The sequence below is a fragment of the Bacillus tequilensis KCTC 13622 genome, assembly GCF_000507145.1.
Taxonomy (GTDB): domain Bacteria; phylum Bacillota; class Bacilli; order Bacillales; family Bacillaceae; genus Bacillus; species Bacillus tequilensis.
Genome location: NZ_AYTO01000007.1, coordinates 229,642 through 323,140, shown reverse-complemented (window position 1 = coordinate 323,140; position 93,499 = coordinate 229,642). Strand labels below are relative to the sequence as shown.

General features: G+C 42.3%; 97 protein-coding genes, 4 tRNA genes and 2 pseudogenes (1 of these 103 cut by a window edge). 71 read left to right on the top strand and 32 right to left on the bottom strand.

Annotation, left to right across the window (positions count from 1 at the left end; all coding sequences use genetic code 11):
* Positions 1-258 precede the first annotated feature (258 nt).
* The 7 genes from gyrA to dnaA all read right to left on the bottom strand — a co-directional run bounded on the left by gyrA (position 259) and on the right by dnaA (position 9,310).
* A complete protein-coding gene (gene gyrA, locus V756_RS0103245; protein WP_024713396.1) occupies positions 259-2,724 on the bottom strand; it encodes a DNA topoisomerase (ATP-hydrolyzing) subunit A in 2,466 nt (821 codons plus the stop codon).
* Between the two features lie 210 nt (positions 2,725-2,934).
* Positions 2,935-4,851 carry a DNA topoisomerase (ATP-hydrolyzing) subunit B gene (gene gyrB / locus V756_RS0103240; RefSeq protein WP_024713395.1) on the bottom strand — a complete coding sequence of 639 codons (1,917 nt, stop codon included), beginning with the start codon at positions 4,849-4,851 and terminating at the stop codon, positions 2,935-2,937.
* 54 nt (positions 4,852-4,905) lie between these two features.
* Positions 4,906-5,151, bottom strand: coding sequence for an extracellular matrix regulator RemB (remB, locus tag V756_RS0103235; RefSeq protein WP_024713394.1), 246 nt, complete (start codon positions 5,149-5,151; stop codon positions 4,906-4,908).
* Between the two features lie 17 nt (positions 5,152-5,168).
* A complete protein-coding gene (gene recF / locus V756_RS0103230; protein WP_024713393.1) occupies positions 5,169-6,281 on the bottom strand; it encodes a DNA replication/repair protein RecF in 1,113 nt (370 codons plus the stop codon).
* 15 nt (positions 6,282-6,296) lie between these two features.
* Complete coding sequence (gene rlbA / locus V756_RS0103225) at positions 6,297-6,512, bottom strand: ribosome maturation protein RlbA (protein WP_024713392.1); 216 nt, start codon at positions 6,510-6,512, stop codon at positions 6,297-6,299.
* A 131-nt stretch (positions 6,513-6,643) separates the two neighbouring features.
* The gene (gene dnaN / locus V756_RS0103220) at positions 6,644-7,780 is read right to left on the bottom strand and encodes a DNA polymerase III subunit beta (protein WP_024713391.1); all 1,137 of its coding nucleotides are present in this window, start codon (positions 7,778-7,780) and stop codon (positions 6,644-6,646) included.
* A 189-nt stretch (positions 7,781-7,969) separates the two neighbouring features.
* Positions 7,970-9,310: a chromosomal replication initiator protein DnaA gene (dnaA, locus tag V756_RS0103215; RefSeq protein ID WP_003242674.1), complete on the bottom strand. Its 1,341-nt coding sequence runs from the start codon at positions 9,308-9,310 to the stop codon at positions 7,970-7,972.
* A gap of 631 nt (positions 9,311-9,941) precedes the next feature.
* On the opposite strand from dnaA, the gene rpmH reads away from it, so the two are divergent.
* From rpmH to noc, 8 genes are all read left to right on the top strand, one after another.
* Positions 9,942-10,076, top strand: coding sequence for a 50S ribosomal protein L34 (gene rpmH, locus V756_RS0103210; RefSeq protein ID WP_003178075.1), 135 nt, complete (start codon positions 9,942-9,944; stop codon positions 10,074-10,076).
* 151 nt (positions 10,077-10,227) lie between these two features.
* Complete coding sequence (gene rnpA / locus V756_RS0103205; protein ID WP_014481515.1) at positions 10,228-10,578, top strand: ribonuclease P protein component; 351 nt, start codon at positions 10,228-10,230, stop codon at positions 10,576-10,578.
* Positions 10,579-10,722: 144 nt separating this feature from the next.
* Entirely contained in the window at positions 10,723-11,508 is a 786-nt protein-coding gene (gene spoIIIJ, locus V756_RS0103200) for a YidC family membrane integrase SpoIIIJ (RefSeq protein ID WP_010886648.1), read from the top strand.
* Positions 11,505-12,131 carry an RNA-binding cell elongation regulator Jag/EloR gene (gene jag / locus V756_RS0103195; RefSeq protein ID WP_024713390.1) on the top strand — a complete coding sequence of 209 codons (627 nt, stop codon included), beginning with the start codon at positions 11,505-11,507 and terminating at the stop codon, positions 12,129-12,131. Before spoIIIJ ends, jag begins: the two co-directional genes overlap by 4 nt.
* Positions 12,132-12,442: 311 nt before the next feature.
* A complete protein-coding gene (mnmE, locus tag V756_RS0103190) occupies positions 12,443-13,822 on the top strand; it encodes a tRNA uridine-5-carboxymethylaminomethyl(34) synthesis GTPase MnmE (RefSeq protein WP_024713389.1) in 1,380 nt (459 codons plus the stop codon).
* 19 nt (positions 13,823-13,841) lie between these two features.
* On the top strand, positions 13,842-15,728 hold the full coding sequence (gene mnmG, locus V756_RS0103185; RefSeq protein WP_024713388.1) for a tRNA uridine-5-carboxymethylaminomethyl(34) synthesis enzyme MnmG: 1,887 nt from the start codon (positions 13,842-13,844) through the stop codon (positions 15,726-15,728).
* Between the two features lie 13 nt (positions 15,729-15,741).
* Positions 15,742-16,461 (top strand): 16S rRNA (guanine(527)-N(7))-methyltransferase RsmG, encoded by a 720-nt coding sequence (rsmG, locus tag V756_RS0103180; protein WP_024713387.1) that lies wholly within the window; start codon positions 15,742-15,744, stop codon positions 16,459-16,461.
* 121 nt (positions 16,462-16,582) lie between these two features.
* Positions 16,583-17,434, top strand: coding sequence for a nucleoid occlusion protein (gene noc / locus V756_RS0103175; RefSeq protein WP_024713386.1), 852 nt, complete (start codon positions 16,583-16,585; stop codon positions 17,432-17,434).
* 50 nt (positions 17,435-17,484) lie between these two features.
* Here noc and V756_RS0103170 read toward each other — a convergent pair whose 3' ends face one another.
* On the bottom strand, positions 17,485-17,925 hold the full coding sequence (locus tag V756_RS0103170; RefSeq protein WP_024713385.1) for a PH domain-containing protein: 441 nt from the start codon (positions 17,923-17,925) through the stop codon (positions 17,485-17,487).
* Between the two features lie 246 nt (positions 17,926-18,171).
* Here V756_RS0103170 and soj point away from each other — a divergent pair, with 246 nt between their 5' ends.
* Entirely contained in the window at positions 18,172-18,933 is a 762-nt protein-coding gene (soj, locus tag V756_RS0103165) for a sporulation initiation inhibitor protein Soj (RefSeq protein WP_003219244.1), read from the top strand.
* The gene (gene spo0J, locus V756_RS0103160) at positions 18,926-19,774 is read left to right on the top strand and encodes a stage 0 sporulation protein Spo0J (protein ID WP_024713384.1); all 849 of its coding nucleotides are present in this window, start codon (positions 18,926-18,928) and stop codon (positions 19,772-19,774) included. The genes soj and spo0J overlap by 8 nt, the downstream gene beginning before the upstream one ends.
* 38 nt (positions 19,775-19,812) lie before the next feature.
* On the opposite strand, the gene yyaC is transcribed toward spo0J, so the two are convergent.
* Positions 19,813-20,430, bottom strand: coding sequence for a spore protease YyaC (yyaC, locus tag V756_RS0103155; protein ID WP_024713383.1), 618 nt, complete (start codon positions 20,428-20,430; stop codon positions 19,813-19,815).
* Positions 20,431-20,915: 485 nt separating this feature from the next.
* Between yyaC and V756_RS0103150 the strand changes: the two genes are divergently transcribed.
* The 11 genes from V756_RS0103150 to V756_RS0103100 all read left to right on the top strand — a co-directional run bounded on the left by V756_RS0103150 (position 20,916) and on the right by V756_RS0103100 (position 29,569).
* Entirely contained in the window at positions 20,916-21,932 is a 1,017-nt protein-coding gene (locus tag V756_RS0103150; RefSeq protein ID WP_032681643.1) for a YkvI family membrane protein, read from the top strand.
* 93 nt (positions 21,933-22,025) lie between these two features.
* Entirely contained in the window at positions 22,026-22,232 is a 207-nt protein-coding gene (locus tag V756_RS0103145; RefSeq protein ID WP_024713381.1) for a DUF951 domain-containing protein, read from the top strand.
* Between the two features lie 50 nt (positions 22,233-22,282).
* A complete protein-coding gene (locus V756_RS0103140) occupies positions 22,283-24,286 on the top strand; it encodes a molybdopterin-dependent oxidoreductase (RefSeq protein WP_024713380.1) in 2,004 nt (667 codons plus the stop codon).
* A 126-nt stretch (positions 24,287-24,412) separates the two neighbouring features.
* The gene (gene ychF / locus V756_RS0103135; RefSeq protein WP_024713379.1) at positions 24,413-25,513 is read left to right on the top strand and encodes a redox-regulated ATPase YchF; all 1,101 of its coding nucleotides are present in this window, start codon (positions 24,413-24,415) and stop codon (positions 25,511-25,513) included.
* Positions 25,514-25,623: 110 nt separating this feature from the next.
* Entirely contained in the window at positions 25,624-25,911 is a 288-nt protein-coding gene (gene rpsF / locus V756_RS0103130; protein ID WP_014115888.1) for a 30S ribosomal protein S6, read from the top strand.
* Between the two features lie 39 nt (positions 25,912-25,950).
* On the top strand, positions 25,951-26,469 hold the full coding sequence (gene ssbA, locus V756_RS0103125; protein ID WP_014115887.1) for a single-stranded DNA-binding protein SsbA: 519 nt from the start codon (positions 25,951-25,953) through the stop codon (positions 26,467-26,469).
* Between the two features lie 43 nt (positions 26,470-26,512).
* On the top strand, positions 26,513-26,752 hold the full coding sequence (gene rpsR, locus V756_RS0103120; RefSeq protein WP_024713378.1) for a 30S ribosomal protein S18: 240 nt from the start codon (positions 26,513-26,515) through the stop codon (positions 26,750-26,752).
* Between the two features lie 60 nt (positions 26,753-26,812).
* Positions 26,813-27,571, top strand: a complete 759-nt coding sequence (xth, locus tag V756_RS0103115; RefSeq protein ID WP_024713377.1) for an exodeoxyribonuclease III — start codon at positions 26,813-26,815, stop codon at positions 27,569-27,571.
* Positions 27,572-27,629: 58 nt separating this feature from the next.
* On the top strand, positions 27,630-28,565 hold the full coding sequence (gene ccpB, locus V756_RS0103110; RefSeq protein WP_024713376.1) for a transcriptional regulator CcpB: 936 nt from the start codon (positions 27,630-27,632) through the stop codon (positions 28,563-28,565).
* A gap of 49 nt (positions 28,566-28,614) precedes the next feature.
* The gene (locus V756_RS0103105) at positions 28,615-28,995 is read left to right on the top strand and encodes a VOC family protein (RefSeq protein WP_024713375.1); all 381 of its coding nucleotides are present in this window, start codon (positions 28,615-28,617) and stop codon (positions 28,993-28,995) included.
* 16 nt (positions 28,996-29,011) lie between these two features.
* Entirely contained in the window at positions 29,012-29,569 is a 558-nt protein-coding gene (locus tag V756_RS0103100; protein ID WP_024713374.1) for a sugar O-acetyltransferase, read from the top strand.
* Positions 29,570-29,599: 30 nt separating this feature from the next.
* Here V756_RS0103100 and V756_RS0103095 read toward each other — a convergent pair whose 3' ends face one another.
* A complete protein-coding gene (locus V756_RS0103095) occupies positions 29,600-30,955 on the bottom strand; it encodes an MFS transporter (RefSeq protein ID WP_024713373.1) in 1,356 nt (451 codons plus the stop codon).
* Positions 30,956-31,182: 227 nt separating this feature from the next.
* Between V756_RS0103095 and V756_RS0103090 the strand changes: the two genes are divergently transcribed.
* A complete protein-coding gene (locus tag V756_RS0103090) occupies positions 31,183-32,082 on the top strand; it encodes a CPBP family intramembrane glutamic endopeptidase (protein ID WP_024713372.1) in 900 nt (299 codons plus the stop codon).
* Here the strand turns inward: V756_RS0103090 and V756_RS01000000121790 are convergent.
* Positions 32,079-33,968 carry a thioredoxin domain-containing protein gene (locus V756_RS01000000121790; protein WP_032681638.1) on the bottom strand — a complete coding sequence of 630 codons (1,890 nt, stop codon included), beginning with the start codon at positions 33,966-33,968 and terminating at the stop codon, positions 32,079-32,081. The two genes, V756_RS0103090 and V756_RS01000000121790, sit on opposite strands and share 4 nt — an antisense overlap.
* A gap of 38 nt (positions 33,969-34,006) precedes the next feature.
* Complete coding sequence (locus tag V756_RS1000000123220; RefSeq protein ID WP_081719754.1) at positions 34,007-34,168, bottom strand: DUF255 domain-containing protein; 162 nt, start codon at positions 34,166-34,168, stop codon at positions 34,007-34,009.
* Between the two features lie 425 nt (positions 34,169-34,593).
* Here V756_RS1000000123220 and V756_RS0103080 point away from each other — a divergent pair, with 425 nt between their 5' ends.
* From V756_RS0103080 to V756_RS0103060, 5 genes are all read left to right on the top strand, one after another.
* Positions 34,594-35,184, top strand: coding sequence for a class I SAM-dependent methyltransferase (locus V756_RS0103080; protein WP_024713371.1), 591 nt, complete (start codon positions 34,594-34,596; stop codon positions 35,182-35,184).
* On the top strand, positions 35,174-35,860 hold the full coding sequence (locus V756_RS0103075; RefSeq protein WP_024713370.1) for a response regulator transcription factor: 687 nt from the start codon (positions 35,174-35,176) through the stop codon (positions 35,858-35,860). The genes V756_RS0103080 and V756_RS0103075 overlap by 11 nt, the downstream gene beginning before the upstream one ends.
* Positions 35,857-36,933, top strand: coding sequence for a sensor histidine kinase (locus V756_RS0103070; RefSeq protein ID WP_024713369.1), 1,077 nt, complete (start codon positions 35,857-35,859; stop codon positions 36,931-36,933). Before V756_RS0103075 ends, V756_RS0103070 begins: the two co-directional genes overlap by 4 nt.
* 133 nt (positions 36,934-37,066) lie before the next feature.
* Positions 37,067-37,699 carry a TVP38/TMEM64 family protein gene (locus V756_RS1000000123215; protein ID WP_024713368.1) on the top strand — a complete coding sequence of 211 codons (633 nt, stop codon included), beginning with the start codon at positions 37,067-37,069 and terminating at the stop codon, positions 37,697-37,699.
* Positions 37,700-37,950: 251 nt separating this feature from the next.
* Positions 37,951-38,151 (top strand): hypothetical protein, encoded by a 201-nt coding sequence (locus V756_RS0103060; protein ID WP_024713367.1) that lies wholly within the window; start codon positions 37,951-37,953, stop codon positions 38,149-38,151.
* A gap of 1,145 nt (positions 38,152-39,296) precedes the next feature.
* Here V756_RS0103060 and V756_RS0103045 read toward each other — a convergent pair.
* From V756_RS0103045 to fabF, 3 genes and pseudogenes are all read right to left on the bottom strand, one after another.
* Complete coding sequence (locus V756_RS0103045) at positions 39,297-40,724, bottom strand: serine hydrolase domain-containing protein (RefSeq protein ID WP_024713365.1); 1,428 nt, start codon at positions 40,722-40,724, stop codon at positions 39,297-39,299.
* A 367-nt stretch (positions 40,725-41,091) separates the two neighbouring features.
* A pseudogene (locus V756_RS01000000121775) lies at positions 41,092-41,273 on the bottom strand (DUF255 domain-containing protein).
* A gap of 167 nt (positions 41,274-41,440) precedes the next feature.
* The gene (gene fabF / locus V756_RS0103035; protein WP_024713364.1) at positions 41,441-42,673 is read right to left on the bottom strand and encodes a beta-ketoacyl-ACP synthase II; all 1,233 of its coding nucleotides are present in this window, start codon (positions 42,671-42,673) and stop codon (positions 41,441-41,443) included.
* A gap of 104 nt (positions 42,674-42,777) precedes the next feature.
* Between fabF and V756_RS0103030 the strand changes: the two genes are divergently transcribed.
* The 3 genes from V756_RS0103030 (at position 42,778) to tet (ending at position 45,348) form a co-directional block, all read left to right on the top strand.
* Positions 42,778-43,614 (top strand): helix-turn-helix transcriptional regulator, encoded by an 837-nt coding sequence (locus V756_RS0103030; protein WP_024713363.1) that lies wholly within the window; start codon positions 42,778-42,780, stop codon positions 43,612-43,614.
* 261 nt (positions 43,615-43,875) lie between these two features.
* Positions 43,876-43,938, top strand: coding sequence for a tetracycline resistance efflux system leader peptide (locus tag V756_RS1000000124695; protein WP_370444975.1), 63 nt, complete (start codon positions 43,876-43,878; stop codon positions 43,936-43,938).
* Positions 43,939-43,971: 33 nt separating this feature from the next.
* Positions 43,972-45,348 carry a Tet(L)/Tet(K)/Tet(45) family tetracycline efflux MFS transporter gene (gene tet / locus V756_RS0103025; RefSeq protein WP_024713362.1) on the top strand — a complete coding sequence of 459 codons (1,377 nt, stop codon included), beginning with the start codon at positions 43,972-43,974 and terminating at the stop codon, positions 45,346-45,348.
* Positions 45,349-45,408: 60 nt separating this feature from the next.
* Here the strand turns inward: tet and V756_RS0103020 are convergent, their stop codons facing one another.
* Together V756_RS0103020 and V756_RS01000000121770 are read right to left on the bottom strand one after the other, a co-directional pair.
* Positions 45,409-45,999 carry a YczE/YyaS/YitT family protein gene (locus V756_RS0103020; protein WP_024713361.1) on the bottom strand — a complete coding sequence of 197 codons (591 nt, stop codon included), beginning with the start codon at positions 45,997-45,999 and terminating at the stop codon, positions 45,409-45,411.
* An 11-nt stretch (positions 46,000-46,010) separates the two neighbouring features.
* Positions 46,011-46,439 (bottom strand): GNAT family N-acetyltransferase, encoded by a 429-nt coding sequence (locus V756_RS01000000121770; protein ID WP_032681664.1) that lies wholly within the window; start codon positions 46,437-46,439, stop codon positions 46,011-46,013.
* A 120-nt stretch (positions 46,440-46,559) separates the two neighbouring features.
* Here V756_RS01000000121770 and V756_RS0103010 point away from each other — a divergent pair, with 120 nt between their 5' ends.
* Together V756_RS0103010 and V756_RS0103005 are read left to right on the top strand one after the other, a co-directional pair.
* Positions 46,560-47,012, top strand: coding sequence for a MarR family transcriptional regulator (locus V756_RS0103010; protein WP_024713360.1), 453 nt, complete (start codon positions 46,560-46,562; stop codon positions 47,010-47,012).
* A gap of 190 nt (positions 47,013-47,202) precedes the next feature.
* Complete coding sequence (locus V756_RS0103005) at positions 47,203-47,868, top strand: MBL fold metallo-hydrolase (protein ID WP_024713359.1); 666 nt, start codon at positions 47,203-47,205, stop codon at positions 47,866-47,868.
* A gap of 109 nt (positions 47,869-47,977) precedes the next feature.
* Here V756_RS0103005 and V756_RS0103000 read toward each other — a convergent pair whose 3' ends face one another.
* Complete coding sequence (locus tag V756_RS0103000) at positions 47,978-48,415, bottom strand: GNAT family N-acetyltransferase (RefSeq protein WP_024713358.1); 438 nt, start codon at positions 48,413-48,415, stop codon at positions 47,978-47,980.
* A 14-nt stretch (positions 48,416-48,429) separates the two neighbouring features.
* Positions 48,430-49,308, bottom strand: a complete 879-nt coding sequence (locus V756_RS0102995) for a LysR family transcriptional regulator (protein WP_024713357.1) — start codon at positions 49,306-49,308, stop codon at positions 48,430-48,432.
* A gap of 187 nt (positions 49,309-49,495) precedes the next feature.
* Here V756_RS0102995 and V756_RS0102990 point away from each other — a divergent pair.
* Positions 49,496-50,712, top strand: a pseudogene (locus tag V756_RS0102990) (MFS transporter).
* 34 nt (positions 50,713-50,746) lie between these two features.
* Here the strand turns inward: V756_RS0102990 and V756_RS0102985 are convergent.
* Positions 50,747-51,586: a pentapeptide repeat-containing protein gene (locus tag V756_RS0102985; protein WP_024713355.1), complete on the bottom strand. Its 840-nt coding sequence runs from the start codon at positions 51,584-51,586 to the stop codon at positions 50,747-50,749.
* Positions 51,587-51,731: 145 nt separating this feature from the next.
* Here V756_RS0102985 and V756_RS0102980 point away from each other — a divergent pair, with 145 nt between their 5' ends.
* From V756_RS0102980 to V756_RS0102950, 7 genes are all read left to right on the top strand, one after another.
* Positions 51,732-52,121 (top strand): YybH family protein, encoded by a 390-nt coding sequence (locus V756_RS0102980; RefSeq protein ID WP_024713354.1) that lies wholly within the window; start codon positions 51,732-51,734, stop codon positions 52,119-52,121.
* 114 nt (positions 52,122-52,235) lie between these two features.
* Positions 52,236-52,706: a hypothetical protein gene (locus V756_RS1000000123815; RefSeq protein WP_142675256.1), complete on the top strand. Its 471-nt coding sequence runs from the start codon at positions 52,236-52,238 to the stop codon at positions 52,704-52,706.
* Positions 52,707-52,741: 35 nt separating this feature from the next.
* Positions 52,742-52,987 (top strand): hypothetical protein, encoded by a 246-nt coding sequence (locus V756_RS0102970; RefSeq protein WP_024713352.1) that lies wholly within the window; start codon positions 52,742-52,744, stop codon positions 52,985-52,987.
* 98 nt (positions 52,988-53,085) lie between these two features.
* Positions 53,086-53,481, top strand: coding sequence for an Hsp20/alpha crystallin family protein (locus V756_RS0102965; protein ID WP_024713351.1), 396 nt, complete (start codon positions 53,086-53,088; stop codon positions 53,479-53,481).
* Positions 53,478-53,663, top strand: a complete 186-nt coding sequence (locus tag V756_RS0102960) for a hypothetical protein (RefSeq protein ID WP_024713350.1) — start codon at positions 53,478-53,480, stop codon at positions 53,661-53,663. The genes V756_RS0102965 and V756_RS0102960 overlap by 4 nt, the downstream gene beginning before the upstream one ends.
* A gap of 15 nt (positions 53,664-53,678) precedes the next feature.
* Positions 53,679-54,023, top strand: coding sequence for a hypothetical protein (locus V756_RS0102955; protein WP_024713349.1), 345 nt, complete (start codon positions 53,679-53,681; stop codon positions 54,021-54,023).
* Position 54,024: 1 nt separating this feature from the next.
* The gene (locus tag V756_RS0102950) at positions 54,025-54,372 is read left to right on the top strand and encodes a hypothetical protein (RefSeq protein WP_240939705.1); all 348 of its coding nucleotides are present in this window, start codon (positions 54,025-54,027) and stop codon (positions 54,370-54,372) included.
* Between the two features lie 36 nt (positions 54,373-54,408).
* Here V756_RS0102950 and V756_RS0102945 read toward each other — a convergent pair whose 3' ends face one another.
* Together V756_RS0102945 and V756_RS0102940 are read right to left on the bottom strand one after the other, a co-directional pair.
* Positions 54,409-55,716 (bottom strand): MFS transporter, encoded by a 1,308-nt coding sequence (locus V756_RS0102945; protein ID WP_024713347.1) that lies wholly within the window; start codon positions 55,714-55,716, stop codon positions 54,409-54,411.
* 411 nt (positions 55,717-56,127) lie between these two features.
* Positions 56,128-57,057 (bottom strand): manganese-dependent inorganic pyrophosphatase, encoded by a 930-nt coding sequence (locus V756_RS0102940; RefSeq protein ID WP_024713346.1) that lies wholly within the window; start codon positions 57,055-57,057, stop codon positions 56,128-56,130.
* A 204-nt stretch (positions 57,058-57,261) separates the two neighbouring features.
* Here V756_RS0102940 and hypR point away from each other — a divergent pair, with 204 nt between their 5' ends.
* Complete coding sequence (hypR, locus tag V756_RS0102935; RefSeq protein WP_024713345.1) at positions 57,262-57,639, top strand: transcriptional regulator HypR; 378 nt, start codon at positions 57,262-57,264, stop codon at positions 57,637-57,639.
* Positions 57,640-57,668: 29 nt separating this feature from the next.
* Here the strand turns inward: hypR and V756_RS0102930 are convergent, their stop codons facing one another.
* Complete coding sequence (locus V756_RS0102930) at positions 57,669-58,151, bottom strand: spore coat protein (RefSeq protein WP_024713344.1); 483 nt, start codon at positions 58,149-58,151, stop codon at positions 57,669-57,671.
* Between the two features lie 145 nt (positions 58,152-58,296).
* On the opposite strand from V756_RS0102930, the gene V756_RS0102925 reads away from it, so the two are divergent.
* From V756_RS0102925 to rplI, 4 genes are all read left to right on the top strand, one after another.
* A complete protein-coding gene (locus V756_RS0102925) occupies positions 58,297-58,446 on the top strand; it encodes a hypothetical protein (protein ID WP_024713343.1) in 150 nt (49 codons plus the stop codon).
* A 224-nt stretch (positions 58,447-58,670) separates the two neighbouring features.
* Complete coding sequence (locus V756_RS0102920) at positions 58,671-59,600, top strand: YybS family protein (RefSeq protein ID WP_024713342.1); 930 nt, start codon at positions 58,671-58,673, stop codon at positions 59,598-59,600.
* A 37-nt stretch (positions 59,601-59,637) separates the two neighbouring features.
* A complete protein-coding gene (gdpP, locus tag V756_RS0102915; RefSeq protein WP_024713341.1) occupies positions 59,638-61,617 on the top strand; it encodes a cyclic-di-AMP phosphodiesterase GdpP in 1,980 nt (659 codons plus the stop codon).
* Complete coding sequence (rplI, locus tag V756_RS0102910; protein ID WP_024713340.1) at positions 61,614-62,063, top strand: 50S ribosomal protein L9; 450 nt, start codon at positions 61,614-61,616, stop codon at positions 62,061-62,063. Before gdpP ends, rplI begins: the two co-directional genes overlap by 4 nt.
* A gap of 57 nt (positions 62,064-62,120) precedes the next feature.
* On the opposite strand, the gene V756_RS0102905 is transcribed toward rplI, so the two are convergent.
* Together V756_RS0102905 and V756_RS01000000121755 are read right to left on the bottom strand one after the other, a co-directional pair.
* Positions 62,121-63,323 carry a CynX/NimT family MFS transporter gene (locus tag V756_RS0102905; RefSeq protein WP_024713339.1) on the bottom strand — a complete coding sequence of 401 codons (1,203 nt, stop codon included), beginning with the start codon at positions 63,321-63,323 and terminating at the stop codon, positions 62,121-62,123.
* Positions 63,324-63,395: 72 nt separating this feature from the next.
* Positions 63,396-63,539 carry a YycC family protein gene (locus V756_RS01000000121755; protein ID WP_032681630.1) on the bottom strand — a complete coding sequence of 48 codons (144 nt, stop codon included), beginning with the start codon at positions 63,537-63,539 and terminating at the stop codon, positions 63,396-63,398.
* Positions 63,540-63,659: 120 nt separating this feature from the next.
* Here V756_RS01000000121755 and V756_RS0102895 point away from each other — a divergent pair, with 120 nt between their 5' ends.
* A complete protein-coding gene (locus V756_RS0102895) occupies positions 63,660-63,863 on the top strand; it encodes a hypothetical protein (RefSeq protein ID WP_024713338.1) in 204 nt (67 codons plus the stop codon).
* Positions 63,864-63,908: 45 nt separating this feature from the next.
* On the opposite strand, the gene V756_RS0102890 is transcribed toward V756_RS0102895, so the two are convergent.
* Positions 63,909-64,109, bottom strand: coding sequence for a DUF2188 domain-containing protein (locus tag V756_RS0102890; protein WP_024713337.1), 201 nt, complete (start codon positions 64,107-64,109; stop codon positions 63,909-63,911).
* 169 nt (positions 64,110-64,278) lie between these two features.
* Between V756_RS0102890 and dnaB the strand changes: the two genes are divergently transcribed.
* The 13 genes from dnaB to htrC all read left to right on the top strand — a co-directional run bounded on the left by dnaB (position 64,279) and on the right by htrC (position 75,539).
* Complete coding sequence (dnaB, locus tag V756_RS0102885; RefSeq protein ID WP_003226923.1) at positions 64,279-65,643, top strand: replicative DNA helicase; 1,365 nt, start codon at positions 64,279-64,281, stop codon at positions 65,641-65,643.
* Between the two features lie 117 nt (positions 65,644-65,760).
* On the top strand, positions 65,761-66,180 hold the full coding sequence (locus V756_RS0102880) for a VOC family protein (protein WP_024713336.1): 420 nt from the start codon (positions 65,761-65,763) through the stop codon (positions 66,178-66,180).
* A 205-nt stretch (positions 66,181-66,385) separates the two neighbouring features.
* Positions 66,386-67,678, top strand: coding sequence for an adenylosuccinate synthase (gene purA, locus V756_RS0102875; protein WP_024713335.1), 1,293 nt, complete (start codon positions 66,386-66,388; stop codon positions 67,676-67,678).
* A gap of 222 nt (positions 67,679-67,900) precedes the next feature.
* Positions 67,901-67,976, top strand: a tRNA-Lys gene (locus tag V756_RS0102870).
* Between the two features lie 9 nt (positions 67,977-67,985).
* Positions 67,986-68,057, top strand: a tRNA-Glu gene (locus V756_RS0102865).
* A gap of 82 nt (positions 68,058-68,139) precedes the next feature.
* A tRNA-Asp gene (locus V756_RS0102860) sits at positions 68,140-68,216 on the top strand.
* A gap of 35 nt (positions 68,217-68,251) precedes the next feature.
* Positions 68,252-68,324: transfer RNA gene (locus tag V756_RS0102855), tRNA-Phe, on the top strand.
* Positions 68,325-68,710: 386 nt separating this feature from the next.
* Entirely contained in the window at positions 68,711-69,418 is a 708-nt protein-coding gene (walR, locus tag V756_RS0102840; RefSeq protein ID WP_024713334.1) for a cell wall metabolism DNA-binding response regulator WalR, read from the top strand.
* Between the two features lie 7 nt (positions 69,419-69,425).
* The gene (walK, locus tag V756_RS0102835) at positions 69,426-71,261 is read left to right on the top strand and encodes a cell wall metabolism sensor histidine kinase WalK (protein ID WP_024713333.1); all 1,836 of its coding nucleotides are present in this window, start codon (positions 69,426-69,428) and stop codon (positions 71,259-71,261) included.
* Positions 71,251-72,615, top strand: a complete 1,365-nt coding sequence (gene walH, locus V756_RS0102830; RefSeq protein ID WP_024713332.1) for a WalRK two-component regulatory system regulator WalH — start codon at positions 71,251-71,253, stop codon at positions 72,613-72,615. Before walK ends, walH begins: the two co-directional genes overlap by 11 nt.
* Complete coding sequence (gene walI / locus V756_RS0102825; RefSeq protein WP_024713331.1) at positions 72,602-73,444, top strand: WalRK two-component regulatory system regulator WalI; 843 nt, start codon at positions 72,602-72,604, stop codon at positions 73,442-73,444. Before walH ends, walI begins: the two co-directional genes overlap by 14 nt.
* A gap of 19 nt (positions 73,445-73,463) precedes the next feature.
* Entirely contained in the window at positions 73,464-74,258 is a 795-nt protein-coding gene (locus V756_RS0102820; protein WP_024713330.1) for an exodeoxyribonuclease YycJ, read from the top strand.
* Between the two features lie 81 nt (positions 74,259-74,339).
* On the top strand, positions 74,340-75,539 hold the full coding sequence (gene htrC / locus V756_RS0102815; protein WP_032681626.1) for a serine protease HtrC: 1,200 nt from the start codon (positions 74,340-74,342) through the stop codon (positions 75,537-75,539).
* Positions 75,540-75,760: 221 nt separating this feature from the next.
* Here htrC and rocR read toward each other — a convergent pair whose 3' ends face one another.
* On the bottom strand, positions 75,761-77,146 hold the full coding sequence (gene rocR / locus V756_RS0102810; protein WP_024713328.1) for an arginine utilization regulatory protein RocR: 1,386 nt from the start codon (positions 77,144-77,146) through the stop codon (positions 75,761-75,763).
* A gap of 240 nt (positions 77,147-77,386) precedes the next feature.
* Between rocR and rocD the strand changes: the two genes are divergently transcribed.
* The 3 genes from rocD (at position 77,387) to rocF (ending at position 81,183) form a co-directional block, all read left to right on the top strand.
* Positions 77,387-78,592, top strand: coding sequence for an ornithine aminotransferase (rocD, locus tag V756_RS0102805; protein WP_024713327.1), 1,206 nt, complete (start codon positions 77,387-77,389; stop codon positions 78,590-78,592).
* Positions 78,593-78,815: 223 nt separating this feature from the next.
* Positions 78,816-80,219 carry an amino acid permease gene (locus tag V756_RS0102800; RefSeq protein WP_024713326.1) on the top strand — a complete coding sequence of 468 codons (1,404 nt, stop codon included), beginning with the start codon at positions 78,816-78,818 and terminating at the stop codon, positions 80,217-80,219.
* Positions 80,220-80,292: 73 nt separating this feature from the next.
* Complete coding sequence (gene rocF, locus V756_RS0102795) at positions 80,293-81,183, top strand: arginase (protein WP_024713325.1); 891 nt, start codon at positions 80,293-80,295, stop codon at positions 81,181-81,183.
* Positions 81,184-81,219: 36 nt separating this feature from the next.
* Here rocF and V756_RS0102790 read toward each other — a convergent pair whose 3' ends face one another.
* Both V756_RS0102790 and rapG read right to left on the bottom strand, forming a co-directional pair.
* Positions 81,220-81,336: a Phr family secreted Rap phosphatase inhibitor gene (locus V756_RS0102790; protein WP_024713324.1), complete on the bottom strand. Its 117-nt coding sequence runs from the start codon at positions 81,334-81,336 to the stop codon at positions 81,220-81,222.
* A complete protein-coding gene (rapG, locus tag V756_RS0102785; protein ID WP_024713323.1) occupies positions 81,337-82,434 on the bottom strand; it encodes a response regulator aspartate phosphatase RapG in 1,098 nt (365 codons plus the stop codon).
* Between the two features lie 110 nt (positions 82,435-82,544).
* Between rapG and V756_RS0102780 the strand changes: the two genes are divergently transcribed.
* The 3 genes from V756_RS0102780 to V756_RS0102770 all read left to right on the top strand — a co-directional run bounded on the left by V756_RS0102780 (position 82,545) and on the right by V756_RS0102770 (position 85,065).
* Positions 82,545-83,015 carry a GNAT family N-acetyltransferase gene (locus V756_RS0102780; protein WP_024713322.1) on the top strand — a complete coding sequence of 157 codons (471 nt, stop codon included), beginning with the start codon at positions 82,545-82,547 and terminating at the stop codon, positions 83,013-83,015.
* A gap of 138 nt (positions 83,016-83,153) precedes the next feature.
* Complete coding sequence (locus V756_RS0102775) at positions 83,154-83,891, top strand: YiiX/YebB-like N1pC/P60 family cysteine hydrolase (RefSeq protein ID WP_024713321.1); 738 nt, start codon at positions 83,154-83,156, stop codon at positions 83,889-83,891.
* A gap of 10 nt (positions 83,892-83,901) precedes the next feature.
* Entirely contained in the window at positions 83,902-85,065 is a 1,164-nt protein-coding gene (locus V756_RS0102770; RefSeq protein ID WP_024713320.1) for a YycP family beta-propeller protein, read from the top strand.
* A gap of 73 nt (positions 85,066-85,138) precedes the next feature.
* On the opposite strand, the gene V756_RS0102765 is transcribed toward V756_RS0102770, so the two are convergent.
* The gene (locus V756_RS0102765; RefSeq protein ID WP_024713319.1) at positions 85,139-85,435 is read right to left on the bottom strand and encodes a hypothetical protein; all 297 of its coding nucleotides are present in this window, start codon (positions 85,433-85,435) and stop codon (positions 85,139-85,141) included.
* 147 nt (positions 85,436-85,582) lie between these two features.
* Here V756_RS0102765 and V756_RS1000000124090 point away from each other — a divergent pair, with 147 nt between their 5' ends.
* Positions 85,583-85,753 carry a hypothetical protein gene (locus tag V756_RS1000000124090; RefSeq protein WP_024713318.1) on the top strand — a complete coding sequence of 57 codons (171 nt, stop codon included), beginning with the start codon at positions 85,583-85,585 and terminating at the stop codon, positions 85,751-85,753.
* A gap of 62 nt (positions 85,754-85,815) precedes the next feature.
* On the top strand, positions 85,816-87,042 hold the full coding sequence (gene fdhA, locus V756_RS0102755) for a formaldehyde dehydrogenase, glutathione-independent (RefSeq protein ID WP_081719751.1): 1,227 nt from the start codon (positions 85,816-85,818) through the stop codon (positions 87,040-87,042).
* A gap of 34 nt (positions 87,043-87,076) precedes the next feature.
* Here fdhA and V756_RS0102750 read toward each other — a convergent pair whose 3' ends face one another.
* Positions 87,077-87,487, bottom strand: coding sequence for a hypothetical protein (locus V756_RS0102750; protein ID WP_024713316.1), 411 nt, complete (start codon positions 87,485-87,487; stop codon positions 87,077-87,079).
* Positions 87,488-87,671: 184 nt separating this feature from the next.
* On the opposite strand from V756_RS0102750, the gene V756_RS1000000123210 reads away from it, so the two are divergent.
* The 4 genes from V756_RS1000000123210 to V756_RS0102730 all read left to right on the top strand — a co-directional run bounded on the left by V756_RS1000000123210 (position 87,672) and on the right by V756_RS0102730 (position 93,049).
* The gene (locus V756_RS1000000123210; RefSeq protein WP_081719750.1) at positions 87,672-87,842 is read left to right on the top strand and encodes a CxxH/CxxC protein; all 171 of its coding nucleotides are present in this window, start codon (positions 87,672-87,674) and stop codon (positions 87,840-87,842) included.
* An 80-nt stretch (positions 87,843-87,922) separates the two neighbouring features.
* Positions 87,923-88,402 carry a 23S rRNA (pseudouridine(1915)-N(3))-methyltransferase RlmH gene (gene rlmH / locus V756_RS0102740; RefSeq protein WP_003226975.1) on the top strand — a complete coding sequence of 160 codons (480 nt, stop codon included), beginning with the start codon at positions 87,923-87,925 and terminating at the stop codon, positions 88,400-88,402.
* Between the two features lie 75 nt (positions 88,403-88,477).
* Complete coding sequence (locus V756_RS0102735; RefSeq protein ID WP_024713315.1) at positions 88,478-90,292, top strand: AIPR family protein; 1,815 nt, start codon at positions 88,478-88,480, stop codon at positions 90,290-90,292.
* Positions 90,293-90,493: 201 nt separating this feature from the next.
* The gene (locus V756_RS0102730) at positions 90,494-93,049 is read left to right on the top strand and encodes a Spaf_1101 family AAA-like ATPase (RefSeq protein WP_024713314.1); all 2,556 of its coding nucleotides are present in this window, start codon (positions 90,494-90,496) and stop codon (positions 93,047-93,049) included.
* A 413-nt stretch (positions 93,050-93,462) separates the two neighbouring features.
* On the opposite strand, the gene fbp is transcribed toward V756_RS0102730, so the two are convergent.
* Positions 93,463-93,499, bottom strand: partial view of a fructose-1,6-bisphosphatase gene (gene fbp, locus V756_RS0102725; RefSeq protein WP_024713313.1) — the 3' end only. The gene runs 1,889 nt beyond the window's last position; the window shows 37 of its 1,926 coding nt (coding positions 1,890-1,926); its start codon lies off the right edge, out of view — the gene reads right to left on this strand; its stop codon occupies positions 93,463-93,465.

Sequence of the window (93,499 nt, the reverse complement as noted above, 5' to 3'; positions counted from 1 at the left end):
CGCTGTGCGATTTGTTTAAAAATGAATTAACAGGTACGTTTTGTCTTGTTTAGTTTTCAAAGAACTTTGTGTGCTTCTCTCGAAGCGACTACTTAATAGTAACATTTTTAGTTAACTAGGTCAATACTTTTTTAAAAAAGTTTTTACTAGCAATGTTTGTGTCTTTTAAAAGACAACAGAAATGATTATACCATAATTCTTATGACTGTAAAGGGGTAGGATACAAAAAAAGCGCAGCTATTTCAGCTGCGCTTGATCTTACACTTCTTCTTGTGTTTCTTCTTGCTCATCTTCTTCATTTTTCTCTACTAATGCTACTGTCGCAACATGCTCTTCATCAGCCATTCTGATAAGGCGTACACCTTGAGTGACACGTCCGGTGATTGAGATGTCATTGATGTCCATTCTAATGAGTACGCCGCTGGCTGTAATAATCATTAGATCCTCTTCACCTTTAGTAGCTTTCACTGTAACTAATTGGCCGTTATTCTCAGTAATTTTCGCTGTTTTGAGTCCTTTTCCGCCCCGGCTTTGGGTTCTGTACTCTTCAGCCGGAGTTCGTTTTCCGTAACCTTTTTCAGTTACGATCAGGACATGTGATTCTTCTTCTAATATCTCCATGCCGACAACAACGTCGTCATCGGTCAGGGTGATGCCTTTTACGCCTGCAGCAGTTCTTCCCATTTCCCGGACATCCGTTTCAGGGAAGCGGATCAGCAAGCCGTTTTTCGTTCCGATGATCATTTGTTTTGTACCGTCAGTCAGACGTACACCCATCAGTTCATCATCCTCGCGAAGACCGAGCGCGATCAGACCATTGTTGCGAATATTAGCGAACTGGGACAATGAAGTTCGTTTTGAAACCCCGTGCTTTGTTGTGAAGAAAAGATAAAGATCCGCATTGAATTCTGTGACTGGAATAATCGCGTTAATCCATTCACCCTTTTCTACCTCAAGCAGGTTGATAATCGGGATTCCTTTTGCTGTTCTGCCGTATTCAGGGATTTCATACCCTTTTGCACGATATACTTTCCCTTTATTCGAGAAGAAAAGAATCGTATCGTGAGTTGACGTAGAAATCAAATGCTCAACGAAGTCATCTTCGTTTGTTCCCATTCCCTGTACACCTTTTCCGCCTCGTTTTTGACTGCGGTAGGTTGATGCAGGAAGACGTTTAACGTATCCGTTGTGCGTCAGAGTGACTACGATATTTTCTCTCTCGATGAGATCTTCATCCTCAATTGTCTCTAGTCCAGAAGTGACGATCTCAGTACGTCTTTCATCATTAAACCGCTCTTTGATTTCTATGAGTTCTTCACGGATGATCTCAAGCACTTTAGATTCATTTGCCAAAATGTCTTTCAGCTCTGCGATTAATGTCACAAGAGATTGGTATTCTTCTTCGATCTTTTCACGTTCGAGTCCTGTTAAACGCTGGAGCCTCATATCCAGGATCGCTTGTGCTTGCTTCTCTGTCAGTGAGAATTGTTCAATTAAACCCGTTCTCGCAATTTCTGCCGTTTGGGAATTACGGATAAGGGAAATAACTGCATCCAAATGATCCAAAGCAATTCTCAAACCTTCCAAGATGTGAGCTCTTGCTTCCGCTTTACGCAATTCATAAGCAGTACGGCGTCTGATGACAACTTTTTGATGGTCAAGGTAATGCTCCAAGCATTGCTTTAGATTCAAAACTTTCGGCTGACCGTCAACAAGTGCAAGCAGGTTGATACCAAAAGATGTTTGTAGCGCAGTTTGTTTGTAAAGATTGTTCAGAATAACATTTGCATTGGCATCGCGTCTGATTTCAATGACAATTCTCATGCCTGTACGGTCTGATTCATCACGCAAATCTGTGATGCCCTCTATCTTCTTATCCCTAACAAGATCAGCAATTTTCTCAATTAATTTCGCCTTATTTACTTGGTAAGGTAACTCTGTAACGATAATTCTTTCTTTGCCTGAAGATGTTTGTTCGATCTCAGCTTTTGCCCGAATCGTGATAGAGCCTCGGCCAGATTCGTATGCTTTCCGAATACCGCTGCGTCCCAGAATTTGGCCCGCAGTCGGGAAGTCAGGCCCTGGAATGACCTCCATCAGCTCCTGAATTGTAATGTCCGGGCTCTCACTGACCGCAAGTACGCCATCAATGATTTCTCCAAGCTGGTGCGGAGGGATGTTTGTCGCCATACCTACCGCAATACCAGCAGCGCCGTTTACAAGCAGATTCGGGAACCTTGAAGGCATAACGACAGGTTCTCTTTCTGACCCGTCATAGTTGTCCTGATAATCGATCGTGTCTTTTGTGATATCTCGAAGAATTTCCATCGAGATTTTAGACATTCTTGCTTCTGTATAACGCATGGCAGCCGCTGAGTCGCCGTCAACAGAACCGAAGTTTCCGTGACCGTCAACAAGCATATAACGGTAGTTGAAGTCCTGAGCCATTCTGACCATGGATTCGTATACCGCTGAGTCACCGTGCGGGTGGTATTTCCCGATAACTTCTCCGACGATACGCGCGGATTTTTTATAAGGCTTGTCGCTCGTCATGCCCAAATCGTTCATGGCATACAAAATCCGTCTGTGAACCGGTTTTAACCCGTCACGAACATCCGGAAGAGCACGAGACACAATAACGCTCATTGCATAATCCAAGAAGGACGTACGCATTTCCTGACTGATATTTATTTCACGAACTTGTGGTGTGTTTTGTTCACTCATTAAAAAACCTCCCTGAAGTATCACATGAAATATGTGGGAGTAGATTGTCCATTATGATCTTCAATACGATTTCACTATTCTCCATTATATCAATAAACTTATGATTATACACATTAAATTGCTAGAATATATAGGTTTTACAGGCATTTCTATGTTCGATCCTGTTCAGAAAAAAGCCTTATTTCTTATTGGAAATAAGGCTTTTTATGATTAGATGTCAAGATTTTTAACGTATCTCGCATTTGCTTCTATGAAGTTTCTGCGAGGTTCTACTTTGTCGCCCATGAGCATTTCAAATGTCTCATCCGCATCCATCGCATCTTCAAGAGTTACCTGGAGAAGCGTTCTGGAGTCTGGATCCATGGTTGTCTCCCAAAGCTGGACGGCATTCATTTCACCAAGACCTTTATAACGCTGCAATCCAGGCTTAGGCGTTTGAGGAAGTGTTTTCAACAGATCTTCAAGCTCCTTGTCATTGTACGCATATTCAACACGTTTTCCCTGTTGGACCTTGTAGAGCGGCGGCTGTGCAATGTACACGTAGCCATTTTCGATAATTTGGCGCATATATCTGTAAAAGAACGTTAGCAGCAGTGTTCTGATGTGCGCACCGTCAACGTCGGCATCTGTCATAATGACAACTTTATGATAACGGGCTTTTTCCAGATTGAAATCTTCTCCGATACCTGTGCCGAGCGCTGTGATCATAGAGCGAACTTCGTTGTTAGAAAGGATTTTATCCAGTCTGGCTTTTTCAACGTTCAGGATTTTACCTCTAAGCGGCAAAATGGCTTGGAAATGTCTGTCGCGGCCTTGTTTAGCAGATCCTCCGGCAGAGTCACCCTCTACGATATATAACTCGGAGATGCTCGGATCCTTTGAAGAGCAGTCCGCTAACTTACCAGGAAGGTTTGAAATTTCCAGTGCACTCTTGCGGCGTGTTAATTCACGCGCTTTTTTCGCAGCCATTCTTGCTCTTGCCGCCATTAAACCTTTATCGACAATTTTTTTGGCGGCATCCGGATTTTCCAGCATAAATGTTTCCATTGCCGCAGAAAATAACGTATCTGTGATCGTCCGGGCTTCTGAGTTGCCTAGCTTTGTTTTCGTTTGGCCCTCAAACTGCGGATCAGGGTGTTTGATTGAAATAATCGCGGTCAGCCCTTCTCTTACGTCATCACCGCTTAAGTTGGGATCATTTTCTTTAATGAGTCCCTTTTTTCGGGCGTAATCATTGATAACACGAGTCAGCCCAGTTTTAAAGCCCGCTTCGTGGGTACCGCCTTCGTACGTGTTAATGTTGTTTGTAAACGAGTAAATGTTGCTTGTGTAGCTGTCATTGTATTGCAAAGCCACTTCAACCGTAATGCCGTCCTTTTCGCCTTCGATGTAAATCGGCTCTTCGTGGACAACTTCTTTAGAACGGTTTAAATACTCTACATAACTTTTAATTCCGCCTTCGTAATGGTACTCATGTTTGCGCTCTTGTCCTTCACGTTTATCTTCAATCGTGATGTTGACGCCTTTTGTTAGAAAGGCTAATTCGCGCACGCGGTTAGCAAGCAGATCATAATCATACACAGTTGTTTCTGTGAAAATCTCAGGATCCGGGACGAAATGTGTCGTCGTTCCTGTATGCTCCGTTTCGCCAATGATTTCAAGGTCTGAAACCGGAACCCCGCGTTTATAGGTTTGGCGGTGTATTTTACCGTCACGGTGAACTGTCACAACAAGCTCTGTTGAAAGTGCGTTTACGACCGACGCACCTACACCGTGCAATCCTCCGGATACTTTATAGCCGCTTCCGTCAAATTTTCCTCCGGCGTGAAGCACCGTCATGATGACTTCTACCGCAGGACGGCCCATTTTTTCATGAATACCGACTGGAATACCGCGGCCATTATCTGTCACCGTGATACTGTTGTCTTTTTCAATTTGGATATTGATATCTGTACAATAACCGGCGAGGGCTTCGTCAATACTATTGTCGACAATTTCCCACACCAGGTGGTGAAGGCCTTTGCTGTTTGTTGAACCGATATACATTCCCGGTCTTTTACGAACAGCTTCCAATCCCTCTAGTACCTGTATCTGATTTTCATCATAACTGTTTTGCTGCTGTTCCATAGCCACGTCATTCACCTACACTTTTCTAAACGATATATTCGTGATAAAAAATTTCTAAGCATCTATTTCATACATAAATTGCGCACGTTTTTTTAATGTGCTGGAAGATAAGGGAGAGTAATATATATTCTGAACCGTGACTACGATAGATTTGGGCGTGCCATTTACGGAAGGCACCACCTTGTGTTTCTGTTTTTTCAGAAATTCTTCAACGATAGGCGACATGTCGGCTTTAAAGTCAAAAATACCAACAATATCTCGTGTTGAAACCACAAAGTCATCACCTAAATGAATATACAATTGCCCACCTCATTTCTTCACTTCACTAACGCACCGTTTTGCACACGGAACATTCCTGCTTGACGTAAGGTTTCGTGATCAATGCCATCAACGCTTGTCGTTGTGACAAACGTTTGCACTCGGCCTTGGATCGTATGAAGCAAATGTGACTGGCGATAATCATCCAGTTCACTCAATACATCATCCAATAGTAAAATGGGGTATTCTCCAATTTCTTCATGGATCAGGTCAATCTCCGCCAGCTTAAGGGACAATGCTGTCGTTCGCTGCTGTCCTTGAGAACCATACGTCTGCACATCGCGTCCGTTCACATAGAAAAGAACATCGTCACGATGAGGACCTGACAGCGTCACACCGCGATCAATTTCTTTTTCTCTTAATTTAGAAAACGCTTCTTGATAGCTATCTCCTATTTTCGACAAGTCTTCAGGATCTGATACCTCAAGAGCCGTATGGTACTTCAGGGTCAGCTCTTCCAGCCCTCTTGAGATGCCCGCATGGATAGGCTGCGCCCATTTCTCGAGCTGCGCTGTAAACTGCAGGCGCTTGACGACAACTTTTGCCGCAACTTCTACAAGCTGATCGGTCAAAACATCGAGCATCGTTCTGTCAGTTTGTTTTCTTGTTTGCAGCTGCTTCAAAAAATGATTTCGCTGGGAAAGGATTTTCTGGTAAAGAGAAAGGTCGTGCAGGTAAACAGGAGAAACCTGTCCGATTTCCATGTCAAGAAACCGCCTTCTCACTTGAGGGCTTCCCTTTACAAGGTTTAAATCTTCCGGCGCGAACATGATGGTGTTGAGGGCCCCGACATACTGGCTGAGCTTTTGCTGTTCAATATGATTAACCTTGCCCTTTTTTCCCTTTTTGGAGATGACGAGCTGCATCGGGATCGCCCCGTATTGCTTCATCACTCTTCCCTCTATTTTAGCATAGTCTTTGTCCCACCGTATAAGTTCTTTGTCATTTGATGTCCGATGAGATTTCGCCATGGACAAGACATAGATCGCCTCCATGAGGTTTGTTTTCCCCTGGGCGTTCTCTCCGATGATTACATTTACTTTATTTTCAAATTGAAGTCCGGCATGGTCGTAGTTGCGGTAAGATGTCAGTTCTAAGTTCTGGATATACAATCAGTATCACCCGCTTTAATTGACAACTTGAAATGAACCAAATCCTTCAATCTCTACCACATCTCCAACATACAGCTTTCTGCCGCGGCGATTGTCCGGCTCATTGTTCACAAACACTTCATGCTCGCTTAAAAACCATTTCGCCATACCGCCTGACTGAATCACATCGGCTAATTTCAAGAATTGTCCGAGTGTAATCATCTCTGTATCAATTGAAATCGGATTTGCCATTATATCGACCTCTTTCAAATATCACTAATATCTAATTGTACTAAAAAAAAACGAATTAGGGAAAGGGAAAACTTGTCGGAGCAGAAACTGAATAGAAAAGCTGCCGAACGGGTCGGCAGCAGTGTATCGGATTAATAGGTTCTGACAGGAAGGATAAGCTGTACAATCGTTTCATCATTCGGCGTGCGAATTAAGAAAGGTCTCATTGCACCTGTAAAGCTTACGCGTATTTCTGCTCCTTCAAGCACCTTTAATGCATCCAGCATATATTTTGGACTAAAAGAGATATTTAATTCCTCACCTTCAATTTGATCTGCAAGAATCGCTTCCACAACTTTTCCGATTTCAGGTGAGTTAGAAGAAATCTCAATGGATTCAGCTGGTTTTGCAGAAAGCTTCACCACGTTATTGCGTCCCTCTCTGGCTAAAAGAGATGCACGGTCAATCGCTTGGAGGAAATCCTTTGTGTTCACAATGATTTCCGTTTTGCTGTCTTGCGGAATCAGGCTGGTTGTATCCGGATAATTTCCGTCCAGAAGCCGTGAGAAGAATAAAACGTTTTTCGCTTTAAACAGAACTTGGGTTTCTGTGATCACAATATCAACGAGTTCCTGGTTGTCATCCAAAATCTTGCTGAGTTCAGTTAAGCTTTTACCCGGAATCACGACGTTATACGAGCTGTCTTCCGGAATATCAAGTTTCGCTTTTCTTAAAGCGAGACGGTGGCTATCCGTTGCAGTGCATAATAATTCACCTTGCTCTACTTTCCAGTTTACACCTGTCAAGATAGGACGTGTTTCTGAGGTGGACACTGCGAATACTGTTTGTCTGATTAGATTTTTTAACAAATCAGTTGGGATCTGAATCGCATGATGCTCCTCGATTTGCGGCAAATGCGGATACTCATCAGCATCAAGTCCGTTTAGATTAAATTCAGCTTTCCCAGAACGGATAATTGTCAAATACTGATTTTGCACTTCAATCTCTACAGTTGCCATCGGCAGTTTTTTTACAATCTCACTAAAGAAGCGGGCTTGTAAAACAATGCTTCCAGGCTGTTCAATTGTGACGATTTCCTTGTCTCCTTCTTCTTTCGGGATGAAGGATTCAATAGAAATATCGGAATCGCTTCCTGTAAAGGATACGCCATCATCAGATGCAACGATTTTAATACCAGTCAAAATGGGAATCGTAGTTCTGGATGAAACTGCTTTTAACACATCTTGGACACTTTCAACAAGACGATCTTTTTGAATCGTGAATTTCATTTTTATCCTCCTAACGGATAATGTATTAGTATATATATCTTTTAAAAAATAGTAGAAGTAATAGTAGGGCCTGTGGATTTGTGGATAAGTTGTGAAAAAGACAGGAAACACAGCCTATCCACATGTGGACAGACTGTGTATGACTGCCGGAAAGTTATTCACACTTTCCCCGGTTAATCCCCGGTCCTGCTATTTGAGCTGTTCTTTAATTTCTTTGACATGCTGCTGAAGCTGTTCATCGTCTGCCAGCAGTTTTGAAATCTTTTCATGCGCATGAATAACGGTCGTATGATCACGGCCGCCAAACTCTTCACCGATTTTAGGAAGAGAGGAATCAGTCATTTCCCTTGATAAGTACATGGCGATTTGACGCGGGAAAGCTACTGATTTTGTTCGTTTTTTTGCTTTGAAATCCTCGAGTTTAATATTAAATTGCTGGCCTACTACCCTCTGAATTTCTTTTATCGTAATGACTTTCGGTTTTGAAGAAGGAATAATATCTTTCAGCGCCTCAGCGGCCAGATCAGCGTTAATATCTTTATTAATTAAAGATGAGTAGGCAACAACTCTGATTAATGCTCCTTCAAGTTCCCGAATATTGCTGTCAATTTGATTTGCGATGTAAAGCATAACCTCGTTTGGAATATCGAGGCCCTCCGCTTTGGCTTTTTTTCTTAAAATCGCTATTCTCGTCTCCAAATCAGGCGGCGTGATATCCGTAATCAGGCCCCATTCAAAACGTGAACGCAATCTGTCTTCAAGTGTCGGAATTTCTTTGGGCGGTCTGTCACTTGAGATGACGATTTGTTTGCTTTCTTCGTGCAATGTGTTAAATGTATGGAAAAATTCTTCCTGGGTTTGTTCTTTCCCCGCTAAAAATTGAATATCATCTATCAAAAGCACATCAACATTTCGATAGCGATTGCGGAAATCGACGGCTTTATTATCTCGGATAGAGTTGATGAATTCGTTTGTAAATTTCTCAGATGACAGATAAACCACTTTGGCAGAAGGATTATGATCTATAACATAATGGCCGATCGCATGCATTAAGTGCGTTTTCCCTAAACCGACGCCCCCATAGATAAATAAAGGGTTGTAGGCTTTTGCGGGTGCTTCCGCAACTGCGAGGGAAGCAGCGTGTGCAAATCGGTTTCCAGATCCGATGACAAAAGTATCAAAAGTATATTTTGGATTGAGCATATTTTGAGGAAAATCAGATGTATCTTCTTTAACCGCTTTTTTGACTTGCGGCTTTGGCATAAAGTCCTCAACATCTTGATTTTGAGGAATGACAAACTTAATGCTCAATTCTTCCCCGGTTAATTCATATATAGTATCTGCAATCAGATGCAAGTATCTGGACTCCAGCCAGTCTCTGGCAAATTCATTGGGAGCCGTGATCGTCAGTGTATCTCCCTGCAGTGAGTGGGCTTTGGTGGATTTCATCCAAGTCTCAAAACTCGGTTTGCTCAACTTTTTTTCGATTTGAGCAAGGGCTTGATTCCACAGGTCTAATATATTTTCCATCTTCCGGCACGTCCCTCCTTTTCATAGAAAATGGTGTCTTTTTCTGTTATAGCACACAAAAAAAGAGCAAATGGCGCTTGCCATTCGTACACATTAAATGTTGAAAACATATAATATAGTAGATAAATAGCTTTTCGACAAATTTCACAACTTGTGGACAACCTTCTACACAAGCTGTGTGAAATCAATCCACAACTTATCCACACTTTGTGGATAAAGTGAGAAGGTGAGATTAGTAATCAAGAGTTAAAACACAAATATAATACCAAAATAAACGAGAGCTTGCAATGGTTGTCATAATCTTATCCACAAAGCATACAACCTGTTGAAAAAAATTGTCCACAAGGGTTGGTAATGTGAAAATGTTGTCGATAACCTCTGTGGATATTAAAAAATGGCGAAATAGATATCCACATTCATGATTTTAGGGGCCAATTCTAATTGTTTGGAGTTGTCTTTTTTTCGTTAAATTAAGGAATCTAAAAAATAAGGTTTCGAAAGTTGAAAAGGTATGGTATCCTATTATGGTTGCAAGAAATAAAAGCACTAGTGAAGTTGACAATGAACAGGTAACGCAAATATAATAAGTAAGACTGTCTTTAACAGCTATTCCTCGAGGGAGGTGTCATAAATGAAAAGAACATTTCAACCGAATAACCGTAAACGCAGTAAAGTTCATGGCTTCAGAAGCCGTATGAGTTCAAAAAACGGTCGTCTAGTTTTAGCGCGCCGTCGCCGCAAAGGCAGAAAAGTATTATCAGCTTAGGCCACTGAATAATGTCAGTGGTCTTTTTTCACATTATGGGAAAAGATAGATGTGATGCGAGATGAACCGGGGCACGCTCCCTGGTTCTGATGCATCTCATTTTCGTTATATATTCTAAAAGTTTCTGCCAGCCAGTATCGGAGTGAGTCATTTGAAGAAGCGAAATCGTTTAAAGAAAAATGAAGATTTTCAAAAAGTGTTTAAGCATGGGACATCGGTAGCGAACCGCCAGTTTGTCTTATATACGCTTGATCAGCCTGAAAACGATGAGCTGCGTGTCGGGCTTTCCGTCAGCAAAAAAATTGGCAACGCTGTAATGCGAAATCGGATTAAACGTTTGATTCGGCAGGCTTTTCTTGAAGAGAAAGAGAGACTGAAGGAAAAGGATTACATCATTATTGCCAGAAAACCGGCGAGTCAGCTGACATTTGAGGAAACAAAAAAAAGTCTGCAGCATCTGTTCAGGAAGTCTTCTTTGTATAAGAAATCTTCATCAAAGTAGGCATTGCCACTGTTTTCTTACAACTTTTAAAAGCGCTTCCTTTCTGGTTGACCAGAAAAAGACACCATTTAAAACTGAAAGATGCTAAAATACATACAAGTATGCTTTGCAATAAGAGAGTGTAAAGATTAATTATAGGAGGAAATGTTGTTGAAAAGGAGAATAGGGTTACTATTAAGTATGGTCGGCGTATTCATGCTTTTGGCTGGATGTTCGAGTGTGAAAGAGCCGATCACTGCAGATAGTCCGCATTTTTGGGACAAGTACGTAGTATATCCATTGTCTGAGCTCATTACGTATGTAGCGAAATTGACGGGAGATAACTATGGACTTTCAATTATTCTTGTTACCATTTTAATTCGTTTATTAATTTTGCCGCTGATGATTAAGCAGCTGAGAAGTTCGAAAGCGATGCAGGCGTTACAGCCGGAAATGCAAAAGCTTAAAGAAAAATACAGCTCAAAGGATCAAAAAACGCAGCAAAAGCTTCAGCAGGAAACAATGGCTTTATTCCAAAAGCATGGTGTCAATCCGTTGGCGGGATGTTTCCCGATTTTAATCCAGATGCCGATTTTAATTGGGTTCTATCATGCGATTATGAGAACACAGGCGATTTCAGAGCATAGTTTCTTATGGTTTGACTTAGGGGAAAAAGATCCTTACTATATTCTTCCTATCGTTGCCGGTGTTGCTACATTTGTTCAGCAAAAACTGATGATGGCGGGCAATGCGCAGCAAAATCCGCAAATGGCGATGATGCTTTGGATTATGCCGATTATGATTATCGTATTTGCAATCAACTTCCCGGCGGCACTTTCTCTTTATTGGGTAGTCGGTAACTTATTTATGATTGCGCAAACTTTCCTCATTAAAGGACCAGACATTAAAAAGAATCCGGAACCGCAAAAAGCCGGAGGAAAGAAAAAGTGAGGAATGTGACTGCTGCAGGGCGAAATGTCGATGAAGCAGTACAGTCCGGATTGCAAGAGCTGGAATTAACGAAGGATAAGGTGGAAATTACCGTTATTGAAGAGGGAAGCAAAGGGTTTCTCGGTATTTTCGGTAAAAAACCGGCGGTCGTAAAGCTGGTTGAAAAGATTGATCCGATTCAGCAAACGAGGTCTTATCTTCAAACGATTGCCGAAGCGATTGCCGGGGAGTCTGATGTGACTGTTCGAGAAGGCAAAAAGACAGTGAGTTTCCATATAACAGGTGAAAAAGCGGCATTGTTGATTGGGAAAAGAGGACAAACCTTAAATGCCCTTGAAACTTTGACTCAGCTTGTCCTTAACCGTTATCCGGGCCAATATAAAAATGTGACGGTGGATGCAGAAAACTATCGTTTGAAAAGAAAAGATACACTGAGCCAGCTGGCCATCAGGCTAGCAGATCAGGTTTTGAAAACGAAAAAAGCAGTTCAGCTTGAACCTATGCCGTCCAGTGAAAGAAAAATCATACATGATACTCTTTCTGGATATGCAAACCACCAGATCAAAACGTATTCAATGGGTGAAGGCGAAAATCGCCATATCGTTATTTCCCATAAAAGATAGCATAAAACCGAAGTCCGGTAAAAAGCGGATTTCGGTTTTTTTGTTTGATAAAAAGCTATTTTTCCTAGTAATATCAAGCTTTTGCCGTTTAAGTTTTTTCTTTTTAGGTGTATCCTGTTGATAAAAAGGAAGTTCAGGAAATAAAATTAATTGTTATTCACATGTGGATAAGTTAAAGTAATAGGGGACGAATTTCTAATTCTGTGGATAACAAATCTTCCACTTCGAACCAAACTATGTTATCTTTTAGTTTTGGCATAATAAACATTTTTTTATATAGATGATAGGTTAAGTAAAGAGAGGTGAACAGCATGGATACAATTGCAGCAATTTCCACTCCGATGGGAGAAGGCGCGATTGCGATTGTACGGTTGAGCGGACCAGAAGCCATTCAAATCGCAGATAAAATTTATAAAGGACCGAAGGGGAAAACACTCAGTTCGGTTGATTCACATACGATTCATTATGGTCATATCGTAGACAGACCTTCGGATCGTGTCGTTGAGGAAGTAATGGTATCAGTGTTAAAAGCACCGAGAACTTTTACGCGGGAAGACGTCATTGAAATTAACTGTCACGGGGGAATTGTGACTGTGAACCAAGTGCTTCAGCTTGCATTGAGAGAGGGAGCGAGACTTGCAGAGCCGGGTGAATTTACGAAACGCGCGTTTTTAAACGGCCGAATCGATCTTTCACAGGCGGAAGCGGTTATGGACTTAATCAGAGCGAAAACAGACCGGGCAATGAATGTCGCCATGAATCAAATGGAAGGGCGGCTTTCTGCTTTGGTGCGCCGTTTGCGCGGCGAGCTTTTAGAAACACTGGCTCATGTTGAGGTGAATATCGATTATCCGGAGTACGATGATGTAGAGGAAATGACACATCAGCTTTTGGTTGAAAAGGCAACCGCCGTGAAAAAAGAAATTGAGGCGCTGCTGAGGACGTCAGAGCAAGGGAAAATTTTGCGTGAGGGTCTTTCAACTGTCATTATCGGCCGGCCGAATGTAGGGAAATCATCTCTTCTGAACAGCCTTGTTCATGAGGCAAAAGCCATTGTAACCGATATCCCCGGAACGACTCGGGATGTTATTGAGGAATACGTGAATGTAAGAGGCGTTCCGCTTCGTCTGGTTGATACAGCAGGTATTCGTGAAACAGAGGATATTGTTGAACGAATCGGTGTTGAACGTTCTCGTCAGGTTCTAAAGGAAGCGGACCTGATTTTACTTGTGCTTAATTATAGTGAAGAGCTTTCTGAAGAAGACGTGAAGCTTTTTGAAGCCGTTGAGGGCATGGACGTTATCGTGATTATGAATAAGACTGACCTTGAGGCGAAGATTGACAGCGAGCGTGTCCGTGAGCTTGCCAATGGACGTCCTGTTGTTACGACATCTCTTTTAAAAGAGGAAGGCGTCAATGATCTGGAAGAAGCGATTCAATCGCTGTTCTACACGGGTGCCATTGAAAGCGGAGATCTGACTTATGTCAGCAATACACGTCATATTTCTATATTACAGCAAGCAAAAGGCGCCATTGAAGATGCGCTTAGCGGCATCGAACAGGATGTCCCGATCGACATGGTGCAAATCGACCTTACAAGATGCTGGGAGCTTTTGGGCGAAATCATCGGAGATTCTGTCCACGAAAGCTTAATTGATCAGCTCTTTTCACAATTCTGTTTAGGAAAATAATAAAAGGAGGACTAGAATCATGGGGTATGAAGCAGGCCAATACGATGTGATTGTGATTGGCGCCGGGCATGCCGGTGTTGAGGCTGCCCTCGCATCAGCACGCCAAGGCGCCAAAACGCTTGTCTTGACCATCAACTTAGATATGGTTGCATTTATGCCATGTAATCCGTCTGTCGGCGGCCCTGCAAAAGGGATTGTCGTCCGCGAAATTGACGCGCTCGGCGGAGAAATGGGCAGAAACATCGATAAAACGCACATTCAAATGAGAATGCTGAATACTGGAAAAGGTCCTGCGGTCCGTGCATTGCGTGCGCAAGCAGACAAATTCCAATATCAGCACGAAATGAAAAATACACTTGAAAAAGAACCAAACTTAACATTGCTGCAAGGAATTGTGGAGCGGCTGATCGTTGAAGACGGCGAATGCCGCGGTGTGATTACACAAACCGGCGCGCATTATCGTGCGAAAGCAGTTGTCATGACGACAGGGACCTATTTAAGAGGACAGATCATTCTTGGCGATCTGTCTTACTCAAGCGGCCCGAATAACCAACAGCCTTCTATTAAGCTTTCTGAGCATTTGGAGGAGCTTGGCTTTGACCTTGTTCGTTTTAAAACAGGTACGCCGCCTCGCGTTAAAAGCGACACGATTGATTACAGCAAAACGGAAATTCAGCCTGGAGATGAGGTGCCTCGCGCTTTCTCATATGAAACAGTGGAATATATCACTGATCAGCTCCCTTGCTGGCTAACATATACAAGCCCTGAAACACATGAGATTATTGACAGCAACCTGCACCGTTCACCGATGTATTCCGGTATGATCAAAGGTACAGGCCCGCGATACTGCCCATCTATTGAGGATAAAGTTGTCCGTTTTAATGATAAACCGCGTCACCAAATCTTCCTTGAGCCGGAAGGCAGAAATACGCAGGAAGTCTATGTCCAAGGGTTATCTACAAGTCTTCCAGAAGATGTACAGCAAAGAATGCTTGCAACGATCCCTGGACTTGAAAATGTGCAAATGATGAGAGCCGGCTATGCAATCGAGTATGATGCGATCGTACCGACACAGCTCTGGCCGACACTTGAAACCAAAAAAATTACCAACCTTTACACTGCAGGCCAAATTAACGGAACATCCGGTTATGAGGAAGCTGCGGGACAAGGCATTATGGCGGGAATCAATGCAGGACGAAAAGCGCTTGGAAAAGAAGAAGTAATTTTAAGCCGTTCTGACGCCTACATTGGTGTTCTGATTGATGACCTTGTGACAAAAGGAACCAATGAGCCATATCGTCTTTTGACATCACGCGCTGAATACAGATTGCTTCTCCGCCATGACAATGCTGATTTGCGCCTGACAGAAATCGGACACCGCATTGGATTAATTTCTGACGAGCGCTATGCAGCTTTCGAGAAGAAAAAAGCAGCGATTGAAGCGGAGAGAAAACGTCTGTATTCTGTGATTATCAAGCCGTCTCCGGAAAACCAAGAATATATCCGTTCTCTTGGCGGAAGCGAATTGAAAGACGGAGTTCGCGGCACAGACTTGATGAAACGTCCTGAAATGAATTACGAAACTGTTACTAAACTGGCGCCGCCAGAAGTGCCGGTTCCGCAAGACGTGGCAGAACAAGTTGAAATCCAAGTGAAATATGAAGGATATATTGAAAAATCTCTTCAGCAAGTGGAAAAACTGAAAAAGATGGAAAATAAAAAAATTCCGGATCGAATTGATTATGACGCCATTAAAGGGATCGCGACTGAGGCGCGTCAAAAGCTGAAAAACGTGCGGCCTTTGTCTGTTGCCCAAGCTTCCCGCATTTCCGGCGTAAACCCGGCGGACATTTCAATTCTATTGGTGTATTTAGAGCAGGGACGCATTGCGAAGATAGCCGAATAGAAAGGATGACGGCATGAATATTGAAGAATTCACTTCTGGTTTGGCGGAAAAAGGGATTTCCCTTTCTCCCCGTCAGCTGGAACAATTTGAGCTGTATTACGACATGCTGGTTGAATGGAACGAAAAAATCAATCTGACTTCTATTACAGAGAAAAAAGAAGTGTACCTTAAACATTTTTATGATTCCATTACAGCCGCTTTTTACGTCGACTTCAATCAAGTGAACACGATTTGTGATGTCGGAGCGGGAGCGGGTTTTCCGAGTCTGCCGATTAAAATATGCTTTCCGCATCTTCATGTCACAATCGTGGATTCACTAAACAAACGGATTACGTTTTTAGAGAAGTTATCTGAGGCTTTGCAGCTGGAGAATACGACATTCTGCCATGACAGAGCTGAAACATTCGGACAACGGAAAGACGTGCGGGAAAGCTATGATATTGTGACAGCACGAGCGGTTGCAAGATTATCTGTTTTAAGTGAACTTTGCTTGCCTTTAGTGAAGAAAAACGGTTTATTTGTGGCTTTAAAAGCGGCATCAGCCCAAGAAGAGCTGGATGCCGGCAAAAAAGCGATCACAACGCTTGGAGGAGAACTTGAGAATATCCATTCCTTTAAGCTGCCTATTGAAGAAAGCGATCGTAATATTATGGTGATACGGAAGATAAAAAATACACCTAAGAAGTATCCAAGAAAACCGGGAACTCCTAATAAATCGCCAATTGAAGGGTAATTTAGACAGCCTGTTATGACAATACCATCATATTTTCATCAAAATTGATGGATGTACAGCAGGAAAAACCATGAGAAAATAGAATTATAAAAATGGCAGTTTTTAAAGGTGGTGTAGGTACATGAAGCATTCATTCTCTCGTTTCTTCGGGCTTGGTGAGAAGGAACAGGAACCGGAGATTGCTGAACATGAGACAAACAAAGAAGAGATTCTGGAAATACCGGTAAATGCTATCGTTCCCAACCGTTTTCAGCCACGCACCATTTTCTCAGATGAAAAAATCAAAGAGTTAGCAATGACCATTCATACACACGGCATTATTCAGCCGATTGTTGTTAGGCATACAGATGAAGAAGGCCAATACGAACTCATTGCAGGTGAAAGACGCTGGAGAGCGGTGCAATCGCTCGAGTGGGAGAAGATTCCGGCAATTATTAAGGATTTTTCCGATACGGAAACCGCTTCTGTGGCGTTGATTGAAAACTTGCAGCGGGAAGAGCTGTCTTCTATTGAGGAAGCGCATGCCTATGCTCGGCTTCTTGAACTGCATGACTTAACACAAGAAGCACTCGCACAGCGTTTAGGAAAAGGACAGTCCACCATTGCGAATAAGCTGCGGTTATTAAAGCTGCCTCAGCCGATCCAAGACGCGATAATGGAAAAGAAAATCACTGAGCGTCATGCCAGAGCGCTGATTCCGCTGAAACAGCCTGAGCTCCAAGTCACACTGCTCACAGAGATCATTGAGAAAAGCTTAAATGTAAAGCAGACGGAAGACCGCGTGGTGAAAATGCTGGAGCAGGGTCAGAGAAAACCAAAGCCAAGGCGCAAAGCGTTCAGCAGAGATACAAGAATTGCAATGAACACGATTCGCCAGTCACTATCAATGGTTGAAGACAGCGGTGTAAAATTGAATACGGAAGAAGAAGAATTTGAAGAATATATTCAATTAACGATTCGCATACCAAAATAAAAGCTCTCCTCAAAAGCAGGAGAGCTTTTTACATTCGATGTAAAAGGAAATTAATTACTTTTAGTGAACATTATTATATTAGAATTCCTTTCTTTGAGCTTGTGGATAAATTCTTCAGTATTTTGCGGTGAAATGACTGCATGTCCCAAACCCCCTTGATAATATATCGTGATGGCATGACGAGAGCCGATCAAACGAAAACCTGACCACAGCTTCTTTTTTTGAACCACTTTATCAATTTTTTCGTAAGGAATTTGATGTTTGATCAGTCCGGCTTTAATGATCAGGTGGTGCTCCTTCAATACATATTTCAGATCAATAAAGCTCCAAATGATGAGCGCATTTAATAGGGTCAGCAGAGTGAAAATCATCCATCCTGTAACCCGCACATTCCCCAGAACAAAAGGAACAAGGGCATCTGCTTGTATCAGTAATATGAGAAACACAATCATCAGCGTAACAGGTACATCTCTTTTTGTTTGATAAACCATATTCTCACCGTCCTGTTTGACGTTCTGCACTGTAACTTCTTCTTTTTTTCTTTGAGAAATTCCTTTTTTAAGTCAAAAAAACATAAAAATTGTAGAATTTATAAGAGAAAGCATATGAGGCGCTTTAATTTTCAATTATTTCCTTTCTGATTCGAAACAAAATAATGAAAAAAATGAAACGCTTTAATCTTTTTTTGATAGAATAGAAGCAAGATAGTACATGTTCATGTGAAAGTAGGTGACATCGTGGGAAAAATCATAGCAATTACGAACCAAAAAGGCGGGGTCGGCAAAACAACGACGTCTGTCAACCTTGGGGCATGCTTGGCTTACATAGGGAAAAGGGTTCTGCTGGTAGATATTGATCCGCAGGGAAATGCGACAAGCGGATTGGGGATTGAAAAAGCCGATGTAGAGCAGTGTGTGTACGATATTTTAGTAGATGATGCAGATGTAATAGATATTATTAAAGCAACGACTGTTGAGAACTTGGACGTGATTCCTGCGACGATTCAGCTTGCTGGAGCTGAGATCGAGCTTGTTCCGACGATTTCAAGAGAAGTGAGACTGAAGAGGGCGCTTGAAGCAGTAAAGCAGAATTATGATTATATTATCATTGATTGTCCGCCGTCCCTGGGGCTGCTGACAATCAATGCGCTGACTGCCTCAGATTCCGTTGTAATTCCTGTCCAGTGCGAATACTACGCTTTGGAGGGGCTCAGCCAATTATTAAATACAGTACGTCTTGTGCAAAAGCATTTGAATACTGATTTAATGATTGAAGGTGTATTGCTGACCATGCTTGATGCTCGGACGAATCTTGGCATTCAAGTCATTGAAGAGGTTAAAAAATATTTTAGAGATAAAGTATATAAGACCGTTATTCCGCGTAATGTCCGTCTGAGCGAGGCACCGAGTCACGGGAAACCCATCATTTTATACGATCCGCGGTCAAGAGGTGCGGAAGTATATCTAGATTTAGCAAAGGAAGTGGCTGCGAATGGCTAAAGGCCTTGGAAAAGGGATTAATGCGTTGTTTAATCAGGTCGATTTGTCTGAAGAGACAGTAGAAGAGATAAAAATTGTCGATTTACGCCCTAATCCTTATCAGCCAAGAAAACACTTTGATGACGAGGCGTTAGCTGAACTCAAAGAATCTGTGCTGCAGCATGGCATTCTTCAGCCGCTTATCGTCAGAAAATCTTTAAAAGGCTATGATATTGTTGCGGGTGAACGCCGTTTTCGAGCGGCAAAGCTGGCTGGTTTAGATACGGTTCCGGCGATTGTCCGTGAATTATCAGAGGCGTTAATGAGAGAAATTGCTTTATTGGAAAACCTTCAGCGTGAAGATTTATCGCCGCTTGAAGAGGCTCAGGCCTATGATTCCTTGCTGAAACACTTAGATCTCACGCAAGAACAGCTTGCGAAACGCCTTGGCAAAAGCAGACCGCATATTGCGAATCATTTAAGATTGCTGACACTGCCAGAAAGCATTCAGCAGCTTATTGCAGAAGGCACGCTTTCTATGGGACATGGACGTACGCTTCTTGGCCTAAAAAACAAAAATAAGCTTGAACCGCTTGTACAAAAAGTCATTGCGGAACAGCTTAATGTCCGTCAGCTTGAGCAGCTCATTCAGCAGTTGAATCAGAATGTTTCACGTGAAACAAAGAAAAAAGAACCTGTGAAAGACGCGGTTCTAAAAGAACGGGAATCCTATCTCCAAAATTATTTTGGAACAACAGTTAATATTAAAAGACAGAAGAAAAAAGGCAAAATCGAAATAGAATTTTTCTCTAATGAAGATCTCGATCGGATTTTAGAACTTTTGTCTGAACGAGAATCGTAAATGAAGAAACCATCTTTCAAGAGAAGATGGTTTTTGTTTTAGATTCGTCCAGTGAGTCTTTGCAGCGGGTTAAGGCGTTCCTGCCTCCACTCTGTCCGATCTGTTAAGCTCAATCCTTCAGCAAGAACATGTGCCATATTCATGACCAAATGCAGTCTTGTATTTTGTAAAACAAAGTATTCCATGAAACCGCTCACATTCACAATTCCGTTAATATGAAGATCCCCCACTTCAGGAAGGTCTTTTTGCACTCCGGCTCCAGGCTTTAATGGCCCTTCTCCGATTTGAAATGATCCTACACTTTTGACGCGTCCTAAGCAGGCATCGACTGCTATAATAAATGGGTTTTTATGTAATTTTCGAATCTCATTTATTTTTTCATTCATGTTCACAGCATGGACGGGATCAGATAAGGTTCCATAGACGTGGAATCTGGTGAGCTGCATCTGTTTGAGTTTCATTCCTACGAGCGGGCCTAATGAATCACCGGTTGAACGGTCTGTTCCGATACAAACCACGACAATTGGTTTGCCGGCAGCTTTACGTAAGGATGAAGAAAGAATGGTTTGGATTTGTTTTGCTGCAGCTGCATCTGTATGTGAAACATATTGCTTTACTCGTTCCTGAGAGGAAAAAAGCCCGCGTTTTCGATTCATAGGTTTCACTTCCTTGTTATAGTAGGTAACAGAATGGCTAAGTTGTGTGTTTAGTTATGTAAGGTTGTTTACAGTATATCCAGCAGTGCGTTTTTTTATGCTTTATGTATGGCGAGGAGGATTTTTTAAAGCAGAGGGCATGATATGAATGGTTAGAGAGATTTACCGGCATTGTGCCCCAACAACTTGATCCTGTTCAAGCTATGGCCTGCTTATTAAACACTTTGAGAAAGAGTAATTAACGACGTTCTGAAGATATAGATGGGGATTATTAGAAAAAAGTGAAGAATGAGATTCACTTCTTTCACTTGCGGACAAACTATTATCTCGTTTTAGGCTGCCTGTATCGGCAGTCTTTTTATGTGTATTTCGTATGGTAATTTCACCTTGTGGCCAATATCTATGAAAATATGGCATGTTTGCTTTCTGTTATTTATATAGTAACAATAGCGGGAACAAGCTGAACTCTGTGCTATGAGGTGATGATGTTGTGGAGAGCCGGAATGAAGTGGATGCTGCTCATTTTAGGGAGCCTGATTGGGGCCGGATATGCGAGCGGTCAGGAGATTTGGCAGTTTTTTGGGGCGGAAAGCGGACTTGCTATTGTGCTGTTTACAATCATGTTCATTTTCTCGTCTTATATTGTGATGAAAATCAGTTTTAAGGTTCAATCCACTCATTTTCTGCCGGTTCTGGAACATTTGATGGGGCCGTGGCTGGCGAAAATTTATGATGTCCTCATCATTTTTTATTTGTTTTCGACCACGATGGTGATGATTGCCGGAGGCGGTGTGACCCTGCAAATGTACAAGCTTCCTTTCTGGTGGGGAATCGCGCTGATTTGCATTGTGACAGTGTGTTTGTTTTTTTGGGATGTGAAAGGAATATTATCAGTGAATGGTATTTTAATTCCTGTGTTAGTGGCGGGGCTGCTGTATGCGCTGATCTCCTTTCAGAGCACTCACCATCATACGTGGATGATTGATTTGACGCGGCAGTATAACTGGCCTGCGAGCATCACGTTTACCTCTTTAAACATTCTTTCAGTAGTCGCGATTTTATCTTCCGTCGGGAAAGAAATGAAAGGACTCGGAGAAGCGAAAATCGCCAGTGTGGCAAGCGGCCTTATTTTTGGCGTGATCTCCTTTGTTTATAATGAAACGTTAGTGGAGCTGGCTGGTTCTCTCTCACAGTTTGAAATACCACTGTTTGCCATTTTGGAGGGTGCACCTTATTTCTTTTTTTTATGTATGACGGCAGTGCTGTGCCTTGCGATTTACACGACAACGGTAGCTGGTTTGCTGGGGCTGTCCAGCCGGCTGATGGCGTTTGTTCATATGCCGAGATGGACGATTGTGTTGATTCTGTTAGTGTTGATGGTGCCTTTTACTTCTTTCGGATTTTCTGATTTGATCGCGTTCTTGTATCCAATATACGGGATGCTGAATTTGTATTTGTTGGTTTGTCTGCTGTTATATCCACTTTTGAGTAAATGGAAATAAAAGGATGTATTTCTTTTCGGATATCTTGATTGCTCTTATGATCAGTTTTTTTGTACAATAGATACAGCAGTTTATGAAAAGAGGTGAAGGGTCTTGGCAGATAAAGACTTTGGCCTGAATGATGTTGTGGAAATGAAAAAACAGCATCCATGCGGAGCGAACAGCTGGAAAATTATTCGCATGGGAATGGATATTCGAATTAAGTGTGAGGGATGCTCTCACAGTGTTATGATTCCGAGAAAAGAATTTGAAAGAAAACTAAAAAAAGTACTAATCAAGCATGAGGAGCCTACTTCGTAAAAAGGCTGGCACTCATGCTTTTTCATATAGAAGGTAAGGAGAAGACGGCGATGAGCAATGTGCATCAGTCAGCATGTCCGCTGAATTGCTGGGACAGCTGCGGTTTTTTGGTGACTGTTGAAGACGGAAAGGTAACAAAAGTGGACGGCGATCCAAACCATCCGATTACGGAAGGCAAAATCTGCGGCCGCGGCAGAATGCTCGAGACAAAGACAAATTCGCCTGAGCGGCTTCGCTATCCGATGAAAAAACAAAATGGCGAGTTTGTTCGGATATCCTGGGAGCAGGCGCTTGATGAAATTGCCGATAAACTTCGGGAGATTAAGAAAACGTCGGAGACGACTGCTGTTTTGCACAGCCATGATTATGCGAATAATGGTTTGTTAAAAGCGCTTGATCAGCGCTTTTTTAATGGATATGGCGGCGTGACGGAAATTGTCGGAAGCATATGCTGGGGCTCCGGAATTGAAGCGCAAAGCTGGGATTTCGGCCGTTCGTACGGGCACGGCCCGCTTGATATTTACAACAGCAAACATGTTGTTGTGTGGGGAAGAAATGTATCCAGAACGAATATGCACTTGTACCATCACCTGCAGCAGGTGAAGAAAAAGGGCGCCACCATAACGGTGATTGATCCGATCTTCAACCCGACTGCCAAGCTTGCAGACCGCTACATTTCTGTAAAGCCTGGAATGGATGGCTGGCTTGCGGCAGCCATTTTAAAGGTTCTGATTGAGACGGGAAAAACGAATGAGACGTTTATTTCTAAGCACTCTGTCGGCTTTGATGATGTGAAAGCGCTTTTGAAAACCGTTTCCCTAGAAGAGTTTATTGTGAAAACAGAAACTTCTATGGAGGAGCTGGAGTATCTGGCCGGTTTGTATGCTGATGGCCCGGTGTCTACCTTTATGGGTCTTGGCATGCAGCGTTATAAAAACGGCGGCGAAACGATTCGCTGGATCGATGCACTCGTTGCGGCAAGCGGAAATGTCGGAATAAAAGGCGGCGGCGCCAATTTCGGCAACGTCCAAATTGGAGAGAGCTTTGCAAAAACGAAGCTGACGCTGCCGGAATTAAAAACAGCATCACGTTCGTTTTCAATGATGACGCAGGCTGAAGAGGTGTTAACGGCTGCCGATCCCGCGATTGAGATGATCATTGTGACGTGCGGAAACCCGCTGACCCAGGTGCCGAATACAAATAAAGTAAGACAAGCTTTTGAAAAGGTTCCGATGTCTGTGGCAATTGATTCAATCATGACGGATACGGCAAAACTGTGTGACTATGTTTTGCCGACAGCCACTGTCTTCGAAGAAGAGGATATCTACTATTCCAGTATGTATCATCATTACGTTCAGTACGGGAAAAAGCTTGTGGAGCCGCAGGGTGAAGCAAAGTCGGACAGCTGGATCTGGTCAGAGCTTGCAAAACGCCTTGGCTTTGGCGAGTTGTTTGAATATAGTACTGAAGAATTTTTGGAGATGGGGCTTTCTTCATTGGAAGCAGAGGATGTGACGCTTGAGCGTTTGAAAGAAAAAGGCCACCTTCCTCTTCCGGTCAAGCAGGTTCCGTGGGATGATTATCAGTTTTTGACGCCGAGCGGAAAATTTGAGTTTACTTCATCGTTAGCTGAGGAAAAAGGATTTAGCGGTTTGCTTCAATTAAACGTGCCCGAAGAATCTGTTTTCCATAATGAGGCGTTAGCTGGAAAGTATCCTTACACGCTGTTGTCCATTCATCCGCAGCGTTCTAATCATTCTCAGCATGTGCCGTTTATTGAAAAGTTACAGCACGTTCAGGTAGATATCTCTCCAGATATAGCGGCGGAGCAGAATCTTCAGGACGGAGATGAGGTTGTCGTTTTTAATGACCGCGGGAGCTTGACGGGCAAGGTGAAAGTGATGAAGCACGCTCATCCGAAGACGATTAATATAGATGAAGGCATGTGGGCGGCTTTTGGAGGTTCAGTCAATGCACTGACAAATGATACAAATTCCGATAATGGAATGGGAAGCACGCTTTTTGACTGTTTAGTAAGCTTGAAAAAAGCATAATCAAAGGGATGGGCAGGCAGAAAATGCTTTTTTGTCAGCTTGTCTTTTCCAGGGAACCTCCTTATAATTGCTCTAGGTTCAAAATACGTTTATACAATGACGGTTTTATATAGAGGAGATGAAAGAATGGCTTTAACAGCTGGAATTGTTGGTTTGCCAAACGTCGGGAAATCAACACTATTTAACGCAATAACACAGGCCGGTGCCGAATCAGCGAACTACCCGTTCTGTACGATTGATCCGAACGTGGGGATTGTAGAAGTACCTGATGATCGTCTGCAAAAGCTGACTGAGCTGGTCAAACCGAAGAAGACTGTACCGACTGCCTTTGAATTCACTGATATTGCAGGGATCGTAAAAGGCGCATCTAAAGGAGAAGGACTCGGTAACAAATTCCTTTCCCACATTCGCCAGGTTGATGCGATTTGCCACGTTGTCCGTGCTTTTTCTGATGACAACATTACACACGTTTCCGGAAAAGTTGATCCGATTGATGACATTGAAACGATCAACCTTGAGCTGATCCTTGCTGATATGGAAACAGTTGAAAAGCGTATTACACGCGTCAGCAAACTTGCGAAGCAAAAAGATAAAGACGCTGTAATTGAGTTTGAGATTCTGTCCAAACTGAAAGAAGCGTTTGAAAGCGAAAAGCCTGCTCGTTCTGTTGAATTCACTGAAGAGCAGCAAAAGCTTGTGAAGCAGCTTCATTTACTGACTTCAAAGCCTATTTTGTATGTGGCAAACGTAAGTGAAGATGAAGTGGCAGATCCGTCTGGCAATGAATATGTAGCGAAGATTCGCGAATACGCTGCCGGCGAAAATGCGGAGGTTATCGTTGTTTGTGCGAAAATCGAATCCGAGATTGCTGAGCTTGAAGGCGATGAGAAACAAATGTTCCTTGAAGAGCTGGGCATTCAAGAATCAGGTCTTGATCAGCTGATCAAAGCATCTTACTCTCTTCTTGGCCTTGCAACATACTTCACAGCCGGAGAACAGGAAGTCAGAGCTTGGACATTTAAAAAAGGCATGAAAGCCCCTGAGTGTGCAGGAGTTATTCATAGTGACTTTGAGCGCGGCTTCATTCGTGCTGAAACGGTTGCTTACGAGGATCTTCTTGCGGGTGGCGGTATGGCTGGAGCGAAAGAGGCAGGAAAAGTCCGTCTCGAAGGAAAAGAGTACGTCGTTCAAGACGGAGATGTTATTCATTTCCGATTTAATGTATAGGATGCAGTTGTAAAGGGACAAGAGCTTTGGTATAATATAAAATTGTGAGTAATAGAATTATTGCTCCTTGCCCATTATGGGCCGCTTAGTCCAAAAGGAGGTGCAAACAGATGAGAAAGTACGAAGTTATGTACATTATCCGCCCAAACATTGACGATGAGTCTAAAAAAGCAGTTATCGAGCGTTTCAACAACGTTCTGACTTCTAACGGTGCGGAGATCACTGGAACAAAGGATTGGGGTAAACGTCGTCTTGCTTACGAAATCAACGATTTCCGTGACGGTTTCTACCAAATCTTAAACGTTCAAGCTGACGCTGCGGCAGTTCAAGAATTTGACCGTCTAGCTAAGATCAGTGACGATATCATTCGCCACATTGTTGTTAAAGAAGAAGAATAAGCAATTTTGAAATATATAATGTAAAAGGTGGTCTTTCTTATGCTTAACCGAGTTGTATTAGTCGGAAGACTGACAAAAGACCCAGAGCTTCGTTATACGCCAAACGGTGCGGCTGTTGCTACGTTTACTCTTGCTGTGAATCGTACATTTACGAACCAGTCTGGAGAACGCGAGGCCGATTTCATTAATTGTGTCACTTGGAGAAGACAAGCCGAAAACGTTGCAAACTTCCTGAAAAAAGGAAGCCTTGCAGGCGTAGATGGCCGTTTACAAACAAGAAACTATGAAAACCAGCAAGGACAGCGTGTCTTCGTGACCGAGGTCCAAGCTGAAAGTGTTCAATTTCTTGAGCCGAAAAACGGCGGCGGTTCTGGTTCAGGTGGATACAACGAAGGAAACAGCGGCGGAGGCCAGTACTTTGGCGGAGGCCAAAACGATAATCCATTCGGAGGAAATCAAAACAACCAGAAACGCAATCAAGGGAACAGCTTTAATGATGACCCATTTGCCAACGACGGCAAACCGATTGACATCTCGGATGACGATCTTCCATTCTAATGAGATTATCGCCTAAATTGACAAAGAAAGGAGGGAAATGACAATGGCAGGAGGACGCAGAGGCGGTCGTGCGAAACGCCGTAAAGTGTGTTATTTCACTTCTAACGGCATCACGCACATCGACTACAAAGATATAGATCTTCTTAAAAAGTTTGTTTCTGAGCGCGGTAAAATTTTACCACGTCGTGTAACTGGAACAAACGCTAAATACCAACGTAAATTGACTGCAGCGATCAAACGCGCACGTCAAATGGCTTTACTTCCGTACGTAAGCGGTGAGTAAGCTGATACGTAAAGAGCAAGGGCCTTCGGGTTCTTGCTCTTTTTTATAGGGGGATGAAACATGAAGCTGATTTCTTGGAATGTAAATGGCCTGCGGGCTGTCATGAGAAAGATGGATTTCCTTTCTTATTTGAAAGAAGAGGATGCAGATATCATATGTCTTCAGGAAACAAAGATACAGGACGGCCAGGTTAATCTCCGGCCTGAAGGCTATCATGTGTATTGGAATTATGCAGTGAAAAAAGGGTATTCCGGGACGGCTGTTTTTTCAAAACAAGAGCCGCTGCGTGTCATGTACGGAATTGGAATCGAAGAGCATGACCAAGAAGGCAGAGTGATTACGCTGGAATTTGAAAACGTGTTTGTGATGACCGTTTACACGCCTAATGCCAAAAGAGGGTTGGAGCGGATCGAATACCGCATGCAATGGGAAGAGGCTTTATTAGCTTATATTCTTGAATTGGATAAGAAAAAACCGGTCATTTTATGCGGCGATTTGAATGTAGCTCATCAGGAGATCGATTTAAAAAATCCAAAAGCGAATCGGAATAACGCTGGATTTTCTGATCAAGAAAGGGGGGCCTTCACTCGCTTCTTAGAAGCTGGCTTTGTTGACTCCTTCCGCCACGTTTATCCTGATCTTGCAGGCGCTTATTCCTGGTGGTCGTATCGCGCAGGTGCCTGGGACAGAAATATCGGATGGCGCATTGATTATGTTGTTGTTTCTGAAAGGCTTAAGGAACGAATTGAGGATGCCAGCATATCAGCGGATGTCATGGGGTCCGACCATTGTCCTGTTGAACTTATGATCAATATATGATGAGATAGCAGTAAGGAATTTACACTTACTGCTTTTTTATATGAAAAAGGAGAAAGAGATGGCAAACATAAAAGAGATTGCAAGACTGGCACATGTATCTGTTTCGACTGTTTCTCGTGTATTGAATCATCATCCGTATGTGTCTGAAGAAAAAAGGAAGCTTGTTCATCAAGTCATGAAGAAATTAGATTACACACCAAATCGAACCGCAATCGACCTCATTCGCGGGAAAACATATACGGTCGGTGTGATTCTGCCTTATAGCGATCATCCTTGCTTTGATAAAATTGTAAACGGGATTACTAAGGCGGCTTTTCAGCATGAGTATGCAACGGCCCTCCTCCCCACCAATTATAACTCCGCTATTGAAATCAAATATTTAGAGCTGTTAAGAACGAAGAAAATAGATGGTCTTATCATTACATCCCGCGCTAATGACTGGGACAGCATTATCGCTTATCAGGAGTATGGGCCGATCATCGCTTGTGAGAATACCGGAGACATTGATGTCCCGTGTGCGTATAACGACAGAAAAGCTGCTTATGCAGAAAGCTTTCGCTATTTAAAGAGCCGCAGACATGAGAATATCGCTTTTACATGCGTCAGAGAAGCCGACAGAAGTCCGAGCACGGCTGATAAAGCTGCGGCCTATAAAGCAGTTTACGGGAGGCTGGAAGACCGTCATATCCTGTCTGGATGCAATGATATGAATGACGGTGAGCGGGCTGCTGAGCATTTTTATATGAGCGAACGGGTTCCAACGGCTATTTATGCAAATAGTGATGAAGTGGCAGCCGGAATTCATGTATTTGCCCAGAAGAATAATTGGGATGTTGACATCATTGGCGAGGGGAATTCTTCTATCAGCCGTGTTCTCGGTTTTCCGTCTCTTGATTTGAATCTTGAGCAGCTCGGTATTGCAGCATTTTCTTTATTTTTGCAGGATGAACCCGTTGATATTAAAATTAAGCATCAATTCGCGAAAAAAGCTTGAACTGAAATGCATTTCATACCTTATAACTTCATTGAAGGAGGAGGAAGAAATGCGGATAGAACATATAGCGATCTGGGTCAAAGATTTAGAGCGAGCGAAGGCTTTTTATGAAATGTATTTTAATGGGGAATCGAATGATCTGTATCACAATGAGAAAAAAGATTTTAAGTCTTATTTTATGACGTTTGAATCCGGGGCAAGGCTGGAAATTATGAAAAAAGGTCATGTAACCGATCCGCCTTCACAAACAATGACAGGCTGGGCGCATATTGCCTTTTCCGTTGGAAGCCGGGAGAAGGTTGATGAACTGACTGATCGATTGAAGAAGGATGGTTTCGCCGTAGTAAACGGCCCAAGGACGACAGGAGACGGCTACTATGAAAGTGTAATTGAAGATGATGAAGGAAATTTGATCGAGATAACAATCTGACATCGGAGTGACTTGAATGCTGAGGACAGAAAAAGAAAAAATGGCAGCCGGAGAATTATATAACTCTGAGGACCAACAACTATTTATAGATCGCAAACATGCGAGACAGCTGATTCGACAATATAACGAAACACCGGAAGATGAGGCGATGCGGACAGAGCTTTTGAAGGAGCTGTTCGGTTCGGTTGGCGATCAAGTCACGATTTTGCCGGCATTTCGCTGTGATTATGGCTATCACATTCATATCGGAGACCATACATTTGTTAATTTTGACTGTATCATTTTAGATGTTTGCGAGGTTCGGATTGGTCGTCATGGTTTAATTGGGCCAGGGGTACATATCTATACGGCCGGCCATCCTCTTGATCCGATTGAAAGGAAGTCCGGCCTAGAGTTCGGTAAGCCTGTGACAATTGGAGATCATGTTTGGATCGGCGGCCGTGCCGTGATTAACCCTGGAGTGACGATCGGTGATAACGCGGTGATTGCTTCAGGAGCGGTTGTCACTAAGGATGTACCCGCTAATACCGTTGTAGGCGGAAACCCTGCGAGGATGTTGAAGGAATTGAAATGAGATCAGTGCGGCAGATCCGCACTGACTTTTTTAAATCTGTTTCGCATTTGTATTAGGGCCGAAACAGATTAACAGCAGGGAGCATGCGAGCCAGCAGCCCCCAATAAATAAGAAGACGCTGACATAGCCGAGCTGCACGGCGATAAATCCGACAAGCAATGATCCGAAAATATTTGAAAAGCGTCCGAGGCCATAGGCTAAGCCGCTGCCAGACGAGCGGTATTCAGTCGGATAAGGTTCAGACGTATAAGCGTATAAGTTCGAGGTGAATACCCGTTCCGTGATATTGACGATAAAACCAAACACGATGATCATGATTGGAATAAAAGTCATGCCGTATAAGAGACCGGCGATGGCTGTCAGAAACGCGCTGGCGGCTAAAATCCATTTTCTTTGAAAACTTTCAGAAATCATGGAACCGAGCAGTGCGCCAAGCGGAGCGCCGACGGAATGCAGTACGTTATACCATAATGTATTTTCCATAGAGATGCCATTGCTTTTTAAGAGGCTTGGAACCCATGAGGCAAAACCATAAAATCCAAACGTTTCAAAAATCCATACAGCAGATAACACGATGGTGATTTTGAGGTTTTTTCCTTTCAATAACCCTGCGTAACCTGCATGCTGCTGAACGGTACGGTTTGCTTTAGGCTGAGCGGGTGCGGGAAGCGGGCCTTTCTCCTGTTCAACCTGTTTCTCAATTCTGTTGAGGATCGCATCGGCTTTCGCGTATTCCCCGCGATTTTCATGCCAGCGCGGTGACTCTTCCAGACGGCGGATGAAGAAAAAATAAATAAGACCGACGGCACCCCATACAAATACAAGCCGCCATCCCCATGAACCGAGCGGAATGACAAAGGCAGACACAATATTAGTGATCGGAACGCCGATCAATCCAATCATGGCACAGAAAGAAATATATTTTCCACGGACACTGGAAGGGAAAAATTCTGCCAGATAGCTATTGGTAATGACCATGGCTGCAGCGACGCCAAATCCAGTGAGAAAACGGAATGCCATTAAAGACGGGATGTCCCAAGCGGCGGCATTGCACAGCGATGCGATTGAAAATACGAATACAAATAGGTTTAAGGACTTTTTGCGGCCAATTCGATCGGCTAGTCTCCCACCCAGTGATGCGCCTAAAAACATGCCTAGAAACGAGGCCGCCGTTACGTTGGCAATGGTTGAAAGCGGGATGCCCCAATGCTCGATCAGTGCCGGCGCTACATTGCTGAGAGTAAATAAATCTGCGAGATCAAAAAAATACACAATGCCGAGAGCGGTTAATACTTGAAAGTGGACACGTGAAATCGGAAGGCGGTCTAAACGATTCGCTGCGTTTGAGAAAGGGTGTGTATTCTTCTGTCTGAAGACTGTATTCATATAAAACCCCCCTAATGAGTAGTAAGAAAAGACTGAAAACTCCTCTCTTGGGAATATTATAAGTATCTTGATTCATTGGCGACAGAGTTCAAATCACTAGATAAAAGAACTAAATTCACACTTTATATGTTCATTTTGCTTAAAAGATTTCCAAATCAGTAGATTCATAGACCAATTTATGCAAATATATAGGGATATTCTCATTGAAAGGAAGAGACATAAAAGGAATGAATTCATTTATCCGTCCTGTAGAAGGAAACAATACGTTGTGGAGATATTTTTTCGCCTTTTTGGTGATGGTAGGATTGTATGTATTCGGGAATATTGCTTACCTTTTCGCGATACTGCTCACTGTTATTCTGAATCCCGATATCACCTTTGATTTGGATGAAGCTGTGCTGAGCGATCCTCTGGTAGATCTTTATTTGTCTCATGTCATTTATTTATTTGCGATTCCGGGAGTATGGCTGGCCGTGCGCTTTATTTTGAAACGGCCTTTCCGAACTGTGGTTACACCGAATGCAACAATCAATTGGCGGAGGATTTTCTTTGGCTTTATTGCTTATTTCCTCCTGATGATCGCCGTACAATTGATTGATTTTGCGATTCATCCTGACAGCTATTCAATGCAAGATTTTGATGCTTCACGGTTTATATGGCTGTTGGCGGCAGCCCTGATGTTGGTTCCGTTTCAAACATCAGCTGAGGAACTGTTTTTCAGAGGATTTTTGCTTCAAGCTTTCGGGAGAATAACGAAAAACCCACTTGTTTTGACGTTGATTGTCGGAGGTTTGTTTGGCGTATTGCATTTTGCCAATCCAGAAATGAACAACGGTGCTGTTTGGGCAGGAATTGAGTACGTAACATTTGGTTTTGTGTGGACCTATTACACGATTAAAACTGGCAGTATTGAAATCTCACTTGGCGCCCATGCCGCGAATAATATGTTTTTGTGTATATTTATCACAGAAAAAAACAGTGTGTATGGCGGGATTCCGTCCTTATTTACAGTTACGCAGGGGAACCCGATGTGGGAGGCTTTGTTTACGATAGCGGTCAATCTTGTTTTTGCGGGAATCGCTTTATGGTACCATAAGAAATCACAAAGTAAGCAGCAAGGGTCTTAATCCCTGCTGCTTATTAACGTTTGGATGGCTTCTTCAATATTTGTTGTCGGCTGCTGGCAGGCGAAGTTTTCACAAATGTACACGGTTGTTTTGCCGTCTATGACATGATAGTCTGCCGCGAATGGCGCAATGTCTTTGCATTGCTCGGGATGCTCTGCCACCAGAATGGAGTCGTTGGGCTTAAAGGCTTTTTGCAGTGCTGCTATGATTTGTTTTCTGGCTGGGTCGTCTGCGCTCCCAAAAATGACGATTTCCTTTTTAGGCGTCACATGCTGTAACACACTTTGCATAAAGAAAGCATGGCCGCTCGGATATGCGTCGATCTCCGGCTTGAATACGGAAAACATCGTTTCCGCCTTTTCGATCAGTGATAAGTCGCCTGTAACCTGTCCAAGACGGAGAAGCTGAACGGCTGCCACGCTGTTTCCGGATGGCACAGCACCGTCGTACACTTCTTTTTCCCGGACGATTAAGGCTTCTGCATCGTGTCCGGTAAAATAGAATCCGCCATGCTCTTCATCCCAAAATAAGCCGATCATATCGTTTGTCAGTTTCTTCGCTTTTTGTAGATAAGAAAGATCAAACGAAGCTTCATAGAGATCGAGATAAGCCCATAGGAGAAAAGCGTAATCGTCGATAAAGCCTTTGTTTTTCACTTCACCGTCTCGATACCGGACCATCACACGGCCGTCGATGATTAATTGGTTTTCAATAAATGAGATGGCGTCTTCCGCTAAGCTGAGATATTTTGGTTCCTCGTATACCTTTGCCGCTTTGGCGAGACCCGCGATCATCAGCGCGTTCCATGACGTCAGCACTTTATCATCGACATGAGGATAGGTTCTTTTTTGGCGAGTCTTCAAGAGCCGCTGTCTTGCGTCCTCAAGCTTGAGGCTGAGCTCTTCTTCAGTCAAGCCGGCATCAGCTTTGATTTGTTCCCGCTTTGTGTGAATGAGGTTCGGAATATTTTTGCCTTCAAAGTTTCCTTCTTCAGTGATGTCATACACTTGGCCATACAGCGTTCCGAGATCGTCTCCGAGAGTTTTCAAAATCTCTTCCTTTGACCACACGTAGTACTTTCCTTCTTCTCCTTCTGTGTCCGCATCTAAAGCTGAGAAAAAGCTTCCGTCTTCATGGGTCATTTCCCGCTGAATAAACGTAATGATCTGCTCACAAATCTTTTTATAGCGGCTGTTTTGCGTGACCTGATAGGATTCTGTATAAGCGGTCAGCAGCAGCGCATTGTCGTACAGCATTTTTTCAAAATGGGGTACGAGCCACTCGTCATCGGTTGAATAGCGGGCAAACCCATAGCCGATATGATCGTAAATGCCGCCATTCGCCATGCTGTCCAGCGTTTTTGTCACGTTGTATAAAGCATTCTCCTGCCCTGTGTTGTGATAATAACGAAGCAAATACATCAGCATATGAGGCATCGGAAATTTCGGGGCCTGCCCGAAACCGCCGTAGATCGTGTCAAACCCATTGGCGAGCTGCTGGAATGTCCGGTGGATCGCTGATTCGCTAAGGCTCTCACCTGATTTTGCCGCTGTTTTGGTCTTCAAGTGTTTAGCGGCGTTCTCCGCAATATCCTCAACATGCTCGCGATCGTTCGCAAACGTTTCAGACAGATGCTCAAGCACATCAACAAAACCGGGACGATTGAATTTACTCGTCTTTGGAAAATATGTACCCGCGTAAAACGGCTTCTGATCAGGCGTAATAAACACATTCAACGGCCAGCCGCCCTGTCCGGTCATCAGCTGGCAGATTCTCATATAAACAGAATCCACGTCCGGCCGCTCTTCCCGGTCAACTTTAATGGCCACAAACCGTTCATTGAGAAGGCGCGCGATCTCTTCGTCCTCGAAGCTTTCGTGGGCCATGACATGGCACCAATGGCATGTGCGTGTAGATACCCGGGCTAGCTATACCCAATAGATACGAGAACAGGCTTGTTTTCGCGTTTCGCTTTATCAAATGCTTCATCTCCCCAAGGGAACCAGTCCACAGGGTTATGAGCATGTTGAAGTAAATATGGAGATTTCTCAGCGATTAATCTATTGGGTTTATTGTTAGTGGGCATGGGATCACCTTCTTTCATCTTGGTTTATTCCTACTTACTGTACCACAATTATTTAATTGCATACCTTCATATATGGCAATCCAAACTATTAAATCCAATAGTGATGAAAACGTAGAGTGTAAAAATGATGAGTGGTGAACAAAATAACATAAATTAAAAATTCTTCCCTGTTGAGTCAGTAATGGTTCAGATATATAGAAAGAGAATGCTCGATCATTTCATGCAAAGGTTAATGCTTCTCTTTTTTATTTGTCACTTTTAATATAGATAGCGGCAGGAAAATTGATCCCCAATGCTAAGGACCGACTGTTATGGAAAAGAGTTTCGTCAAAATTTAAGAATTCTTAAGAACTTTTGCCCCTTTTTCTTTAGGTTTTGAATTTAAAGTGAAATTATAAATTTAAAACAAATGGAGAGATTAAGATATGAAACGTCTGCTATTCTTATTTCAATATATAGGTAATCCAAGAACTGTCGGTGCCATCCTTCCCAGTTCAAGGTTCCTTGGGGATAAAATGATGGAGGGAATTGATTTTAAGAAAGCCAAATACATTGTCGAATATGGACCAGGTACAGGTGTATTCACCAAAAAACTGCTTGAAAAACGAAATCCAGAGACGATTATTTTATTAGTCGAACAAAATAAAGAATTTTATTCATTGCTGAAAGAAAAATTTAAAGATGAGAGGAATTTATTCATTGTATACGGATCTGCAGAAAATATCATCGAGCATTTAAGAGAGTATGGTATACCTTATATAGACTATGTCATTTCCGGTCTTCCATTTGCAAGCTTGCCAAAAGGTGTTTCAAATGAAATTTTATTAGAAACCTCCAAGATTTTAAAAAAAGATGGGGAATTCATTACTTTTCAATATACTTTGTTTAAAAAAACGTTTTTTGAACAGTTTTTTACCAAAATAGATGTAAAAAGAGAACTTAGAAATGTGCCGCCGGCTTATGTCTTCAGTTGTTCGATGCCGCGAAATGATATGGGGGAGTTATATGGAGTCTAACATTCTTATTGTTGACGATGACAAAGATATTAGAAATCTTATTTCTGTTTACTTAGAAAATGAAGGTCTCGGCACACAAAAGGCTAAAGATGCAATCGAAGCTTTAAAACTGTTGGAACAAAAAGAGTTTGACCTCATGATCTTGGATATTATGATGCCCAGCATGGATGGAATTGAAGCATGCATGAAGATCAGGCAAGAACGAAATTTGCCCATTATTATGCTTTCTGCAAAATCGGAGGATATTGATAAAATTCAAGGGCTTGCCGCAGGGGCTGATGATTATTTATCGAAACCGTTTAATCCATTAGAATTAATCGCAAGGGTCAAATCCCAATTAAGGAGATATAAAAAATACAATACGGATACGAACAGCACGAAGAATGTCATTGAAATTGGTGACCTGACCGTCAATACAGATACACGGCAAGTATGGGTGCGGGGGCGGGAAGTGCGTCTGACGCCAAAAGAATTCGATATCCTTGAACTGCTTTGCATGAACAAAGGGATAGTTCTAAGTGTTGAGAAGATATATGAAGCAGTATGGAAGGAAGACTTTTTTAAATCAGATAACACTGTCATGGTACACATTACAAAAATCAGAGATAAGATTGAAGAGGATTCCAAACACCCCATTTACATCAAAACGGTTTGGGGAACAGGATATAAAATATGAGCAAATTTGGAAATAAGCTAATGGTAAAGCTTTTTGGTGCGATCGCAATTAGTTTTCTTATTTCATTAGGTGTGATGATACTTATTATATTCTCTAACATTTACTTGCAAAAGGTGAATTATCTAGAAGAGCTTAGCGTCCGAAACAGTTATTTTTTCATACTGCTTCAGTATTCGGCAGCTATTCTTACTTTTATCACAGCTTTTTTTATCATGGCACGGAAAAAAATATTATATGTGAAGCTTATTACTGAAAGTGTTCATCAGATTGCCAACGGAAAACTTGGCTTGACCATAAGGATTGAAAGCAGGGATGAATTGACCGAGCTTGCACAAAACATTAATCATATGTCCGAAGAGTTAGAAAAGAAGTTTGAACACGAAAGACAATTAGAAAGATCGAAAAACGAACTGATTTCAAATGTATCCCATGATTTAAGAACACCATTAACATCAATAATAGGATATTTGGATTTATTAAAAAAAGGCCAATATGACAGTAAAGCTCAATTTCAGGAATATCTCGAAACGATTGATTCAAAATCACAAAGGCTGAAATTCCTGATTGATGAACTGTTTGAGTATACTCATTTATCAAGCCCGGACGTTAAGTTAACCTGTAGAGAAGCAGATTTGTCGGGTTTAATGGAACAGATAATCGGAGAATACATTCCGATTTTTGAAAAGGAACAGCTAAGTGTTCAAAAATCAATTGCAGAAGACCATATTCCTGTTTTAATGGATATTGATAAGATGGTTCGTGTTTATGATAATCTCTTTATGAATGCAATAAAATACAGCAAAAAACCATCTGAATTGGTCATCAGCCTTAAGGTCATTGGTGACAAAGCAATCTTAAAAATTTCTAATCAAGTTGAGGGTTTTTCGGTTGACAATATAAACAGATTGTTTGAACGGTTTTTCAGGGGTGATAAGGCAAGAACAGATCAACAAGGAAGCGGTCTCGGGCTTGCCATTTCAAAAAGAATTGTTGAGCTTCATAATGGCAACATCCATGCGGAATATAGAGAAGGCTGGATGAGCTTTATTGTCGAACATCCAATGCATAGATAAAGGCTTATGGAAGTGAATGTCCATAAGCTGTTTTCTTGTAAATAAAACTTAAGGATCCTTAAGACTTTTACGGAGTGTTTCTTCATTTTCATTGCTTATCATGTATGTATGGAAAGCGAGGAGAGTGTGGAAATTGAAAAATAAATTTCTTATTTTAGCTTTATGGCTTTTAGCTATTTATATCCTAAAGGAATATCATGTCCTGTCGCTCGATATGAGTGATTTGCAGGAATTTATATCAACAAATACAAAATACGCAATGCTGCTGTTTATTGGTCTATGGATCATTAGGCTTCTCTTTTTTATTCCTGGTGTAACTCTCATGTTTTTAGGGGGGATATGCTTCGATCCGATTATTAGTTTTATATTGTCGATGGCCGGCATTTTTTTGAGCGAGACCTTGGTTTATCTTTTCTCGAGAATGTTTTCAAGCGGAGAAATGATGAAGGATTTAGAGCGTAAACATCCAGAATTAAAAAAATTATTGGAGGCTTATAATTATAAGTTTTTGGCATTAGGGATGATTTGTCCGATAGCCCCAACAGATGTCGTGTGTTTCTTATCAGCTGCAGTGGGATTAAAATATCGTGTTTACATTTTAACTGTCGTTATTACGAATATCCCTCTATTGGTTTTTTCCAGCTTTATTGTCATTAACTTTAGCGAGTCTTTAGCAGGCACTGCCTTGGTTCTCGTATCATTTGTTTTGATTTCTGTTGTATCCATTAAAATGTGGAACAGTCTTAAGCAGAAGCAAAGTGCATAGATACTAGATATAGTTGCTTTGCTTAATATGAAATTGAATCTATCTATAGAGAACTCAATCATAGATACCAGATGATTTTGGTATCTTTTTTGTTTTTCCTATATTTTTTAGAAGACATATGACTTGTAATCAAACGCAGGTATAATTCACTTCTTTTTTTGAGGATTCCTTATTTTGAAACCTTTTTCGGTCGATAACGTAGACTTTTTATAACATAAGGTTTTGTTATTGATTCTGGAAGGAGAATTAAAATGGATTACATCTATAAGGAAAAGAAAAATGGCAATCGTATAATATCAATCAGAGATAAATGGGAGAATGCTCTTATTGAATTTGAGCAAAAAGGTAATCAAATTGATATAGTAATCAATTATCGTAACGAGAAAACAACTAAGTTTTCGCTACCAATTGAGACTTTTGAGAAAGTGTATCAGGATATTAAAAATAAATAGGAGAGACAGATAATGATAATAATTCGGTTTGAAAATTTTACTCGCACATCATAAGAGATACCAAAACAGAAGCAATCGTTAAATATAATTGCGTTGCAAATGAATTTTTTTATTTTTAACGACTTTCCTCATCTTTGTTCTGTAGTTAATTTTAAGGTGAGCGTTGTCAATAGAACAATAATGAAAAGGAAGGTAATATAAATTATGAAGTTAAGAATAAACTATGTAGTATTATTCATTATGTTATCTGAAGGGTTCTTTATAGCAGGTTTTGCATTAGAGAATGTCCTTGATTATTCATTGGTGATTGGAATCACCTTACAGATCATATTTGTTATTTTAGCCTCAATTTTAGCAATAAAAAAACAAAAGAATACAAACAGGACAAAGTAAGTAATTGCCGTGTTATTTAGTTAAGAGATGAATTAAGTTACGCGGCATCTATTGCAATCGAGTTAGGTTATTATGGGTGGCAATGTCGAAGGTAAATGGTAAGGAGGTAAGAATGTCTTTTATTACAATAATTGAAATTATCTTAGTGATAACAGTATTGGGGTTATTTGCATGTACTTTTAAAAGGCAAAAAAGTGTTAATGATGATGTTGTTTTTAGTTATGCTAGATATATGATTTATTTGCTTGTAGCTGAGGTTGCAATATATGTCATATTTCAATTGTTTTAGTAAAGTTAGACCTTTTAAGGACTAACTTTTAAACCTTTTCAACTAACCTGTATCTTTTGCAATTTACACGCTTATAATAGATGATAACCTATATCATCGGGGGGAGACCCATTGAACGTACAAGCGTTTTCTGTGTTTAGTCGAAGAGTCCTAATTGTTCAGCAAACGGGCCAGATTGTTGAACAACAGTCTTTTAAGAAATGTTATCTAACGACGCTTGTGCAAAAATAATATTGTTGTTTAATTTACAATAAAGTCATTTGAAAAATAATATTAGTTGTTTAAAAATCCTTATTCCACGAACGGAGCAGGTTAGTGGAAGCAATAGTAATTAGGTTTGACTGGGAAAATTGTCGATGATATTAAAAAAGACACCGAAGTGTCTTATGTTTTTCAAATTAAGCATACCGATAAATTGAAATTTAATTACTTAACATTATGCTTATCTTGGGAGCGAGGTATTTTATCGGTGAGTGTATACAAACCATGTAATGCTTGCTGTTAATAATGCTGACGAAATCAAAGCTGTAAGAACACTATATGTTTGCCAAATAAGTATCGTTGACCAATCGAAAGCACAGCACAGTATACCCAGGGCAATCGTAGCGATCAGGAAAATAACTGTTACGATTATTCTCTTTTTTGTCATTGGCTGCCGCTCATTCGTTTTCCTTCTGCGTAATCCTAAGAGAAATAGGAGAACGGCCAATAGGCAAAGAATAATAGTGATAGACGACAAAATGATATCCAAAAGCTGTGTGCCGCTTATTTCATATGACTGAGTTAGATTACCGTCTAATATATCTTTAACTTTTAGTACCAGGTTTATATTGGTATTTGCGCCGTTGCTCAGCAAGCAGACGGCTGTTCGTTCATTTAGCAGTATGACTACTTCGGTTCTGAAATTTGGATTGCCCCCAGTGTGTTCTATAATCGTTTGGTCGGCGTTTACCGACCAGCCTGCCGCATAATACATATCGTTGACAGCCGAAACAGACATATCACCCCTATGTGATTTTTCGATAACCGTGTGAAATATTTCGGGTATGTCCTGCACAATACCCATCTGTATGCCCATCCAACGCGCCATATCTTTTGTATTAGAAATGATGTAGCCTGCGGGCTTATTCCCAGAATAATCCGGAGCTTTAAATGGAGTTGTCATAAAAAAGGAAGAACGGTAGCCCTGTGCCAACTGTCCAGTGGCTTGAGCATCTTCTTTATAAACATACGTCTGGTGAAGACCTAACCGCTGAAATACCTGTTCCCTCATAAAGTCTTCATAGCTTTGTCGCGACACAATCTCAATAACCAAGCCCAATACGTCATAATTAACGGTTCCATAGTTATACTGTTCACCGGGAGGGAACGCCAATTCAGCATCTACGAGCATTTCCACAGTCTTTTGCAACATATCCGGTGTATTGCCTTGTGGAATACTTTGAGTATGCCTAATATTTGTTAGACCACTGGTATGGTGAAGAAAGTTATTTAGTGTAAGGCTTTGCATATCAACAGGTTTCCCTTGATACTTTAACGTAAACCAAGGTAAATATTTTTGGACAGGGTCAGTCATTGAGAGCAGCCCTTGCTCTTCCAACAGCATAATACCCATACCGGTAAAAGCTTTACTGACCGAGGCTAACTCATAGAGTGTATTTTCACTTGCAGACAACCCCTTTTCACGGTCAGCATACCCTGAAGAAAAGTAGAACACTTCATCATCAGCAAGTATTGAGATTGACATTCCCGGCACACCTGATATACGAGAGGCATCATCTAGCAACGCTTGTATTGCCGCAGATTTCGAATCAGACAACGCATAACTTTGTGTTGCGAATCCTGAGAATAATATAAATATCGTTAATACAAAAACAATAATCTTTTTCATGAACTCTCCTTTTCGAAAAATTATAATAGAATAATATAAATAACCTACTTTTACAACTACTAAACTAAATTTTAATTTATATTTCTATTCACCTATATAATATCAAGTAATTAGGAAGAGTTACACTTAACGAACAGATGCGTTAGTTCAATAAGAAAAACGATCTTCAACAATCGGGCGCGATTGTTGAAAAAGAATTAAAAGGGTGATACATATTACACATGACTAATATGTATCACCCTTTATTTTTTATGACTTTTTGCGTTTTAGGTATTGATAATGTAAATCAGGGGATATAATTTTTTAGTTTGCTATGATATGTAAGATTAAAATGAAATGATTTAACATGAATTGTTTATTGGTTATTTTAAGAGTCATGGCACCAATGGCAAGTCGTATAGCAGATGCTGATCAGAATCGGCTTGTTTCGTGTTTCGCTTTTTCGAAGGCTTCTTCTCCCCACGGGAACCAGTCAACGGGGATGTCGTGTTGAAGTAAATATGGAGACTTCTCAGCGATTAATCTATTGGGCTTATTGTTAGTGGGCATGGGATCACCTTCTTTCTGAATGTTTTTATTAAGTATTCTCTTTTCTCTATTTAATATACCAGAAGTTAAGACTCGTAATTTGTCTGTTAGGTACTCCATAATGAAAACCATGATCTATAAGCTTTGATAGATCCATTATTTCGTTTTTGAACTATAAAGATGGGCCCTCAATCGTACTTCTTTAACACGATTGCTGAATTATGTCCGCCGAAACCGAAAGAATTTGATAGCCCAAATTTCAATAGAAGATCTCTAGGTTCTGATACAACATCTAAGTCGCAATCTGGATCTTGATTCTCTACATTAATAGTTGGCGGAATCATTCCTCGTCTCAAACTTTCCACTAAAGCAATTGCTTCTGCTCCGCCAGCAGCACCAAGCATGTGTCCAGTCATTGACTTGTTTGCAGTTGTTGGAATTTTACGTGAATGTTCACCAAATAATTTCTTAATAGCTAGAACTTCAGAACGATCACCTACTTGTGTACTTGTTGCATGAGCACTAATCACATCAATTTCATCTGGTGATATGTTTGCACTTCTCAATGCTTTCTTCATTGCTAAGTAAGCACCTTTCCCTTCTGGGTGTGATGCCACCATATGATAAGCGTCTGAACTAGCTCCGTATCCTACTATTTCACATAAAATGGGAGCATCTCTAAGAATAGCATTTTCTAATGATTCTAATACTAAGATGCCTGCGCCTTCACTCATAACAAAACCATCTCTATCTGTATCGAACGGACGGCTGGCTCGACTTGGATCTTGGTTTCTTGTAGATAGTGCATGTGCATTTCCAAAACTGGCTAAAGACAACTGCGTGATTGCAGCTTCTGCTCCGCCGGCAAATATGATATCTGCTTCATCATTACGGATAGCGTTGAAGGCTTCACCGATGGAGGTGTTCCCGATTGAACAGGCCGTGACTGGTGATAATGACGGGCCTTGTGCTCCTAATCTAATACTGATTTGAGCCGCAGCTGCATTTGAAATCATCATTGGGACAAGGCTTGGGCTTACTCTCCCGGGACCTCGTTCATTTAATACATTCACATTATCAACAAGTGATTGTATGCCGCCGATTCCTGAACCAACGTATACCCCTAAGCGTTCAAGATCAACCTTATCTAACTGTAATTGTGAATGTTCTAATGCTTGTTCGGCTGCTGCTAAGGCAAACTGACTAAAACGATCTAATCGTTTTGCTTCTTTCCTCCCCAATATTCCATCTGCATCGAAATCACGAACGATTCCAGCTATCTTTGTTTTATACTCAGCGGTATCAAAAGAATCAATTAGAGATATTCCCGATTTTCCATTAACCAGCTGATGCCAAAAATGATGTATATCATTCCCCAGTGGAGAAATAATTCCCATTCCAGTAATGACAACTCTTTTCATGATCATTCCTCCTTGTTTTTTTATTCACTTTACCTTCTGTGTTATCCTATTACAAGTTGTTGTTTATCCTAGTATAATTTACACTATTTTAAAAGGAGACCTTAATGAAACCCGAAACAAGACTTCAAGCTTTATCAGAATTTCTAAAGAACCAACGTTCGAAAATTACTCCTCAAATGGTTGGTTTGCCTGTAGGAACCCGCAGAAGAACACCAGGGCTAAGAAGAGAGGAAGTGGCTCAGCTAGCCGGTGTAAGTCTTACATGGTATACATGGCTAGAACAAGGAAGAGATATAAAAGTGTCTACCTCGGTATTAGATGCTATTTCTCGAGCACTGCAATTAAATAACGATGAGAGAAGATATTTATATGCCCTAGCGGTAGAGGAAGGAGTGAAACAACCCTTTATAAGTGAGAAAGAGAAGGAAATCAGTCCGGCTTTAGTGAAAATTTTACAGGAACTTCGTTATTGCCCAACGATTATATCAGATAGAAGAAGTCAGATTGTTGGTTGGAATCAAGCGGCGGCTAATGTGTTTTTGGATTTTGATCAAATCATCCCGGCAGAAAGGAATATCATACGCTTACTATTCGCAAGAAAGGAGTTCAAAAGTTTAGCAGTGAATTGGGAGCACTTTGTTAGAGGATATATTGCCATATTTAGAACGTATTATGGGCAGTATGTGGCTGATGATTGGTATGAGCAATTTATACAAGAAATGGAACAGGCATATCCTGAGTTTCGTAAAATTTGGAATGAAAATGAGATAAGCTCTGCACCTGAAGTATTAATTGAATTTCGCCATGCTAAGGCAGGGAAAATGCTGTTTAATCTAACTTCATTACAAGTGCATGGGGATACTGATTTAAGATGCAGCATCTATACTCCAGTTGAGGATACTGAAACGGAGCTTAAGTTAAAACGTTTAATGGAAGGCTAGCTATCGTTTGGAGAGTAGAAGTTATTTTACAAAGTAATACTATCTATACTTTGTTTACGGTACAGTTCCTATTCGTTTTTTGTATTTGGATAGTTGTTATGTACATTTAATATAAAAAAAACCTATACCTCAGAGGCATATGGAATAACCGTTACTGACCACGGCTAATGTTTCCCTTGTTTCGTAATCTGAAAAGAGTAAAAGTTTGCACCTTATTCTGTATATAATAAGATCATATCAATCAACGCAGGGGGAATTATGATGAAGTGCAATAAAATGAACAGGGTACATGTAAAAGAGGGAAGCGTATCAATGGCCCTATAAACTGCGTCTGCCCTCATTAATGGAGGGGACATTGTGAATACGTCTTATTCACAGTCAGCTTTACGACACAACCAAATATTAATTTGGCTTTGTGTCCTGTCATTTTTCAGCGTATTAAATGAAATGGTTTTGAACGTCTCATTGCCTGATATCGCCAACGATTTTCATAAACTGCCAGCGAGTGTAAACTGGGTAAACACAGCCTTTATGATAACCTTTTCCATCGGAACAGCTCTATACGGAAAGTTATCGGATCAGCTGGGCATCAAAAATCTGCTCCTATTTGGGATTATCGTAAATAGCTTCGGGTCGATCATTGGATTTGTGGGACACTCATGCTTTCCTATCCTCATTTTAGGTCGGTTTATTCAAGGGTCTGGTGCAGCCGCATTCCCGGCTCTTGTGATGGTTGTAGTTGCGCGCTATATTTCAAAAGAAAACAGAGGGAAAGCATTTGGTCTGATCGGGTCACTCGTAGCCATGGGGGAAGGTGTTGGACCAGCTATTGGAGGAGTGATTGCCCATTATATTCATTGGTCGTATTTGCTGCTTATTCCAGTTACAACGATTATCACTGTTCCATTCCTTATAAAACTGTTGAAAAAGGAAGAAAGAAGAAGAGGCCGCTTTGATATGGCGGGGATTCTATTGATGTCTGTGGGTATCGTATTTTTTATGCTGTTTACAACATCATTTCACATTTCTTTTCTGCTGATTAGCATTCTCACCTTCTTGAGTTTTGTAAAACATATTAGGAGAGCTCAAGAACCTTTTATTGACCCCGCTCTGGGGAAAAATGTTTTATTTATGGTTGGCGTCCTTTGCGGAGGACTGATCTTTGGCACTGCAGCAGGATTTGTCTCTATGGTTCCTTATATGATGAAAGATGTTCATCATTTAAGTACAGCAGCAATTGGAAGCGGGATTATGTTTCCCGGAACAATGAGCGTCATTATATTCGGTTACATTGGAGGAGTGCTTGTCGATCGGAAAGGTTCTTTTTATGTCCTGACGATTGGGATTGCATTGATGGCTTCCAGCTTTTTAATCGCTACCTTTTTTATAAATGACACACCATGGCTTATGACCATTATATTCGTTTTTGTTTTTGGGGGGCTTTCTTTCACAAAAACAGTTATCTCTACAATTGTGTCGAGCAGTTTGAAAGAAAAGGAAACTGGTGCCGGAATGAGCTTGCTTAATTTCACGAGCTTTTTATCAGAGGGAACGGGTATGGCGATTACAGGCGGTTTATTATCCATCCGCTTGCTGGATCGCAGGCTGCTGCCTATTGATGTAGATCATTCCGCTTATTTGTATAGTAATTTGCTATTACTTTTTGCAGGAATGATTGTTATTAGCTGGCTAGTAACTTTGAATGTGTATCATCGTTCGCGGAGACATGACTAACAGGGTGAAAGGATCAATTTTGATTATTCAAGATTGATCCTGTTTTTCCAAACAACCAATTCACATTCTAGAAAAATGCCGTTCAACAAAAGGCATCAACAGGTGAAGAATCATCCCTCCTAAACAAACAGTTAAAAGAGTTCCGATGCCGATAGGGCCTTTAAAGATAATAGCCAATACGAAGAAAAGAGCATATACCAATGTTCTTGAAAACAAGATCGTTCTTTTGGAGAGATCTCGGATAATGAGTGTTAAATGATCGATAGGTGTTGATGCAAATGTGGTCTGAAGATAGATGGCTGTTCCAAGACCGATGAGCACCAAACCAATTCCGAAACAAATCAGTTTGCTTAATAACGTGTTTAGAAATATGATGTTTTTTACAACAAATAACCATAGGTCAATGCCTATCCCGGTAAGGAATGCTGTAACCAAGCCGAGCAGCATAGGTTTTTTTCTCGTTAAGATAGAGTTGCAGATTAAGAGGATCACAGAAATCAGGACCTCCCAGCTTCCTACGGTAAGGCCGACTTCTTCTGACAGGCCAACCAAAAGGGCATCGAAGGGGGATGTGCCCAGTCCTGATTGTATTGTTAAAGAAATGCCTAAACTTAATACGAGGATACCTAATCCGTAATACATATATTTCATTTTATTAGCGATCATTCTTTTGTCATCAAGACATGGGGGATGCCGTCTTCCATAAATTCTTGTGAGGAAATCTGGTAGCCCAGTTTTTGATAAAAGCCTGCTGCTTGTGTTTGTCCATGCAGCTTATATGCAGTAATGCCTTTTTCTTTCATGATGTTTTCTAACTCGCTTATGATAACTTTGCCCAATCCGTACTTACGGTACGGTTTTAGGATGCAGATTCTCTCCAGCTTACCTGTATGATCAAGAATGCGCACACGGCCTGTGCCGACAGGCTGTTTTTTATGATATACCAAGATATGCTGACACTGTTCTTGGAGCGTATCAAATTCATCGAACTCATCGGATTCACATATATTTTGTTCCTCAATGAATACAGTTCTTCTAATATCTAAAGCAGCACGTAAGTCATTTTCAGTAGTTATTCTTTTTATATTCATCATAAATCAATCCTTTTCTGATATTAGTCTGGACTGTGCCGCATGCATGTGGTCTTATAATAGTAAGGTTAAAACAATTTTGTTGTAATTGCAATAAAAATAACGCGAGGAGTTTTAGGAATGAATGACATTTTGCGTGAGATCGGCATGATAGCAAGAGCGTTGGATTCCATAAGCAATATTGAATTTAAAGATTTGGACTTAACAAGAGGGCAGTATCTTTATCTTGTACGTATATACGAAAATCCGGGAATTATTCAAGAAAAATTGGCGGAAATGATAAAAGTGGACCGAACAACGGCCGCGCGGGCCATTAAGAAATTGGAAATGCAGGGATTTATTCAAAAACAGCCGGATGAACAAAACAAAAAAATAAAAAAACTGTTCCCGACTGAGAAAGGAAAAAAGGTGTATCCATTGTTAAAAAGAGAAGGAGAACATTCCATGGAAGTGGCCTTGTCCGGTTTTACACCTGAGGAAAAGGAAACTATGTTTAAACTCGTTCACAGAGTGAGGAAAAATGTAGAACGTGATTGGGAGTATGTGAAGAAGGGGAACAAGAGGGATTATTAATGGATCAAATGTAACCGTTAAAAAACACATTAATGGTATTGCCCTTCAGTATCTGCAGAACCAAATATGAGTCCGCAAAAGACCAATTTCCCGTCTCTCAATGCAAGTTGCAAAAATGTGCGCCGTTACATATTTAATTGATTTGTAATACAGTGAGGATATCAAAAAATTTCCAAAGGGAGTGGCTTGGATGAACTTGAGACAGCTATCAGAACATGTCTTTCAATGTGAATTTGAACTTGATGTGCCTCTTCGTATCCCGGTTCATACTTGGTTTATTAAAGATAGTGATGATGTTTATATCATTGATACTGGAATAGAGCGGTTTGCTGATGTTCAAATGAGGGCAGCGTTAGCGATCGGCAATCCAAAAGCCATTTTGCTTACCCATGGCCACAGCGATCATATCGGCGGTGCGTCAAAGTGGTTAGAGCGATTTGATATTCCGATTTTTGCGCATCAAAAAGAACTAAAGTATATCAATGGGGAAGTGCCTTATCCGAACAAAAGTGAAGTGGAGAACACAGGGGTTGCCTATGTCGTCCAGCCGCTGACGGAGCAAACGCTGGCTCATTTGCCTTTGCAATACGATTTAACACCCGGACATTCCCCGGGGCACGTCGTGTATCATCATGAAATGGATCATACCCTTTTAACAGGAGATCTTTTTATCACAAGTAAGAAGGATTTACACCCGCCTATCAGAAGATTCAGCGTGGATATGAATGAGAACATCGACAGCGGCGCAATCATAGATCAAATCAAACCAGCGCTCATTTGCTCTTCACATGGTGAAGAGATTCTTTATAACGAAGAGTTGTATAAAAACTATGTGATAAGGTATAGGGACCAATAGAAGTATGACAGAATAAGGAATGAAAACTTCGCTGGCATACAAGCAATCCTTCACTCATCGTTGATTCGTATACCAATCAACTGCTTACGGTCATACATTTGTGAACGATTTACCGGCTATCTTCCTTTGTCATCAGCACGTGGGGAATGCCATCCAGCATAAATTCATCTGATGCTGTCTGATAGCCGAGCTTTTCATAAAAGCCTGCCGCCTGTGTCTGGCCGTACAGTTTGAAGGCAGAAATGCTTTGTTCTTTCACAATGCGTTCTAACGAATCGACTATTACTTTGCCCAGCCCGAACTTGCGATAAGGCTTCAGAATGCAGATTCTTTCCAATTTACCCACGTGATCAACGATACGGACACGGGCTGTGCCAACGGGTTCATTCTCATGATAAACCAAGATGTGCCGGCAATCTCCACAGAGTGTATCGAACTCATCGAATTCATCGGAAACGGGACAGCCTTGTTCCTCAACAAATACAGCTTTTCTGATTTCAAATGCGATATGTAAATCATGTTCTGACGTTATTCTTTTCACATTCACGATATGATCCTCCCTTACTCAGAAAAATGGCTGATGACATACTGTTTAAAGGTCTCGGCAACCGGCGATAAAAAACGGCCTTTTATCCAGGCGATGCCGATGACACGCTGACATTCCGGCCAGGTGACACGAATTTTTGTGATTTTGCTTTGGTCTAAGCCTTTTAGATCAGGCAAAATGGATATGCCCAGTCCGGCCGCCACAAAACCTGCCGCAGTGGCGGCTTCTTCCCCTTCAAACATAATGTTCGGCTGTATATCGGCTTTCTCAAACAGCTCATCGACCGTCATTCGAAGCGCGTAGCCTTTTTTCAATAAAATAAAACGCTCATCGGCAATCTCACTCAGGGTAATGCTTTCACGATTAGCTAACGGGTGATCGTTTGGTACAAATACAAATAGTTCTTCACTCCACAGCCTGATCCATTGGATCGTTTTTTCAGGCTTGATGGAAGCGAGGAGACAGAGGTCCAGATCCCCGGACTTTAATCGTTCGAGCAGCCAATAAGAATGGTTTTGCTTCAGCTGGAAGGAAATGTTGGGATAATCCTGCTGAAAGGAGCCGATGAGGTCGGGCACGAGCGTTGTCCCTAATGTATGTAAAAAACCGAAAGACACCTCCCCTTGGTCTGGCTTTAATAAGGCTTGGATTTCCTCTTTTCCTTCGGTGTACTCCTTCATCATCGCCTGAACACGCCGCAAAAAGATGTACCCGTATTTATTTAAGGTAATAGATCGTCCCTGTCTGTCGAATAGCGGGACGCCTAAGTGGTTCTCCAGTCTGGCGATTGAGCGTGAAAGCGCGGGCTGAGTGATGGAGAGGCTTTTTGCCGCTTTTGTCACGTGCTGCATCCGGGCCAGTGTTTGAAAATATTCAAGCTGCTCCCATTCCAAGCATCATCCCTCCTTTATTACATATAAGCATGAAAAGCATATTTTATATGCATTATACAACATATATTAACGATGCTAAGATAAATGTATAAACAGACTCGAGAATGTTTGAATTCATTGGAAATAAAGGATGGTTGTTTATGAATCGCAGTGCTCAACAACATGCGGAGGGGCCGATGAAGTCCCGATGACATACATTCAAAAAGGCACACCGGTTTTTCGTAAAATTACGTTTGCTTTCTTTGCCGCGGGTTTTAATACATTTGCAATTCTTTATTGCGTGCAGCCGCTCATGGAGGAATTCACGCGGGAATTTCATGTGACACCTACTGCGGCGAGTCTTTCTTTATCTGTTACCACAATGCTGTTAGCTGTCAGCATGCTCGTTTTTGGTTCGTTGTCAGAGGTATGGGGGCGCAAGCCGATTATGGCTATATCGATGCTGGCCGCATCCGTTCTCTGTTTGGCGTCGGCCTTCAGCCCGAACTTTCATACGCTGCTCGTATTAAGAACCATTCAAGGGATTGCGCTCGCCGGCCTTCCTTCGATTGCGATGGCTTATCTCGGAGAAGAAATTGAACCTGGAAGCCTTGGATCAGCGATGGGTCTGTATATCAGTGGAAACGCGATTGGCGCCGTTTTTGGAAGGATCGTGTCAGGACTTCTGAGTGAATACTTTACTTGGCATATGGCGATGGGGTCAATTGGTGTGATTAGTTTGATCGCAAGCATGATCTTTTTTATGAATTTGCCTCCATCCAGGCATTTCACGCCGAGAAAATTGGAGTTCGGACAATTGGGATTGTCTCTCATCAGCCACTTGAAGGATCGGAAACTATTAAGCTTGTTCCTCATTGGTTTTTTGCTGCTCGGAAGCAATGTGGCATTGTTTAACTACATTGCGTATGTGCTGTTGGGACCGCCGTATTCGTTTAATAAAGCGTTTGCCAGCTGGATTTTTATTGTGATGATTGTAGGGATTTTCAGTTCGTCCTTCATTGGAAGAATGGTTGATCAATATGGCTACCCGAAAATACTGGTGATGAATATATGCATTGTTGTCACGGGTGCTTTATTAACGATAAACAGTATATTAGCAGTGAAAATTTTGGGGATTGCGCTCTTTACATTCGGCTTCTTCGGCGGCCACTCAGTCGCCAGCAGCTGGGTGGGAAGGAGAGCTCTGCACAACAAAGCGCAGGCGTCGTCGCTGTATTTGTTCTTTTATTACGCCGGTTCAAGTGTTTGCGGAACGGTCGGCGGGCTTTTCTGGTCTGCTTTTCACTGGCTGGGTGTCGTCGGCATGATCACCTTCATGCTGCTGGTTGCGTTATGGCTGTCGGGATACTTGGCAAGTAGAAGTGCGAAAGTGCCGGAAAAAGGAACAAAAAAGGATTCAATTGATGACTGCAAAAAAGGACCGTAAGCGGGTCCTTTTTTATTTCCAATGGGCAGGGATTCGTAAAGACGGCGGCAGCTTTGTGTTCGAATCGCCGTTGGCGGCGTTCACCTGTGCCTGTGTCAGAAAGATGCTCCCGGTTAGGTCGGCGCCGCTGAGATCAGCGTCTCTCATATCTGCACCGATAAAGTCTGTCATTCTCAAATCGGCATTTCTCAGATCGGCGGCTATGAGCAGCGCCCCTCTTAGATTTGCTCCTCGCAGATCAAGCCCTTTCAGTTTCGCGCCGATCAGGACACTTCCCCGGCTGACCTTTTTCGGGAGTTTTGGATGGCGGGCTTGGGCACGCACCAGTTCACTCGTTTTTAACAGCCATTCATTGACCTCAGCTCGATGCTCGTCCACCTGCAGTGTCAGCAGGCGTTCTTTGCTGAGTCTGGTGAGCCTTTCTATTTTTTCGAAACTGGTTCTCAGTTCAGGATGAATCGGCTTGGCTATATCTATAGAAAGAGCTTCATGTAAATACCAGAGCATTTCGTGCAACTGCTGCATGATAGGAAAAACGCCAAACATCTCGTTGGCCGTTTCCGGGCTGTTTCGCCAATCCTTTCCCCCATAAGTGATTTGGGATACTTTCTGTCCGGCGCCAAAGCATTCATATGCAGAGCAGCCTCGAAATCCTTTTTCTCTGAGATTTTTATGGATCGAACATTGATAGTTTGATTGTAAGTTGCGGCAAGGCGTGCCCCCGTCTTTGTCAAAAGCAAAATCCGCCGACTTCGCATAAGGCAAGGCGACACAGCACAGGCCAAAACAATGCTGGCAATCCGCGCTTAAATCATGATGTATATGGTCATGTAACGTTACTTTCGCAGACAAAATTGTCCACCCCTTCACTTTTTACTTTGTTAAATATATCTATTTTATTATATAGGAAACAGGAATCCTTTTCCTTTTATTTTTACGATTTCAGCGTGTCAAACATTGTATAATATATCCAATCATGATGATTGGGGGAATTCATTTGGAACAGCAACTGAAAGACATCATCTCTGCGTATGACTTGGCAATCCAAAATGAAGATTTTGACACACTGATGAATTACTACACGGAAGATGCCATTTTAGTAGTGAAGCCAGGCAAGATTGCGCGAGGCAAAGAAGAAATCAAAAGAGCGTTTATCGCGATCGCGAACTATTTCGATCATCATATTGCCCCAACACAAGGGGAAATGATTCTTTTGGAATCAGGTGACACTGTACTCGTCCTTTATCAGACACTGCTTGATTCGGATAAAAAGGACTCTGAGTATGCGATGGAAAGAAGGGCGACCTATGTGTTTAGAAAGAACGTGCAGGGGCAGTGGCTTTGTGCAGTCGATAATTCATATGGTACGGATTTGATTGATGTTTAGCGTCCAGGCAATTTCTAAGGCTGATACAGCTTGTAAAAGAACCCGAACCATTAACCGAGTCAGAACATATTGTAAAGCAATGGACTGAAAAGACATATCAAGGACTGAATAAGATTGAATCATCGACAAGCAGTAAACCAGGTTCAAGTGAACAATATTAGTGTGATTTCAATTGATACCTCCTCAGGAATATTTATCGGAACCAATTATGCGCATAGTTGGTCTTCGCACCGGAAAAACAATTACGGACTCGGATCAATGACTAACTCCCAGGTGTCTCATAATTTTAGCTATGTGACAGATAACGATGAGGTAGACACGCCGATTCATCATGAAAACAGGATTTCATTTGAAGGGAACTCGGGAGAAAATCAGAATGATATTGATGTTGGGGAAATTAATATTAACGTTCTGGATACATGTGCTGCCATTTCAGTCGGCGAAAACGAACTTACCGGCTGGAGTGCACATAGTAAGCGAACGTCCGGCCAGGGAAGGTTATTAGGCACCATTCAAAACACGCAAAACTCGTCTTTCGTGATTGATAACGACGAAAATGACTGTCAAATAAATGATTATTTTTAAAGGGCTGCCTTGGTTTGAAAAGGAGGAGGATTTGTTTGGCTATCGGTTTTACACTCGGTGCAATCAATGTGAATTCCCAGCAGACAAATACAGCCATCGCGATTGGAGAAAATCAGCTCCCAGGCTGGGCTGCGCATCGTAAAGTAAATAACGGAATCGGCTTCTTCGCAGGAAATGTGCTGAATCAAGGGAACGTTTCCACAGTTATTGACCCTGACGGCATAGACGGCAACATGAATAACCAAAATATATCGCCAAGTGTACAAAATCAAACACTTTAAAAGGGAATATTTTTCTTTTAGCATACCTCCATAAAAAGCACATAAGCATAATTATAGATTCTAAACATGTATGGCTATGTGCAGGGGGTTTTTTATTTATGCCAAAATCTCAATTTTATCCCCATGTAAAAGAAATGATGGGAAAGGATTTCGCTGAGCTGCTGCGCGAAATTGCTCCCTTTGTCGAACCGAGAGCCGATATCATAAAAACAAACCGCAGATTGGACATAACCATTGATGCGGCTGGTGCAAGTGCAGAGGATATGTCAATTAATCAAAAGAATCGCACACTCATAATCGAAGGAAAGATTCGACCCCAGCCGCCGGAAGAAGAACAAGAGCTGATCGCCAGCGAACGGTTTTATGGCCCCTTCAAACGGGAGATATTCATTCCCGAAGAGTATGATCTGCATCGGATTCATGCAGAATTGAAAAGCGGAATCTTAACGGTCACCATTCCATTCCGCACGTATGAAAAAGGAGAAGAGCAATGACCTCAATTAAATACGGATCTTTGCGAGTGAACCATCTGCAAAATTCTTCGGGTCTTTTTGTCGGAACAAATGTTCAAAAAGGCAGAAAAAGTGAAACCTTTATCAATGAAGGCTTTGGCGCCATAAAGGGAAAGCAGAATAAAATCAAAGGAAATGTGGGAGCTGTAGAGAAGAGTTTTTAAAAAGGGATGGCGTATATGAACATAGAAGAGATCCTAAAAAAGCTTGAAAAATTAGCGCAAAAAGTGGATATGCTTGAACAATCTTCCCAGGAAGAACGCCGCCCTCCTATTTTTGTGAAAATGGATGTACAGGATTTGAATGTAGAGAAGTTACATTTAGACGATCTAGCCTTTCATCTCGATCACCTGGATATACAGGAGCTAAGCGGGATGCTGAATCTTGGCAACGTATTCTCTCCTCATGTTCGGCCGAAAGTTGAATCACAGTCACGAGGTGAGAAAACAAAAAAGGATGATATAGAGGTTAAAATAGATGGAAAGCCAGTGCCGTATACCATCAATCAGGGAAAGGGTGTTTGACGTGAAACGGTTTTCTCCCTCTTTTTTTATTGGCTCCATCTCTATTGGGACGGTTGAAGGCGCATCGTGTGTGAATCTCGGAAACAACCTCCCCAGCGGTTTTGTGAATTATAAAAAACAAAACCAAGGATTCGGCTCCATTTCAGGAGACCATAATGACATCCACGATATTTTAGCGACCATAGAGGAAAACGGCATCCAGGATGCTTTTCATTATGAAGGCGTTCTTCAAGGAAAAAACGATCAGGTGCTGGAAAACATAGAGCAAGAAATGCTTGCTTCGGGGATTGATATTGAGGAACAGGGTGAAGAGGAGATACACGGGGACGGGCCCGATTCTTTGATGTAATGGAAGAGCTGCCATTTGGCAGCTCTTTTTCAAGTTCTATAGCTTAATCCGTTTGACTTCCCCCAATACAAACACGTAAAAAACCAATCCGAGCAGCAGCACAAAACCGGCTACCAGAAAGCTGAGTGTAAAGGAGCCTGTCATATCAAATAAATACCCCGTCAGTGAAGCGGCAATAATGCCTCCGAACAGGTTGTTTGCCAGGTTTACCATGGAACTCAGCATGGACACGGAACCGATCGGCGCCAGCTCTGCGGAGATGGACCAGCCGACTGGAGCGGTTGCGGAAATACCGGCGAGGCCGATTGAAATACAGATAATCGCAACGGTGATATTATTCGTCAGAATGGAGCCTAAAAAGAAAAAGCCAAAGCTCATTCCGACAATGATCACGGTTCGGTACACCTTGGTGTTGGAATAGCCTTTCTTAATAAAGTAATCAACGAGCCAGCCGCCGACCGCGATTCCGGAAATGGTTGAGATCAGCCATGGCACGGCTGTAAATAAACCGGACGACATGAGATCCATTCCATATGTATGTTTAAAGAAAGTCGGAAGCCAGGTCAGCAGCAGGTTGAATGTATAGCCGTATCCTGTAAATCCGATCATTAAGCCCCATACTTTCCGGTTGGTGAAAAGCTTCTTTAAAAGCGGCCCTGTTTTGTAAGGGATTTGCTCTGTTGTGATCGCATTGTGCTTTTGAATATAGTTTAGTTCGCTTTTGGAAATGCGTTTATGCCGTTCAGGCTGCTCATAATACTGCCAGAAAAAGATCGTAAACAGCACATTGATGCATCCAATCGTCAAAAAAGCGACACGCCAATCAAAAGTGGTGACAAGAAAGGCGACCAATGGCGCACCGAGCACGTTTGAAAACTTGGCGGCTGAGTCAAACAGTGAGTTTGCCAATCCCCGCTCACTTGGAGGAAACCATTGAGCGGTTGCCTTAGAGGCGGCAGGGAACGCTGAGGCGCTCGACAGTCCAATGAGAAAACGGAACAGATACAACAGTAATTTCCCTTGCAAAAAAGCAAGAAGAATGGTTAAAAAGCTCCATATTGTCATTCCGACCCTCGTGACCCAGGCCACGCCAAACCGATCCAGCAAACTTCCGACTGGCAGCTGCATCACTGTATAGGAATACGTGTAAATGGAAAACACGATGCCCAGTTCGGTTGCTGTAAGGTGAAACGAATCTTGTATCGCAGGGGCGGCCACTGAGATGGCGACACGGTCAAAATAATTAAGAACAATAATGCCGCTGAGTAATGAAGAGATGTACCATCTCGTATGTCCAGGCCGTTTCACCCGCTCTTGACTCATAATGAAAACCTCCTCTTTTATAGCATGATCTCCTGATGGAAATACCATTCAAATTTTACATACCACAGTGTACTTTAGCGTAAACGGAAGGCAGGAATCTGACCGGGAAAGCACGATGTTTTAGAACAAAAGGGATACTCCAAAGGGGAGCAGCTTTCACAGTAAAGTTGTCATTACGGCACAAGATGCCCTCGGCTTTGCTGGCAATGTAAATTTAGCGAGACCTTTGCCAAATCGGTGGCGTTTTTTCGTTTTTATCAAACGATGCCTAAGCTGAAAAAGTGGGTGAAGCGTGAATTTGTGAGGAAAAGGCATTACTTGAAGAGTGGGGGCAGTCAGGCCTTGTTCAAAACACAAAGCTTACTGATGTGATGGGACAGATTGAAAAGCGGAGTGAATAAGAAAAAGCATCCCTGTGCGGGATGCTTTTTCTTATTCAGCCATTGCGTCTGTCAGGACAGGAACGACTTGTTTTTTACGAGAAACAACACCTTTTAAGAGGGCTGTGTTGTTTTCTAATGTAACGTTGAATGCTTTTTCCACTTTCGCTGCTTCGTTGCCGATTGCAAGGGCAAGTGAATCATTTTCTAAAATGTCTGTGATGACAAGAAGGAACAGGTCTAGGTTCTTCTTAGCCACAACGTTAGAAATCGCAGCTTCTAATTCAGCTTGGCGTTTTTTTACATCTTCAATGTCTACTGTATTCACTTGTGCGATTTCCACTTTTTTGCTGCCGAGTGTGAATTCCTTCGCATCAAGAGAAATCAGCTCTTCCACTGTTTTTTTGCTTAAATCAGCGCCAGCCTTCAGCATGTTCAAGCCGTACTCTTCAGCATTTACGCCTGCGATTTCAGCAAGCTCTTTTGCTGCCGCTACGTCTTGGTCTGTGCAAGTTGGAGATTTGAATAACAGTGAGTCTGAAATGATTGCAGACAGCATTAGGCCAGCAATTTCTTTCTCGATTTTCACATTATTTTCTTTGTACATTTTGTTTAAGATTGTAGCCGTACAGCCTACAGGCTCAGCACGGTAATAGAGCGGCTCAGCTGTTTCAAAGTTAGCGATGCGGTGGTGGTCGATTACTTCAAGAACCTGAACATCTTCAATGTCCTTGATGCTCTGCTGGCGTTCGTTATGGTCAACGAGGATAACGCCGTTTACTTCGTTTGCAGCTGTTTCAACAAGACGCGGGCTTTCTTGTTTGAAATAGTCAAGCGCGTATTGTGTTTCGCCGTTGACTTGTCCAAGACGGACCGGCTCAGCATTGAAGCCGAGTTTGTTTTTCAAATCAGCATAAGCAATCGCAGAACAAATCGTATCTGTGTCTGGGTTTTGGTGTCCGAAAATAAGTATCTTTTCCATGATAGCTCCTTATCTTTTTTAAGTAGTTTAATCTTTATATAGTTTAACACGTCTTGCTGCGGGTGTAATCATACAAACCCTTAAAAATTGATGTGAATAAGAAGCATTTTCTTTGAGCTGAGGAGAAAAGGTGTGTAAAATATTGGCTAGCTTAGTTGCGAAATGTGATGTAGTATCAAAAAAGGTACTATTGGAGGGGTAAGCATGAGTGGAAAAAACAATATATACCCGAATAAAGAAGGCTGTCCAGTTGAATTTACACTAGACGTCATTGGCGGAAAGTGGAAAGGAATTCTTTTTTATCACATGATAGATGGCAAGAAACGATTTAATGAGTTTCGCCGAATCTGCCCGAGTATCACCCAAAGAATGCTCACTCTTCAGCTGCGGGAGCTGGAAGCGGACGGCATCGTGCATCGTGAGGTTTACCACCAGGTGCCGCCAAAGGTTGAGTACTCTCTGACGGAATTTGGGCGAACGCTTGAACCGATTGTGTTGCAAATGAAAGAATGGGGAGAATCCAACAGAGATGTCCTGGAATCTTATCGTTCGAGCGGCTTGCTGAAGGATCAGCAAAAATAGCAGCAAAGGGAATTCCTTTGCTGCTTGTTTTATTGCATTGAAAGGGCTCTGTTGGCATTTCTGACATCATTTCTTAGCAGTTCAGAAAGGTTGTATGCTGGATAGTATCCATGCTCATACATGTATTGGAAAATTTGTGCGTGCCACCTGATCGCTGCATTCAGCTGTTTGACCAGCACGTTTCGTAATTGAGGTGTCGCTGTTTCTGTAATTGCAATGGCATAGCTGCGGACTGATGTTTTGGCAAATCCGAGCAAATCGCCGCTGTAAAATGGGTTATCCGCGCGTTCTTCTTCCTCATCATCTCTGTGCGGCGCCTGAGGAAAGAATGGAAGAAGCTCCCTTAGATTTTGTTCAATGGCTTGAATGGACACACCGTAAAGGTTTCTGAGCTGAGGGTCTCTTACTTCCCGAATCATTTTCTTCAGCTTTATCAGTCCATTTGATTGAAAAGCAACCAGCTCGTGCATTTCTAATGTTTCATGCCAAGCCAATGTTCTGCGTTCATCCATGTAGCAATTCTCCTTTAACAATCAGATTCCTTATCAGCATATGCCCAACGCTCAATGTTGTTCATGATGTTTTGAAGTTTTTAAAAAGGGAAATTCATCTTATATAGGATACGGGTTGAGAACATGTAAAAAGAGGTGAAGCATGATGTGGGATATGATAAAGAACTTTTTCTTGTTTAGCAGCGGTGTACTGCAAGCAACAACCCTTTTATTGGTCATCTTAGTCTTTATGTATGTCAGAAAAACAAAAAAGAAAAACAAGGAATCTTCTGGCTTTATGGATGATAAACATTAATGGTGATAGGCATTCTTTTCAAAGAATGTCTTTTCATTTGTAATGTTTCACATGAAACATCAGCGTTATTTTACTTGCGATTTGGACTTATGTTAAAATATTAAAGTGAAATGTAGAGATGATATAAAAACATTCGGTGCAAAGTAGTTGCAGCGATGAAAAAAGAGCAGTCGTTTATGCTGCTCTTTTCTATTCGTATGTTCGGGATGATACGAGGTGAATAAGTGAAACAAACGAGAGCATTAATGGAAGGCGCGATTTTAATTAGTTTGTTTGCAATCATTGTGCTTTTGGTCGTTTATGTTCCTTTGGTTGGAACAATTCTGTTATTTGCACTGCCGCTTCCCATGATCCTATATACGATCAGGCATGGATTGAAGTTAGGGATATGGATGGGCACTGTCAGTCTTCCAGTTGTTTTTATTGTCGGGTCCTTTAACGGACTCATTGTCGCTTTTATGTCAGCCTGCGCTGGTATTGCCATGGGGCACTACTTCAAAAAGAAAGAACCCGGGCACGCTGTAATATCGGGCGCTCTTATTTATATGCTTTGTATGGTCTTCTATATTGTGATAAGCATTCAGTTTTTGGGTACCAATATCATTGATGAAGCGATGACACAATCTCGACAATCTCTTGATATTGTAGAAACTGTTGGGAAGCAGACGGGCAATGCTGGACAGTTTGAGAAGCAATTGAAACTGATGAAAGAACAATTGGGTACCGCTCAATATCTTTTTCCAACAGCTATTGTGGTGTTAGGAGCTGTTTTTTCTTTCCTCAGTTATCTTGTCGCTAAGCCGCTCATAAGGCGATTTTCCCCCGATATTCCTAATCTAAAGCCTTTTAGAGAGTTGAAGTTTCCGCAAAGCGTTGCAGTGCTGTATGTAATGATTGTCATGCTATCATTTTTGCCTTTAGAAAAAGGTCAAATGCTGTACTCTATCGCTTTAAACGGGGAGTTTATACTTGGGTTTCTGATTTTTATCCAAGGTGTATCATTTATCTTTTTCTATTGCCATAAGAAACAATATCCAAAGGCTGCGGCTGTCATTGCAGTTATTCTTGGATTTGTGGATCCGATGTTTATGGCGGCCATTCGCATTTTAGGCGTTTTAGATATGGGCTTTCAAATAAGGAATAAGGTGAAGTGAACATGAGGTTTTACTCACATGGTGGGGAGTGATAGAAATGCCAAGCTTTTATGAAAAACCGCTGTTTAGGTATCCCATCTATGCATTGATTGCTCTGTCAATCATTACTATCCTCATCAGCTTTTATTTTAACTGGATATTAGGAACCGTCGAAGTGCTGCTGCTCGCAGTTATTTTGTTTTTTATTAAACGCGCTGATTCTCTTATTCGACAAGAGATTGATGCTTATATTTCTACGTTATCCTACAGGTTGAAAAAAGTCGGTGAAGAGGCATTGATGGAAATGCCGATCGGCATCATGCTTTTTAATGACCAATATTATATAGAATGGGCAAATCCGTTTCTTTCTTCTTGCTTTAATGAAAGCACATTAGTGGGGAGATCACTTTACGATACTTGTGAGTCGGTTGTGCCGCTCATCAAACAAGAGGTGGAGTCGGAAACGGTTTCTTTGAATGACCGCAAGTTTAAGGTTGTCATCAAACGAGATGAGCGTCTGCTGTATTTCTTTGATGTAACGGAACAAACTCAGATTGAAAAGCTATATGAAAACGAAAGAACCGTGCTGGCGTACATATTCCTTGATAACTATGATGATGTGACACAAGGACTGGATGATCAGACAAGAAGCACGATGAACAGCCAGGTGACATCTTTGCTGAACGCTTGGGCGCAGGAGTACGGGATCTTCCTGAAAAGAACGTCTTCAGAACGATTTATCGCGGTGCTTAATGAACACATCTTAACTGAACTCGAAAATTCGAAGTTTTCGATTCTTGATGAGGTGCGGGAAAAAACCTCATTTGACGGTGTAGCGCTGACGTTAAGTATCGGTGTCGGGGCTTCAGTCTCCTCGCTGAAAGAACTTGGCGATTTGGCGCAATCCAGCTTGGACTTGGCACTGGGGCGCGGCGGCGACCAAGTAGCCATTAAGCTGCCGAACGGCAAGGTGAAGTTTTACGGCGGTAAAACAAATCCGATGGAGAAACGAACAAGGGTGCGGGCCCGCGTCATTTCTCATGCCTTAAAGGAAATCGTCTCCGAAAGCAGCAATGTGATTATCATGGGGCATAAATTCCCCGACATGGATTCTATCGGCGCGGCGATCGGAATTTTAAAGGTGGCGCAGGCAAATAACAAAGATGGTTTTATCGTGATTGATCCCAATCAAATCGGATCAAGTGTGCAGCGTTTAATCGAGGAAATCAAAAAATACGAAGAGCTGTGGTCAAGGTTTATTACGCCTGAAGAAGCGATGGAAATTTCCAATGATGACACGCTGCTTGTGATCGTTGATACACATAAGCCATCACTGGTCATGGAGGAACGGCTGGTCAATAAAATTGAGCATATCGTGGTCATCGACCATCACCGCAGGGGTGAGGAGTTTATCAGAGACCCGCTGCTCGTTTATATGGAGCCGTACGCTTCTTCTACAGCAGAATTGGTGACAGAACTGCTTGAATACCAGCCAAAACGCTTAAAAATCAATATGATTGAAGCAACAGCCCTATTAGCTGGTATAATAGTCGATACAAAGAGCTTTTCTCTCCGCACGGGCTCGCGGACTTTCGATGCGGCTTCTTATTTAAGGGCAAAAGGCGCCGACACGGTGCTTGTGCAGAAGTTCCTGAAAGAAACCGTTGATTCCTATATTAAACGGGCGAAGCTGATCCAGCATACGGCCCTCTATAAAGAGAACATTGCGATTGCCTCTCTTCCTGAAAATGAGGAGGAATACTTCGATCAGGTACTGATTGCGCAGGCGGCTGATTCGCTGCTTTCGATGAGTGAGGTTGAGGCTTCATTTGCGGTGGCGAGGCGGGATGAACAAACCGTTTGTATCAGTGCGCGGTCACTTGGCGAGGTAAATGTTCAGATCATCATGGAGGCGCTGGAAGGCGGAGGACATTTAACAAATGCGGCGACTCAGTTGTCCGGCATTTCAGTAACGGAAGCGCTGGAACGGCTGAAGAACGCCATAGATGAGTATTTTGAGGGAGGCGTACAGAGATGAAGGTTATTTTCTTGAAAGATGTAAAAGGCAAAGGAAAAAAAGGCGAAGTCAAAAACGTAGCAGACGGTTACGCGCATAATTTTCTGATTAAAAAAGGCCTCGCGGTTGAAGCGAACCCGACAAACATCAGCGCATTGAACGGACAAAAGCAGAAAGAGAAAAAAGAAGCGATTGCCGAGCTTGAGCAGGCAAAGAGCTTAAAAGAGACATTAGAAAAACTGACGGTTGAGCTCAGTGCGAAATCAGGTGAAGGCGGCCGTTTATTCGGTTCTGTGACAAGCAAGCAAATTACTGAACAGCTCCAAAAAGACCATAACATAAAAGTAGATAAGCGGAAGCTTGACCTGCCAGACGGCATTCGCGCGTTAGGGTATACAAACGTGCCTGTGAAGCTGCATCCTGAGGTTCAGGCTGTGTTGAAGGTACACGTGAAAGAAGAAGATTAATAGAAAAGAGGCTTGGATCAATCCAAGCCTCTTTTTTATTTCACGAGATCAAGAGTTTTATGCTGACTGTTTTTGTTTCTCTTTCTGAAAAATGTATTGATCCCTTCCGGCTCCCACTCCGGCTGCTCCCATGCCGATTAAGGCCGCAATAAGGAGAATAATCGGCATTGTCCATGAATGTGTTTGGTCAAAGAGATAGCCGACAAAGATGGGTCCGACGGCTGCAAGCAGGTAGCCGAATGACTGAGACATGCCTGACAGCGCTGCGGCCTGTTGGGCATTTTCACTGCGGAGACCAATCAACGTAAGCGCCAGACTAATACTGGAGCCTTGTCCGACACCGATGATGATCATCCAGATGGCGAGCTGGATATGGCTGCCGCCCGCCAGCAATCCGCACAGCCCGATGAGATAAACGGCGGTCAGTCCCGCAGCAATCCCGCGCTGGTGTTTCATGCGATCGGCTAAAACAGGTGTCAGAAAAGTGAAAGGCAGACTTGCAAATTGCATCAGTGATACCTTCCATCCGGCTGTAGACGTATCCATGCCGTGCGAACGGAGAATTTCAGGAAACCAGGCAATGCTGCTGTAAAATAAAAATGATTGCAGTCCCATAAAGATGGTGACATGCCATGCCGTTTTGGAAGCCCAAATGGAACTGGTTTGAAGCTTCACCGCATTGTTTGCCGTATCCCGGTGTCGCAGCTGAGGTATCCAGATCAGCAATGCAAGTAATGCCAGCCCGCCCCATAAGAGAAAGGCCTGCTTCCATCCGCCTCCCATTTGTGCCGCCAGAGGTACGCTGATACCTGATGCTAAAGCCGCGAATATACACATTGAGGTCGTATATAAGCTGATCATGATTCCTGATTTTTCAGGGTATTTATGCTTGATTAAGCTTGGAAGCAGAACGTTTCCGATGGCAATGCCGATACCGATTAAAGCCGTTCCGGCAAATAAGGCCCAAGTTAAACCGGCAGAACGAAGCAAAATCCCGATCAATAACATCAGAAGGCCGAGCCATAATGTCCGTTCATTTCCAAGCCGCTGTCCAAACTTTGGCGCGAGCAGAGAAAGAACCGCAAACGAAAGCAGCGGCAGCGCAGTTAAAAATCCGGCTGTCCCATTAGACATATGCAGGTCTGCCCTGATAGAGCTGATGACCGGACCAACTGAAGTGATCGCCGGTCTCAAGTTAAAGGCGATAAAGATAATGCCGGTGATCAGCCAAAAAGATTGGATATTTTTATGTTTTGGCAAAGCAGTTACTCCTTTTTTCTAACATATACTAAATATAATTCGTTAAGATGTAGGCAAGTATGCGAACGAATGCTACGATTGTTTTTCTTCTTTCTGCAATTCAGCCAATTTGGCAATCAGAATATGCTGAGGCATATGCATGATCTGTTCAAGCGGCAGGTTCAAGGACTCTGCAAGCTTTTGGGCAGTTTCAGCAGAAATTTGCAAAGGTCTCACAAATGATCCCTCCTCTCTTCAGTCCATTGTACAAGAATCACATACGAAACGTAAGAAGATGTCACAAAGGAATGGAGCAATCCATAAATACCAGTTATAAAAGAGGAAAGGAGGGTTTTTATGCAGGCACCGTTGTCATTATTAAAACAAATGCTGAATGAACACCAAAAAGTCATTGAGAAAGCTGACACCTTTGAAGAATATATGGCGGTGAGGCTAAGACTTCAGGAGCTGATGGGGAAATTTGCTTCGTTTGAGGAGTGGGATCTGTATCAAAAAGCGGCGGACCTGATGATGCACACAGGCTTCCAGTGGATGAAATAAGCCGATCCATGAAAAAAACCCCCGCTGCAGCGAAGGGGTTTTTCATTAGAATGAGTGCTCTTCTTCCACATTGTTAAACTGATCATAAATCACAAGCTTTGACGGACTGTTGTCTTTTGCCACCTGTTTGGCTTTTTCAATTGCGGCGTCTTTAGATGTATACAAAGCTGTCGGCGCCACATTCTCCACCGTAATAAACCAGCCGTCTGCATCAACATTGGGTGTAACCGCATATTCTTTCCTCATTTTTTATACCTCCCTCACGTTTTATTCCATTTTTCCCGCCTTGTTACTGTCCGAAACGAATCAATCGGCTAGCTGAAAAAAATAGGAAACCGACATTTTTTCTATTTTTTTTCTGTAGAAATGGTAGAATGGAATTTGGAGATTTTTTAATGAGAGGACGGTGCTTAGCATGACAGACCTTTTGAATGATCGGCTTCCCCCGCAAAATATAGAAGCCGAACAAGCCGTGTTAGGCGCTATTTTTTTACAGCCGTCTGCTTTAACACTGGCTTCAGAAGTATTGATTCCAGATGATTTCTATAGAATGTCCCACCAAAAAATCTATAATGCGATGCTGGTGCTCGGTGACCGCGGTGAACCGGTTGATCTGGTTACGGTAACGTCAGAGCTTGCGAACACAGACCTGCTGGAAGAAGTGGGCGGCATATCGTATCTGACAGATATCGCAAACTCGGTGCCGACAGCGGCTAACATAGAATATTACGCGAAAATTGTTGAGGAAAAATCGATTCTTCGCAGGTTAATCAGAACAGCGACAACCATTGCTCAAGACGGGTATACCCGTGAGGATGAGGTCGAGGATTTACTCAGTGAAGCGGAAAAAACGATTATGGAAGTAGCGCAGCGCAAAAATACGAGCGCCTTCCAAAATATTAAGGACGTCCTAGTTCAGACCTATGACAATATCGAACAGCTTCACAATCGAAAAGGCGATATTACGGGAATTCCGACAGGGTTTACTGAGCTTGACCGGATGACTGCGGGGTTCCAGCGCAATGACTTAATCATTGTGGCTGCCCGTCCGTCAGTGGGGAAAACAGCCTTTGCCCTGAACATCGCACAAAATGTGGCGACCAAGACCGACGAGAGCGTAGCGATTTTCAGTCTTGAGATGGGGGCAGAGCAGCTCGTCATGCGTATGCTCTGTGCTGAAGGAAACATTAATGCCCAAAATCTTCGTACCGGTAACTTGACGGAAGAGGATTGGGGCAAGCTGACGATGGCGATGGGAAGCCTGTCGAACAGCGGGATTTACATCGATGATACACCGGGTATCCGCGTGAGTGAAATCCGTGCCAAATGCCGCCGTTTGAAGCAGGAAAGCGGACTTGGCATGATTTTGATCGACTATCTGCAATTGATTCAGGGAAGCGGGCGTTCAAAGGACAACCGACAGCAGGAAGTATCAGAAATTTCCCGTGAACTCAAGTCGATCGCCAGGGAGCTGCAAGTTCCTGTTATCGCGCTTTCTCAGCTCTCTCGGGGCGTTGAGCAGCGTCAGGATAAACGTCCGATGATGTCTGATATCCGGGAATCAGGAAGTATCGAGCAGGATGCTGATATTGTCGCGTTCCTTTACCGTGATGACTACTATGACAAAGAAACCGAGAATAAAAACATTATCGAAATCATTATTGCCAAACAGCGTAACGGCCCGGTAGGAACCGTGTCTCTTGCGTTCGTAAAAGAATATAACAAATTCGTCAACCTGGAACGGCGTTTTGATGACGCAGGTGTTCCGCCCGGCGCATAAACCCCAAGAGCTGATCTTGGGGTTTTTTTCGTTCATCAGATGGAAGAAATACCGTCCCCTCAGCCGATGTGGATTTGGAAACGTTTTAATAAAATAAAGAAAAAAGGAGATGGTAACATGGGAAATCGGTTTTCATCTTTTCACGCAGCGCAAATACGGATTGCGCGTCCTACAGGCCAGCTTCAAGAGATCGTTCGGTTCTATGAAGAGGGGCTGGGCTTGAAACGAATAGGAGAATTTTCGCAGCATAACGGATATGACGGTGTGATGTTCGGCCTTCCACATGCCGATTATCATTTGGAATTCACCCAGTATGAGGGGGAAAGCACTGCTCCCGTCCCCCATCCTGACAGCCTCCTTGTCTTTTATGTTCCGGATGCAGATGAACTGACAGCGATCACTTCAAAGCTGAAGCACATGGGCTATCAAGAGGTTGAACCAGAGAATCCTTACTGGAGCCATGGCGGCGTGACGATAGAGGATCCGGACGGCTGGCGAGTCGTTTTTATGAATACAAAAGGGCTGTCCGGCAAATGATTCTTTTTTGTGCTAAAGGACAAAAGTTTCACAAGCTTTTTATGAAAAATCAGTGAGAAAACGCTTATAAAACGAATGAAAGCGAACGAATATAGATTTACAATAATTTAATGTTCGGATTTACAATTGACTTTCTGTTTCTTCACTGATAAACTTGATTTGTTTGAATAGAATCGTTTTGAAAGGTTAACGGAGGTGCACGGACATGTCTTCAGTAGTTGTAGTAGGTACGCAATGGGGCGATGAAGGAAAAGGCAAAATTACAGATTTCCTTTCAGAAAATGCAGAAGTGATCGCCCGTTATCAAGGCGGAAATAACGCAGGACATACAATCAAGTTTGACGGAGTCACATACAAGCTTCACTTAATTCCATCTGGAATTTTCTACAAGGATAAAACGTGTGTGATCGGAAACGGAATGGTAGTAGATCCGAAAGCATTGGTCACAGAGCTTGCGTATCTTCATGAGCGCAACGTCAGTACAGACAACCTGAGAATCAGCAACAGAGCTCACGTGATTCTGCCGTATCATTTGAAATTGGATGAAGTGGAAGAAGAGCGAAAAGGGGCTAACAAGATCGGCACAACGAAAAAAGGAATCGGCCCTGCTTACATGGATAAAGCAGCCCGCATCGGAATTCGCATCGCGGATCTGTTAGACCGTGACGCGTTTGCGGAGAAGCTTGAACGCAACCTTGAAGAAAAAAACCGTCTGCTTGAGAAAATGTACGAGACAGAAGGGTTTAAAATTGAGGATATTTTAGACGAATATTATGAGTACGGCCAGCAGATTAAAAAGTACGTCTGCGATACATCTGTTGTCTTAAATGATGCTCTTGATGAAGGGCGCCGTGTGTTGTTTGAAGGCGCGCAAGGGGTTATGCTTGATATCGACCAGGGAACATACCCATTTGTCACATCGTCCAACCCGGTTGCCGGCGGTGTCACGATCGGTTCTGGTGTCGGTCCGACCAAAATTCAGCACGTTGTCGGTGTATCAAAAGCATATACGACTCGTGTCGGTGACGGTCCTTTCCCGACTGAGCTGAAAGATGAAATCGGTGATCAAATCCGTGAAGTCGGACGCGAGTATGGAACAACAACAGGCCGTCCGCGCCGTGTCGGCTGGTTTGACAGCGTCGTAGTCCGCCACGCCCGCCGTGTGAGCGGAATTACGGACCTTTCTCTGAACTCAATCGACGTGTTAACAGGAATTGAAACGCTGAAAATCTGTGTGGCGTACCGCTACAAAGGTGAAATCATTGAAGAATTCCCGGCAAGCCTTAAAGCACTTGCTGAATGTGAGCCGGTATATGAAGAAATGCCGGGCTGGACGGAAGATATTACAGGCGCGAAAAGCTTGAGCGAGCTTCCGGAAAACGCGCGCCACTATCTTGAACGCGTGTCTCAGCTGACAGGCATTCCGCTTTCTATTTTCTCTGTCGGCCCAGACCGTTCACAGACAAATGTTCTTCGCAGCGTGTACCGTGCGAACTAAATAGATTTTGCTTGAAAGCCCCTCACTCAGGGGCCTTTTTTGTTTGAAAGCCGCATATAAGTTGGCTTGAGAAAAAAATATGAAAAAAAACCAAAAAAGTTATTGCCACTTCTATTTGTTCGTGATATTATAAATCTCGTTGTTACGGAAACTGCTTCAATAGAGTACAAGATGAGAATATTTTCTAAGTCGTTTGCTCTATAGAAACTCCGACATCTTTAAGAGCCATTAGCTCAGTTGGTAGAGCATCTGACTTTTAATCAGAGGGTCGAAGGTTCGAGTCCTTCATGGCTCACCATTTCGTGAAGGCCCGTTGGTCAAGCGGTTAAGACACCGCCCTTTCACGGCGGTAACACGGGTTCGAATCCCGTACGGGTCATTGATTTACTTTAGCGTTATTGCTAAATTCCTTATTTGTCTGTGAGAGCTGACACGACAGCTCTCCAGGCAAATTACTGTAAGGTCCGGTAGTTCAGTTGGTTAGAATGCCTGCCTGTCACGCAGGAGGTCGCGGGTTCGAGTCCCGTCCGGACCGCCATTTTACTTTACTCAGTAGAGAAAAATAAAATATTTGGCTCGGTAGCTCAGTTGGTAGAGCAACGGACTGAAAATCCGTGTGTCGGCGGTTCGATTCCGTCCCGAGCCACTTACCAAACGCATCTGCAATCGTAGGTGCGTTTTTTCTTTTGGGAAAAAGGCAAACATGAGGAGTGTTATAATAGAAGAAAAAGGGAGAACCGGCCCTGCGGCCGGCTCTAAAGAAGAAGACGTCTTTGATAAAGACGCACTCCGGTGAGGGGAGGTTTCAGTAAAGTTATCAATTTTTAAAAAAAGGTGACCAGCATGACAAAAGATAAACAATTGGCGGATAAAGGTGAAACATGTGTATTTTTTCTAAACCTTTATTTTTTTTATCTTTTGACCTTAAACCGTTATAATAGACAAGTGCCCATTCTTTACATGGGCCATAAGTGATGAAACGATTGTTATATAGATGAAATGAAGTTATTTGGCAGGAGGAAAATCAAAATGATGGATAAAAAGATCCTTGTAGTAGATGATGAAAAACCGATTGCAGATATATTGGAATTTAACTTAAGAAAAGAAGGCTATGAAGTGCACTGTGCCTACGATGGAAATGAAGCCGTTGAAATGGTAGAAGAGCTTCAGCCTGATTTAATTCTTTTAGATATTATGCTTCCTAATAGAGACGGCGTTGAAGTATGCCGTGAAGTCAGAAAGAAATACGATATGCCGATCATTATGCTGACGGCGAAGGATTCAGAAATTGACAAGGTCATCGGGCTTGAAATCGGTGCTGATGACTATGTCACAAAACCATTCAGCACACGCGAGCTCCTGGCACGTGTAAAAGCGAACCTGCGCCGCCAGCTGACAACAGCGCCTGCGGAGGAAGAGCCGTCCTCTAACGATATTCATATCGGCTCTCTCGTCATCTTCCCTGACGCGTACGTCGTATCAAAACGAGATGAAACAATCGAATTGACTCATCGTGAGTTCGAATTGCTTCATTATTTAGCAAAACATATCGGACAAGTGATGACCCGTGAACATTTGCTTCAAACCGTTTGGGGCTATGATTACTTCGGCGATGTCAGAACGGTTGACGTAACAGTCCGCCGGCTTCGTGAAAAAATCGAGGACAATCCGAGCCATCCGAATTGGATTGTCACACGCCGCGGCGTCGGTTATTACTTGAGAAACCCAGAACAGGACTAATGCCCCTATGAATAAGGTTGGTTTTTTTCGCTCGATCCAATTTAAGATTACCTTGATTTATGTGCTTTTGATTATCATTGCCATGCAAATCATTGGTGTGTATTTTGTCAATCAGGTAGAGAAATCGCTGATTAACTCTTATGAACAATCGCTTAATCAGCGAATCGACAACCTTTCTTACTATATCGAACAAGAATATAAAAGCGATAATGACAACTCTGTCATCAAGGATGACGTCAGCCGTATTTTGAATGACTTCACGAAAAGTGATGAAGTGCGGGAAATTAGTTTTGTAGATAAAAGCTATGAAGTGGTCGGTTCTTCGAAGCCGTACGGCGAAGAAGTGGCAGGGAAACAAACGACCGATCTGATCTTTAAAAGAATTTTTTCTACTAAACAATCGTATTTAAGAAAGTACTATGACCCGAAAAGCAAAATCAGAGTTCTCATTTCCGCGAAGCCCGTCATGACTGAAAACCAAGAGGTTGTCGGCGCGATCTATGTTGTCGCCAGTATGGAAGATGTCTTTAATCAAATGAAGACGATCAACACGATTCTGGCGTCCGGCACTGGTTTGGCACTCGTTTTGACGGCTCTTCTCGGTATTTTTCTGGCAAGGACCATTACCCATCCGCTTTCGGATATGAGAAAGCAGGCGATGGAGCTTGCGAAAGGGAATTTCTCGAGGAAGGTTAAAAAGTACGGGCATGATGAAATTGGTCAGCTCGCCACTACGTTTAATCACTTAACGAGAGAGCTTGAAGATGCCCAGGCGATGACGGAAGGAGAACGCAGAAAGCTTGCCTCTGTTATTGCCTATATGACAGACGGCGTTATCGCCACAAACCGAAACGGAGCGATTATTCTCTTAAACAGTCCGGCACTGGAGCTGTTGAACGTTTCACGTGAAACAGCCTTAGAAATGCCGATTACGAGCTTGCTGGGGCTTCAAGAGAATTATACGTTTGAAGATTTAGTGGAGCAGCAGGATTCGATGCTGCTTGAAATTGAGCGCGATGATCAATTAACGGTGCTTCGCGTGAATTTCTCTGTGATTCAAAGGGAGCATGGCAAAATTGATGGTTTAATCGCTGTCATTTACGATGTAACCGAACAGGAGAAAATAGATCAGGAACGCAGAGAATTCGTCGCGAACGTATCACACGAGCTGCGCACGCCGCTCACGACAATGCGCAGTTATTTAGAGGCGTTAGCTGAAGGGGCGTGGGAAAATAAAGACATTGCTCCGCGCTTCTTAATGGTGACGCAAAATGAAACCGAGCGTATGATCCGGCTTGTCAATGACCTGCTTCAGCTTTCGAAATTTGACAGCAAGGATTATCAATTTAACCGGGAATGGATTCAGATTGTCCGGTTTATGTCGCTTATTATTGACCGTTTCGAAATGACAAAAGAACAGCATGTGGAATTTATCCGTAATCTGCCGGACAGAGAGCTGTATGTCGAGATTGACCAGGATAAAATTACCCAAGTGCTCGATAATATTATTTCCAACGCTCTAAAATACTCACCGGAAGGCGGACATGTCACGTTCTCCATTGATGTTAACGAAGAGGAAGAACTCCTTTACATCAGCGTCAAGGATGAAGGGATCGGCATTCCGAAAAAAGATGTCGAAAAGGTTTTTGACCGTTTCTATAGGGTGGATAAAGCAAGAACGAGAAAGCTCGGCGGCACCGGTCTGGGACTGGCGATTGCAAAAGAAATGGTTCAGGCGCACGGCGGAGATATTTGGGCGGACAGCATAGAAGGAAAAGGCACGACGATTACATTTACTCTTCCATATAAAGAGGAACAAGAGGATGATTGGGATGAAGCGTGAAAATATAAAAACGGTATTACTAACGGTACTTGTCATCATCAGTCTTGTGTTTACATGGGGGATATGGACGTTCCAGCCAAACTTCTCTGAAAGCTCTTCATCAACAGAGTCTACGGTGCGTGAGAAACATAAAATCGAAAAAACCACCCAAAAGCTGTCTGAAACGGTAAGGCCGAGGGACATGTTTATCCATGATGACGGCGCTCATTATAAAGTGGATAACGATCTCTATGAAGAAGTGTGGTCTGACTTGCCGAACTGGGATGTAAAAGGCATTAAGGATATTTCAGATCAGTATGACAAGACTGGATTCAAGAGCTGGTTTTATGGAATAGGCAGTTCTGAAGCGAAGCTTGATTTGCAATTCAATGACACGATTCCAATTGATGTTTTCCAAACGCTTTTTAAATGGTCCAATCAGTCGTTTGAGTACAGTTCGTTTGATCATATACTGATTCCATTTAATGAAACGAAAGCGAACAAGAAGATCTATTTGGTGTCTTTCAGCAAACAGCTCATTCTGGAAGTGACCGTTGAATCGGCGAACTACAGGAACATCATGAATGACTTGCGAAACAGCCAGTCAAACATGCCGGCGTTCAGTTTGTTCTCTATCGGCTCAAAGAAAGAGTTTTTGCTGTCGAACAAACCGCTTACGATGAACAAGAAAGAATTTGTCACAGAATCGATTAAAACAAACACCTTTAAGCAGGCGTTGTTCAGCGATCCGAGCATTGTAAGGGAAGATTCCAATTACAACAACAGAAATGTGCTGACAGATGGGATCAGCCGTTTAGATGTGAATCTAAGCCAGCGTCAGGTGCAATTCCAGCAGCGCAATTTAGTGCAGAGCTCATCTTATCAAACAGGTGAATTAATCAAAAAGAGCCAAAAATACCTTGAGGATACGGGAAGCTGGACGGATCACTATCAATTTTTCAATATCGATGACAGTCAGCAGCTGAGTTTCTATATCTTTATGGATCAGATGCCGGTCATTAACAGCACTGCCAAACCGTTCGGAGCCACATCGGCGATTATGGTTCAATGGGCGAACGATGATATTCTCAGCTATAAGCGGCCGAATTACAGTCTCGGAACGAATCCGATCAAAACAAGCGAGACAGAGCTGATGAGCGGCAGCGAAGTGAAGATGCTGCTTTCTAAACAAACCAAATACGATACGGACAAGATTGATCAGATCTTCCTTGCTTATCAATTGGTGTCAACATCAACTAATGATGATCCTCTCGTTGAACTAGAACCGGTTTGGGCGATGAAAATAAATGGGAAAATTGTGCCGATCACAAAGGATTTATTAATGAAGGAGGGGGCAAACAGTGGAGTGGAATAAGACAAAATCAATCTTCATCGTTGCCTTCCTCATTTTAGATATTTTCTTAGGATATCAGTTTTTTCAAAAATGGCAGGCTACCAGCAAAGAATATGAGGTCATTAAAAATGATGTCGAGCATGATATGAAGGCCGACCATATCACGTATGAAGCCTTGAATAAGGAAGCAACAGAAGGCTATCGGATCACAGCAAATCAAAAGGCCTTCACCAAGGAAGACATTGAGGCGCTGAAGGATCAAAAACCTTTGATGGACATGCCTAGTGATGACCATAAAGTAACGAACCTCAAAATGAAGTTCACAAATCCGATCGCCCTATCAAAGAAAAATATAGAGGACGATGCTCAGGCACTTGTGTCTTCGAACATCCAAGACGGCGAAAAATATAAGCTTTGGAAGGTTGATAAATCGAAGAAAGAGATTATTTTCTTCCAAACGTATGAAGGCAATTATATTTACCAGAAGACCGACAACTCCTCTAATATGATCGGGCAAGTGGTGCTGCACGTAAACGATAAAAACGAGGCTGTGTCGTATGACCAAACGACGCTTGAGACCTTCAAGCAAATTCAGAAAGAAAGCTTAATTACGGAAATGGATGCGGTTGAGCTATTGTACTATCAAAACCAGCTAAAAGAATACTGCACGATAAAGAGCGTCAAATTTGGCTACGTCGCGCAATATCCGCTGACAAGTACGCAGGTGCTGGCGCCGGTATGGAGAGTTACGGTCGAGTACGATAAAAAAGTGAACGGCGAGAAAAAGACAGTGCAAGAGTATTTTACTGTGAATGCTTTGGAAAGTACGATTTTAGATACAGATCAATGAAAATAATGGAGTGAGACACATGGGCTTGCAATTTAGCGTACTTGCGAGCGGGAGTACGGGAAATGCGTTTTACCTCGAAACAGAGGATCACGCATTTTTAGTGGACGCCGGTTTGAGCGGGAAAGCCATGGATGGGCTGATGGCGCAGATCGGGCGTAAACTGGATCAGGTAGACGGCATTTTTGTCACGCATGAGCATAGTGACCATATCAAGGGGCTCGGCGTGGTCGCCAGAAAGTACAAGCTTCCGATCTATGCGAATGAGAAAACATGGAAAGCGATGGAGAATCAGATCGGCAAAATAGACACCGATCAAAAGTTTGTGTTTCCGATGGAGACGGTCAAGTCGTTCGGCGGACTTGATGTCGAATCGTTCGGCGTTTCCCACGACGCGGCGCAGCCGATGTTTTATGTGTTCCATTATAATGGCCGAAAGCTCGCATTAATGACAGATACGGGATACGTCAGCGATCGGATGAAAGGGATTATCCGCTCAGCGAATGTGTTTGTGTTTGAAAGCAATCACGATGTCGGCATGCTGCAAATGGGAAGATATCCATGGAGCATTAAGCGGCGGATTTTAAGTGACGTCGGGCACGTTTCAAATGAAGATGCCGCCTTGGCGATGACAGATGTCATTGGCGACGAGACGTCACGTATTTACCTTGCGCATTTGAGCCAGGACAACAACATGAAGGAGCTGGCGAGAATGTCTGTACAGCAGACATTGGCGTCTAAAGGATTTGTGACGGGTGAGACATTTGAGTTGTATGACACCGATCCGAAGAAGGCTACTCCGCTTTGCGCTGTATAATTTTTCTATATAAATGATGACTATTATAGGAGCTTCTAACCCACAATATAACCATATTAACGTTCTTGGAAAGGATGGAATATGGTGGATTACGATCGTGAGGAAGAACATACTGCTCCTGAACAGCCAAAAAGAAGCAAAAAAGGATATTTTCTTTCTAGTCTGATTGGTGTGATTGTCGGTGCCATATTAATGGCGTTTATCATGCCGTATCTTTCAAATGAAGGGTTAGATACGGGCGCCCTGGATCAGCGGCAGAACAATGGCCGGGAATCAATCCGGACGGTGAATGTCAGTGTCAATAATGCAGTCACCAAGATTGTCAGCAATGTCTCGCCGGCCGTTGTCGGGGTTGTGAACATCCAAAAAACAGATATTTGGGGAGAGAGCGGCGAGGCTGGGAGCGGCTCCGGCGTCATTTATAAGAAAAATGACAACTCCGCTTATGTCGTGACCAACCATCATGTCATTGAGGGTGCTTCGCAAATTGAAATCAGCCTGAAAGACGGCTCACGTGTATCGGCTAAACTTGTCGGCAGCGACCAGCTGATGGATCTTGCCGTTTTACGTGTGAAAAGCGACAAGATAAAAGCCGTCGCAGACTTTGGAAATTCAGATAAAGTCAAATCCGGTGAGCCGGTTATCGCAATCGGGAACCCGTTAGGCCTTGAGTTTGCGGGCTCTGTCACACAAGGCGTCATCTCGGGTACGGAGAGGGCAATTCCGGTCGATTCGAACGACGATGGACAGCCTGACTGGAATGCAGAGGTTCTCCAAACAGATGCGGCCATTAACCCTGGAAACAGCGGCGGCGCTTTGTTAAATTTGGACGGGAAAGTCATTGGCATCAATTCAATGAAAATTGCCGAGTCGGCGGTTGAAGGAATTGGCCTGTCGATTCCTTCAAAGCTTGTAATCCCTGTGATAGAGGATTTAGAGAAATACGGCAAAGTCAAACGCCCGTTCCTTGGCATTGAGATGAAATCGCTAAGCGACATTGCAAGCTATCATTGGGATGAAACATTGAAGCTTCCTAAGAATGTCACCAATGGAGCGGTTGTGATGGGTGTAGACGCCTTTTCACCTGCCGGAAAAGCAGGGCTGAAAGAACTGGATGTCATCACGGAGTTTGACGGGCACAAAGTAAGTGATATTGTTGACCTGCGGAAACGGCTTTATCAGAAAAAAGTCGGTGACCGGGTGAAGGTGAAGTTTTACCGCGGCGGAAAAGAAAAATCCGCTACCATCAAGCTGTCCTCCGCAGACCAGTTAGGAAGTTAACAAAAACAGTCTGGCACCGTTGCCAGACTGTTTTTTTATGCAAAAAACTGAACGAGGGTCATGCGCATTCATGTTGAAAAGGATATATCGAATATGAAGAAAAATAAAAGATGAGTGTTACACGTGAAACAGCAGGAAATGGCTGCTGTTAGGCATGGCTGCTGGCTGTGGTGGTAATAATGTACAGGCAGATTCCATCTTCCTTCGCCGGAATAGGGCTGCTACTCGGCCGGCGGGTGAAAAAATTTCTTCAGCCGATATTGAAGGCTTTGTCTGCTGATGCCAAGCTCCTGAGCGGTTTTCGAGATGTTATGGCTGTGTTTTCTTAACACATTCTCAATCACATATTTTTCGAAACTCTCCATTTTTTCTTTTAAGTCCGGGGCTGGCTGGTGTCCTGGTGCTTCCGGCTCTGGGATGTCAGCCGGCTTGATTTTCATGCGATATTGATAGGGCAGGTGGGAAGCTGTAATCGTTTGCTCGTCCGTCATGAAATTCATGGCGCCTTCGATCGTATGCTCAAGCTCACGTATATTTCCCGGCCAGTCGTAGGATAGGAAAAATTGCTTCACGTCTTCGCTGATGTGTTCGACATTCATTTGAAACAGATGGTTATTTTTCTGGATAAACTCGGACGCGAGAAGCAAAATGTCTTCCTTTCGCTCCCGTAGCGGCGGGATGATCAGTGTCACGACGCTCAGCCTGTAATACAAGTCTTTCCGCATCCGTTCGCCCGCAATCGCATCAATCGGGTCTTCGTTCATCGTCGCAATAATCCGCACGTCAATCGGTGTATCTTTTGTCGAACCGATGCGCCTGATTTTCCGTTCTTGAAGGGCGCGCAGCAGCTTCGCCTGAAGGCTGAGGTTCAGCGAGTTGATTTCATCTAACAGCAGTGTGCCGCCATGGGCTTGTTCGAACAGGCCTGGCTGGTCAACAGCGCCGGTAAACGCGCCTTTTTTCGTTCCGAACAATATGCTTTCCACAAGGCTGTCTGGCAGCGCCGCGCAGTTTTGCGAGATAAACGGGCCGCCTGAGCGGTCGCTGCCATTATGAATACTTTGTGCGAACAGCTCTTTTCCTGTGCCGGTTTCGCCTGCGAGAAGCACAGACGATGACGTACGGGTTGCCCGCTTGGCGTTTTCGATGACATCTTGAATGATCGGGCTGGTGCCGAGAATGCTGTCAAACGTATAGGTTGTGCTGCCTTTTTTGTTCATATTTTCTCTGATCAGCCGTTCGAGCTTGGTCACATCCTTGGCAATTTCAACAGCGCCTCTGATTTTGCCGTTTTGGACGATGGGATATGTATGATTGACCGTCGTAATTTCCTGGCCTTTATTATTGAAGTAGCTCTGCTTCACATTTTTAATCGTTTTGCCTTCCTGAAGGGCCTGTACCAGGGTGCTGTCCTGCTGTTTAGAAAACATAAACACATCCATCAGGTTTTTATTCAGGACGTCATGCTTCTCCATATCTTCAATATGCATCATTTTATTGTTATAAACGATCGTGTTTCCATGCTCGTCTACCACGTGCAGGCCAACATCGATTTCGTCTAAAATGCTCTGAAAAACCAATGTGAGGAATTCGCTGTCCTTGATCACTGTATAAACCTCCCTCAATTATTTTCTTAATATTGCCTCTATTTTATAAAAGAAGGGAGAGGATATGCAAAAGAATTTTGCGCTCTCACTAAAATTCTTGCATGAAATATCAGAATATTTTTGCACATTGTCCTCGAAATTGTAGAAAACACACGAAATCTTGATTTGGCACAGAACTTGCATTTATAAAAGGGAAAGCAGGATAACATGTTGAAACAGAATACAAGGGGGAATTCAAATATGCCAGCTTTATCGAAATCCGAAAAAATTATTGATCAGACGTCTCATTACGGAGCCAATAATTATCATCCGCTCCCGATTGTCATTTCTGAAGCGCTGGGTGCTTGGGTAAAGGACCCGGAAGGCAATGAATATATGGATATGCTGAGTGCTTATTCTGCGGTAAACCAAGGTCACAGACACCCGAAAATCATTCAGGCGTTGAAGGATCAGGCTGATAAAATCACCCTCACGTCACGTGCGTTTCACAACGATCAGCTGGGACCGTTTTACGAAAAAACAGCTAAGCTCACAGGCAAAGAGATGATTCTGCCAATGAATACAGGTGCAGAAGCGGTGGAATCCGCGGTGAAAGCGGCAAGACGCTGGGCTTATGAAGTGAAGGGCGTAGCAGAAAACCAAGCGGAAATCATTGCATGTGTCGGGAATTTCCACGGACGGACAATGCTGGCGGTATCTCTTTCTTCTGAAGAGGAATATAAACGGGGGTTCGGCCCGATGCTGCCGGGAATCAAATTAATCCCATACGGAGATGCGGAAGCGCTTCGGCGGGCCATTACGCTGAACACAGCGGCATTCTTGTTTGAACCGATTCAAGGGGAAGCTGGTATTGTGATTCCGCCTGAAGGGTTTTTGCAGGAAGCGGCAGCCATTTGTAAGGAAGAGAATGTCCTGTTTATTGCGGATGAAATTCAGACGGGTCTTGGACGTACAGGCAAGACGTTCGCCTGTGACTGGGACGGCATCGTTCCGGATATGTATATCTTGGGCAAAGCGCTTGGCGGCGGTGTGTTCCCGATTTCATGCATTGCGGCGGACCGCGAGATCTTAGGCGTGTTTAACCCGGGATCACACGGCTCCACATTTGGCGGAAATCCGCTTGCGTGTGCAGTGTCTATCGCCTCATTGGAAGTGCTGGAGGATGAAAAGCTGGCGGATCGTTCTCTTGAGCTTGGTGAATACTTTAAAAGCGAGCTTGAGAGCATTGATAACCCTGTCATTAAAGAAGTCCGCGGCAGAGGGCTGTTTATCGGTGTGGAATTGACGGAAGCCGCGCGTCCGTATTGTGAGCGCTTGAAGGAAGAAGGGCTTTTATGCAAGGAAACGCATGATACAGTCATTCGTTTTGCACCGCCATTAATCATTTCCAAAAAGGATTTGGATTGGGCGATAGAGAAAATTAAGCAGGTGCTGCAAAACGCCTAAACCCCCACCATGGCGGGATATTCACTTTGTTTGTATAAATTTACAACAAAAAAATCAGCACTCCCTATTTGCTCAGCTACAGTATTTTAGTATAATGTATCTTTATGAGAAGAAATGAATTTTATATTAAATAGATAGAGACTCTTTGGACAGCAAACTGGGATACGCACCATGCAGATGTTCCAGCTTAGATCCAATACAAGTTGCTGAAGGGGTGCAGAATGTGAATACAAACCAAGATAACGGAAATCAGCTCCAGCGGACAATGAAATCACGTCATTTGTTTATGATTTCATTGGGCGGAGTGATCGGAACCGGTTTCTTCCTTGGAACCGGATTTACTATAAACCAAGCGGGGCCGCTCGGAGCGGTTCTGTCTTATTTAGTGGGCGGCTTTATCATGTTTTTGACGATGCTCTGTTTAGGAGAGCTGGCAGTCGCCTTTCCTGTGTCGGGGTCCTTCCAGACCTATGCGACAAAATTTGTCAGTCCAGCCTTCGGGTTTGCGTTTGGCTGGCTGTACTGGCTTGGCTGGGCGGTTACATGCGCCATTGAATTTTTATCAGCAGGACAGCTGATGCAGCGCTGGTTTCCGCACGTAGACGTGTGGATTTGGTGTCTGGTATTTGCGGCACTGATGTTTATGCTAAATGCGCTCACCACAAAAGCCTTTGCAGAATCCGAATTCTGGTTTTCCGGCATTAAAATTTTGATTATCCTTTTATTTATTATTCTCGGCGGAGCCGCTATGTTTGGCCTGATTAACCTGAAAGGCGGAGAGCATGCGCCGTTTCTGACACATTTTTATGAAGATGGGTTATTTCCGAACGGTATAAAGGCAATGCTGATTACGATGATTACCGTGAACTTTGCGTTCCAGGGAACTGAGCTGATCGGGGTTGCAGCGGGAGAAAGTGAAGATCCTGAAAAAACGATTCCGCGGTCCATCAAACAAACGGTGTGGAGAACGCTTGTCTTCTTTGTTCTTTCCATCATTGTCATTGCCGGCATGATCCCGTGGAAACAAGCGGGTGTCGTGAAAAGTCCGTTTGTTGCCGTATTTGAGCAAATTGGAATCCCGTATGCCGGAGATATCATGAACTTTGTCATTTTAATTGCGCTGTTATCCGTTGCGAATTCAGGCTTATACGCATCGACGCGTATCCTGTACGCGATGGCGAAGGAAGGCCAGGCCTTCAAAGCACTCGGTAAAACCAATCAACGGGGTGTACCGCTGAACGCGTTAATCATAACGATGGCCGTCGCCTGCCTGTCGCTTTTATCAAAAGTGGCAGCGGAAGAAACCGTATATATGGTGCTGTTATCATTGGCGGGCATGAGCGCGCAGGTCGGCTGGATTACGATTTCGCTTTCCCAAATCATGTTCAGACGCAAATATATCCGTGAAGGCGGCAAGACAGAAGATTTGAAATTCAAAACACCTCTGTATCCGGTGCTTCCGGTTCTCGGCCTGACATTAAATACAGTGGTTCTCGTCAGCCTTGCGTTCGATCCGAAGCAGCGTATCGCGCTTTATTGCGGCATACCGTTTATGGTCATTTGCTACATTATTTATCATGTTGTCATTAAAAAACGCCAGCAGACAAATCGTCAGCTAGAGCTTTAAAAACGCTGTCCGCAAGTCATCTTTGTTATAACCCGCATAGGACATTATCTTATATGTTGAGGTGGAATCACAGATGGATAAAACGATTTCGGTTATTGGAATGCCAATGGATTTAGGACAAGCACGACGCGGTGTGGACATGGGCCCGAGTGCCATCCGGTACGCCCATCTGATCGAGAGGCTGTCAGATATGGGGTATACGGTTGAAGATCTCGGTGACATTCCGATCAACCGCGAAAAGATCAACAATGACGAGGAACTGAAAAACCTGAATTCCGTTTTGTCAGGAAATGAAAAACTCGCTCAAAAGGTCAACAAAGTCATCGAAGAGAAAAAATTCCCGCTTGTTCTGGGCGGTGACCACAGTATTGCGATCGGCACGCTGGCAGGCACAGCGAAGCATTACGATAATCTCGGCGTCATCTGGTATGACGCGCACGGCGACTTGAATACACTTGAAACCTCGCCATCAGGCAATATCCACGGCATGCCGCTTGCCGTCAGCCTCGGCATTGGCCACGAGTCGCTGGTGAACCTTGAAGGCTATGCACCTAAAATCAAGCCGCAAAACGTCGTCATCATCGGCGCCCGGTCTCTTGATGAAGGGGAGCGCAAGTACATTAAGGAAAGCGGCATGAAGGTGTACACGATGCACGAAATCGACCGTCTCGGCATGACAAAAGTGATGGAAGAAACCCTTGATTATTTATCAGCATGTGACGGGGTCCATCTGAGCCTTGATTTGGACGGGCTTGATCCGAACGACGCACCGGGTGTCGGAACCCCTGTCGTCGGCGGCATCAGCTACCGGGAGAGCCATCTGGCTATGGAAATGCTGTATGACGCAGGCATCATCACCTCAGCTGAATTCGTTGAGGTCAACCCGATCCTTGATCACAAAAACAAAACCGGAAAAACAGCCGTAGAGCTCGTGGAATCCCTGCTAGGGAAAAAATTGCTTTAATCAGAAAACCCCCGCATCCCGCGGGGGTTTTTCCGTTTATCCAATCATTTTCTCAGCGACTTTCATATCCTGTGAATGGGCTTGATGGTCTGCAATAAACCACCCAGATAAAATCACCGCTGCGACGCCTGCGCCAATCAGAAATTTTTTCATTTAGATAACCTCCGTTCGTTTGATGAGTTCTTCAATTTGTAAGGCTTCATAAAAAAAGTGGGCCGCTTCTTTGTAAAGCTCATACTCCCTATACCTTTCGCCAGCCAAAATGGAAAGTTCTCTTACACTGTCATACTCTTTCTCGGACAACAAGTCATCCATATGTTGTTTGCATAAGTGAAACGTTTCCGCATGACCTCCTTTTGCATAAAGGGCATATAAAATGTCTATTTTAGCCTCGCATACTCTATTCGGCTTTGCAGTCAATTTTTCCTTCACTTCGTGGTAGTAAGTGAGCGCCCGTTCTTTCTTGTTGACCTTAAACAGCTCTCGTATCAGCAAGTAGACAGAATGATAGTAATAGGCGGAGCGGGCGTAGTCTTCGTTCTGCAGGGCCGCTTCTAAAGTGGAGATCGCTTCTTCTGACTTGCCGCTTTGTGCATGGAGAAGTCCGAAGTTATGCAAAAGCTGGGCTTCAAAGAAATGATCCTCTAATTCTCTCGTGATCCGAATCGCTTCCTCCAAGTGTGTTTCGGCTTCTTCAAACTGGCCCATCTCGGTAAAATTGCCTGACATGGTGATCAGCGCCGAGGCCAGTTTCTTTTTATAATCGCTCTCTTCCCTGAACGTTTTGACCGCCAGCCGTGTATGATTGAGGGACACAATATTTTGTCCCAGCTTATAATAGAGCTTTCCGACCTTCAGGTGAAATTCGGCTTTCTCAATCGGATCGGGAATGTTGCTGAGATACTGCTCAGCCTCTTTATACAGCCCAATGGCAATGTCGTAATTATTGTTATAGGCTTCATACATGCCCTCAAACAGAAAAAAGTAATATTTCAGCAAGTCTGACGTAGCATTCATATGAGAAGGCTCCTCATGCTGAAAACCTTGTCCTCTCGCTTCGTGAAGCAAAACCTTGTGTCGCAGTTCCAATAAGGAGAAGTAAGCAAGAATCTCCTGGTCCTCTTCCATGTCACCCAATAAAGGCTTCACTTCTTCAAATAAACGGGCAGACTCTTCAGCTTCATGTTTCCTGATCGCAAGGTACCAATCGTTGAGCATGTTAGCGATTTCTGCGGGTGCAATTTTATTCATGTGAAACTCCCTTCTCTAGTGACTTATTAGTCTAAGTTGTTTATTCTGATAGTAACACCTCTTTCTATTTTATGTAAGATCCTCTAGTCAATATATAAAGGAGAGATGATATGACAATAATGCTGACTCCCATGCAAACAGAAGAATTCCGATCTTATCTTACGTACACAGCCAAGCACTACGCGGAAGAAAAGGTAAAGGCGGGGACATGGCTGCCTGAAGATGCACCGCTTTTGTCTAAGCAGACTTTTTCAAATCTGCTTCCGAAAGGGCTGGAAACACCCGACCATCATTTATGGAGCCTCACGCTGAATGAAAAGGACATCGTGGGCTGGCTCTGGATTCACGCTGAGCCGGAGCATCCGCAGCAGGAAGCGTTCATTTATGATTTCGGGTTATACGAACCATACCGCGGCAAAGGCTACGCAAAGCAGGCATTGGCGGCATTAGAACAAACGGCACGCAGCATGGGAATCCAGAAGATCTCCCTTCACGTCTTTGCCCATAATCAGACGGCGCGGAAGTTATATGAGCGAACCGGATTTCAAGAAACGGACGTGGTGATGAGCAAGAAGCTTTAGAAAAGGACCTGTAAAGGTTTTTTTCTGTAAATGATTTCTAAAAATTCTGTAAATAACCTAGTTACTTTCCTCATTTTCCTAATATAATGTGGGTGAGGAAATCACCTTTCCTACATTTACAAGAAAAGAGGAGATGTCATGAAGTTGAAGAAAAAGGTATCGATGTTTATGGTAGCGCTTACAATTTGCGGCGGCCTGTTTGTTTCTCCCGTCAAAGCCGTAAAGACCACAAACGAAGCTGAAGAAATTGCCGCACTGCAGCCAGGCACGACACCGGAAGAAATCATGAAATCCGCCAGCCAGATCGCCAAACAGCAGCACGTAAAGCAAAACGTCATTTTGAAGCAGTTCTATAAGGAAATCACAGCTGATAAAGCGGAGGGAGACCGGCTCGCTAAGGAAAGCGGCATGTCCGTCATGGGCGGCTCGTCCGGCACGAAAAAACTCCCGACAAGCGCGAAAGGGAATATCTATTACACCAACTCCTACACAGCCTACTACAACCACGGCCATGTCGGCATGTACTCCGCCTCTGACAAAATTGTTGAATCTGTCCCGAGCGACGGTGTCAGACAGATCGCTTATAATGCCAGAGAGGTGGAAGACAACTCCCTTGTGCAGACAGTTAACGTTACTTCATCTCAAAAAACATCTGCTGCCGACTGGGCGGTATCAAAGGTCGGCGACCCATACTCGTTTAACTTTGTTAATAACAGAAATACCGGCCATGACGGTGCCAAAAACTGTTCAAAACTCCTGTGGTCCGCCTTTTTGCTGAAAGCCGGCATTGATATCGACAGCAACGGGGGATTAGGCGTGTATCCGCGCGACATCACCAGCTCATCCTATACAGCAACCATTATGACCATCAACTAAGGAGAAGGACATGAAGAAGCGGATGATCATCATCGTCATGCTGATTCTCGCAGGTATCGCGCTATTTATCTTCGTTTCTCCCACCCCAAGCCATAAAGCCGTAAGTCAGCAGGATCTCAGAGACCCTGATTTTCTCGATGACAAAGAAGTCCTGCTGTATTTCTCATCCTCTGCGGATCAAGATGCATTTGGCGGCGGGAAAAGCTGCGCCCTGTTTATCAGCCAGGACGGGGCGCTGTCTTCCTTTAAGATGAAGGGCCTTGAGCTGGGCTCAGCCAAGGTTCACGGCGACAGTGTGCTGCTCGAGGACAAAAATACGATTTACACAATCAAAAACGGCCTACACTCTCATAAAAGAGCCTATCAGCACACAGGAGACAGCGCGGGCTTTCTGCAAAACACGGACGGCTTTTACACCTTATACAACTCAGGCTACGACAAAAAGGGAGACGGATATCGCTCAGAGCTGTACCGCCAGATGGACGGAGAGTGGAAAAAAGACGCCATCCCATACTATATCCGCGCCTCAGGTTTTCATGACGGCGCCATTTACGCACTTGTCCCGACAGCTGACGAAAAAGGCTATCAGCTCCTCCAGGTTCAAGCCGATCAGAAGAAGCTCACCTATCACAACATAACGGAATGGAAGTACCGAGAAGGAGCCTCAGTCGAATCCCAGCTTGCTGTCGACGACAAAGCTGTGTATGTTATGGTTCGCGGCCAAAAATCGCGCAATCTTTATCAAATGGTCAAAATCAACAAGAAGAGCGGCAAAGTAGAACTGCACGACATCGCCCAATACAAAAACGACGAACAAACGATATACAGCTCCATGCCTTTCAGCTTCAAAAAAAGCTTTTTCTCTTATGATGGTTTTCTATACTTCATTGACGGCTTCGGAAAGGTGTACAAAATCGATGCCAAGACAGGAAAAACAAGCATCGACGTCACCCTTTCATCCGAAAAACTGAAAGCCGATTTCAAAGAAATCACCCAAAAAGGCAGCAGCCTCTATTTCTTCACATACACGTACAACAAGCCTGCAACCATTGAACAGTACAGCCTGAAAACCGGAAAGAAAGTGAAGGAAAAAGAGATCGGGAAGGTAAAGGACGTCGTGACGCCGAAGAGTCATTTGAAGCTGTATGATTTTGAGGTAATGAAGGGGTTTTAAGCGACTATTATTGTCACATTATTTCTCAGGAAATACGAAAAAGAGACTTGCAAGAAGTCTCTTTTTCTGTAGCTTAATTTGATACATATCCTTGATAGAAAGCCGTCCAGCCGCCGTCATAACGTGGTTCAAAATTATATAGCTCCAATGTTCCTTTATAGCCGCCAATTGAATAGTTGTAATAGTCAGGAATATCGTTGTAATCAGAAAGCCCCCAGTAAGTCACTTTATAACCCGTGACATATTTGATATCCTGTGCTTTGACTTCCTGTGTAGAAAGTTCAGCCGCAGAAGCCGGGCTAGCAAGAGTGCCCCCAACACCTAGTGTAATTCCCAAAGCTAATGTACCAATCACAATTTTTTTAAACATTTTCTTACCTCCCATTTTTTTGAATCAAATATAAAATCCTACAAATTTCCTGAGATTTCCTACTATTTTAAATAAATTTTGTGTAAAATTTGTGAATTTTTGTAAAATAGACGTGCTAGTTGAATGGTGGGTAAAGGAGGAATTCGCATGCTTACGAAACGAGTCATTCTTCTGGCAGTTATCATCAGCCTGACTTCGGCGGCTACGATGTTTCTGTTAAACGGAGGGAAAGCAAATTGGCTGGACATCCTCGGAACCATTATCGGCTGCTTACTTGGCGTATTTGTTGTCGTCAGGATGCAGAAAAAACAGTCGTGAAAAAGGGAAAGAGTCACGCCGAACCGAAGTCATGTTCAAGGACACAAAGTCCAAACACATGAATGGGAGGAATGACGTTGACTGGAAACAAAGCGGTTGTGTACAAAGGCAAAGGAACTGTGGCGGTGGAGGATATCGGGTATCCGGAGTTAATCTTGAGGGACGGGCCCGGCGTTCCGAAGGCGAATGTGAATCGAAAATGTGAGCATGGGGTTATTCTCAAAGTGATTACAACTAACATTTGCGGGAGCGACCAGCATATGGTCAGAGGCCGCACGACGGCGCCTGAAGGCTTGGTGCTCGGTCATGAAATCACCGGAGAGGTCATTGAAACGGGGCGGGATGTCGAATTTATTAAAAAAGGCGACATCGTATCCGTTCCATTCAATATTGCCTGCGGACGCTGTGTGATGTGCAGAACGCAGAAAACGCACGTGTGCCTGAATGTCAATCCGGACCGGCCGGGATCGGCTTACGGCTACGTCGATATGGGCGGCTGGGTCGGCGGCCAGTCGGAATATGTCATGGTGCCGTACGCTGATTTTCAGCTTTTGGTATTCCCTGATAAAGAACAGGCGCTGGAAAAGATTCTCGATTTGACCATGCTGTCCGATATTTTTCCGACCGGCTTTCACGGGGCATACACAGCGGGCGTACAAACAGGCTCAACCGTCTATATCGCGGGAGCGGGGCCTGTCGGATTAGCAGCCGCCCATTCCGCCCAGCTCCTTGGCGCCTCGACGGTGATCGTTGGCGATCTGAACGAAGACAGACTGGCACAGGCGAGAAGCTTCGGCTGTGAAACGGTCAACGTACGAAAACACGACCGCCTCGGCGAGCAAATTGAACAAATACTAGGTGAACCGACCGTTGATGCCGCAGTGGACTGTGTCGGCTTTGAAGCCTCTGGGCACGGCAATCAAGGAGAAGCGCCTGCCGCCGTGCTGAACTCGATTATGGACGTCACCCAGGTCGGAGGAAGCCTCGGCATTCCGGGCTTATATGTAACCGAAGATCCCGGTGCAAAGGATGCGGATGCCAAAACAGGCTCACTAAAAATCCGATTCGGACTTGGCTGGGCCAAAGCCCACACCTTCGTCACCGGACAAACACCAGCCATGACATACAACCGCAATTTGATGAAAGCGATCTTAAGCGGCAGGGCGCAAATCGCAAAAGCCGTCAACGCCACCGTCATTTCTCTGAACGACGCGCCAAACGGCTACAGCGACTTCGACAAAGGCGCAGCCAAAAAATTCGTCATCGACCCGCATGGAACATTGAAGTAAAAGAAAAAGCCGGACGTTCCTTGGAACGCCGGCTTTATTGCTGATAATCTATTTCTTCAAATCGATTTCCCAATTCATCCTGTACGATGAAATCCCCTTTGATTTTGTCCAGTCCAATTAAAATATAAGGGTTTTTCTCATTTGCTTTGAGAGTAGCTTTTCGCTTCACAGTTACAACCGTTTCTTTAGATGAGAATTTGACGTCTGACACCTCAAGCTGTTTGTCGTTCTCGCTGCTTCCGAGAGAAACGCCGACCATTTTTTTGCCTTCTGAAATGGTGAAGATTTGATATCCTTTTACGTCATCATGCATTTGAAGATCATTTACGTACATTTTAATATCTGTCACTTCATCAAGTCGATCCTTCTCTAACACCCAATAAGACGGCTGGCAACCAGCAAGCAGCAACATGATCACAAAAAGCAAAACCCATTTAAGACGCAAAAGACAGACCTCCCCACACATCGGTTACATCCAAACTAACATACGAGCGAAATAGAGTCATCAACAGCTTGTTTGTCGAATTGTGGATAAAACTCAGCCCGAAGCACTACTAACATGTGAATAAATAGGTTATATTGGGAGGAGAATATTTGCAAAATGCAAGAAACCATCGGAGGATTTGAACATGAAACAAACGTATTATTCCTGTGAAGAACACATCGAAACCGTACTGGATATGTACATAGACGACCACGAGCTACCGCCCGAAATCAGAAAACTCGAACATACTAACAGTTTATCCACAGCCTGTGAATTATGTGGGGAACCCGCAGTATATATAGTGGGGAACGAATGATCTTACACAAAATACAGAAAAGATATCCACAAATGTGGACAACATATATGAATAACTTGTTTCTAAAGTGGGGATGACCTGTGAATATCAATATTGTGACAATTGGAAAACTAAAAGAAAAATACCTCAAGCAAGGCATTGAAGAATACACAAAACGACTTTCAGCCTACGCAAAAATCGACATTATCGAACTCCCGGACGAAAAAGCGCCGGAAAACCTAAGCGACCAGGACATGAAAATCATAAAAGACAAAGAAGGCGACCGCATCCTATCCAAAATCAGCCCCGACGCCCACGTCATCGCCCTCGCCATCGAAGGAAAAATGAAAACATCCGAAGAACTAGCCGATACAATAGATAAGCTGGCTACATATGGAAAAAGCAAAGTCACCTTCGTCATCGGCGGATCACTCGGATTGAGTGACGCAGTGATGAAGCGAGCGGATGAAAAGCTGTCGTTCTCGAAAATGACGTTTCCTCATCAGTTGATGCGGCTGATTCTGGTAGAGCAGATTTATCGGGCTTTTCGGATTAATCGGGGGGAGCCGTATCATAAGTAGAAAGATTTTTATCTTACTATTTATTTTTATAAAAAAGAAGTATTTTGTAACATTAAAACTACTGGAGGTAATTAAATGGCGGTAGTCACTACTATTAAACATCCTATGATTTCGGGATATGTAAAAGGTTTTGTGGATAAATACGAAATTTCAAGAAGAAAAGCAAAGAATGAACATAATATTTTTGAGATGTTTATAAATGATTTAATTTTAAGTTCATACAATAATGATCCTCATGCAAGTTATGAGGATATGGAAACAGGAACAGCATTTGGGATTGATGGAGTAGCTATTTTTATTAATGATAAATTGGTCGAAGGCGTAGAGGATGTAGATTATATTTGTAATTCTACCCGAAAAATTGAAGTGAAATTTTTATTTACTCAAACGAAGACTTCTGAAAAATTTGATAGGAGCGAAGTTAGGGATTTTTTACAGGGAGTAAACAGGTTTTTTAACTTCGAATTTTGTGAGATTACTGAGCTCAAAAACTCTTGGGAAACGGCAAAATATATATATGATTTAAGCACAAAATTTAAAAATGACCCGGCTCTTAAAATGTATTATACTGCTTTAGCACCGAAGAAAATTTCAGTAAAAGATGAGGATATTGATCTTCATTTAAAGTCTGAAATATTAACAGGTTTAGAAGTATTAAAGCAAAGATATATATTTGATGAAGACAATATATCACTAAATTTTATTGGCTTGAAGGAAATAAGGGAATTACATCAAAAAGAAAATAATCTAACAGAAATAAAATTTAATTTAGATAAACAACCAGTGCCATATCCTAAAGATAGTACTGGAATTATAAAGTCTGCTTATTTTGGGCTAATTAAATTAGAGGATTTATTAGATATTTTATCAGAAGCCGTAGATGGAGAAAGAATCCTTAGAAAAGGAATTTTTGAAGATAATATCCGTGATTATTTAGGTGCAAACGAGAAATTTGATGTAAATCTAGATATGAAAAATGGTTTAACGGGAACCAATGCGCATTTATTTGGACTTTTAAATAACGGGATAACAATAATTGCAGATCAAGTACATATTATTTCAACTGAAGCAAGCCTAGTAAACTATCAAATTGTAAATGGTTGTCAAACAAGTAATGTAATATTTGAATCATTGAAAGACATTATCGAGAAGAATATCTATATACCAATTCGTTTAATTGGGACTGAGGATGAGGATACTAAAAATGCAATAATTAAGGCAACAAATAGTCAAACTGCTTTGAAACCAGAGCAATTATTAGCTTTAAGAGATGAACAGAAGTCATTAGAGGAATATTATAGAGCAAAGAGAAATCAAAATAAATTTTTATTATATTATGAGCGAAGAACCGAACAATACAGAAATGAAGACATTCAAAAAACAAAAATTATTAATATTCCATTTCAAATAAAAGCTACTTCTGCTATGTTTTTGGATTTACCACATGAAGTATCAGGTCAGTATGGAAAAGTTGAACAAAAAACTAGAGGTAAATTATTTACGGATAGCAGCTTGTTAAATCCATATTATGTGAGTGGGCTTACATGGTATAGAGTAGAAGCTTTTATTAGAAATAATGAAGAAGGAAAAAAACATCGAAGAGCACGTTGGCACATAATGATGGTAATAAAGTATCTAATATCAGACCTTAAAAATCCTTCAAAAATTATTGATAAAAATGCGGAAAAAATATCTGAAAAAGTTGAAAAGGTTATGTTAAATGATGCAAAGTCCTTGGAAATAATAGAGAATGCTTTAAGTTTAATAAAAGAATTTATTATAAATGAGGGAATTTTGGACATTAGCGAGGATAGGAAATTTTTCGAAAGAAAAGAAACTACAACTGGATTGATCGAAATGTTAAAAAACCGCCTTAAAACTCTATCATAAAAGTTAGGAAAGATATTTATTTAGTCAATTTAAAAAGCATAAAAAAAGATCAAGCAGAGACTCTTCTCTGCTTGATTAGAAATAGCGATATATTAATATAGTATGTTTTTTAGGTTAGTTCATTAAAGATGAAAACAAATTTAGGATAATTAAAAAGTAACCTGAATATAAAATTACCATAGATTGGAGTTTACTTTTAAATTGGAACATAGTAATAAACTTAACATTGTTTATAAAAGTATCCAACAAATGAAAGAATCTTATGGAAAGTTATTAAAAGTAGAGTTTCATATTCATACACCAGCATCTCATGACTATAGATTATTACCAGGAAAATTATTCAAAAACATGAAATTAAAGGAGGTTTTTGATGTTGCACTGAATGAGGGATTGTATTCTAAAGAGTTTCTGGAAAGAATACAAAAAGAGGATTTTGCTATATTTGAAAAACAAGTTATTGAAGATATAAATAGAGATTTCCATGTGAGTTTTTCAAACTTTAAAGAGATATTAGGATATCAATTAATTGCACATTCATTATATAAAAATAATATACATGCAGCAGTTATTTCTGATCATAATACTATTAATGGGTTTAAGAAGTTACAAGCAGTTTTAGTTGATTACTATAAATCTAGGATTAAAGGAAACACTCAAAGAAAAAGTATTAAGTTATTCCTAGGTATTGAAATTAGTTGTTCAGACTATTACCATTTAGTGGGGATTTTTGATGAGCATAAATACACTGATTTGAAAAATTTTGTTAGTAAATATATACATTCTGAGGAAGAAGGAACCTATATATCTTGTCTTGATATGGTAAATAGGATAACTGAAAACGGGGGTATTCCATACATTGCTCATATAAATACAAGTGATTTTTTAGGGACAAATTTATATAAGAGATCATTATTTGGTTTTAGTGGTTTAAAAATATTAGGCTTAACAAATATAGATTCTAAGGAGAGAATTTCCAACAGGATAAAAAAATATCAAGAAAGTTCAAAAGGCGATTTTTGTTTTATACATGAAGGGGACTCGCATGAACTTAATCAATTAGGTAAAAAAAATACTTGGATTAAATTTAATAATTTAAGCTTTAAGTCGTTAAAAAAAGCATTTAAAAATTATCAATTCTGTATATATATAGACAAACCAATTTATAATGACCGATTTCTAAAAGGCATATATATAGAGCCAGGAGAGAAAGGTTTTCTAGGAGATAAAGAACAACCAGAAAAACCTTTCATAGTCGACTTTTCTAGAGATTTAAACTGCATAATAGGAGGAAGAGGAGTCGGAAAAAGTACAATTTTAAGTATTTTAGAGACAGCGTTCACTTTAGAGGTCACGAATATTAATCAACTTGAATACATATCACGTCATAATCTTATATATATTGTTTTTAATTATAAAAACATGGATTACATTTTAAACTTTATACCACAAATCACCGAATCGGGTTATTCAGGCAATAACTATTTTTTAAGAAAAGCATTTTCAGAAACAACTGAGACAGAAAGTGGCACTAGGAGATTGTCCCAAAACTGGATTAATCTGTATCGTGTTAGTCAAGTAGAATCTTCAAATGGTTATAAATTTCAAGAGTTAAATTATAATGAAACAACTACGATAATAGAAAGTGTTTATAAAAAAAGCTATTCAATTAATAATATTGTTGAATTAAGTAATACAGGAAGGATTAGCGAATTTATTAGAGACATAGTTTTAAATGGAGAAAGACTTAATGGATCTAAAATAGTATTAAGTAAATTAAATAAGCTCCATAAAAATAACTATAGAAAATATCTTCGAGAGAATATTCAAAGCGTTCTGGTTAATATAAAAAAACGAGAAGAAAATGTTAAAATGGCTATTGAGGAATTTAATCGTTTGAATAATAAATTAATCCAAATAGTTTATTCACCGAAATTAAAAGATCCTACCTTTTATCTAAAAGAACTTGAACTAAGATATGATCCAATTTTTGATAGAGAAAAAGGAAAAAGAGTTTTAAACACGTATTTGACTTGGGACGATATAGATGAATTTGTTTATGAGGCAACTAAAAAGTTCGGTTATTTAGAATTTTTAGAACTTATTCTAAATAAAGAGCACAAACAAATTGAAAATGAGTTGTCTTTAAATAATTTCATTTCAGGAACTATTACAGGCGAGTATGAAAATGTTTCTATAAAGAATATGGTTCGTGTTTATAATAAAATTGAGGAGCGTATTTTTAGGAACATTGAAAAAGTGACAAATAGTTTTAAGTTACTATTTGAAATAATAGATGAATTCTCATTAAAATTTAATATTAATTCTAAAGAAACGATACGTACAGAAAAAGTAGTTATGAAAGATATTGATGAGCTATCTCTTGGTCAAAAGGTTGTGGCCATACTTACTTTGATATTTAATTATGGAGAACATAGTGTCGATAGTACACCATTGGTAATCGATCAACCAGAAGATAACTTAGACAACCTATATATTTATCAAAATCTAGTAAAAAGCTTGAGAAAAATCAAAAATAAAAGACAAGTAATAATAGCTACACATTCTGCTACGATAGTAACTAATGCAGACGCCGAGCAAGTTATAATATTAGAATCAGACAATAAAAGAGGTTGGTTATCAAAAAAAGGATACCCGGATGACGAAGTTGTTTTAAAACATATCGTTTCTATTCTAGAAGGAGGGAGAGAATCATTTATTCACAAAAAGGAAACATATATGACTGTGCTTGATATTTGAACTATAAACAATATAATTTTTTAGAAGACCAAGAAAAAATTCTTGGTCTTTTCACACATAAGGTTAATACCATCATAACCATTATTTTTTCAGCTAATATTGATAAGTGCTAGACTTAGATGCATCATTGTCAGACGATTGTTACGTTGATAGAGCCGGAGTTAGTATGGTGTTTTTAACGTTTCGCTCTCAGCGCCGACTATGTCGTGCAACGCTCTCCATTCACAAATTGATTCGGTACGAATGTCATATTTTTTCGCAACCTCTTTCATTGAAATATTCCCAAGATCACATTCTTACTTTGAGTACCATTTTCCAGCCTTGAAAAAACTCCCCTAAGGCAAACAGATTTTTTATTCCATCTGTCTACTTTTAAGGGAAGCATATCATCATCTCTGAACCCTAAATATTCCTCACTTCATATACCGATACTCCCGCAAACTCTCCAAA

Bases quoted from the DNA above. Each gene is read 5' to 3' on its own strand.
- V756_RS0103170 (WP_024713385.1), bottom strand. From the start codon at position 17,925: ATGGTTTATCAAACAAAAAGAGATGTACCTGTTACGCTGATGATTGTG.
- ychF (WP_024713379.1), top strand. From the start codon at position 24,413: ATGGCTTTAACAGCTGGAATTGTTGGTTTGCCAAACGTCGGGAAATCA.
- V756_RS0103010 (WP_024713360.1), top strand. From the start codon at position 46,560: ATGAATGACATTTTGCGTGAGATCGGCATGATAGCAAGAGCGTTGGAT.
- purA (WP_024713335.1), top strand. From the start codon at position 66,386: ATGTCTTCAGTAGTTGTAGTAGGTACGCAATGGGGCGATGAAGGAAAA.
- walK (WP_024713333.1), top strand. From the start codon at position 69,426: ATGAATAAGGTTGGTTTTTTTCGCTCGATCCAATTTAAGATTACCTTG.
- V756_RS0103045 (WP_024713365.1), bottom strand. From the start codon at position 40,724: ATGAAAAAGATTATTGTTTTTGTATTAACGATATTTATATTATTCTCA.
- V756_RS0103020 (WP_024713361.1), bottom strand. From the start codon at position 45,999: ATGAAATATATGTATTACGGATTAGGTATCCTCGTATTAAGTTTAGGC.
- htrC (WP_032681626.1), top strand. From the start codon at position 74,340: ATGGTGGATTACGATCGTGAGGAAGAACATACTGCTCCTGAACAGCCA.
- V756_RS0102895 (WP_024713338.1), top strand. From the start codon at position 63,660: ATGCAGGCACCGTTGTCATTATTAAAACAAATGCTGAATGAACACCAA.
- walR (WP_024713334.1), top strand. From the start codon at position 68,711: ATGGATAAAAAGATCCTTGTAGTAGATGATGAAAAACCGATTGCAGAT.
- V756_RS0102930 (WP_024713344.1), bottom strand. From the start codon at position 58,151: ATGGATGAACGCAGAACATTGGCTTGGCATGAAACATTAGAAATGCAC.
- rlbA (WP_024713392.1), bottom strand. From the start codon at position 6,512: ATGGCAAATCCGATTTCAATTGATACAGAGATGATTACACTCGGACAA.
- V756_RS1000000124090 (WP_024713318.1), top strand. From the start codon at position 85,583: ATGCTTACGAAACGAGTCATTCTTCTGGCAGTTATCATCAGCCTGACT.
- rpsR (WP_024713378.1), top strand. From the start codon at position 26,513: ATGGCAGGAGGACGCAGAGGCGGTCGTGCGAAACGCCGTAAAGTGTGT.
- V756_RS0103095 (WP_024713373.1), bottom strand. From the start codon at position 30,955: ATGAATACAGTCTTCAGACAGAAGAATACACACCCTTTCTCAAACGCA.
- mnmG (WP_024713388.1), top strand. From the start codon at position 13,842: ATGGGGTATGAAGCAGGCCAATACGATGTGATTGTGATTGGCGCCGGG.
- spo0J (WP_024713384.1), top strand. From the start codon at position 18,926: ATGGCTAAAGGCCTTGGAAAAGGGATTAATGCGTTGTTTAATCAGGTC.
- V756_RS0102735 (WP_024713315.1), top strand. From the start codon at position 88,478: ATGGCGGTAGTCACTACTATTAAACATCCTATGATTTCGGGATATGTA.
- V756_RS0103140 (WP_024713380.1), top strand. From the start codon at position 22,283: ATGAGCAATGTGCATCAGTCAGCATGTCCGCTGAATTGCTGGGACAGC.
- walH (WP_024713332.1), top strand. From the start codon at position 71,251: ATGAAGCGTGAAAATATAAAAACGGTATTACTAACGGTACTTGTCATC.
- fabF (WP_024713364.1), bottom strand. From the start codon at position 42,673: ATGAAAAGAGTTGTCATTACTGGAATGGGAATTATTTCTCCACTGGGG.
- V756_RS0102960 (WP_024713350.1), top strand. From the start codon at position 53,478: ATGACCTCAATTAAATACGGATCTTTGCGAGTGAACCATCTGCAAAAT.
- V756_RS0103060 (WP_024713367.1), top strand. From the start codon at position 37,951: ATGGATTACATCTATAAGGAAAAGAAAAATGGCAATCGTATAATATCA.
- dnaA (WP_003242674.1), bottom strand. From the start codon at position 9,310: ATGGAAAATATATTAGACCTGTGGAATCAAGCCCTTGCTCAAATCGAA.
- V756_RS0103030 (WP_024713363.1), top strand. From the start codon at position 42,778: ATGAAACCCGAAACAAGACTTCAAGCTTTATCAGAATTTCTAAAGAAC.
- spoIIIJ (WP_010886648.1), top strand. From the start codon at position 10,723: ATGTTGTTGAAAAGGAGAATAGGGTTACTATTAAGTATGGTCGGCGTA.
- V756_RS0103150 (WP_032681643.1), top strand. From the start codon at position 20,916: ATGTTGTGGAGAGCCGGAATGAAGTGGATGCTGCTCATTTTAGGGAGC.
- V756_RS01000000121770 (WP_032681664.1), bottom strand. From the start codon at position 46,439: ATGAATATAAAAAGAATAACTACTGAAAATGACTTACGTGCTGCTTTA.
- V756_RS0103005 (WP_024713359.1), top strand. From the start codon at position 47,203: ATGAACTTGAGACAGCTATCAGAACATGTCTTTCAATGTGAATTTGAA.
- ccpB (WP_024713376.1), top strand. From the start codon at position 27,630: ATGGCAAACATAAAAGAGATTGCAAGACTGGCACATGTATCTGTTTCG.
- V756_RS0102790 (WP_024713324.1), bottom strand. From the start codon at position 81,336: ATGAAAAAATTTCTGATTGGCGCAGGCGTCGCAGCGGTGATTTTATCT.
- gdpP (WP_024713341.1), top strand. From the start codon at position 59,638: ATGCCAAGCTTTTATGAAAAACCGCTGTTTAGGTATCCCATCTATGCA.
- dnaB (WP_003226923.1), top strand. From the start codon at position 64,279: ATGACAGACCTTTTGAATGATCGGCTTCCCCCGCAAAATATAGAAGCC.
- gyrA (WP_024713396.1), bottom strand. From the start codon at position 2,724: ATGAGTGAACAAAACACACCACAAGTTCGTGAAATAAATATCAGTCAG.
- gyrB (WP_024713395.1), bottom strand. From the start codon at position 4,851: ATGGAACAGCAGCAAAACAGTTATGATGAAAATCAGATACAGGTACTA.
- rpmH (WP_003178075.1), top strand. From the start codon at position 9,942: ATGAAAAGAACATTTCAACCGAATAACCGTAAACGCAGTAAAGTTCAT.
- V756_RS0102775 (WP_024713321.1), top strand. From the start codon at position 83,154: ATGAAGTTGAAGAAAAAGGTATCGATGTTTATGGTAGCGCTTACAATT.
- V756_RS0102765 (WP_024713319.1), bottom strand. From the start codon at position 85,435: ATGTTTAAAAAAATTGTGATTGGTACATTAGCTTTGGGAATTACACTA.
- dnaN (WP_024713391.1), bottom strand. From the start codon at position 7,780: ATGAAATTCACGATTCAAAAAGATCGTCTTGTTGAAAGTGTCCAAGAT.
- V756_RS0102880 (WP_024713336.1), top strand. From the start codon at position 65,761: ATGGGAAATCGGTTTTCATCTTTTCACGCAGCGCAAATACGGATTGCG.
- V756_RS0103100 (WP_024713374.1), top strand. From the start codon at position 29,012: ATGCTGAGGACAGAAAAAGAAAAAATGGCAGCCGGAGAATTATATAAC.
- noc (WP_024713386.1), top strand. From the start codon at position 16,583: ATGAAGCATTCATTCTCTCGTTTCTTCGGGCTTGGTGAGAAGGAACAG.
- hypR (WP_024713345.1), top strand. From the start codon at position 57,262: ATGAGTGGAAAAAACAATATATACCCGAATAAAGAAGGCTGTCCAGTT.
- fdhA (WP_081719751.1), top strand. From the start codon at position 85,816: ATGGGAGGAATGACGTTGACTGGAAACAAAGCGGTTGTGTACAAAGGC.
- V756_RS0102820 (WP_024713330.1), top strand. From the start codon at position 73,464: ATGGGCTTGCAATTTAGCGTACTTGCGAGCGGGAGTACGGGAAATGCG.
- V756_RS0102770 (WP_024713320.1), top strand. From the start codon at position 83,902: ATGAAGAAGCGGATGATCATCATCGTCATGCTGATTCTCGCAGGTATC.
- V756_RS0103080 (WP_024713371.1), top strand. From the start codon at position 34,594: ATGAAACGTCTGCTATTCTTATTTCAATATATAGGTAATCCAAGAACT.
- V756_RS0102965 (WP_024713351.1), top strand. From the start codon at position 53,086: ATGCCAAAATCTCAATTTTATCCCCATGTAAAAGAAATGATGGGAAAG.
- V756_RS0102940 (WP_024713346.1), bottom strand. From the start codon at position 57,057: ATGGAAAAGATACTTATTTTCGGACACCAAAACCCAGACACAGATACG.
- rplI (WP_024713340.1), top strand. From the start codon at position 61,614: ATGAAGGTTATTTTCTTGAAAGATGTAAAAGGCAAAGGAAAAAAAGGC.
- rocD (WP_024713327.1), top strand. From the start codon at position 77,387: ATGCCAGCTTTATCGAAATCCGAAAAAATTATTGATCAGACGTCTCAT.
- ssbA (WP_014115887.1), top strand. From the start codon at position 25,951: ATGCTTAACCGAGTTGTATTAGTCGGAAGACTGACAAAAGACCCAGAG.
- V756_RS0102780 (WP_024713322.1), top strand. From the start codon at position 82,545: ATGACAATAATGCTGACTCCCATGCAAACAGAAGAATTCCGATCTTAT.
- rapG (WP_024713323.1), bottom strand. From the start codon at position 82,434: ATGAATAAAATTGCACCCGCAGAAATCGCTAACATGCTCAACGATTGG.
- xth (WP_024713377.1), top strand. From the start codon at position 26,813: ATGAAGCTGATTTCTTGGAATGTAAATGGCCTGCGGGCTGTCATGAGA.
- V756_RS0102890 (WP_024713337.1), bottom strand. From the start codon at position 64,109: ATGAGGAAAGAATATGCGGTTACACCCAATGTTGATGCAGACGGCTGG.
- V756_RS0103090 (WP_024713372.1), top strand. From the start codon at position 31,183: ATGAATTCATTTATCCGTCCTGTAGAAGGAAACAATACGTTGTGGAGA.
- V756_RS0102955 (WP_024713349.1), top strand. From the start codon at position 53,679: ATGAACATAGAAGAGATCCTAAAAAAGCTTGAAAAATTAGCGCAAAAA.
- V756_RS0103070 (WP_024713369.1), top strand. From the start codon at position 35,857: ATGAGCAAATTTGGAAATAAGCTAATGGTAAAGCTTTTTGGTGCGATC.
- V756_RS0102925 (WP_024713343.1), top strand. From the start codon at position 58,297: ATGTGGGATATGATAAAGAACTTTTTCTTGTTTAGCAGCGGTGTACTG.
- rpsF (WP_014115888.1), top strand. From the start codon at position 25,624: ATGAGAAAGTACGAAGTTATGTACATTATCCGCCCAAACATTGACGAT.
- V756_RS1000000123210 (WP_081719750.1), top strand. From the start codon at position 87,672: ATGAAACAAACGTATTATTCCTGTGAAGAACACATCGAAACCGTACTG.
- yyaC (WP_024713383.1), bottom strand. From the start codon at position 20,430: ATGAATCGAAAACGCGGGCTTTTTTCCTCTCAGGAACGAGTAAAGCAA.
- V756_RS01000000121790 (WP_032681638.1), bottom strand. From the start codon at position 33,968: ATGGCCCACGAAAGCTTCGAGGACGAAGAGATCGCGCGCCTTCTCAAT.
- V756_RS1000000123220 (WP_081719754.1), bottom strand. From the start codon at position 34,168: ATGCCCACTAACAATAAACCCAATAGATTAATCGCTGAGAAATCTCCA.
- V756_RS0103105 (WP_024713375.1), top strand. From the start codon at position 28,615: ATGCGGATAGAACATATAGCGATCTGGGTCAAAGATTTAGAGCGAGCG.
- rocF (WP_024713325.1), top strand. From the start codon at position 80,293: ATGGATAAAACGATTTCGGTTATTGGAATGCCAATGGATTTAGGACAA.
- V756_RS0103075 (WP_024713370.1), top strand. From the start codon at position 35,174: ATGGAGTCTAACATTCTTATTGTTGACGATGACAAAGATATTAGAAAT.
- rsmG (WP_024713387.1), top strand. From the start codon at position 15,742: ATGAATATTGAAGAATTCACTTCTGGTTTGGCGGAAAAAGGGATTTCC.
- mnmE (WP_024713389.1), top strand. From the start codon at position 12,443: ATGGATACAATTGCAGCAATTTCCACTCCGATGGGAGAAGGCGCGATT.